General features: G+C 48.4%; 78 protein-coding genes and 1 rRNA gene. 7 read left to right on the forward strand and 72 right to left on the reverse strand.

The features are described from left to right. From F456_RS0114135 to galU, 9 genes are all read right to left on the reverse strand, one after another. Window positions 1–72 (reverse strand): 16S ribosomal RNA (locus F456_RS0114135); the annotation flags it as partial. A 544-nt stretch (window positions 73–616) separates the two neighbouring features. Beyond that, a complete protein-coding gene (gene ligA, locus F456_RS0114140; RefSeq protein WP_018977700.1) occupies window positions 617–2,629 on the reverse strand; it encodes an NAD-dependent DNA ligase LigA in 2,013 nt (670 codons plus the stop codon). Window positions 2,630–2,756: 127 nt separating this feature from the next. Further along, window positions 2,757–5,117, reverse strand: coding sequence for a DNA helicase PcrA (pcrA, locus tag F456_RS0114145; RefSeq protein WP_026293892.1), 2,361 nt, complete (start codon window positions 5,115–5,117; stop codon window positions 2,757–2,759). A gap of 687 nt (window positions 5,118–5,804) precedes the next feature. Continuing rightward, window positions 5,805–6,500 (reverse strand): heptaprenylglyceryl phosphate synthase, encoded by a 696-nt coding sequence (gene pcrB, locus F456_RS0114150; RefSeq protein WP_018977702.1) that lies wholly within the window; start codon window positions 6,498–6,500, stop codon window positions 5,805–5,807. Between the two features lie 597 nt (window positions 6,501–7,097). Next, window positions 7,098–8,378, reverse strand: coding sequence for a glycosyltransferase family 39 protein (locus F456_RS22620; protein ID WP_018977703.1), 1,281 nt, complete (start codon window positions 8,376–8,378; stop codon window positions 7,098–7,100). A gap of 4 nt (window positions 8,379–8,382) precedes the next feature. After that, on the reverse strand, window positions 8,383–8,880 hold the full coding sequence (locus tag F456_RS0114160; RefSeq protein WP_018977704.1) for a GtrA family protein: 498 nt from the start codon (window positions 8,878–8,880) through the stop codon (window positions 8,383–8,385). After that, window positions 8,852–9,262, reverse strand: coding sequence for a DUF2304 domain-containing protein (locus F456_RS0114165; protein WP_018977705.1), 411 nt, complete (start codon window positions 9,260–9,262; stop codon window positions 8,852–8,854). Before F456_RS0114165 ends, F456_RS0114160 begins: the two co-directional genes overlap by 29 nt. Beyond that, on the reverse strand, window positions 9,259–9,966 hold the full coding sequence (locus tag F456_RS0114170) for a glycosyltransferase family 2 protein (protein WP_018977706.1): 708 nt from the start codon (window positions 9,964–9,966) through the stop codon (window positions 9,259–9,261). The genes F456_RS0114165 and F456_RS0114170 overlap by 4 nt, the downstream gene beginning before the upstream one ends. Window positions 9,967–10,083: 117 nt before the next feature. Beyond that, complete coding sequence (galU, locus tag F456_RS0114175) at window positions 10,084–10,983, reverse strand: UTP--glucose-1-phosphate uridylyltransferase GalU (RefSeq protein WP_018977707.1); 900 nt, start codon at window positions 10,981–10,983, stop codon at window positions 10,084–10,086. Between the two features lie 298 nt (window positions 10,984–11,281). Between galU and mraY the strand changes: the two genes are divergently transcribed. Further along, window positions 11,282–12,235 (forward strand): phospho-N-acetylmuramoyl-pentapeptide-transferase, encoded by a 954-nt coding sequence (gene mraY, locus F456_RS0114180; RefSeq protein WP_018977708.1) that lies wholly within the window; start codon window positions 11,282–11,284, stop codon window positions 12,233–12,235. Window positions 12,236–12,299: 64 nt separating this feature from the next. Here mraY and F456_RS0114185 read toward each other — a convergent pair whose 3' ends face one another. From F456_RS0114185 to F456_RS24845, 13 genes are all read right to left on the reverse strand, one after another. Next, a complete protein-coding gene (locus tag F456_RS0114185) occupies window positions 12,300–13,712 on the reverse strand; it encodes an undecaprenyl-phosphate glucose phosphotransferase (protein WP_018977709.1) in 1,413 nt (470 codons plus the stop codon). Further along, complete coding sequence (locus F456_RS0114190) at window positions 13,685–14,638, reverse strand: glycosyltransferase family 2 protein (RefSeq protein ID WP_018977710.1); 954 nt, start codon at window positions 14,636–14,638, stop codon at window positions 13,685–13,687. Before F456_RS0114190 ends, F456_RS0114185 begins: the two co-directional genes overlap by 28 nt. A gap of 302 nt (window positions 14,639–14,940) precedes the next feature. Further along, window positions 14,941–15,867, reverse strand: coding sequence for a glycosyltransferase family 2 protein (locus tag F456_RS0114195; protein ID WP_018977711.1), 927 nt, complete (start codon window positions 15,865–15,867; stop codon window positions 14,941–14,943). 15 nt (window positions 15,868–15,882) lie between these two features. Then, entirely contained in the window at window positions 15,883–16,728 is an 846-nt protein-coding gene (gene rfbD, locus F456_RS0114200) for a dTDP-4-dehydrorhamnose reductase (RefSeq protein ID WP_018977712.1), read from the reverse strand. After that, window positions 16,725–17,747, reverse strand: coding sequence for a dTDP-glucose 4,6-dehydratase (gene rfbB, locus F456_RS0114205; protein WP_018977713.1), 1,023 nt, complete (start codon window positions 17,745–17,747; stop codon window positions 16,725–16,727). The genes rfbD and rfbB overlap by 4 nt, the downstream gene beginning before the upstream one ends. A 57-nt stretch (window positions 17,748–17,804) precedes the next feature. After that, window positions 17,805–18,353 carry a dTDP-4-dehydrorhamnose 3,5-epimerase gene (gene rfbC / locus F456_RS0114210; protein WP_018977714.1) on the reverse strand — a complete coding sequence of 183 codons (549 nt, stop codon included), beginning with the start codon at window positions 18,351–18,353 and terminating at the stop codon, window positions 17,805–17,807. A gap of 17 nt (window positions 18,354–18,370) precedes the next feature. Next, window positions 18,371–19,114 (reverse strand): sugar phosphate nucleotidyltransferase, encoded by a 744-nt coding sequence (locus F456_RS0114215; RefSeq protein ID WP_018977715.1) that lies wholly within the window; start codon window positions 19,112–19,114, stop codon window positions 18,371–18,373. Window positions 19,115–19,145: 31 nt separating this feature from the next. Then, window positions 19,146–20,960: a hypothetical protein gene (locus F456_RS0114220; protein WP_018977716.1), complete on the reverse strand. Its 1,815-nt coding sequence runs from the start codon at window positions 20,958–20,960 to the stop codon at window positions 19,146–19,148. Window positions 20,961–20,998: 38 nt separating this feature from the next. Continuing rightward, a complete protein-coding gene (locus F456_RS23680) occupies window positions 20,999–22,783 on the reverse strand; it encodes a glycosyltransferase family 2 protein (protein WP_018977717.1) in 1,785 nt (594 codons plus the stop codon). Between the two features lie 10 nt (window positions 22,784–22,793). Further along, the gene (locus tag F456_RS0114230) at window positions 22,794–24,323 is read right to left on the reverse strand and encodes a hypothetical protein (protein ID WP_018977718.1); all 1,530 of its coding nucleotides are present in this window, start codon (window positions 24,321–24,323) and stop codon (window positions 22,794–22,796) included. Then, a complete protein-coding gene (locus F456_RS0114235) occupies window positions 24,320–25,234 on the reverse strand; it encodes a class I SAM-dependent methyltransferase (protein WP_018977719.1) in 915 nt (304 codons plus the stop codon). Before F456_RS0114235 ends, F456_RS0114230 begins: the two co-directional genes overlap by 4 nt. A 36-nt stretch (window positions 25,235–25,270) precedes the next feature. After that, window positions 25,271–26,533, reverse strand: coding sequence for an ABC transporter ATP-binding protein (locus tag F456_RS0114240; protein ID WP_018977720.1), 1,263 nt, complete (start codon window positions 26,531–26,533; stop codon window positions 25,271–25,273). A gap of 11 nt (window positions 26,534–26,544) precedes the next feature. Further along, window positions 26,545–27,933, reverse strand: a complete 1,389-nt coding sequence (locus F456_RS24845) for an ABC transporter permease (protein WP_229675605.1) — start codon at window positions 27,931–27,933, stop codon at window positions 26,545–26,547. Between the two features lie 128 nt (window positions 27,934–28,061). On the opposite strand from F456_RS24845, the gene F456_RS0114250 reads away from it, so the two are divergent. Next, window positions 28,062–30,587 (forward strand): O-antigen ligase family protein, encoded by a 2,526-nt coding sequence (locus F456_RS0114250; RefSeq protein WP_018977722.1) that lies wholly within the window; start codon window positions 28,062–28,064, stop codon window positions 30,585–30,587. Window positions 30,588–30,769: 182 nt separating this feature from the next. On the opposite strand, the gene F456_RS0114255 is transcribed toward F456_RS0114250, so the two are convergent. The 5 genes from F456_RS0114255 to uvrB all read right to left on the reverse strand — a co-directional run bounded on the left by F456_RS0114255 (window position 30,770) and on the right by uvrB (window position 42,649). Then, window positions 30,770–33,283 carry a U32 family peptidase gene (locus F456_RS0114255; RefSeq protein ID WP_018977723.1) on the reverse strand — a complete coding sequence of 838 codons (2,514 nt, stop codon included), beginning with the start codon at window positions 33,281–33,283 and terminating at the stop codon, window positions 30,770–30,772. A 601-nt stretch (window positions 33,284–33,884) separates the two neighbouring features. Next, entirely contained in the window at window positions 33,885–35,756 is a 1,872-nt protein-coding gene (locus tag F456_RS22630; protein ID WP_157060099.1) for a copper amine oxidase N-terminal domain-containing protein, read from the reverse strand. Window positions 35,757–35,816: 60 nt separating this feature from the next. Continuing rightward, window positions 35,817–36,884 carry a S1C family serine protease gene (locus tag F456_RS0114270; protein WP_018977726.1) on the reverse strand — a complete coding sequence of 356 codons (1,068 nt, stop codon included), beginning with the start codon at window positions 36,882–36,884 and terminating at the stop codon, window positions 35,817–35,819. Between the two features lie 339 nt (window positions 36,885–37,223). Beyond that, a complete protein-coding gene (gene uvrA / locus F456_RS0114275; RefSeq protein WP_018977727.1) occupies window positions 37,224–40,100 on the reverse strand; it encodes an excinuclease ABC subunit UvrA in 2,877 nt (958 codons plus the stop codon). 554 nt (window positions 40,101–40,654) lie between these two features. Further along, window positions 40,655–42,649 carry an excinuclease ABC subunit UvrB gene (gene uvrB / locus F456_RS0114285; RefSeq protein ID WP_018977729.1) on the reverse strand — a complete coding sequence of 665 codons (1,995 nt, stop codon included), beginning with the start codon at window positions 42,647–42,649 and terminating at the stop codon, window positions 40,655–40,657. Window positions 42,650–43,045: 396 nt separating this feature from the next. Here uvrB and F456_RS0114290 point away from each other — a divergent pair, with 396 nt between their 5' ends. Next, complete coding sequence (locus tag F456_RS0114290; RefSeq protein WP_018977730.1) at window positions 43,046–43,822, forward strand: flagellar motor protein; 777 nt, start codon at window positions 43,046–43,048, stop codon at window positions 43,820–43,822. Further along, on the forward strand, window positions 43,822–44,646 hold the full coding sequence (locus F456_RS0114295) for an OmpA/MotB family protein (protein WP_018977731.1): 825 nt from the start codon (window positions 43,822–43,824) through the stop codon (window positions 44,644–44,646). Before F456_RS0114290 ends, F456_RS0114295 begins: the two co-directional genes overlap by 1 nt. A 166-nt stretch (window positions 44,647–44,812) precedes the next feature. Here F456_RS0114295 and F456_RS22635 read toward each other — a convergent pair whose 3' ends face one another. The 12 genes from F456_RS22635 to F456_RS0114355 form a co-directional block, all read right to left on the reverse strand. Beyond that, on the reverse strand, window positions 44,813–46,207 hold the full coding sequence (locus tag F456_RS22635; RefSeq protein ID WP_018977732.1) for a PDZ domain-containing protein: 1,395 nt from the start codon (window positions 46,205–46,207) through the stop codon (window positions 44,813–44,815). A 68-nt stretch (window positions 46,208–46,275) separates the two neighbouring features. Then, window positions 46,276–47,727 carry a S41 family peptidase gene (locus tag F456_RS0114305; protein ID WP_018977733.1) on the reverse strand — a complete coding sequence of 484 codons (1,452 nt, stop codon included), beginning with the start codon at window positions 47,725–47,727 and terminating at the stop codon, window positions 46,276–46,278. Between the two features lie 219 nt (window positions 47,728–47,946). Further along, complete coding sequence (locus F456_RS0114310; protein ID WP_018977734.1) at window positions 47,947–49,359, reverse strand: M23 family metallopeptidase; 1,413 nt, start codon at window positions 49,357–49,359, stop codon at window positions 47,947–47,949. Window positions 49,360–49,424: 65 nt separating this feature from the next. Continuing rightward, a complete protein-coding gene (ftsX, locus tag F456_RS0114315) occupies window positions 49,425–50,333 on the reverse strand; it encodes a permease-like cell division protein FtsX (protein WP_018977735.1) in 909 nt (302 codons plus the stop codon). Continuing rightward, entirely contained in the window at window positions 50,323–51,009 is a 687-nt protein-coding gene (gene ftsE / locus F456_RS0114320; protein ID WP_026293895.1) for a cell division ATP-binding protein FtsE, read from the reverse strand. The genes ftsX and ftsE overlap by 11 nt, the downstream gene beginning before the upstream one ends. Window positions 51,010–51,408: 399 nt before the next feature. Continuing rightward, window positions 51,409–52,053 carry a hypothetical protein gene (locus F456_RS0114325; RefSeq protein WP_018977737.1) on the reverse strand — a complete coding sequence of 215 codons (645 nt, stop codon included), beginning with the start codon at window positions 52,051–52,053 and terminating at the stop codon, window positions 51,409–51,411. Beyond that, a complete protein-coding gene (pilM, locus tag F456_RS0114330; protein ID WP_018977738.1) occupies window positions 52,034–53,707 on the reverse strand; it encodes a pilus assembly protein PilM in 1,674 nt (557 codons plus the stop codon). Before pilM ends, F456_RS0114325 begins: the two co-directional genes overlap by 20 nt. 15 nt (window positions 53,708–53,722) lie before the next feature. Then, window positions 53,723–54,478 (reverse strand): prepilin peptidase, encoded by a 756-nt coding sequence (locus F456_RS0114335; RefSeq protein WP_018977739.1) that lies wholly within the window; start codon window positions 54,476–54,478, stop codon window positions 53,723–53,725. A gap of 280 nt (window positions 54,479–54,758) precedes the next feature. Further along, window positions 54,759–55,214 (reverse strand): prepilin-type N-terminal cleavage/methylation domain-containing protein, encoded by a 456-nt coding sequence (locus F456_RS24850; protein ID WP_040925274.1) that lies wholly within the window; start codon window positions 55,212–55,214, stop codon window positions 54,759–54,761. A gap of 211 nt (window positions 55,215–55,425) precedes the next feature. Continuing rightward, window positions 55,426–56,631, reverse strand: coding sequence for a type II secretion system F family protein (locus F456_RS0114345; RefSeq protein WP_018977741.1), 1,206 nt, complete (start codon window positions 56,629–56,631; stop codon window positions 55,426–55,428). Then, window positions 56,631–57,680: a type IV pilus twitching motility protein PilT gene (locus F456_RS0114350; protein WP_018977742.1), complete on the reverse strand. Its 1,050-nt coding sequence runs from the start codon at window positions 57,678–57,680 to the stop codon at window positions 56,631–56,633. Before F456_RS0114350 ends, F456_RS0114345 begins: the two co-directional genes overlap by 1 nt. Before the next feature lie 60 nt (window positions 57,681–57,740). Continuing rightward, window positions 57,741–59,405 carry a GspE/PulE family protein gene (locus F456_RS0114355; protein ID WP_018977743.1) on the reverse strand — a complete coding sequence of 555 codons (1,665 nt, stop codon included), beginning with the start codon at window positions 59,403–59,405 and terminating at the stop codon, window positions 57,741–57,743. Between the two features lie 420 nt (window positions 59,406–59,825). Here F456_RS0114355 and F456_RS0114360 point away from each other — a divergent pair, with 420 nt between their 5' ends. Further along, entirely contained in the window at window positions 59,826–64,832 is a 5,007-nt protein-coding gene (locus tag F456_RS0114360) for a choice-of-anchor A family protein (RefSeq protein WP_018977744.1), read from the forward strand. 98 nt (window positions 64,833–64,930) lie between these two features. Here the strand turns inward: F456_RS0114360 and F456_RS0114365 are convergent, their stop codons facing one another. From F456_RS0114365 to F456_RS23685, 3 genes are read right to left on the reverse strand one after another with little or no spacing between them, the layout of a single operon-like run. Then, window positions 64,931–66,757, reverse strand: coding sequence for a hypothetical protein (locus F456_RS0114365; RefSeq protein ID WP_157060100.1), 1,827 nt, complete (start codon window positions 66,755–66,757; stop codon window positions 64,931–64,933). A 30-nt stretch (window positions 66,758–66,787) separates the two neighbouring features. Further along, complete coding sequence (locus F456_RS0114370; protein ID WP_018977746.1) at window positions 66,788–67,345, reverse strand: PilW family protein; 558 nt, start codon at window positions 67,343–67,345, stop codon at window positions 66,788–66,790. After that, window positions 67,326–67,901, reverse strand: a complete 576-nt coding sequence (locus F456_RS23685; protein ID WP_018977747.1) for a prepilin-type N-terminal cleavage/methylation domain-containing protein — start codon at window positions 67,899–67,901, stop codon at window positions 67,326–67,328. The genes F456_RS0114370 and F456_RS23685 overlap by 20 nt, the downstream gene beginning before the upstream one ends. Window positions 67,902–68,136: 235 nt before the next feature. On the opposite strand from F456_RS23685, the gene F456_RS0114380 reads away from it, so the two are divergent. Next, on the forward strand, window positions 68,137–68,925 hold the full coding sequence (locus F456_RS0114380; protein WP_018977748.1) for an alpha/beta hydrolase: 789 nt from the start codon (window positions 68,137–68,139) through the stop codon (window positions 68,923–68,925). Window positions 68,926–68,990: 65 nt separating this feature from the next. Here the strand turns inward: F456_RS0114380 and F456_RS23690 are convergent, their stop codons facing one another. Together F456_RS23690 and argH are read right to left on the reverse strand one after the other, a co-directional pair. Further along, window positions 68,991–70,133, reverse strand: a complete 1,143-nt coding sequence (locus F456_RS23690) for a GGDEF domain-containing protein (protein ID WP_018977749.1) — start codon at window positions 70,131–70,133, stop codon at window positions 68,991–68,993. A gap of 194 nt (window positions 70,134–70,327) precedes the next feature. Then, window positions 70,328–71,731 (reverse strand): argininosuccinate lyase, encoded by a 1,404-nt coding sequence (gene argH / locus F456_RS0114390; RefSeq protein ID WP_018977750.1) that lies wholly within the window; start codon window positions 71,729–71,731, stop codon window positions 70,328–70,330. A 106-nt stretch (window positions 71,732–71,837) separates the two neighbouring features. On the opposite strand from argH, the gene F456_RS0114395 reads away from it, so the two are divergent. Further along, the gene (locus tag F456_RS0114395; protein ID WP_026293896.1) at window positions 71,838–72,356 is read left to right on the forward strand and encodes a hypothetical protein; all 519 of its coding nucleotides are present in this window, start codon (window positions 71,838–71,840) and stop codon (window positions 72,354–72,356) included. Here the strand turns inward: F456_RS0114395 and F456_RS0114400 are convergent. From F456_RS0114400 to F456_RS24025, 28 genes are all read right to left on the reverse strand, one after another. Continuing rightward, window positions 72,328–73,560 (reverse strand): argininosuccinate synthase, encoded by a 1,233-nt coding sequence (locus F456_RS0114400; protein WP_018977751.1) that lies wholly within the window; start codon window positions 73,558–73,560, stop codon window positions 72,328–72,330. The two genes, F456_RS0114395 and F456_RS0114400, sit on opposite strands and share 29 nt — an antisense overlap. A gap of 235 nt (window positions 73,561–73,795) precedes the next feature. Beyond that, window positions 73,796–74,752 carry an ornithine carbamoyltransferase gene (gene argF / locus F456_RS0114405; protein WP_018977752.1) on the reverse strand — a complete coding sequence of 319 codons (957 nt, stop codon included), beginning with the start codon at window positions 74,750–74,752 and terminating at the stop codon, window positions 73,796–73,798. A gap of 103 nt (window positions 74,753–74,855) precedes the next feature. After that, window positions 74,856–76,043 carry an aspartate aminotransferase family protein gene (locus tag F456_RS0114410; RefSeq protein WP_018977753.1) on the reverse strand — a complete coding sequence of 396 codons (1,188 nt, stop codon included), beginning with the start codon at window positions 76,041–76,043 and terminating at the stop codon, window positions 74,856–74,858. Between the two features lie 162 nt (window positions 76,044–76,205). Continuing rightward, complete coding sequence (gene argB / locus F456_RS0114415; RefSeq protein ID WP_026293897.1) at window positions 76,206–77,033, reverse strand: acetylglutamate kinase; 828 nt, start codon at window positions 77,031–77,033, stop codon at window positions 76,206–76,208. Window positions 77,034–77,132: 99 nt separating this feature from the next. Continuing rightward, window positions 77,133–78,362, reverse strand: a complete 1,230-nt coding sequence (gene argJ, locus F456_RS0114420; RefSeq protein WP_018977755.1) for a bifunctional ornithine acetyltransferase/N-acetylglutamate synthase — start codon at window positions 78,360–78,362, stop codon at window positions 77,133–77,135. A 27-nt stretch (window positions 78,363–78,389) separates the two neighbouring features. After that, window positions 78,390–79,442: an N-acetyl-gamma-glutamyl-phosphate reductase gene (gene argC, locus F456_RS0114425; RefSeq protein ID WP_018977756.1), complete on the reverse strand. Its 1,053-nt coding sequence runs from the start codon at window positions 79,440–79,442 to the stop codon at window positions 78,390–78,392. Between the two features lie 269 nt (window positions 79,443–79,711). Continuing rightward, window positions 79,712–80,593, reverse strand: coding sequence for a YitT family protein (locus F456_RS0114430; protein ID WP_018977757.1), 882 nt, complete (start codon window positions 80,591–80,593; stop codon window positions 79,712–79,714). Between the two features lie 9 nt (window positions 80,594–80,602). After that, window positions 80,603–81,719, reverse strand: a protein-coding gene (gene prfB / locus F456_RS0114435) for a peptide chain release factor 2 (RefSeq protein WP_157060101.1) whose coding sequence is annotated in 2 segments (ribosomal slippage) — window positions 80,603–81,646 and window positions 81,648–81,719 — 1,116 coding nt in all. Because the reading frame shifts where the segments join, the coding sequence is not laid out codon by codon here. 200 nt (window positions 81,720–81,919) lie between these two features. After that, window positions 81,920–84,367, reverse strand: a complete 2,448-nt coding sequence (secA, locus tag F456_RS0114440) for a preprotein translocase subunit SecA (protein ID WP_018977759.1) — start codon at window positions 84,365–84,367, stop codon at window positions 81,920–81,922. A 194-nt stretch (window positions 84,368–84,561) separates the two neighbouring features. Further along, entirely contained in the window at window positions 84,562–85,137 is a 576-nt protein-coding gene (hpf, locus tag F456_RS0114445) for a ribosome hibernation-promoting factor, HPF/YfiA family (protein WP_018977760.1), read from the reverse strand. Between the two features lie 359 nt (window positions 85,138–85,496). After that, window positions 85,497–88,067 carry a collagen binding domain-containing protein gene (locus tag F456_RS23695; RefSeq protein WP_026293898.1) on the reverse strand — a complete coding sequence of 857 codons (2,571 nt, stop codon included), beginning with the start codon at window positions 88,065–88,067 and terminating at the stop codon, window positions 85,497–85,499. Window positions 88,068–88,460: 393 nt separating this feature from the next. Beyond that, window positions 88,461–88,658, reverse strand: a complete 198-nt coding sequence (locus F456_RS0114460) for a cold-shock protein (protein ID WP_018977762.1) — start codon at window positions 88,656–88,658, stop codon at window positions 88,461–88,463. A gap of 249 nt (window positions 88,659–88,907) precedes the next feature. Next, window positions 88,908–90,890: a glycosyltransferase family protein gene (locus F456_RS0114465; protein WP_018977763.1), complete on the reverse strand. Its 1,983-nt coding sequence runs from the start codon at window positions 90,888–90,890 to the stop codon at window positions 88,908–88,910. Between the two features lie 258 nt (window positions 90,891–91,148). Further along, window positions 91,149–92,315: a UDP-4-amino-4,6-dideoxy-N-acetyl-beta-L-altrosamine transaminase gene (gene pseC / locus F456_RS0114470; RefSeq protein ID WP_018977764.1), complete on the reverse strand. Its 1,167-nt coding sequence runs from the start codon at window positions 92,313–92,315 to the stop codon at window positions 91,149–91,151. A gap of 35 nt (window positions 92,316–92,350) precedes the next feature. Continuing rightward, a complete protein-coding gene (locus F456_RS0114475; protein ID WP_018977765.1) occupies window positions 92,351–93,187 on the reverse strand; it encodes a TylF/MycF/NovP-related O-methyltransferase in 837 nt (278 codons plus the stop codon). Between the two features lie 35 nt (window positions 93,188–93,222). Beyond that, entirely contained in the window at window positions 93,223–94,176 is a 954-nt protein-coding gene (locus tag F456_RS0114480) for a dTDP-glucose 4,6-dehydratase (RefSeq protein WP_018977766.1), read from the reverse strand. A gap of 1 nt (window position 94,177) precedes the next feature. Then, window positions 94,178–95,224 carry a pseudaminic acid synthase gene (gene pseI / locus F456_RS0114485; protein ID WP_018977767.1) on the reverse strand — a complete coding sequence of 349 codons (1,047 nt, stop codon included), beginning with the start codon at window positions 95,222–95,224 and terminating at the stop codon, window positions 94,178–94,180. Next, complete coding sequence (gene pseG / locus F456_RS0114490; RefSeq protein WP_018977768.1) at window positions 95,225–96,283, reverse strand: UDP-2,4-diacetamido-2,4,6-trideoxy-beta-L-altropyranose hydrolase; 1,059 nt, start codon at window positions 96,281–96,283, stop codon at window positions 95,225–95,227. It abuts the gene before it with no gap. 6 nt (window positions 96,284–96,289) lie between these two features. Beyond that, a complete protein-coding gene (locus tag F456_RS0114495; protein WP_018977769.1) occupies window positions 96,290–96,961 on the reverse strand; it encodes an HAD family hydrolase in 672 nt (223 codons plus the stop codon). Continuing rightward, entirely contained in the window at window positions 96,958–97,899 is a 942-nt protein-coding gene (locus tag F456_RS0114500; RefSeq protein ID WP_018977770.1) for an ATP-grasp domain-containing protein, read from the reverse strand. Before F456_RS0114500 ends, F456_RS0114495 begins: the two co-directional genes overlap by 4 nt. A 29-nt stretch (window positions 97,900–97,928) precedes the next feature. Beyond that, the gene (locus F456_RS0114505) at window positions 97,929–98,657 is read right to left on the reverse strand and encodes a cytidylyltransferase domain-containing protein (protein ID WP_018977771.1); all 729 of its coding nucleotides are present in this window, start codon (window positions 98,655–98,657) and stop codon (window positions 97,929–97,931) included. A gap of 118 nt (window positions 98,658–98,775) precedes the next feature. After that, window positions 98,776–99,774 carry a UDP-N-acetylglucosamine 4,6-dehydratase family protein gene (locus F456_RS0114510; protein ID WP_018977772.1) on the reverse strand — a complete coding sequence of 333 codons (999 nt, stop codon included), beginning with the start codon at window positions 99,772–99,774 and terminating at the stop codon, window positions 98,776–98,778. Window positions 99,775–99,787: 13 nt separating this feature from the next. After that, complete coding sequence (locus tag F456_RS0114515; RefSeq protein WP_018977773.1) at window positions 99,788–101,572, reverse strand: motility associated factor glycosyltransferase family protein; 1,785 nt, start codon at window positions 101,570–101,572, stop codon at window positions 99,788–99,790. Between the two features lie 131 nt (window positions 101,573–101,703). Beyond that, entirely contained in the window at window positions 101,704–102,048 is a 345-nt protein-coding gene (locus F456_RS0114520) for a hypothetical protein (RefSeq protein ID WP_018977774.1), read from the reverse strand. Continuing rightward, complete coding sequence (fliS, locus tag F456_RS0114525) at window positions 102,048–102,431, reverse strand: flagellar export chaperone FliS (RefSeq protein WP_018977775.1); 384 nt, start codon at window positions 102,429–102,431, stop codon at window positions 102,048–102,050. Before fliS ends, F456_RS0114520 begins: the two co-directional genes overlap by 1 nt. Window positions 102,432–102,450: 19 nt before the next feature. Next, complete coding sequence (fliD, locus tag F456_RS0114530) at window positions 102,451–103,941, reverse strand: flagellar filament capping protein FliD (RefSeq protein ID WP_018977776.1); 1,491 nt, start codon at window positions 103,939–103,941, stop codon at window positions 102,451–102,453. Between the two features lie 14 nt (window positions 103,942–103,955). Next, window positions 103,956–104,315 carry a flagellar protein FlaG gene (locus tag F456_RS0114535; RefSeq protein ID WP_018977777.1) on the reverse strand — a complete coding sequence of 120 codons (360 nt, stop codon included), beginning with the start codon at window positions 104,313–104,315 and terminating at the stop codon, window positions 103,956–103,958. Between the two features lie 147 nt (window positions 104,316–104,462). Next, window positions 104,463–104,585: flagellin (locus F456_RS24025; RefSeq protein ID WP_280513571.1), on the reverse strand; the 123-nt coding region annotated here is incomplete at its 5' end.

Below are 104,585 nucleotides of genomic sequence, written 5' to 3' on the forward strand. Positions count from 1 at the left end.
ACTCCGCTCGACTTGCATGTATTAGGCATGCCGCCAGCGTTCGTCCTGAGCCAGGATCAAACTCTCCATTAAGTCGCAAAGACTTTTGCGACCGCGACTTCAATGCCGGACCCTTTCAGGCCAAGGTATTGAACCAAGCGATCCCTTGATCTTTGCTTTTTAAAGAAAGCACCATGTGCTCGTTAAAACGTGGCGAGAATTTTCATTCTCTATATTCTCTTCGCTTCAAGTTGCGGTCCGAAGACTTTCGCTTGTCGCGGAAACTCCAAATCACTATGCCCGGCTGGGTAAGTGTTTTTCGTTTCTAACTCACTCATTGTTCAGTTTTCAAAGAACTTGCGGCCGGCAACTTGTTTGCCGAACGTTTTATATCTTACTCTTTTCTACTTCCGATGTCAACACCTTTTTTTCAAGCTTCACAACCTGATGTTTTCTGGTGTCGAGTGTGTCTCAGAAGCGACAAGAAATATCTTAACATCTACATATGAATAAAGCAAGCTCTTTTTGAATTTTAATTTAAAAGCAGGCAGACAAGTATATTGCCTACCTGCTTTTCGTATATTTCTGCTGCATTCTTCCCTTAGTGCCTAGTATATTCGTCTACCGCTTAGTTGATTCACTGGTTTAGCAAACGTACCAATTCATCCTCGCCTTCGATAACTTCAATCCCCAGTTCACGCGCTTTAGAGAGCTTACTTCCCGCTTTTTCACCGGCTATGACGATATCTGTTTTCTTCGAAACGCTGCCTGTCACTTTCGCACCTAATGCTTCCAGCTTTTCGGCTGCCTCGTCTCGTGTCATTTGATGAAGGGTTCCCGTCAGGACAACGGTCTTCCCGCTGAAATAAGAATCTTCTTTTACTTCAAGTGGTGCTGCAGGAAGAGTAGGGTTCACGCCCAGCTGACGCATCTTCTCTATACCTGCCCGCATAAGCGGATCATTGAAGAAGTTGAAGATACTTTCCGCTACAATTCCGCCTACGTCCGGCAGATCAACCAGTTCTTCCACGGTAGCGTTCATAATCTTATCAAGATCCCGGTAGTGATCCGCCAGCATCTTCGTTGTCGTCTTGCCTGTATTCGGAATGCCAAGGGCATATAAGAAAGAAGCCAGGTCGCGGGTTTTGCTCTGCTCCAATGCTTCTATCAGATTACTCGCCTTGCGTTCACCAAAGCGTTCCAGTTGGACGAGCGACTCTTTTTCCAACTCATACAGCTCGGCCGGCTCACGCACATTCAGCTCATCATACAGCTGTGTAGCTGTTTTGATACTGAACGTTTCAATATCCATGGCATCGCGGGAAGCGAAGTGAGAAATCCGCCCCACTGCCTGCGGCTTGCAGAACAATTTATTATCACAGAACAGGTGGGCACCGCGCTGAACGAGCGGGAAATCGCAGGCCGGACATTTTTCCGGATAAACAATCTCTTCCCCGTCGTTCTCCTCCGTCACCTTGCCTAAAATTTCCGGAATCACATCATTCGAACGGCGAATGAAAACGCGGCTTCCGAGGGCGTGTTTCAGATTTTTGCGTTCGATGTCGCCTATATTGTTGAGCGTACAATTCTTGACCGTAACCCCTGCCAGTTCTACCGGTTCAAGTCGGGCAAGCGGTGTAATCTTTCCGGTACGTCCGACTTCCCACGATACTGATTCCAGCACGGTCGTCGTCTCTTCCGCCTCAAATTTGTAAGCCACCGCCCATCTAGGGAACTTATCGGTGTATCCAAGAACAGAACGTGTCCGCACATCCACAATCTTAATAACTGCTCCATCGATCAGATAGTCAAGCTCGCTGCGGCGGCGGACAATCTCCTCCAGCTGTTCCATGACATCCTCGAATTTATTGAAGTAAAAGATATAAGGATTGATTTTAAAACGGTTTTCTTTGAGGAACTCCATCATTTCCTGGTGACTGACAAACGTTTTTTCATCGCTGTAGCCTACATTATAGAAGAAAGCGCTCAGTTTACGGCTTGCCGTCACTTTCGGATTGAGGTTGCGCAGAGCACCGGCAGCTGCATTACGGGCATTTTTCAAAGGTTCCAATGCTGTCTTGTTGTACGCTTCGAGCACCGACAAGTTCATGAGGCCTTCACCTTGAACCTCAATCGTTCCTTCCTTATAAGGAATAGTCAGGGGAACCGAGCGAATGGTCTTGACCTGCTCCAAGATCCCTTCTCCGATTACACCGTTACCGCGCGTTGCCGCCTGTACCAGTTTGCCGTCCGTATACGTCAGGTTTAGCGTCAATCCGTCGAACTTCAGTTCAAGTGCGTAATGCAGTTCCGGCAGCGGATCTTCCGGGTTTTTCGTATTATATTCATTCCACAGCTTAATCGCCCGATTATTCCAGTTGTTCAACTGTTCTTCATTCTGAGCTTTATCGAGACTCCATAGTGGTGCCAGATGGCGATGCGGCGTAAATCCTTTGAGCAGCTCTCCGCCTACCCGAAGTGTCGGAGAATCGGGCAGAACCATGCCGCTTTCCTGCTCCAATTTGACCAAACGATCATAGAGCGCATCATACTCCTTGTCACTGACAAGCGGGTTGTCCAGCGTATAGTATTGATAACTATACCGGTTAAGCTCCTCGACCAGCTCTTCCATTTCATGCATCGCGTCCATGAATTTCCCCCGTCCTTTTTTAGTCATTCCCGCACCAAATCAACTCTTCAAAAACCAAAATCGCCAAGCCCTGCGGGCAAAGCGATTTTCAGTTCTTGCATCAAATGAGTCTCGTCACTCACATTTTTTATTCTACTTTGGTGATCGGCGCAAATCCGGCGAGCAGCCTTTTAATACCGACAGGCGCTTTGAACGCGATGTTCAGTTCCGTATCGTTGCCGCTGCCTTTAATCGATACAATCGTGCCTTCGCCCCATTTGCCGTGTGCGACTTTGTCGCCGACCTGGAATGCGCCGGTATTGTTCGTACTGCGGGCAGCAGGCTGTCCGCCAGCCGGAGTAACGGTTACGCCGGAAGTCCGGGAAGCAACAGCCGGTCGGCCCATGCCGGTCGGCTGTGCACCTGCGCCTGTTCTTCCGCCGCGACCCATGCCTCCTGCGGAAGAAGAGCCTCCTCCAAAGTTGCGGCCTCCTCCGCGAGAATTGCCGTAACCTTTGTCCGGGTCGCTTCCGCGGCGGTAGCGATCCGGGTTAACGCCGGTATCTTCCTTGAGCTCGTCCGGTATTTCCTGCAGGAAACGCGATGGCGGATTGGCGGTGGTGCGTCCAAACAGTGTCCGCATCTGCGCGCAGGAAAGGTACAGCTGCTGCTCTGCGCGAGTAATACCTACATAAGCCAGGCGACGTTCTTCTTCAAGCTCGTCATTATCAAGGAAAGCTCTGCTGTGCGGGAACACCCCTTCCTCCATACCGATGATGAACACGACCGGGAACTCCAGACCTTTGGCGCTGTGCATCGTCATAAGGATCACCATGTCGTCGGACACTTCTTCCTTTTTGTCTCCCATGGAATCGATGTCCGCGATCAAAGCCAAGTCGGTGAGGAATGCAACCAGCGACTTCTCTTCATTGCGTGCTTCGAACTCCAGCGTAACGGACAGGAACTCGTCGATGTTTTCCACGCGGGCTTTGGATTCCAATGTGTTTTCCTTGTGCAGCTCAACCCGGTATTGGCTCATCTCCAAAATCTTCTCAGTTAGCTCCGTTACGGACAGGTAATCGACCATGCGATGCAGAGATACGATCATATCGTAGAATTCAACAAGCGCATTACGCGTACGTCCGGCAAAGCCGAGGTCGTCGACCACTTCCAGCACTTTGAACATGGAAATGCCCCGCTCCGTCGCCGCCGCAGCCAACTTGGCTACGCTCGTATCTCCGATTCCGCGCTTCGGTACGTTGATTACGCGCACCAAGCTGATATCGTCGTCCGGATTGGAGAGCAGTCTCAGATAAGCGAGCAGATCCTTGATTTCTTTGCGATCGTAGAACTTGATGCCGCCGACGATCTGGTACGGGATATCCGACTTGATCAGAATTTCCTCGATAACCCGGGACTGGGCATTGGTGCGATACAGAACGGCATGGTCTTTGTAGTTCATGCCCTTTTTGATGTTTTTATGAATTTCTCCCGTAACAAAATAACCTTCGTCGTGCTCGGTACTGCCGCGGAATACGCGAAGCTTGGCTCCGCCTTCTTGATCGGTCCACAGATTTTTCGGCTTACGTCCGGTATTGCGGCCAATGACGCTGTTCGCTGCATTCAAAATATTCGCGGTAGAGCGGTAGTTCTGTTCAAGCAGGATCGTTTCGGCTTCCGGGTAATCTTTTTCAAAATTTAGGATGTTCGTAATATCGGCGCCCCGCCAGCGGTAGATAGACTGGTCGCTATCGCCCACGACGCAGATCTGATGATGCTTATCCGCCAACATACGGCACAGCATATACTGCGCACGGTTCGTATCCTGATATTCGTCGACATGAATGTAGCGGAATTTTTTCTGATAAAAGTCCAGCACTTCCGGTACTTCATTAAACAGATCGATCGTCTTCATAATCAGATCGTCAAAATCAAGCGAATTGTTGCTGCGCAGTCTCTTCTGATACATGCCGTATACTTTGGCCGCGATCGATTCCATAAAGTCACCGCCGGCTTTCTGTTCATACATTTTCGGCGTGATCAATTCGTTCTTCGCCGCGCTGATCAGAGCCTGAATCGCCTTCGGTTCGAATTTCTTCGTATCGAGGTTCAAGTCCTTCATGCAGTTGCGGATAACGGAAAGTTGATCGCCCGAGTCGAGAATCGAAAAGCTGGACGAGAAGCCGATCCGGTCGATATCGCGGCGCAGAATACGTACGCACATGGAGTGGAACGTCGAGACCCAGATTTCTTTGCCTTCCGGGCCGACAAGCGCCGAGACCCGTTCCTGCATTTCTCGGGCGGCTTTATTGGTAAACGTGATTGCCAAAATGCCCCATGGCGCTGTTTTCTTGGCACGGATCAGGTGAGCGATACGGTGCGTCAGCACGCGGGTCTTGCCGCTGCCTGCGCCAGCCATGATGAGCAGCGGGCCCTCTGTTTTGAGCGCGGCTTTACGCTGCTGCGGATTCAGGCGAGCAATCGATTCGTCGAGGTTAAAAGACATGATGAAGGTGCTCCTTTCATTGTGCTTGGGAGACGCTTCGGGAGACGGGGGCCTTGCGATCGCCGTTCAAATTCGTTTTTCGGATTAGAGTTGAATAAGGTAAAAAACGAATTTAAAATGCGAATGCCTAACGTACGTTGTCTCCGCTCAAAAGTAACGGTTATCGTCGAATGATTCGTTTACGCTTTAAGAACGAATCCTGCGCACGAAATTTGTATGGGTAGAGACAACGTACTCACTTCTCCAGGCTCCCCGCCTCCCTCCGCTCCGTTTGCACATTGAGTTCGGTTTGGTAAAAGGCTTAAGGAATGCACGCAATTATGCATTCCGGGATTGGCTTGTGGCAGGGACTTCATGAACTGAAGTCCGGGTTGGGGTCGGAGGCGAACGCTTCAAGCGTTCTGTCCGACCGGGACTGGCTTAGGGTCGGATGCGAGCTCTTCGAGCGTTCTGTCCGACCGGGACAGGCTTAGGGCCGGATGCGAGCTCTTCGAGCGTTCTTTCCGACCGGGAAGTGACAGATCGTTTGCGCAGCAGATGCTGCAGGTATTGGGTGCAGATACTGCATATTGTGAGAATCCGCGCAGAGTCGGGTCGCTCTCCGTATACTGCACGGTATGAGCTAGACACATATAAATTCTACATTAAGATGAAGATGAGTCTGACAAATCCGACTGAACGACTGATCTGTCAGATGAAATCCCGTACGCCGCGGACTGTATCGAGCGCGGCTGTCAGATTGTCGTAAACAATATTGCCTACGACAATGACATCGGCTGCAGCTGCTGCGTTACGGGCCGTTTCGTAATCGCGGACGCCGCCTCCATAGAAGACAACGGCTTCGTCCGTAACCCGGCGAACTTCATGCACCAGGTCGAGGTCGCCATACATCCCGCTGTACTCGATATACACAATCGGCAGCCGCATCAGCTTGTCGGCCATACGGGCGCAGGCGGCAGCGGCTCGAGCGTCGATACCGGCATCGGCTCCGGTCAGACGGGCGACGGTGGAGTCGGGATTAAGTACGATATATCCTTCAGCAGCAACCATTTCCCAAGGAATCAGCTCGCCGAAGTTTTCCAGACCTTCCCGGTGATATCCGGTAATCCATTCCGTTCGATCCGTATTGAGGACCATCGGAATCAGATACAGATCGAATCCGGGCACGACGGCATCCAGCGTCGAAACTTCCTGTGCACATGGAAGCTCATAACGCCGAATTTGCGACATCAGCTCCACCGTATTATCGTAAGTTACGCCGCTCGACCCGCCGACCAGAATTGCGTCGCTGCCCGACATACATACTGCTTCCAGTTCTTCATCGGACAACTCCCGATCTGGGTCCAGCTTGAAGACATGTCTCCATGTCTCGAATATCTGACTCAATTTGACTCCTCCATCCGCCTTATCCACCTGCTGACCGTTTGTTCCTAAGCATATAACAAGATCAGAGCAGGCTGTTCCAACATAAGTCTATTCTACGTATAGGACCGTGTCAATTTTTTGTTCGCCTTAAATACGAACAGTTTAAATGATGCTTATTTAAACTGCTTCGGATGAAATACGAACAGTTCGAAATACTTTTTTCGAACTGCTTCGGATCAAATACGAACAGTTTAAAATACTTTTTTAAGCTGCTTCGGATCAGACACGAACAGGTTGAATGATGCTCATTTAAGCGGCTTCGGATCAAATGCGAACAGTTCAAATAGTATTTATTCAAGCGGCTTCAGATCGAATACGGACAGCTTCAATCGCTTTTATTCAGGTTGCTTCAAATTAAATATGAACAGCTTGATTGTCAGTTATTCTGAGTGCTCCGGATAAGGCATGAAGAGTCTTTTCTCAACAGAAAAAGGTTGTTCCCATAACCGGAACAACCTTTCCATTCTTTCGTTCCCATCTTGTTTGCTGATCTTTCCTTTAATCTTTGCTCCAGTCTTTTTTAAGACACTTGATTCGGATACTCTCTTCGCACAAAGCTCAATCTCTTGCTCCAGCTGCTCCGCCTGTCGTAAGCGCGCGTTTTTCACGCCAACGCTTGTACAGCTCCAGCAGCACGGGTGCCGCAAACAGCACAAACAGAAACATATTCGGATAGCCGTATCTCGGAATAGCGATAAACGGCACGTAGATTAGCGTAAAGTAAGCCAGTACGGCAATCGGTATGTAAGCGGCGCTGAGCTTTCTTTTCAACGCAAGCAGAATGCCATAGAGACCCAGCAGAACGTAAGCCGCATGCACCGGGAAGTAATGGGCCCATGTCATCCCAAGAATCGGGCGTTCCCAGTAAGCAATGCCGTACAGCCCACCGAATTTGCCAAATGTATAGAAAGCCAGATACTTCAGCGGTTCGTGCGTAAATCCGTAAGTCACCATCCGGCCTGCAGCCTGTGCAAGATCGGCGTCGGAACCCTGCATCACATCGCCGCCGTATTCAGGATACTTATCATAAAATCCGTCCGGCACCTGGCCAAATGCGGTAGAACCGAGAATCATCGGACTGCCGGCTGCCTGAGTAAACGGAATGAAGCGGCCGAACACTTCATAGTTGCGCACCCACCAGGGGGACATCAGCAGAACAAATACGCTCAAAATGACCGTCGTGTAACCCAGCATGCGTTTGAATGAATAACGGCGTGCCAGCCAGAACAGCCCGGGTACCAGGGGAAGCGGGGCCGCATGAGGTTTAAAGTAACATAGAGCGGTCCAAGCTGCGGCGAACAGCGCCCAATTGAACCATCCCGGACGATCCAACCCTTTTAGCAGCAGACAGACGGTCAGCATTAAGCAGATTCGGAACATAGACTCGGTCAGAATCGATCCGGAGATAAAATAGTCGGGCAGATAGATCGCCAACAGAAATGCCGCCACCATCGCGATCCGGCTGCTGTCGAACACCCGCCGTGCCAGCACAAACATTAGGTAGACGCCCAGTGCTTGAAAGGCTCCCTGCAAAATACGAAGCAGCATTGTACCGTCCTCGCCCGCAATCCATCTGACGCCCGCCAGCACAATCGGGAACAGCGGCATAATAAATGTAGACGGTTCGCTGCCGGTGTTATACGTCAATACTCCCGTCTCCAACAGCCTGTCCGCGGTCTGCACATATTTGACGTCATCGTCGTTCATTTTGGCATAGGATCCGAGCAGCAGTTGATCACCATAAGCGAGTGAAACGGCGCAGCTGATCAGAAAAACAAGCAGACACAGCACCGACAGGCGTATGCGCGTCTGCCGGGTTTCTTTTTTTAAAGAAAACATAGGACTAATCAACTTTTTGCGCAGGCTGCGCTTTAAAAGCCCAAATTTTATTTAAGATGAAATTATGAATAGGAATAATTATGATTGATGTAATTTGTCCGTATCCATACCACCATCCCAGCACCCGATCGAATAAGTATAGGATAAGAAGGTTAAGGATCAATCCTGCACAAGATACAATCGTGTACTTAATTAGTACCATTGAAGAGCGTTCACTTTCTTTAAACGTCCATCTTGAGTTAGCTGCATAAGAAAAGAGTAAGGATAGGATAAAACCAATTGTTGAACCAAGTAGGGGATCACCATCCCACTTCTCTACTACAAGAAAAAGTGTACCGGTCTGCAGCAGTGTGCCTACAACACCAATAATTCCGTACTTTAAAAAATCAAAAAAGTTATTACTGATAATTGGAGGCAGCAGATTAAGGATTTTTTTCAACCATAAATTTTGAATTTGTGTGGGTAATGCCGCACTACTCTTCTGCTCTTTTCCATTGCGCACTACTTTGATTCCCCCCTTTCTGCTGATTCAATTGTTTTTCTAACCCCTCTACATGATGACGCATCAAAGCAAGCTCTTGTGTAAGGGCACGCAGTTTACGAGAATGATTAGACAACGAAACAGTTAGACTGTATAAAATCAAAAAGATAGAAGAAACAGCCAGTAGAAATACTGCGTTAACCGGTAATTCAATCCCCATAACATCAGCAATAAAGAAAAATATTTGAGGGAATATTGCAGCAATAACACCAGCGGCACTTGAGAAAATCCAAATTAAAGAATACTTAAGTTCAAGTTTATATTTTCTGATTCTATTAATGAAAACAAAGAATACAAAAAGGCTAAACAGAATTAGTAACAGCTGCAGCTTTAGAGTTATCATATACTTTTAATCCTACTTCCCCGTAATGCATCAATTAAGATAGCTAACGACACTTTGATCATGTAATATACAGAACGGAAGCTATGTATAGATGAACGTCCTCCTACTCGCTCCAACATAACTACAGGAATCTCTGTAATTCGTCCTCCAACACGTAGGACGTGAACAATCGATTCAGGTTCAGGATAATCGGTCGGGTATTGTGTGGCAAATATACTCATGATTTTTTTGTTCACGGCACGAAAACCTGATGTTGGGTCTGTTACCGTTTTCCCACTAATCATCCGAATTAATCGGCTAAAATAAACAATTCCCATTCGGCGTGCAAAAGTAGATTGAAAACCTTCCTTCTTTATATATCGTGAGCCAATAGTCATGTCTGCCTCGTCATTCAATAGAGGAGTGATTAGTGCAGGAACAAACTCCGCTGGATGCTGTCCATCGCCATCAAATTGAATGGCAATATCGTACCCATGTTCGTATGCATATTTATAGCCTGTCTGTACAGCCCCTCCAATCCCTAGATTGCATGGCAGGTTAACAATGTTCGCACCAAGCTGCCGACAAATACTAGCTGTATTGTCTGTAGAGCCGTCGTTGATAATTACTGCATCAAGTTTATGGCGATGCAGATTGGCGATTAACGCTTCTATATTATCCGCCTCATTAAATGCTGGAATGATCAATAAAACTTTATGAGACACAACTCTTCCCCCTTTTACTTACACTCGGAACAAGCCCCCTATTTCTAAAATTCAGTTTAACATATAAAAGGAAAACCCGGTCTAAATGACCGGGTTTTCCTTTTATAAATTTTCCAACTATACTTTTTCTTCTTCCAATCCCGCCAACGCCTTCTTCATATAATCAACGAGCGGTCCGCGCATTTCGTCATTTTTCAGCGCATAGTGGATCGTCGTTTCAATAAAACCGATCTTTACGCCCACATCATGACGCTGTCCTTCAAAGTTATAAGCAAGTACGTTCTGTGACTCACCCAGTGTAGCAATGGCATCCGTCAGCTGAATTTCGCCACCGGCGCCTTCAGTCTGATTCTCCAAAATGTCGAAGATTTCCGGTGTCAGGATATAACGTCCCATAATCGCCAGATTGGAAGGTGCATCTTCGCGCTTCGGCTTCTCGACAAGTCCGTTAGCCCGGAATGTGCGATCTTCGCCTTCAATCGGCTCGCTGTCCACAATACCATAACGGAATACGTCTTCCCAAGGCACTTCCTGCACGCCAACGACCGAAGCCTGATGCTTATCGAATACGTCGAGCATTTGTTTCAGGCACGGCGTATCCGATTCGACGATGTCGTCGCCAAGCAGAACCGCAAACGGTTCGTTGCCGATAAACTTGCGGGCGCACCAGATCGCGTGACCGAGACCTTTTGGTTCTTTCTGACGAATATAATGAATGTCCGCCATGTCGGATGCACGGCGCACTTCTTCGAGCATTTCCCATTTCTCGTTTTCCTCAAGGTTATGCTCAAGCTCGAACGAAGTGTCGAAATGGTCCTCGATCGCGCGCTTCTCTTTACCCGTTACAATGATGATATCTTCGATACCGGATTTCACAGCTTCTTCGACAATATATTGAATAGTCGGCTTGTCGACAATCGGCAGCATTTCCTTAGGCATCGCCTTGGTGGCGGGCAGGAAGCGCGTACCGAGACCGGCGGCCGGAATAATCGCTTTACGAATTTTCTGTGTGTTCATTTGAAAGTTCCTCCTATAAATTGGGGTTCTGAAGTATGCGGTGCTAACATATGTAGGTTAATCGTAACCCAAAGCATTGTTCGCCTTCCCGCTTCAAACAAACGGGATGCACATTGAGCCTGCCTGGTCTCTTTCATTTTATCCTGCTGAACAGGAAAAAGCCAAAATCTCCGGGACTTCTCTTGTGGCGGGCGTGCAAATTGCTTAAAATAAGGAAGTTACATAACCTTCTACCCCTATTATTAACCGATATAGCCGTTTTAAAATCCGAATCGCCGATTGGAGAATACTGAAACCCATGAACTTTTACACCCTGATTGCCGCTGTCCTCTCGTTTGTCCTTGTTGCCCTGCTGTCGCCGGTATGGATTCGCACGCTGCGCCGGATCGGATGGCTGCAGCCGATCCGCAAGGAGCTGCCGCCCGATCATCAAGCCAAAAAAGGGACTCCGCTCATGGCTGGCATGGTCTTCATGATCGCCGTGCTTGTTGCGCTGATTGCCCAGCCGACACCACTGATGTGGCTGCTCGCCGCTTCGTTCGTTCTGTTCGGCATGATAGGCTTCAGCGATGATTTCAAGAAGGCCGCTTTCCAAGACCCGCAGGGAATCTCGGGCAAAGCCAAGCTGATCTTCCAGTTTGCTTTCACCATCACGCTGCTGCTGTTTGCTATGAACAGCTTCGGCGTTGAACCGACTATTGCGTTCCCGGGCGGCTTCGTCTGGACACTGCCGGCTTTCATTTACTTCATTCTGATGCTGCTGTTCATCGTCGGTTCCGCTAATGCGATCAACTTTACCGACGGACTTGACGGCCTGCTGATTATCGTAGCAATTCCGACCTATCTGTTCTTCTTCGCTATCTCCGACAATCCGGCGATCAAGCTGTTCTCGCTCGTTATGGTTGGCGCTCTGCTCGGTCTGTTCCTGTACAACAAGTATCCGGCCAAAGCGTTTATGGGCGATACCGGATCGCTTGCGATCGGCGGTTCTCTCTCCCTGATGGCCGTGATTGAGAAAGTCGAAATTCTGGTGCCGCTGCTGTTCATCATTTATTTTGCAGAACAGTTCTCGGTCATCATCCAGGTTGCGTATTACAAACGAACCAAGAAACGCATTTTCCGCATGACTCCGATTCATTATCACTACAGTCTAAAATACGGCTGGAACGAACGGAAGATTGTAAGGGTATTTGGGACCGCATCCTGGCTTGGAGCATTTGTGAGCTGGTTGATCTGGTATTTGTGGATGTAGTAAACCGGTGAAAACTCTGAACTCACAAAAAACTGCCGACTCTCGAAAGAGAGCGGCAGTTTTTTTAATATGCACTTTTATCGGTAAACATCTTGTAGATCGTAAGCAGCACCAGTCGTAGATCGAACAGCAGGGTCCAATTCTCAATGTAGAAAAGGTCGTATTCGATACGCTTCTCGATCGACGTATCTCCTCGCAGTCCCGCACACTGGGCGTATCCGGTAATGCCCGGAAGAACGTGATGCTTCAACATATAATTCGGCACTTTTTCCCGGAACAGTTCGACATAATGCGGTCTTTCCGGACGAGGTCCCACGACACTCATCTGCCCCAGCAGCACATTGAAAAACTGCGGCAGTTCGTCGAGGCTGGTTCGGCGGATGAACGTTCCAAACTTCGTGCGGCGAGGATCGTTTTCCGTCGTCCAACCTGTGTCTTCCTCATCAGAGTCCGGCGTCTGGGCCTGCATCGAACGAAATTTGTACATCTGAAAAGTACGTCGATTGAATCCTACACGCTCCTGCTTGAAAATGACAGGCCCCGGCGAAGTCATCTTCACTCCGATAGCTACCGCCAACATAATCGGAGAAGTGATAATAATGGCCAGTCCGGCAAACAGGATATCGAACAGCCTTTTGAAAAAGCGGTTGACGGCCAAATCCAGCGGAACTTCGCGTACGTTGATCAGCGGCATTCCCGCAAAGTTGTCGAATACAGGTCTTGTCGGCAAAAAGTCGTAATAATCCGGCACAATCATAATATGTACGCCGGCCTGCTCGCATACGGCCATCAGCTCCGGATATTTGTCGGATTCTCCGTAAGGAAGCGCCAGAATGACTTCATCAATAATCTTAAACCGATCGAGTATCGCCCTCAGATCAGCAAGCTTGCCGAGCACTTCCGGGTATTCGGTCTCGCCCTTTTTCCATTTCAGTTCGTCATCCAGGAAACCGACGATCTCGTAGCCCAATTCCGGATAATGCTGCATGTTCAGATGAAAACGCCGACCCAGCGCCCCTGCGCCTATGATCAGCATATACTGCTTGTTGTACCCTTTTCGCCGCATGATTCGAAGCGTCTGCTTGACCCCATAGCGGTATAGGACAATGAAGAAAATACTGAAGACCATATACAGGAACAGATACGAACGGGAAATGTTAATCTCCTTGGCAAAGTACATGGCGCCGAGCAAAAGGAAAAATCCAATTATATGCGTCTGCAGCACCCGAATAAAATCGTCCGCGAACCGTTTGCGCCGCTTGGGCGAGTACAATCCGCTGATCAGTCCGGTCAGCAGCGCAATCCCGCCGTAGACCAAACTCCAAACCAAATAATACTTGATCGGAATTGGATAGACAAACCCGAACAAGCCGCTTTCAAAGCGAAGCCACCAGGCCAGCAGAAATGAAGCTTGAATGACTGCCAGATCGGCGACCATATAGACTTGAGTTAGAAATTGCTGATTTTTGCGGAGCATGCTTCACCTCGAACCGGCAGAGCCGGACTTTCTCCTCCGCCAGTCGGAGGATCCTGCGTATCCTTGACCGGGCGCAGTCTGTTGCGAATCAGCGTAGCGGCAAACTTCACACCGATTCCCGTGTAAATAAAACCGTTCACCGGCCAAGCATATTTTTCCCGATAATGCTTGCGGTAGAAAATGACCATTGCCCGATGGAATTCATACAGCAGCTTGACTGGACGACGTTTGCTGCTCGCTCCCTTATAATGCAGGATAAACGTTGCCGGATAGTAACGAATTGCCCATCCAGCCTGTTTGATGCGGTAGCACCAATCCAAGTCTTCGCCGTACATGAAGAAGTTCTCGTCCAGCATACCGACTTCACGGATCACTTCTGCCCGGACAAGCATAAAGGCGCCGACCAAGCAGTCGACGGCATGTTCTTTATCCGGATCAAGGTAGCTGAGCTGATACTGATTGTATTTCGGCTTGTCCGGGAACATCTTGGAAATCCCGAACATATAGTAGAAGGAAGCCGATGGCGTCGGCAGTCCGCGCTTACAGGTCTTGTCCAGTGATCCGTCGGCCAACAGTACTTTGCAGCCTGCTGCTCCCGCATGTGGATTCCTATCCATGTAATCGACCATCGTCTGAATCGTGTCCGGCTGAATGACCGTATCCGAATTGAGCAGCAGCACATAACGTCCTCCTGCGATTCGCATTCCCTGATTGTTGGCTTTGGCAAAGCCTACATTCTCCTTGTTCACAATCATGCGAATCGATGGGAACGTACGGGACAGCACTTCGACCGAATTGTCGGACGAATTGTTGTCGATCAGAATGATTTCGTATTCATATCGAGTTTGCGAAGCAAACACCGAATGGATGCAGTCCATCGTCAGCTGGCACGTATTATAATTAAGAATCAATATACTTACGTCCATGGTATAGATACGCTCCTGACAATATTAGTAATGAATCATATAACAATAAACACAGAAAAAAATCTCTGGATTCCTCTTTACAGAGTACCACAGAGATCGATGGAATGGAACTTTGGATTCGATTTAGGAAAGACTTGGGATAAGCGTTAATCGGTTATGCTGGGAGCCGTTTCGGTGACAAGACGAATACTTCGGATGCTGAACGGTGTATCTTCACTCCGCATGCTTATCCGTATGACTGTACAAGCTTAATTTGATTCAATTTCATAAAAAACAGCCTTCTAAGCTGGAAGGCTGTTTTTTCAAATATATCCAATCAGCATCAATAGACGAAAAAGAAGGTTCTCGATCGAAGATTGACGATACAGCTTGGAATGCTTCAAATAGCCGAGCCGCTGAAGAAGAGTTGTTCTTGGCGAGATAAATAGCTCCAACTGCTGCCGCTTCTCTGCATCCTGCAGTTTGTCGGCATATAGACGGTGAAACTCCTGTGCCTGTCCAACCAGCTTATGCGAACCTCGATGTTTGCGGAAGCTGGCCCATTTCTTTTTGAGTTTCTCGATCGGCGACGTCTCTCCACCTACCACATTATTGCTGTGCTGACGATACAGGATGGAAGGCTGAGGATCATAGATCACTTCGCCGAATGCGGATACGCAGAGGTAGAACCACCAGTCGTGCATTAATACCTTGGTCGGATCGGGCATACGTTCGCGGATCAGGTTCAAGGCAGCGCGGTTGAAAGTGATGGTGGCGCCGACAGCGATATTTTGATAGAGAGCATTGTAAAAGGACGGCGACTTTGAAGGAGGAGAAGGCCATATTTTGATTGGCTGCAGCTTCTTATCTGTTAGTTGAGTCGAAGTGAATACCATTGCCGGCACCTCAGCTCTAACACCTTTCAATGCTTGTACTGCACGCTCCATCTTCTCCGGCATCCATACATCGTCCTGATCGCAGAAACAGAAGTAGTCGTTTGTCTCGCCGGCTTGAGAAATAAGTTCAAAAAAGCTTGGAATAACACCCAGATTCTTTCCTTTTCCCAACACAAGTCGGCTTAGCTTATCAGACTGCCAAGTTTTGATAACTTGTAACGTATGATCAGACGAACCGTCATCACGCAGTCGGATCGTCCAATCTGTATGCGTCTGTGAAGACAAGCTGTTCAGCTGTTCCCGTATGTAAGCTTCCCCATTATAAGAGGATAGCAGCACTTCGATTTTGCTCAATATTCATATTCACCCTTATGATGTGACCTGTGCCAAAAACCGTTCCAATGCGTCTTTCCAGTGGGGAAGATCTTCGAGGTCGTTGGACCGTATCGCCGTATGATCCATGACCGAGTAAGCAGGACGCTTGGCCGGACGTGGAAACTGCTCTGTCGTTACCGGCAGAACATTGACTTGTAGGTCGGCTTGTTCGAAAATAGCTTGAGCAAATTCGTACCAAGAACACTGTCCGGAATTCGAAGCATGGTAAATACCGTACTTTTCCGTCTGGATTAGATGCAGCAGGAAACGCGCCAAATCCACTGTATACGTTGGCGAACCAGTCTGGTCGTGAACAACACTTAGGCTGTCTTTCTCGGCTCCCAGTTTCAGCATCGTTTTGACGAAGTTGCCGCCATGCTGACCGTAAACCCAAGAGGTTCTAACAATAAAGTATTTTGAGCTCAGCGATTGCGTCAACACTTCACCTGCGAGCTTACTTTCACCGTAAACCGTCTGCGGAGCGGTATTGTCGTATTCGCGGTAAGGGCGCTCCGCTTGACCGTTGAAGACGTAGTCGGTACTGATATAGACCATCTTAGCTCCAACCTTTTCGGCGGCTACAGCAATATTGCGTGTTCCGGCCACATTGACGCGATAAGCGCCGTCTACGTCTTCTTCCGCTGCATCGACTGCTGTGTAGGCGGCACAGTGGATAACCGCTTCCGGACGATATTCGCCGATCACCAATTCGCACTGCCCCTGATTTGTGATATCCAGTTCTGCGCGGCCGCAGCCTTTGACATCATGACCCGCCTGCTGCAAAACCTCAATCATGTCGCAGCCAAGCTGTCCGTTTGCTCCGGTAACCAGTACTCTCATTGCGATCCTCCCAATCTCTCTCCGTACTGCTTGGCGTAATACTGTTCGTATTCGCCGGATTGAATACGTGTCCACCATTCCTTATTGTCCAAGTACCAAGAGATCGTCTCGCGGATTCCCGTTTCGAAATTATGCTTTGGCTTCCAGCCGAGTTCATTGGTGATCTTAGTTGGATCGATACCGTAGCGGCGGTCGTGGCCCAAGCGATCCTGTACGTAAGTAATCAACGATTCAGGCTTGTCAAGCTGCTCAAGGATCGTACGCACGATATGGATATTGGTCCGCTCGTTGTTGCCTCCAATGTTGTAGACTTCACCGTTCACGCCTTCGTGGATGACCAAATCGATTGCGCTGCAGTGATCTTCTACGTACAGCCAGTCGCGAATGTTCAAACCGTCTCCGTAGATCGGCAGTGGTTGGTCATTCAGCGCTTTGGAGATGATCAGTGGAATCAGCTTCTCCGGGAATTGGTACGGGCCGTAATTGTTGGAACAGCGCGTAATATTGACTGGCAGTCCGAACGTTTCATGATAAGCCCGTACCAGCAGGTCGCCGCCCGCTTTGGAAGCGGAATAAGGGCTGTTCGGTGTAAGCGGCGTTTCTTCCGTGAACAGTCCGGTCTCACCGAGTGTGCCATATACTTCGTCGGTGGAGACTTGTACGAATTTGGTGATATTGTGCTTTTTGGCTGCGTCGAGCAGAACTTGCGTGCCGAGTACATTCGTTTTAACAAAAACATCGGGTTCAAGGATGCTGCGGTCTACGTGGGACTCGGCAGCAAAGTTGACGACCACATCGACGCCCTGGCCGATCAGTTCATCCATTTTGGCCGCATCGCAGATGTCGGCTTTGACGAAGGTATGCTTAGAATTTTGTTCGATAGATTTAAGGTTTTCCAAGTTACCTGCATAAGTAAGAGCATCTACGTTGATAATTTCATAATCCGGGTGCTGCTGAAGCATATACAGGACGAAGTTGCTGCCGATAAAGCCGGCTCCACCGGTGACGAGTAGTTTCATAGGTTAGTTGCCTCCTGTTCTCGTGTAAAAAGCCCTCCTTGCGGAGAGCCCTGTATCTTATTCAAAATTCAGTTCCACGTCTTGAAGCAGCGGATGTTTCTGATCCTTCTCCGATAGAATCGGATTGGATATTGGCCAATCGATACCTAGCGCCGGATCATCCCAAAGGATGCCACGATCGTGTTCCGGCGAATAGTACTCATCGACTTTGTACATAACTTGAGTGTTCGGCACCAATGTACAGAATCCGTGGGCAAAGCCTTTTGGAACAAGCAATTGTCGATGATTGTACTCGCTCAAAATGAAGCCTTCCCATTGACCGAAAGTCGGCGAGCTGCGGCGTACGTCGACAATAACGTCGTAGATAGCGCCTGCAACGACGCGAAGCAGCTTGGTTTGAGCTTTAGGGTTCAGTTGGTAATGCAGGCCGCGAAGTACGCCGGGCTGCGCGGATAACGACTGATTGTCCTGAATGAAATTATAATGGATTCCGGCTTCCCGCAGCAAAGCCTCATTGTAACTTTCCATGAAGAATCCCCGATGGTCTCCATGAACAACGGGCTCAATTAATGCAGCTCCTTCAAGGCTTAAAGGAGTAACCTTCATAATTGAAATCCCTCCTTTTAAAGTTTGAGTTTACCGAACTCTTCGCCGAACATAATACTTTGAGCCAACTCATTAGCACGTGCGAGGGAAGCATGAGTTCCAGCATCCGTCCACCAGCCGGTCAATACGTCATAGGTCAGTTGTCCGTTAGCGATATAAGCATTATTGACATCGGTGATTTCTAGTTCGCCGCGCGCGGAAGGCTTAAGCGTTTTGACAATATCAAACACGCTATGGTCGAACATATAGATTCCTGTTACTGCATAGCTGCTTTTAGGATTCTGCGGCTTTTCCTCGATAGATACAATCTTGTCTCCGTCGATTTCAGGAACACCAAAACGCTTAGGATCATGAACCTCTTGAATCAGAATTTTAGCGCCAAGCATCTGAGTCCGGAAGTTTTCCACAAAAGGAGTAATGTCATCTTCAAAAACGTTGTCTCCCAAAATCACGACCATTTGATCTTCACCGACAAAATGCTCGGCAAGATTCAGTGCTTGCGCAATACCGCCAGCTTCATCCTGTACTTTGTATGTAAAACATACACCCATATCTGATCCGCTACCTAAAAGGTTTACCACATCACCCATGTGATCCTTACCCGTGACAATAAGAATGTCCTCAATGCCAGCGGCTTTCAGCTTGTAAACAGAATGAAATATCATAGGGTATTTGCCGACCGGTAGTAGATGCTTATTGGTCACTTTTGTAAGTGGATAAAGACGCGACCCTGTTCCTCCAGCTAGCACTATACCTTTCATTAAATTCTCTCCTTTCGTAGCTAGTATAAAATCATTCTTTTAATTTCAATAATTTTGCGCCTTCTTGCTCATAAACCACTTCAAAGTCTTTTAGATCTACGCCTTGATTCTCAAACCAAATATTTGAATCAGGTTCAAATACTATTATATAAGGTTTTTTTTCGACGTCCTCAGTCCACATTTTATAATCTAAACTCGGCTCTTCATAAAGTGATAATAGCGAGTACTGATCATACTTAGGCCATATTTCTGTATAGGAATAAAACCATAATTTTTGTAACAATCCCCCTATAACCGGAATATGATTTTGTTTATCAACAAATTCAGATTTGTTATGAACGATGTAATCCATAAACTGCCTTTGATTTTTATCAAAAGTAACCTGAGTATTCGGAATAATCTCTATATTGAATTTTTGTACAGCAGTTATATTGATAGAAGGATTCGCATTAAATAGTTCATTTCTACTCTGAATCCACTTATCGCCATAAAGTGTCATTATCAATAAAATCAAGCTTCCCGCAATATAAGCAAAATAGATCGGTTTATATTTTTGTTTTGCCAAATAGAGCCCTACCCCGAAAAGTATAATTAAAAAACTTTCTAATAAATAATAATTTTTAAAATAATAATAAGATGATGCTTTACCCACCATACCCATTACTAAAATAAATAATGCAAATAAACTATAAGAAATAAAAGCTGAATAAAGAATATTATTTTTCTTGTCTTTATACCATGCGAATAAGGCAACAAGAACAAATAAAATATATGGTTTAAAATCTGTATACAATTCTCTGAAAATATATCCTTCACTCGCTAAAGAATCCACGTTTCCATTATCATTTATAGGATTTAATACAATAAGATAAAAGAATCCGAAAAGGATTGCCATACAAGTAGGAATTACATTTTCAAAATTAAATGCCCCTTTTATTCTCTGTTTAATATTCGAATGTTCTCCTTTCAAAAAATCAGAAAGGAAGATACTTAAAATTGCTGCAGGAATATAGTAATAATACGCAAAAAATAATCCGACCATAACGAGAGAAATTAAAAGTGTTTTAATTCTAGATTTAATAAAATTGTTTTTTAAAACAACCAGTGATAAAACCATTACAACCCCTGCCATTTGACTGCTAAAACCAAAAATCACACCATTCAGATTGTAACCTAATGAAACTGCTAAAATAACAATTGTTGATATTACTAAACTGTTACTTTTTACTAGGTTGCGATAAATCACATAAACCAAAAGAATTGTTAGGAAATAGTAAAAAAAGTTGCTAAGTAAATATACAGCTACTTTTCCTTCTTCACTATTTGATAAGGCCATTATTAATCCAGTGTTGCTATAATTCAAAAATGGATAACTCGACATGTGGTTATAAGGCGTAAATGGATTAGAAAATAGTAACAACTTTCCGCCTTCAGAAAAATGTTTAGAAAACAGATAATGTACAGCAGGGTCAGTAGTTATAAACTTTATACTGAAATCAGAACCATATATTCGTAAGAATTGAACCACCGTTATTCCCAAACTGAGAAACACTATATATATAGTTTTTAAATCAACTTTTAAAGATGATAGAGAATGATAAGAAATCTTCTTGCGGAAAATTATTATAATTAAAGTAGCAAGTAAAAAGTTCAAAAGAGTAATTATTATAGGCGTAGTCTTTAAGCCAACAGCTCCCAAAATAAAGCTGCTAACTGATACATAGCAAAGAAAACTTATTATAATTATAATTGCATTCTCTAAAAAGCTTTTTGATAATAAAGAAATAGCAACAAAAGCTGCTCCACTTAATAGAAGAGCACTTAAAACAAAAAAAATAATTTCCAATCTATTGCCTCCTCATTTACTTTTGAATAGTTGCATGCTTAACGCAAAACTTTTTTAGCAATATAAAATATTTTATTTTTAAGTTTATGGATGAATAAGCGTCCTCCCATTTTTTTGAACTGATAGATAATTGTTGGAGGTTTATTCATCAAGTATTCTGCATCTTTGAAGATATCCGCTATACTAATTTCCAACTTTTTGTTCATATGCTTGGCTCTAACAATTTCTAAATAATGATCAAACAACTCCTGGCGACTTCCATGATGTACAGGATGTGCAGGGATACGATAAAGCGATGTTAATTTTTCTACATATTTAAATTTATACTTTAATGCATAACGCAACCACAAATCCCAGTCTTCTAGCACTTCTAAAGAAGGATCAATCCCTCCCAATTCTTCAAAGATTCCTCTTTCAAACATTACTGTTTGAATAGGAAAGTAGTTATGATGCATTAAAACTAAACGATTAAATGGCTGTTTGTGTTGAACATTATGGAAAAGTTCTTTATATATATACGGCTCTCTTGATAGTACTTCAGTTGGAACTTCAAAACTAATAGAGTAAGCTGCCTGGTGATCAGGATGAGTCAATAATTGATGCACTAAAACTTCAACATGATCAGAATACAAAAGATCGTCATCATCAAGAAAATTAAAATAAGCTCCTGTTGCAGTTTCTAAAGCAATATTTCCAACAATACATCTACCTACATTTTGATTAGTAGCCTGATAAACATAATTGAGATCTGCGAACTCAGATTCAATCATTGACCTCGAAACATCTGGTCCATCCTCTACTATAACAACTTCAATGTTTTTGTAAGTTTGATTCCTGACGCTGATAAGAGCTTCCCGAAGAACATCAGGTCTTCCACAAGTTCGAATCAATATAGATACTAGAGGCTGAGCTGCAGGAAACTGATTAACGTAAAAAGCACCATCGCGAATAATTTCATAATCCCAGAGTTTGAAATCTGCTTTAAATGACTTATTCTTGTTTCTCAAATACCAACGGCGATACTTTCCTCCATCAAAAAAGCTTGCTATTATTTTTTTGAAGATAATCTTCTTGTGTCCGGTCGATGGACCATTTACAAAAAAAAGACCGTTATACATAGCGTAACCCTTGAAAATATCTTTCCATGTTCCAAACTTGTATCGAAGCATTAAATTCATATAGGTACTATTATAAAACTGGTTAGGCTTCACTTCATTGGCACTCATGTAAGTATAATGAGTGACTACACTTTTTGGAGTATATTGTAATTTATATCCGTGAGCACGTAGTCTCCAACTAAGATCTACGTCTTCACCGTACATAAATATTTTTTCGTCAAACATTCCAACTTCAATAAAACGCTCACGCTCGACTAACATACATGCCCCGCTAGACCAGCTTGTTTCTAGAGTCACAGGATTATAAACCTTAGGATGCTCATAAGGAAACTGTCGACTCTCCCAAAGAGCCACTTCACTAGGAGCACTTTCGACTGCTTTAGACAAAAATAAAAAACAGTCTTCATCTACTTCTGTATCTACATTTAAAAAGTAAACATATTCCTGTTCTGTTTTCTGCACTCCATAATTATTAGCTTTTCCAAAACCCAGATTTTTATCCATGAAAAAAGTGTTGAAAGATTTAAATAAGCTGTTACTTTGGAAGCTTTTGAGGAGTTCACGAGTCTTGTCAGTTGAATTATTATCAACAAAGGTAAGAGTCACTCGATCTTTAGGATAATTTATTTTTTCCAAACTGGACAAGCATCCAGGTATCCACTGCTCTGAATTATAAGTTACTAAGATTACATCAATATCAATCAAGAACTACACCTCACATCTTTCTTTTAGAAAAAACAGACATTAATTTTCGTAAAGGCTCGGTAAATTTCCATGACTTAGAGTTTAAAACTTGATTAAGGGTAGCGCGACTTGTGTTTAAAACAGCTGTAAGTTGTTCAACTTCTTTCTGTTTTTCTTTTAGATCTTTCTCCTTCTCCTCTATCTTATTCGTTTTTTCTTTCAACTTTTTGTCTAGTGCAATTAACTTCTTAACTTTTTCTTCCGCTTCACTTGTAGCACTTCTCATTTGTTGTTCTACTTTTTCTATCTTGTCACTGTACATAACACACAGGTCCTCTATAAACTTACTGCTTACAAGTTCAACTTGCATTTCAATCTCAATAAAAAAAGTAGAATCTAGTGAATTGACTAAAGAATGCAAAGGCTTTAAAAATAATTGAGGGTCTTCCTCAATTGAAAAAAGGAATATTTCTTGATTGTTCTGTACAATATTCACTTGTTCATTATAATTGAATAAATTGTGAAAAGAGGATTCTTTAAAAAAGAGTTTTCGGTCCTCATTACATGAGTTGTAAATTTTAAGAGACTTTATTTTCGCAAAACCTGATCTATCAAAAGGATCCAATCTTAAAGGCATTTCTGAAAAAAGCATTTCTTTGCTCACTTGAAATGAATAGGTTTGTACTTGGCCTGACGCTATTCCAGTCCATACCATACAATGGTCTTCATCATACTGTCCATTATTTTCATAAAAGAGTTTTACGTTGAACATCTGACCCATGGCTGTTTGGTAGAGATGATTCACTGGATAACTTGGTTTCATATAGTTTCCATGGAATCCTACAAGGTAGTCTTTCCCATTGACATAGTTTTGAAAATACTTCTCTTCCATTTCAAGAAAGTCCACAAGATTTGCTTCTGTAATCTCGTACGGGGCTAACAGCTCTTTCAACGAAACTTTAGAATCAAGATCTGCTTGATACTTAATCCAAAAAGAATATACGCCTCTAAAAAAGATGAACTTGATAGGAATTTTAAAATCAAATACCCATTCACAATCAATAATGTTTTTAGTTCCTGATTCATCAATAATGATATTTTCGAAAATCAAATCTATATTGGCAGGTTGAAGGCATCTTTCAAACCCCATCTCCAACTTCTTCCCAAACACTTTCTGAAATTTTTCATCAGCTGAGAATGTGGTTTCTTCTCCCGTTTGCAGCCCAAGAAGCATGTTCCAATATTCTTTGATCGTTTGATGAAATCCATCTAAGTTGCCGGCTTTAAACTGTTCAAAAAGATGCTTGTCCCAACTTATGCCTTCGATATATGGGTAAACCAAGCTCCGGTTCTTTTTTTCACCAACCAAAACATTCACATTACTATGAATTTCATTTAATAACGTTGTATTTTGAAGCATAGTATCGATATGCATTTCCGCTTCTTGGGTTAGAGGTCTTTTTTCGACCTTTTTCACTTCGTCTTCTATGAAATGAATGGTGCCCAGCTGGAAGGCAGGAAGACGTTCACGATTGAATTTCGAGTACGTAATTTTTTTCATTTTGGATCTGCCCCTTTCTGACAAATCACCAAAAATGAATTCGAAAAGAATGGGAACATGTCGTTTTCAATAATATTATTAAGCACTTTTGTCTCATTAAAGACATTAATTTTATCCATATCATAATTTGGCGTTCTAGTTCCGGACCCTATTCCTGGGAGACAGGCATCAGAAAAGATTTGTTTCGGCATTTTGTAGTCAGGATAAGGATAATAAAAATCATAATTTTCAAACCCGCAGCCCTCTACCAATTGACTTAGTTCTTTTTTCGAGAATGTCTTAGCCTTTGCACCTGGTTTATAGTTTTCCAACCCTTCAAAAAACTCTCCAGTATGATCTTCTCTTGCTCCCGCCCAATACTTTAATCCGAATTTATTTTCGATTGCAATGATTAAACGGCCGTTCTTTTTCAACTTGCCATACAAGTTTTGTAAAAAGTCATGGAAAGGATTTGCAGTCGCCGTATAATGAGCAGCGTATTCTAAGACTCCTATCAACGTTATATAATCATATGTTTCTTCTTCTAGAGGGAAATCATTAAAGTTGCCTACCATGACTTTCAAGTTCTTCTTATCTTTATTGCGATTGGCTAGAATACTTGCTCTTTTATAAGAAAGTTCTATGGCATCAACTCTTAAGGAATGCTCGCAAAGCAATCCTGTTAACGCGCCACAGCCAGCTCCAACTTCTAATCCGATTTCATTCCCATCAAAATCGATCCACTCAAGCAAGTTCCTTCTGATTGGAGAAAGATGGTAAAGAATCGGCCAGCGATTATCTTTTCTAATTATATCGAGCAAATCTGCATCGCTCTCAACATAATTTAGAATCTCGTCTTCGATCTCTCCGTCACTATATTCATCTTTTCCTTTATAGTAATCCAAATTCAATTCGACGTTTCCGATTTTCAAGTTTTGCAGCTCCTTTTTGATACTTTGAAATGAAAATTAATTTCTCTTAATGCTAATCTTAGACTCCGCATCAAAAAAGCCCACTGTTGCTCTATCGGAAATAATATTTAAAATCAGTAAATCGTATAGCCTATGATAAACTTGAAACTCTCCATCTTCGTATCCGGTACAGCCTAGTGAAATTAAATATTCGCCGTTATGGAGAGGAAGCGCTTGGTCAAATGAAATTTCATAAATAGAACCTTGTTCTGCTATACCGGTTCCCACATTTTCAAACATGGTATTTGTTCCAGTAATGTCGTTACCTTTAGCATCTTTTATCGTATATGCAAAAATGGGATCGTTTATTTTCTCATAAAACTCAACTTTTATTTTCAAGCTAAAAGTTTCGTTTCTAACAACAGTACTTGTGATTTCTCCTTTGTCATTAAACAATGCATAGTCGATAATTCCGGCTTTTTGATTGCCATATTCTAAATATTTAAGATTTTGATTGCTCAATTTTTCTTTCCAAAAAGAATCTGGATTCGATTTATCTATCGTAACTGACTCATCCTCATTAGCTGAAAAATTATTACTTACAATCTTCTTGTAAAGATCCACCATATCTCTGGAAGGACCTTCCGCAATCAAAGCTCCTTCGTTTAGCACAATGGAACGATCACAATATTTGATGATGCTTCCCATGTCATGGCTGACAAAAAGAATGGTTTTTCCTTTCTCGGCAAACTCCTCGAACTTTCGATAACATTTACTTTGAAAAAAAATATCTCCGACCGACAGTGCTTCATCTACTATGAGAATATCCGGATCTACATTGATAGCTACCGAAAAAGCCAGGCGAGCAAACATACCGCTGCTGTAGGTCTTAACTGGTTGGTTAATAAACTGACCAATGTCTGCAAATTCTATAATAGCAGGTACTTTCACTTCCATTTCTTCACGAGAATAGCCCATCATTGTACCATTAAGATAAATGTTTTCCATCCCTGTATACTCCGGATTAAAGCCTGCTCCTAATTCCAATAAAGCAGCGATTCGTCCTGTAGTATTCACTGTCCCTGTAGTAGGAGTTAATACGCCAGTAATGATCTTAAGAAGTGTCGACTTGCCAGAACCATTTTTCCCTATTAATCCAAGGGTTTCTCCTTTTTCGACATTGAAAGAAACACCTTTGAGAGCAAAGTGATCGGTATGATAGCTTCTTCTCGCAACATGAAAAGTTTCTTTCAATCGATCTACTGGCTTATTATAAAGCTTATAGACTTTCTCAACATTTTGAATTGAAATAACAGTCATCTTGCGTCCTCCTATAAAACATCTGAAAAATGAGGTTTGAGTTTTTTATTAACAAGCAAACCGAGCAAAATTATAAATAATGTAAGTGCCCAGAAATAAAGCGTTAAGACTGGTTTTTCGAAAAACCAGTGATTATATAAAAAGGAATCGCGGAAGCCCTCAATAATGTACACTAAAGGATTGAGAGCGAAAAATCTCCCTATAAAACCCGGTGCATTACTGGTGTCCCATACGATTGGAGTCAACCAAAATCCGAATTGAAGTACGATCGCTAGTATTTGACCTAAATCTTTGAAAAAAACCATAATTGTAGAAGTTAAAAGGGTCAAACCAAACAGCATGCAATGAAGAGCAAATAGGTAATATAATGCCTGGAAATTAATCCAAGAAAATTGGTTTCCGTAAGAGAAATAAAAAATTAGATAAATTAACACAAAGAACATATTTATGAAAGACACAGAAGCCAATTTAATCAAAGGGAGCATTTCGATTTTAAAAACTACTTTTTTAACAAGATAACTATATTCTGTAAATGTATTTGTTACAATGTTTAAGGAATCTGAAAAGAAGAACCACGGGATAATCCCGGGTATAAACCAAATAATAAACGGGACATCTTGAACAGCAGAATTTCTGAAACCAATTTGAAATACAAACCAATAAACTAAGATAGTCAGCAGCGGAGAAATAAGTACCCAAAAAAGCCCAAAATTAGACCCGGAAAATCTGGATTTCAAATCATTCTTGGCAAGCCTAAAGAGGACATGCCGTGAAGAAATCACATCTTTGAAAAATTTTTTCAAATAAGAGAGATGAAGTTTGCCAACTATGAAGCCAATGACTAGCCAATAGAAGGTAGCAGCTAAAGACCAAATTGTAACGTTCATATAATAACTAGGATTACTTTTAAAAAAAGAGGACGCCGGGCCATAGGTAAGATTGACATCAAAAAAAGGATCCCCTTTATTTACTTTAATCACAAGTTGATCCGCTTGCTGCTGAACATTTGCTATATCATTTCTTTTTGTTTGCTTAGATAAAATTTCAGAAGAAATATCTTGTTTATATTTCCCTTTTTGTAATTCGATATTGCTAATTAGTACTGCAGCAGCTTCTTCTCCTAAATCCAACCTAAAGCTTTCTATTTTTTCGGGTAGTAAAAAAGCTAGATCATGGAATTCTTCGTCGGCAGGAATATGCTTCATATCCGAATTTTCTTCTATGTAAACTTCATCATTTTCATATTTATAATATATCTTTGCATCTAAAGCTTGATCAGTTTTTAATTGGATTTTCAGCGTGTTCTCTCCTGGATGCAATTTAAAATAAAACATAAAACAAACTATACTTAAAAGAATCAACAACGTAACTGCAGTTAGATATTTCACTTTCTTAGACAACATATCCATATCCTTTTTTGTATATTTTCTATTGCCGTTTGAATCTACTTCTTTATTAAATGAAAATAGTGATACATTTGTTTATATGCTAAAATACCCTAGTACATTCAAGCAAAGGAGCCAAGACCTTGACCAACCAAGTATACGGTAAACTGTATGACGAGTCGAGTAAAAAGGAACGAATATCCATTGAACAAATGAATAGAGGTTCTGCTCTAATCTGGACTCTTGTATCAGCCCTCATTATATTCTTAATCTGGGCGCCTTTCCAGCAGGGATTGTTTAACGGACAGCAGCTTGAATTCGAAAGGCCGATCTACTGGGCTGTGATCTGGTCGGCGGCGCTGCTGCTGCTGTGCGTCGCGGCATTTGTGAAGCATATGCGCATTACGGACCGCAGAGAGATTACGGCGGTATGGGTATGGCTGCTCCCTCTTACGTATATACTCTCGTTGTTCTCGGCAGTTTCGCATTATATGGCAATGGACATGATTTTAATTATGTGTGCCAATGCTGCATTTTTCTCGATCGGCGTATTCCTGCTCCAGCATCATGCAGCTAATCGGGTCATGCGTGCCGCTCTGCTCTGGACAACTTACATCGTCGTGATCTACGGATTTATCAACTGGTTCGGGCAGCGCCTGTTCGCAGGCAGCCTTGTCGGCTGGTTTACTCGTATTGTAAGCAACGGTGTCTACACGGATGCCGTGATGACCGACTCCAACGGCCTGCGGCTGGCCTCAGTGTTCCAATATGCGAATACCTATGCAGCCTTCCTGATGGCTATGCTGTTCGCAGTTCTGTTTACGGCAGTCCGCTCGCGTAAATGGTATGACACACTGATTCACGGCTTTATGCTCGTACCGATCATTCTGTCGATTGCTCTGACCCTGTCGCGCGGCGGTCTGATTATGCTGCCGGTTGTATTTATCATCCTGCTGCTGTTCCTGAAGCCGGCGCAGCAGCTTGTATGGATTATCAACCTGATGCTGTCGGTCATTATTTCGCTGATTGTGCTCGATCCGATTACTCAATTGGGTCTCAGTCTTAACCAAGTGTATAACGGAGCGGATGCTCTTAAAGGTTGGGCCCTGCTGATTGGAGCTTCTGCGGTTAACGCGGCTCTCATCTGGCTGGTCGGAAAATTCCTGCAGCCGCTCTTTGAACGCAAGTTCAAGAGATGGTCTTCCCGCCGCATGGCGAGTCTCTGGCTCCCACTGGGAGGCGTTCTCGCCGTCGCTGTATTGGGTTTCCTGATTGTAGGAACAGGCTTGCGCAATACACTGCCAGAAAATATGCGTACTCGCGTTGAGAATATCAACTTCCAGCAGCATAGTGTACTTGAACGGATTACTTTCTACAAAGATGCTATGAAGATGGTCGCGGATTACCCTGTACTGGGCGGCGGTGGCGGCGCTTGGGCAGTTCTTTATGAGAAGTACCAGAACAACCCGTATATCAGCAACCAGACACACAATTATTTCTTGCAGTACTTGGATGAGACCGGCATTGTAGGTTTATTGATTCTGCTGTCTTTCCTGATCTACGTGTTCTATCAGTACATTCGCAGCTACTACCGAATTGAAGATGAAGAGAAAAAACATGCTCACTTCTTCTATTTCCTGATTGCATTCTCGATTCTGATGCACAGTCTGCTCGACTTCAATATGAGCTACGTGTACATCAGCATTCTCGTCTTCTTCGCCTTGGGCGGTATGGCCGCTGCAATCGGAGCGAAGCCTTTGTTCGGTAAAAAGGCTGCCGAGGGGACCAAGACTTCGAATGCAGAAGGCAGCGGAACGGGTTACCCGGCGATTTACACGGCTGCAGCTGCTGTAATTGCAATTGTTTTGGTGATTACAGCAGGACGCTACCTCGCTTCCATCAAGGCCAGCCAGGAAGCTTCCCAGCTGCTCCAAGGAGCGGAACAGATTAATTACGAAGAAGTGCGTGAGCCTCTGGACCGTGCTCTGGATATCCGTCCGACTTATCCGGCTACGGTCTCTCAGCTGGCAGCTCTCCTCCAGGGCGTGTACAACAGTACCCAGGATGTACGTTATTTGAACGAGGCGGAATCGCGGCTTACCGATGTGCTGAAAAAAGAATCGCACAGTAAAGAACTTATTGCTCAGCTGGCTTCTGTCTACATGATGAAAAATGATCAGCAGAGCAGCTTCATGCAGTATGCCAACAATCTGGACAAATTTACTTGGGACATGAATTGGTATAACCAGGTCATTATGCAGGCAGCCAATCTGGGTTATCAGGCGTTCGGACAAGGAGACTTTGAGTCGCAGAAGATGTATGCGCAGCATGGCTCGGACGCATACGACAAAATGGTCGCCGGTGTAGAGCATTTGAAGACACTGCCGGAAGGCCAGCTGCAGGGGCGCGAATTCAGCATCACTCCTCAGACCGCGCTGAGCGCCGGTAAAGCGAAGTATTTTGCCGGTCAGCCGGAAGAAGCCGCATCCGTACTCAAAGGTCTGCTGACCGATGATTACAGTAATCCGGAAAACCTGGAAACGGCACGCTGGTATTTGATTGCCCTTACCAAGACCGGACAAGAAGATCAGGAAGTCTATGACAAACTGATCAAAGCTGATCCATCAGCTAAAGAGCAAATCGAGAGCTTGTCTGCAATTGAGTTCTAATTTCTGTTCAAGTGCTGGTCTTTGTTCGATTTCTTTCTTCCTGTCCTTCAACACAAAAAGACGATTCGCATTTTACATGCGAATCGTCTTTTTTAAGTTCTATAACGTGTCTTCTACTCCACACGGTGCTCCGAAATGAAGAAGTCCCTTTATCTAGAGACTTCCTCGGAACGAATACAATCTTACTTCACCAACTGCCCTCTCGTTACGCCCAGCTGATTTGTCGCTTTCAGCTTGCGCCATACTTCGGAACCGCTGATCTGGCCGTTCAGGGCGCGGGTATACAGGTCGAGTACTTCATGCACCTGTTCCGGCGTTTCTTCCAGGAACTCGATGCGGTAGCTCGGCACACCGGCGTCCAAGAACTCATTCAGATATTCCGCACCGGACTGCTCGATCGCGTTGTAGACCGTGTTGCGGCAGCCTTCGTCGACGCGAACCGGGTGGGACATGCCGATCCGGTCGCGCAGCGATGCGCGCTGTTCTTCGCACGGACGTCCGCAGTTCGTGAAGTCGGTGCCTTCGCTCATGAACGTGCAGTATACGCAGTGCTCCGTATGGAACATCGGCAGATGCTGATGGATAACGATCTCCATCTTGTCTGTCTGCGAACGGCCCAGCAGATCGACCATCTGCTGGATGTTCAAGTCGTACGACGGCGTCACGCGGTCAAGACCAGCTTCGAGGAACAGATCGACGGCTTTGTGGTTCGCCACGTTGAGCGAGAAGTCGCCAATCAGTTCCGGATGCTTCTTGTCCGGATTCTCCATCCGGTGGCGCAGGTAGTAATACAGCGCTCCTGTATTACGGACGAGCACCGCATCCGGCTCCAGGCGAAGAATATTCGCGTGGTAGCCGTTCTCGCCCGGCATGTGGATACGCGGCGTTGCCAGCGCGATCATCTTGCCGGCAGCCCGTACGGCTGCAACAGCCGCCGGGAACTGCTTGATGAATTCGAAGTCGGCGTAGATCATGTCGATGCCGGCTTCCAGTGCCGCTTCAACCTGCGGCAGGCTCCGGCACAGCGCTGTGATGCGCGCTTCCGAGCGCTCGACCGGCTGCGCAGGCTGCTTGGAATCGCCATATACAGCGATATCGCGGTGTACATACACCGGCGGCTTCGGACGCTCGCCGGCCAGTTCTTCAACCGCGCGGCGGCGCATCGCGTTCAGCTCGCGCATCGGAACGATAACATCCCCGTGCAGCTGGACGTCCAGCTCTTCAAGCTGGTAAACCGTACCGCCGAGGCGGCCGAACTGCTCTTCCAGAATCTCGTAACCGAGCGGACGTTTCTTGGCAACTTCCAGCTCCATTTCCGACTCGACACGTACGGTCGTGCCCTTATCCATGTCCGTCCAGATTGTCACCAGCGGCTGGCCGGGATTGCCTAGCACTTTAACTCCCAGTGGGAATACGCGGTACGGCTTGTCCGTTTCGTACGTCTGGCGCAGTCTCTTGTCCAGCGCCGGGTCGTTCGTTTTCCAGATACGATCGCCTACGTGCAGACGGCGCAGATCAACGTCATTGCGTCCCGGCACGATGTCGATGACCCAGCCCTGATCGGCTTCGCCTTCGAGCTTTACGCCTTTGCGGCGTACATCGTATACGCGTCCGCCTTCTTCCTTCTTCGTCGGATCTCCGGCGTCAAATACGATACCGTCGCCGCGCTTCAGCGGTGCTTCGATCCGGCAGACTACACCGTCGCGCAGAATCTGCTCGACACGGCCCAGGTATACGCCGCGGCTTTTCGGGAATGTGCCTTCTACGAGCTGCTTGTTGTTTGTGCCGTCCAGGAAGCCGTGCGTCAAGCCGCGGGAAAAGCTCTGCTGCAGCTCGCGTACTTCTTCTTCCGAAGGCTTGGCATCGTCGCCGTCGAAATAGCGGTTGATCGCCGCATTATACTTGCTGACAACGTTGGCTACGTATTCCGGCGTTTTCAAACGGCCTTCAATCTTGAACGATGTCACGCCGGCTTCAATCAGCTCCGGCATAATGTCGATTGCAGCCAGGTCTTTCGGCGACAGCAGGTAGGCGATATCACCCATCGGCTTGTGCTCACCGTCAACCATCAGATCATATGGCAGGCGGCAGGCTTGAGCACATTCGCCGCGGTTGGCGGAACGTCCGCCCCACATTTCCGACGTCAGACATTGGCCGGAATACGATACGCACAGCGCACCGTGCACGAAGACTTCCATCGGCAGCTTGGCTTGATCGCCGATTTTCTGGATCTGCTTCAGGTTGTTTTCACGACCCAGTACGACTCGTTCCATGTTGAAAGGCTTTGTGAACTCCACCGCTTCCGGCGATGTGATCGTCATCTGCGTCGATCCGTGGATCGGGAAGTCCGGCGAGATCTCACGGATCATCTTAACTAGACCCAGATCCTGCACGATCACCGCGTCAACTCCTGCTGTTACGCAGGCATCAATCAGATTCCGGGCATCTTCCAGCTCATTTTCAAATACGAGAATGTTGAAAGTCAGAAAGCCTTTTACCCCATAGCTATGAAGAAAGCCCATGATTTCCGGCAGTTCGTCCATCCGAAAATTGTTGGCTCTTGCGCGTGCATTGAACTTTTCTACACCGAAGAAGACCGCGTCCGCACCGTTTGCTACGGCAGCCCGCATGCAGTCCCAATCGCCGGCCGGTGCCAGCAGTTCGACGTCCCGTCTTGTAATTCCGTTAACGCTCATAAAAATAATATCCCTCCGCATCGCCGCTCCCCCATTATCATGCTTCTACGGGCCATAAAGCGGCTGCTGTATAATTTCCATAACTATAACCGCAAACATTGCGTTCATCGACAAGTTTGCGTACATGTTGTATCTTGCATATCCGACAAAAATCCCGCCGGGCCGAACCCCGCGGGAAGGATTGATCTCACAACAGCTGTATCACGACATTTATCTTGTTTATTTTAACAGACTGTAACCTTCATGCCTACAAGCATTTAACGCTTTTTTAAAATTTTAAAGGTTCCTATTCCAAACAAGACTTCTATCCAAAACAAGATCAATGCCAAAAACCGGCCGCGGAAAAATCCGGGCCGGTTGAAGATGATAAGGAGTTAGACAATTGGCAGCGAAAAGGTCAGCAGTAAAGCGATCTTTCCGAAGACGATAAATGGTGAGCAAGACGATTGACAACGAGACGACTGATAGCGATAAGGCCGGCAGCGAAGCGATCTTTTCGAAGATGGGCCGCCACACAACAAGACTCATCGAAAGCTCATTGTGAGTTATTTACAGAACTTTTTTATAGAAGCTTATTTACAGCCAGTTATTTAAGAACAAGCTATTTCACAAATCGAAACGATTGAAGCGCACGCTCGATTCCGTCCAGCTGCTCCACTGTCGCAGCTCCCTGGTCGATGCGGTAGTGAATCCAATAAGTCAGGTTTTTGTAACGTACATAAATGTCTTCTGCCCGATAAGGGCTGTCGTCCGTTCCCGTATAAGCAATCCGGATAGCCGGTGCTCCTCCGAACGTTACGCGCTCGGGCGCTTCGTAAGTGAGAGTAGGATCGTCCAGCTTCATCTCATCGTATCTGCGCACTGCTTGAGCGCCGGCTGCTTCCAGCCCGGCATCAACACCGGCGATTCGGAACCAACCTCCCGGAAACGCATACTGCATATCAAGCTGCATGCTTCCGAAAGCTTGTGTCGTCCAGTAAGCCGGGATGCTGAGACGGAAGTACGACGTGCTCTGTGTTGCATTGAGCAGCTTGTCTTTCAAGTATGAAACCTGCGGCAGCTTGCCAAAAGAAGTAGGGACTACGTCAAAGTCGATCTCCAGCGAGTCGACAATCCGCTTGAATGTACGTTCGCTGTAAGCACCCTCGGGTGCCGAGTAATCCAAGATATAGAAGTAACCCTTCTGTTCAATCACGAGCCAGCTGCGATGATGCTTGCCTCCGCCCAGATCGTACGTAAGCTTCTCGATCTGTGCGTCTTGCCCGGCTGCTTGAAGCGGCTCGCCGACAATTCCCTCCGCATATTCCGGCAGGAAAAATTCGCTGACCCGCTTCTGAAGCAGATCGTGCCAGTCAGACAGCTTTTCTCCCGCAGCTGCGGAAGTCACATACAGAGACAGGAACGAACCGTCTTCGCCTTGATAGGCCAGCTGCCCATCTCCTGTCGGCGTCCATTCTGCCGGAACTTTCATTTGTACACCGTAATCAGGTGCCGCAGCATCCGTATAGCCGTTCCGTACGCTAGATAGGTCTTCTGTCTTTATGCCCGGAGTGGCAAAGACGGGGCGGAACGAGTCCAGCAGTGCTGCCCGTCCCTCGAAGTCCCGATAATCTTCGGCAAGCGAATCGCCCAGATAGATGGAATAGACTCGGCCTTCCACGTAATAACGCCGAGCTTCCCAGAGAACCCCTTCGGCGTCCCGCGTAATGATTCTTACGTAGGGGATATCCGCTTCGGGAAACGTCTGTTCATCAAGGACCGCCTCTCCCGAATCGGCCGCTTCCCGTTCAAGCTGCTCCAGCATGTCCGATACCGGAACATCGATTCCTTCTTCCCAGACATGAATCTGAAGCATATAACTGCCTTCCAGATCGCCGATGATTGCCGAGAATTCGTTGTTGCCTAGCTGCGCCAGAGATCCGGCCGGATAATCGATCGACCAGTTTGCATAGCTGCTGCCGATCCGCGGGGCGACTTTATCTTTGTCCGTATCGGACTCCTGTCCCGGGATGCCTTTGTCCGACTTCAGCGTTATCACAATCTTACCGGAGGAATTGGTTACTCTTGCACCCAACATATCCGTAATTGGCCGCATCGGTACCATCAATATTCCGTTTCTCATAACCGGAGCCGCAGTCAACGTCCTCTTTTTGCCGTTGACCCAAGCAGTCTTGCTGCCAATTGCAAAGGTTACGGTACGAGAGCCGTACGTCAGCTTGACCGTATTCTCCCCTTCCAGACGGCTTACTGTACCGAACGCCCTCTGGAATACGCCAAGCGGCACCATCGTCATCCCAGCCTGCACGTATGGCTTCTCGATAACCTGTTTCTCGCCGTTTACGAGCGCAGAGGAGCTTCCCACTTTCATCTGCAGCGTTAATGTCGTCTTTTCCGCAGCCGATGCAGGTACTGCCATCCCAATTGTCAGCAGCAGAACGAACAGCAGCGCCATGCTCTTTTTAGCCAATCTCAATCGTCTTCCTCCTCTTTCGTCCTGCCCTCTGGTTGCTTAATTCCATTCCATGTTCAAGTCTCACTCGCTGGTCAGCACGATTCGGCGTTCTACGATATCTCCGCCGGACTGCATCAGCACACGCACCGCTTGACCGGGTCTATACGCCTTCATCAGCTCGTTCAGATCGACCAATGCGGTAATTCGGTGTCCGGCTACACTGTACAGGACGTCTCCTTCTTTGACTCCGGCTTTGCGGGCCCGATCCGACAGAACTTCCATCACGGTCAACGGATCGTCGGAAGGAAGACCCACCGTCGCCGAAAAGCTTTCTTCCAGTTCAAGGCCAAGTCCTGCACGTATCACTTCACCCTGGTCGAACAGCTGGTCAACGATATACTGAACTGTTCCTGCCGGAATCGTAAATCCGGTATTATCGATATCGACAGCCGCATATTTCATCGAATTGATCCCCAGAATCTCACCGCGCATATTAACAAGAGGTCCACCGCTGTTGCCGGGATTGATCGAAGCATCCGTCTGAATTAATCGGTAGCGCGCATCGGTGGCCCGGTTAAGACCGCTGATGATGCCTACCGTAGCCGAGTTGCGCAGCGACAGGGACACCGGCGTGCCGATCGCGATAACCTGCTCGCCGACAAGCGCCGTTTTATCGGAAGAAACGAATTGGGCTGCCTTAAGGCCTGTTACATTAATCCGAATCAGAGCGACATCGCTCAGCGGATCGCTGTAGACCTCACGGACTTTATACGACTTTCCCTCGGAAGTGACAACTTGGATATTTTGCATGCCGTCCACCACGTGTGCGTTCGTCACAATCCAGCCGTTTGAGCGAATGATGACACCCGATCCGTGCGTCAGATTATATCCTTCTTCGCCGCTTCCGCCCTCACTGTCCCAATCTTCCATATCCTCAAGCGATACTTCGCCGATAATGCCTACGACCGAAGGAGAAACCTGCTTGATAATCTGTGGTACCGTCTTGACGGAGGCCGCAGCGACAGAAGCCTGAGTAACATTTTTTGCCGCGGAGGCATCAGCTTGCGCTTCCGGGAATAGACCGAATCCGCCGATTCCGATTGCTCCTGACAGCAGCAGACATACCGCTTTCGTTCCCGTTTTTTTCATCCTGTCGCCAACCCTCTTTCTTCGCATGTCCGGAATCCGGCACAATTAATCTCACTTTAACATATCCCGCCGGGCAGCCGCTATACAAGAAGAATATATCTCTAATTTTTGGAATTAAAAGAGATAATTAACTAACTACATTCTCTTTCGTTTACTCCATTTTACTGAAAAGATGAAGAGCGTTAATGGGATGCCGGAACTATGCATATCAAATCTCTTTTGCCTCAATTCAAAAAGAAGCGGCCGCCTCACACGGCGACCGCTTCATGCAAATGCAGTATATGCAATCTGCATCATCCAGACTACAAACTGCCTATCCCACATATTATGCGGATTCAATCATTTGCTTACCGATTGACGGTCGGGCTCCAGCTCAAGACGTGTCCGTTCCGTATCGCGTTCCAGTACCGGAGCCAGATAGTGTCCGGTATACGAACCTTTAACTTTTGCCACTTCTTCCGGCGTTCCGGTCGCCACGACGCTTCCGCCGCCGCTTCCGCCTTCCGGCCCCATATCGACCAAATAATCTGCCGTCTTGATCACATCCAGATTATGCTCGATCACAAGCACCGTATCGCCCGACTCTACCAACCGGTGCAGTACTGTGAGCAGCCGATCGATATCGTCTACGTGCAGCCCGGTCGTTGGTTCGTCGAGGATATAGATCGTCTTGCCCGTACTGCGGCGGTGCAGCTCGGACGCAAGCTTCACCCGCTGCGCTTCGCCGCCGGACAGCGTCGTTGCCGGCTGACCCATTTTCACATAGCCGAGACCTACATCAAGCAGCGTCTGCAGCTTGCGGCTGATCTTCGGTACGTTTTGGAAAAACTCGACCGCGTCTTCGATCGTCATCTCCAGCACGTCGGCAATGTTTTTGTTTTTGTACTTCACTTCCAGCGTTTCCCGATTGTAGCGTTTGCCTTTGCAGACTTCGCAGGGCACATAGATGTCCGGCAGGAAGTGCATTTCGATCTTGATAATGCCGTCGCCTTTGCAGGCTTCACAACGTCCGCCCTTCGTATTGAAGCTGAAGCGTCCCTTGAGATATCCCCGCATCTTCGCTTCGTTCGTCGTCGCAAACAAATCCCGGATATTATCGAATACGCCGGTATACGTGGCCGGATTGGAACGCGGCGTACGGCCGATCGGCGACTGGTCGACTTCGACTACTTTATCAATATGCTCCAGACCGCGGATCTCTTTGTGTTTGCCTGGCTTGACGCGGGCCCGGTTGAGATCGCGCGCAAGCGTCTTGTGCAGCACTTCGTTGACAAGCGACGACTTGCCGGAGCCCGAGACGCCTGTAACCGCAGTAAACAGTCCGATCGGCACTTTGACGTTGACGTTGTTCAGGTTGTTCTCCTTGGCGCCCCGGATTTCGAGCCAGCGCTCACCAGGCTGACGCCGGTTCAGCGGCACCTGGATAAATCGGCGGCCGCTGAGGTACTGACCGGTCAGCGAATCCGGATTGTCCATCACTTCCTGCGGCGTTCCTTGAGCAATAATCTGTCCGCCGTGCACGCCGGCTCCCGGACCGATATCGATAATGTAATCGCAGGCCATCATCGTATCTTCGTCGTGCTCGACGACGATCAGCGTATTGCCGAGATCGCGCATATGCGCCAGCGTCTTGATCAGCTGATCGTTATCGCGCTGGTGCAGGCCGATACTCGGTTCGTCCAGAATGTAGAGCACGCCCATAAGACTTGAACCGATCTGCGTAGCCAAACGGATCCGCTGCGCTTCGCCGCCGGACAATGTGCCTGCCGCACGGCTGAGCGTCAGATAAGTAAGACCGACATTTTCAAGGAAGCCGAGACGGCTGCATACTTCTTTCAAAATCAGGTTCGCAATCGAGCGATCCTTCTCCGACAGTTCCAGCTGATTGAAGAACTCCGAAGCTTTGGAGATCGACAGGTCGGTTACATGAGCGATGTTCTCGCCGCCGACCGTCACTGCCAGAACTTCGCGCTTCAGACGTTTGCCTTTGCACGTACCGCACGGTTTGGTACCCATAAAGCCTTCGATGTATTCGCGCATACTTTCGGACGAAGTATCGCGATAGCGGCGCTCCAGATTCGGAATGATGCCTTCGAACGCAACCGTTACTTCTTTACTGCGGCCGAAGTCGCCCTCATAACGGAACTTCACTTTTTGTCCGTCGCTGCCGTACAGAATCTTGTTCTTCTGTTCTTGAGTCAGCTCGGCTACCGGCACATTGGTCGGAATCTTATAATGCTCGCAGACCGCAGTCAGAAACTGCGGATAGTAGTTCGACAATCCGCCGCTCCAAGCGGTAAACGCACCTTCTTCGATTGTCTTACGCTCATCGGGCACCAACAGATCCGGATCGACAACCATCTTGTGGCCGAGTCCATCGCAGTCCGGGCAGGCGCCGAACGGGCTGTTGAACGAGAACATCCGCGGCGACAGCTCTTCCATGCTGAATCCGCAGATCGGGCACGCGAAGTTCGAGCTGAACCGCAGTTCTTCCTGACCGATGATATCGACCAGCAGCTGACCGCCGGACAGTTTCAGCGCCGTCTCGATCGAATCGGCCAGGCGGGTCTGCACGTCTTCCTTGATTACAATTCGGTCGACGACGATCTCAACCGTATGCTTTTTGTTTTTCTCCAGTTCGATACTTTCCGACAGATCGCGTAGCTCCCCGTCGACTCTCACACGAACAAAGCCCTGCTTCGAAATTTCGGTGAACAGGCTCTTGTGCTCGCCTTTCTTACCTGAAATGACAGGCGCAAGAATCTGAAGACGGGTCTTCTCCGGAAACTGCATGATTCGGTCCACCATCTGTTCTACAGTCTGGGAAGTGATCTCTACCCCGTGATCCGGACAGTGCGGCTTGCCGATACGGGCGAACAGCAGGCGCAGGTAGTCGTAAATCTCGGTTACGGTACCGACAGTCGAACGCGGATTGCGGCTGGTCGTCTTCTGATCGATTGAAATAGCGGGAGACAGTCCTTCAATGGAGTCTACGTCCGGTTTTTCCATCTGACCGAGAAACTGTCTTGCATACGCGGACAACGATTCTACGTAGCGGCGCTGTCCCTCAGCGTATATGGTATCGAATGCAAGCGAAGACTTGCCCGAGCCGCTAAGCCCGGTGAGAACGACGAATCGATCCCGGGGGATTGTGACGTCAATATTTTTTAAGTTGTGTGCTCTGGCACCTTTAATGATAATATTTTCGCTTGCCACCGGCCTCAACCTCCACAGTTATGCTTTTTTGTGCGACTTTCCGCGGGTATGCGGCTTATTGAAAAAGATCGGGATTGGGCGCCGGATTCAAGGTAGGCATTAGCGGGGAGACGCTGCGTCTCCGGTTGTATCCTTACGATCGCGTGTTAAATTCGGATTTCTTCGATTATATTTTTCATGGGAGAAATCCGAATTCAAAGGCGAACGCTTCGCTTCTTCAGGATACAATCTGCGCCTTCGCTGCTGTCAGCGATATGCCTACCGTTGAATCAATAGCCTGTTGATCTTTTTCGGGAGCGCAACTCCTTGGAAAAATCGCGTGTTACGGGTGGAAAAAGATTGCGTCCGCAGGGCTGCGGACGCTGTATTTTGTTATATTCAGCTGTATATCGGATAGAGTGAATATTAGTGTCGGGATGAAAGGCTGATACAGAAAGACTGATATAGAAAAGCTAATACAGAAAGACGTAAAGCTAATAGAGAAAACTGTGATGAAGAAAACCGTGATGCAGAAAAGCATAATTTGGTTTAATCAGCCTGTTTAAAGTGCTGGCTTAATCCGCGGCTTTGAGCTCCAGCAGAGCATCCCGCAGTTCGGCGGCGCGTTCGAAGTTGAGCGCTTTGGCGGATTCTTTCATTTCTTTCTCGAGGCGCATGACCATCTTCTCGCGTTCCTTCCTCGTCATCTTGCCTTCCGCTCCCGACAGGAAATCTGTTCCGCTCTCGGCAGCCTTGGTCGCTTCGATCACGTCGCGAACTTTCTTTTTGATCGTCTGCGGTGTGACGCCGTGCTCCTCGTTGTAGGCAATCTGGATCGCACGGCGGCGCTCCGTCTCCTTCATCGCTTTGTCCATCGACTCGGTAATTTTGTCGGCATACAGGATAACGCGCCCTTCAGAGTTACGGGCGGCGCGGCCGATGGTCTGAATCAGCGAGCGTTCCGAACGCAGGAAGCCTTCCTTGTCGGCATCGAGAATGGTCACGAGCGACACTTCCGGCAGATCGAGCCCTTCTCTCAGCAGGTTGATGCCGACCAAGACATGGAATACGCCGAGCCGCAGGTCGCGCAGAATCGCAATCCGCTCCAGCGTCTTGATGTCGGAGTGCAGGTAGCGCACCTTGATGCCGATCTCCTTAAGATAATCGGTCAGGTCTTCCGACATCTTCTTGGTCAATGTCGTGACGAGAACCCGTTCATCGCGCTCGATCCGGAGCTGAATCTCGCTGATCAAATCATCGATCTGACCTTCAGTCTTACGCACTTCGATAATCGGATCAAGCAGACCTGTCGGCCGAATAATCTGTTCGACCATCGTTTCGCAGTGCTCGATCTCGTAAGGTCCTGGTGTCGCCGAAACGTAGATCAGCTGGTTCGCCTTTTCTTCGAACTCTTCAAACTTCAGCGGCCGGTTATCCAGCGCTGAAGGCAGACGGAATCCGTGATCGACGAGCACATTTTTACGTGCTTGGTCACCATTGTACATCGCGCGAATCTGCGGCAGCGTTACGTGCGATTCGTCAATCACGATCAGCATGTCGTCCGGGAAGTAATCGAGCAGCGTAAAAGGCGTTGCCCCGCGCTCGCGGAATGTCAGCGGTCCCGAGTAGTTTTCGATACCGGAGCAGAACCCCACTTCCTTCATCATCTCGATGTCGTAACGTGTGCGCTGCTCCAGCCGCTGTGCTTCCAGCAGTTTGCCCTGCTCATGGAATACGGCCAGACGTTCTTCCAGCTCCCGCTCAATGTTTTTGATTGCGATCTTCATCGTTTCTTCCCGCGTAACGAAGTGAGACGCCGGGAAGATCGCAATATGCTCGCGCTCGGCTACGATTTCTCCGGTCAGCACATCAATCTCCGTAATACGTTCGATCTCATCACCGAACAGCTCGATCCGTACCGCCTGTTCATCTCTCGAAGCTGGGAAGATTTCAACGACGTCGCCCCGCACTCTGAAAGTACCACGGACAAAATTGATATCATTACGCTGGTACTGAATGTCTACCAACCGAGACAAAATGTCCTGCCGGGACTTTTCCATGCCGACCCGCAGCGACAGCAGCAGATTGCCGTATTCCTGCGGAGAACCGAGGCCGTAAATGCAGGATACGCTGGCTACAATCACTACATCGCGCCGTTCGAACAATGAGCTGGTCGCCGAGTGGCGCAGCTTGTCGATTTCTTCATTAATGCTTGAATCCTTCTCGATATACGTATCGGAGGAAGGCACATACGCCTCCGGCTGATAGTAATCGTAGTAGCTGACAAAGTAATCGACGGAGTTGTTCGGCAAAAAGTCCTTGAATTCGCTGGCTAACTGGGCAGCAAGTGTCTTGTTATGGGCGATGACGAGCGTCGGCCGGCCAAGCTTCGCGATCGTTTGGGCGATCGTGAACGTCTTACCTGTACCGGTTGCACCGAGCAGCGTCTGGTGTTTCTTACCCGCTTGTACACCTTCGACCAACTCTTCGATCGCAGTCGGCTGGTCGCCCTGCGGCGAAAATTCCGAGACGATTTCAAACGCTTTATTACTGATTACAATATCGCTCATTGGCCCTATTTCACCCTTATCTATTGAAGTGATAGTATTTTGAACAGAGAATACGAAAAAAACCGGCGTATCGCTTTCGTTTGACACGCCGTCCGGATGCTTTATATTGTACATAACCACATTTTTTCGCGTGGAAAACGAACGGACAAAATGCCGTACAGGTCCAAAACGGCGAAAAACGCCCGTTCTTCAGGCGATTCCACCTGCTGTGCAGCAGGTTAAAAAAATCGGATTATGCCTTGAAACGAAGCGAAGGTCAATTTTGAAAAAAGAAAAAGCTTCATACAATAAGAATACTTGTTCCCGTTAAGTATACTCTTTTTCTCCAGTCGATGCAATTATTTATGAAAACGAAAAAGCTTATTTCAAGCTTTTGCCACAGAGAGGAACGAATGTATGGATATCACCACTGTTATTGGAATTATAGCTGGATTTGCTGCGCTTATCGGAGGATTTCTATGGGAAGGCGGTGAAGCCAGCGGTTTGCTGCAAGGTGCGGCCGCGCTTATCGTTTTTGGCGGAACGGCAGCGGCAGTCGTCGTCAGCTTTCCCTGGAAACGGCTGCGTACGCTGCCTGAAGCGCTCAAGCTGGCTTTCGGTTCCCGTGCGTCGAATACAGAGGAACTGATCGAAGATTTAGCCGGCATGGCTTCTACAGCGAGACGTTCAGGCATGCTCGCATTGGAAAACACAGCCGAGACTCACGAAGATCCTTTTATGAGAGAAGGACTCGGCTTGATTGTGGATGGAGGCGATCAACCCCTGATCCGCCAAATTCTCGAACTTGAAATTGACAAGAGACAGGATAAATTCGATAATTACGCCAAAATTTTCGAATCGGCGGGCGGCTATGCGCCGACCATGGGAATTATCGGGACAGTTATGGGGCTGATCCGAGTCCTGGGCAGCTTAGGGGAGCCGGCCAATCTCGGTTCGTCGATCGCCGTTGCTTTTATCGCCACCCTTTACGGGGTCGCCAGCGCCAACTTGATTTTCCTGCCGATTGCATCCAAAATTCGCGCTCGCGGAGAAGAGGAGGTCCGGGTAATGGAAATGATGCTGGAAGGTCTGCTCGCTGTTCAAAATGCGGAAAATCCGAATCTGGTACGCAAAAAGCTGGCAACTTACACGGAAGATAACGACATCAGCCGGACAGTCGGAGTGGATCTGTGATGAGCAGAAGACGCAGAAGCCGGAAGGATGCTCCATCGAACCAGCATGAACGCTGGCTGATTACCTATGCCGACCTGCTGACGCTGCTGCTGATCTTTTTTGTCATTATGTATGGAGTCAGCAGCATTGATACGGAAAAGTACGAAGATGTCTCCTCCTCGCTGGAGACGACATTCCATGCAGGCACCAACATTTTAGATGGCGGACCGAAGATCACAGGCGAAAACGGCCAGCAGCTGCCCGGCAGTCAAGGAAACGATCAAGGCGGTACTGCGGAAGGCGAGCAGCCGGGAGACAGCGGTACAAATGAGCCGACGGAGCGGGAGCTGCAGTTCCGCGAACAGGAACGTCAGCTGTCGAACTTCCTGCAGACTATCCAGTCTTATGTAGCTGATAACGGACTTCAGGATCAGATTTTTGTAGCAGACAAACCTCAGGGCATCTCTATTACGCTGAGCGACCGCTTCCTGTTCGATGTTGGTCGGGCCAATCTCAAAAGCGGAGCCAACGGCATCCTTGACCGTCTATCGACCTTGTTCGGTACGGTCGATGCTGCAATCAGCATTGAAGGACATACCGATAACCAACCGATTACCGGCGGACGCTATACAGACAACTGGGAGCTGTCCGGCGATCGTGCCCTATCGGTACTGCGCTATTTCGTCGATGTACGCAATCTCAATCCGGCCCAGTTTCAGTATGCGGGGTATGCCGACACCCGGCCGGTAGGCGACAATTCGACCGCCCAAGGTCGCCAGAAAAATCGACGGGTCGAAATTACGGTTCTGCGGCAGCTCCAGTCCGACACCACATCGACACCGTAGCGCCTCCGCCAGCCTAGTCATGTACACATTACACATGTCTATGCGGCCTGCGTTTACATGACAGAGGCCGAGGACGTATATATAAAAAGAAGCCTGACAGAAGGGGCAGCACTCTTCCTGTCAGGCTTCTTTTTGCGGCTTGTCATATTCCAAAAAGACGGAATTTTCACGAGGAAAATTCCGTCTTTTCGTTCTTGTTAGGAGAAGTAGACTCTGGTGTTACAGTCCGCTCCTTCTCCAATCGATCAGCTGCTGATTCAGGTTGCTCTGTATTCGAAAGCAGAGGGACATGAATGCTGCTGCTCCGCCTTGCTTCGGCATGTACCCGCCAAAGTCCCGGGAGCGACAGCGGATACGAAGGTCGCTCGGATACCGAAGCGTCGTCCGGCGCAAAGATGAATCCCAATTGATGATGATCGCCCGCATAGATCGGACGCTGCAGGAACTTGCTTTCTCCGCTGCGGTTCTGTACTTCCAGTTTGCAGAAAGCCGAGTTTACCCGCAGCGCTTCATGCATCTGCTGTGCATTGCCAACCAAAATCCCATTAACTTTGAGCAGCGTTTCGCCAGGAAGAACGCCCATATCTTCAGCCGGACTCCCCGGCTGAACAGCCAAAATCTTAAGACCGCGGCCAGAATGGGTGTACAGCGCAGGCTGACCATCTTCTTCCCGACGGCTGTCGCGAATCAGCGCTTCCCGCAGGACAATACCCGCAATAGCAACAACTGCCGTTATCGGTGGCCAGAATACGGCACCAAGTGCAAGCAGCAGTAGTACCGCTCCGAACATCAGGCCGCGCCGCGCTGCATGAGCGGCTTTCCGCTCCGGCAGCATGGTCCAGGTTGCCTCCGGCATACCGAACATAACCGGTAGCGCCAGCAGCGTATAACCGGCCGCCTCTGGCAGTCCCAACCATCCGTTCAGCGGCGGATGCCATGGCAGCGAAATTGCTCCGCCCTCAGCCGGCACAAGCAGAAGCGTAGGCGCCAGCCACAGCATACGCAGGACATAAGCCCCGACCGGACGGCCGCGCTTGCCCGGTATGTAAGTCGGCAGAGCAAAATGTCTGCCCTGCACAGCGATCAGCAGACTCTCCGCCAAATGCAGGAGAGCTGCCAACACCAATAGCGCTGCGATATTCAGTCCGTCGATTGCGCTCAGTACAGTTCCCCAACCTCCGTTATCAGGCAGCCCGGGAATCCAGCGCAGCACAAGCTGCACAACACCGAGTACTCCAACTGCGTAGATAAAGTTAGCGAAGCGGATTCGAATCACCAGCAGCAAAAGTGCGGTAATCCACACCGCTGCCGCTCCAGCAGTCGTGAGCGTAAATCCGACTCCGGCCATAATTAACGATACGGCAGCCCCGGCGCCAATTCCGCCCAGCAGCGCTCTTGCTGCCGGTCCGCCGTATCCATGCAGCCGGATATGAAAAAGTTTGCGTTCCAACAGACCCTGCCGCCGGTAGTACAAAAGAATAATCAACAGTCCCGCCCAATAAAAGGGCTGAATAACCAATTCCAGCAGTGCCGACAGGATGATTTCCAAGTATTCGTTCATCGGTTTCTCCTTTTCGTCCCGCTTCTAAAAAGAGAAGGCTTGCGCCTTCTCTTCGTTCAAACCGCTATTTAGGAGTTCGACGCCGGAGCGAGCGTTTCCTGCTTCAGCTCGTCAATTGCCTGATTAAGCTGTGTATCGTTTGCCGGATCGGTAATTTCTTCGAGTACGGCCGCTTCAAGAGCATTTGCCGTCTTCTCGTCAATCATACCGCTGACAATCAACTTTTGGCTCGTTTGGAACGCTTTTACCTGCTTTTTCGTTTCGGTGTCAAAATATCCGTCTTTGCGCTTTGTATCATAGCCGAGCCCGCTCAGCATTACCTGCGCGCTCTTGACGTTTTCATTGTTCATGTTGTACTTCAGTGTCTGCTCCTTGTTGATCGGAGCGACTGTAAAGTAATCCGGCTGAGTGACTTTTTCGTCCGGCTTAATGCCTTTTTCATGAATCCATTCGTCATCCGGCGTCAGCCACTTTGCGATGGTGAATTTAAGCAGCGTGCCGTCGCCAAGGCGGTCCGAGACGCTTGTCTGAACGGTGCCTTTGCCGAACGAATCTTCGCCCAGCAATCTTGCCCCGGCGGATTCTTTCAACGCGCCTGCCATAATTTCGGATGCGCTGGCGCTTCCGCCGTTGATCAATACGGTAACCGGATAAGTTTTCTTCGCAGCGCTGCCCTCTGAACGAATCACCTCACGTGCACCGTTGCGATATTCTTCCTGAACAATAATGCTGCCTTTCGGCACAAATTGTTCGGCCATGTCGACTACAACGTTGAGCAGGCCGCCCGGATTGTTACGCAGGTCGATGACGAGACCCTTCATGCCCTGCTGTTCAAGCTTCTTCAGTTCTTCCTTGAAGCGATCCCCTGTATTGGACGAGAACTGAGTTACTTCAATCACGCCGACACTGCCGTCTTCCATACGTGCATTGACACTCTCAAGCTTTATACTGTCACGCTTGATCTCGAATTTGATTGGGTCCGGCGTGCCCGGACGCTGAACCATAATCGTCACCGTGCTGCCTTTCGGTCCCCGGATCTTTGATACGGCCGTCTTCAAATCAAGCCCGGCCAACGATTCGCCGTCGACCGATAGCAGAACGTCCTTGGCCTGAATGCCGGCTTTCTCGGCCGGTGACCCTTTGATCGGAGAAATAACCGTAACCCGTTCATTCTTCAGCTCGACCTCGGCACCTATTCCTGTAAAGGAGCCTTCGATCGACTCGTTGAATTCGCTGGCCTGTTCGGCCGGCATATAAGAGGAATAGGGGTCGTCCAACGCACCGACGATACCGTTTACCGCCCCTTCAACCAACTTGTTGTGATCCACATCTTTGTAATAATTATCTTCAATCAGCTTGACTGCTGCGTTAAGTTTGCTCATTTCGGCTTGACTGAGCCCTTGGCTTGCGCTCGCTCCGCTGCTCGCGAAGATTGGATAATTCGTCAAGGCCAGCACCGCTCCTCCTCCGATGATCATTGCCACAATGACCAGCAGAACCGCCGTCCGTCTTTTTATCATGGTACAAGCCTCCTTGGAAGTATCCTAATCAATCCCTGCCGATTCGGACCAACAGTTCGAACCGCAAAACAGCCAACGCGTTCAAGGCACTGGAACTGCCGTGTTTTCTATTGTGTACGAAGCTTCATTAAAGCGCAAGACCCGCCCGAAGTATCCCGGGCGGGAATAATAGCGCGCCGAGAATGCTTCGTTTCCGTCTATTCTCGTCTATATGGGGGCTTACCAGCCCAAGTAAGGATTCGGATCGACGGGTTCGCCGTTGATCCGCACTTCGAAGTGAAGGTGAGGCCCCGTCGAATTGCCCGTCGAGCCCATTTCCGCAATCTTTTGTCCGCGCTGAACGGTCTGCCCTGGCGAAACCAGAAGGCCGCCATCGCGAATATGTCCGTACAGTGTCCAGACTCCGTTTCCATGGTCGATTATCACAGTATTGCCATAACCATTCCACCACTGGGCTACTGTAACCACGCCGCCTTCCGCAGCATGAATAGCCGTGCCCTGCGGACCTGCCATATCAACACCGGTATGCTTCTTGACCTTACCGGTAATCGGATGGACGCGCGTCCCGTAATTGGACGACATCCGGTAATGATCGACCGGTATCAGCATCGATCCCCCGTTCGAAGCGGGAACAGAGGAAGAGGAAGAAGACGAATCGGATGGAGCAGAAGACGATTGATTGCCTGCGCTGCTGTTGCTGTTGTAAGAATAATCACTCGAGGACTCAAGTGCTTTGGCTTCTGCCGCTGCACGGGCTGCTTCCTGTTCGGCCAGACGCTGTTCTTCGGCTTTCTTCGCGGCTGCAGCCTGGCGAGCTTTCTCCTGGGCTTTGCGCAGCGCAGCTTCAGCTTCAGCTCTGCGCTGAGCTTCTACAAGCTCACGCTTCTCGCGCTCCAGATCCGAGCGCTTCGTTGCAAATTCAATCAGCATTGCATCCTGCTCTTGGCTGATCTCGCCCGCCTCCTCGATATTGGCATCGTACTGAGCGATCAACTTACGCTTTTCCTTTTCCTTCGCATCGAGTTCTTTTTTGTGAGTCTCTACTTCGGCCAAAAGCGTTTTCTGCTTGGCATGCTGCGTTTCCAGCTCAGCCTGCTTCGAAATTACGAGTTCTTGGTCGCGCTTTTGCTCTTCCAAAATGCTGTGATCTTGTCCGATGATCCGCTTAATCGAATCGGCCCGGTTCAGAAAATCGCCAAAATCGGCCGAAGCCATAAGCACATCGAGATAAGAGACGGCACCGTCGGTGTACATCATACGTACTCGCGTATCCAGCAGTCCTTCACGCTCAACGATCCGCTGCTTGGCAGCTTCAAGCTCCTGCTCTGTCTGTTCCAGCTGAATCTCGGTTTCGGACAATTCCATCGACACCTGAGTCAGCTTGCTTCCGACTGCTTCAATATTTGCCAGTACCTGTTCCAGATACTGCGACGTTTTGTTTTTATAGTGCTCGGCCTCTTTCTTTTCGGCCTCTGCCGCTTTCTTCTGTGCCTGGGCATCCTTCTGCTTCTGCTGCAGCTCTTGAAGTTGACGATCGATCTTATCCGTCGCACCCGAAGCGTAGAGGCTGGCAGGTTGAACAATCACTGAGGCCAACAAAACGCCGGCCAATATCAAAGCTTTCTTTTTCAAAGCGGGTTCCCCATCCTTCTATTCCGAATTATTGTTGGCTATCGCAGCTTAATGGCTTCTTTACGTCAGACCCTCAAAAATTTACGGATCGAAATGGTGCTGCCCCAGGCTCCGATCAAGAAGCCGAGTCCGAGAATCAATATGCTGAACCACAGCCAGATGTCTTCGAGCGGCATCAGCGTGAACAGCGCCGAACTCCAGTCGGACGCAACCAGCTCAATTCTGAAGTAGCTGTACAGCAAAATTCCCAATGTCAGCGCCGCTCCTGTTACTCCAACAAGTACGCCTTCAATAAAGAACGGCCAGCGGATAAAACGGTTGGTCGCGCCGACGAGCTTCATAATCGCAATCTCGCGCCGGCGAGCAATAATCGTAACTTTGATTGTATTGGCGATCAGGAACATGGCCATGACGCCAAGCGCCAGAACAAGCAGCAGCCCAACGACTCGAATCGTCTGCGTCCACTGGAACAGTCTCTCTGCCGTTCCTTTGCCATAATCGACTTGGTAGATCGGCTGCGACGTATGCGTATCGTTAAGCGCCGATATTTTGTCCGCTACAAACGGCACTGTCGTCGCTTCAATGACTTGAACTTTGAACATATCCGGGAGAGGGTTCGTGCCCGTCTCCTCATATCCCTTGACCATGGCCTCGCCCAGTGTCTCGCGCATCGTATCCAGACCTTCAGCTTTCGAGATAAAGGTCACATCCTGCACTTCCGGCATGTCGAGAATTTCCTGTTCGATCAGATCGCGCTCTGCCTGCTGGGTCTCGAGATTCAAATACACGCTGATCTCAACCTGCTTGTCTACCGCATCTGCGGCGCGATCAAGATTCAGTACCAACAGCAGCGCTACACCGAGCAGCGACAGTGACACGACGATCGACAGCATCGAGGCGACCGACATCCAGCCGTTGCGGAATACGTCTTTGGTTCCTTCGCGAAAATGCCGCAGAAGGGTATTAAAATTCATAACCGTATTCTCCCCTTAACTGGTCGCGCACGACCTGTCCGTTTTCGATCGCGAGCACCCGCTTGCGCATCGTGTTGACAATTTCTTTGTTATGGGTCGCCATCACGATTGTCGTACCGCGGAAATTGATTTCGTCGAGCAGCTGCATAATTCCCCACGAAGTCTCCGGATCGAGGTTGCCGGTAGGCTCGTCCGCGACGATGACCGATGGATTGTTGACGATCGCCCGAGCGATCGCAACACGCTGCTGCTCGCCGCCCGACAGATGCGCAGGCTCACGATTGGCTTTGTTCTTCAACCCGACCAGGTCGAGCACTTCCATAACTCTCTTCTTCATAATCTTTCTCGGCGCCTCGATCACTTCCATCGCGAACGCGACGTTCTCGTAGGCGGTCAGCTTCGGCAGAAGCCGATAATCTTGGAATATAACGCCGATATTGCGGCGCAGCAGCGGAATATTGCGCTGCTTAAGCTTCCCAAGGTTAAAACCGTTGACAGAAATTTGTCCCTTGGTCGGCATTTCTTCTCTATAAATCAGCTTCATAAACGTCGACTTGCCGGCACCCGAAGGGCCCACGACGTAGACAAATTCACTGCGGTCGATCTGGACTGAAACCCCTTTAAGCGCATGGGTTCCGTTCGGATATGTCTTCCACACATCCTGCATGTCGATCACGGTATCACTTCCCGAAATTTGATTTGCAGCCAAGGCGTATTCGCGTCCCCCGCGCGCCTATCGTTCCTTCGTACCGCCTGCATATCGCGGCCTGTATATCGCAGGGCACAGCCATCGTTCGTCAATCGGCCGTGCAGCCTAAGCTTCCTTCTATATATTCATTGTAACAAATTTGCACCTGCATGAGTAGAGACCCGGACTTCTCATAATGCGCAGGACCGAAGGGGGAGGTTTTTCTTATTTATCTTTTCTTGCAAAAAAGCCTCGGACACGCCAACAAGCGGCTCCGAAGCTTACGGGGTGCTCCCCCGGCATCCATGCTATAATCCCGGCCGAAATGCCGGTACAAGTATTTGTTCCCAGTATAACCGATTCCTCCCGCACACGTCTACTTTACCGTCATTGTCCCGAATCGTCGGTTCCTGTATCCGCCGCATCCATTCCCGGCGTAATCTTTGCCGACGTAATCGCACCTGGCAGATAGCTCGCGCTGAAAGTCACAGTAGCGGAGAGAAGAGAGCCTTTGTATACATAGGGTTTGTTAAGCGTAAACTGCTCAATAGCAGTCAAGCGCGGCAAATCCTGAATTTCTTTCATCCATGATTTGATCCCTTCATAGCTGCCCTGAATTTTTGCCGTCACATAAACCGACTTGATTTGCTCCGGTGTGCCAACATTTGTTTCTGGAGAAACTGTCCCGTCAGCTGATTTTTCGTTCGCAAAAGATGCGTCTACCAGCCTAACATTAGTGGAAAGTCCGACATTGTACAAATCGGTTACGACCTGCTCCTGATCCGGCCCTTCCGGCAGTCTTTGCGCGATCTGCTCGCTGCTCAGCCCGCCAACTTCCTGATCAGACAGTTCATCGATCTTCCGCTGAAAAAGGTCGTTTGTCTGCTGTAAAAATGCGATCTCACTATCATTCGACACTTTTTCTTCGGCCTGCGGGCGGATGATCAGCACATAAGGTATCAGCAAGAGCAGGAACAGCACCGCGATGCCAAGCACCAGCGCCTGACGGTTGTTATGGATTCGTTCCATCATTGACGCTCTCCTCCTGTGTCATAAGATCCGATGATGAAGCATCCGGTGCAACCGCACCGCCGATTGCCCGCACGGAATCCGCATCCATATTCGCGGCTTCTGCCTGTGCGCCTCTTGCGGAAATGCTGTAAACAGCCGCATACAATCCACTTCTCGCGGAAAGACTTCCGTTGCCTGTATCTGTCTCCTGCGCAAGACTAGAGATGGAAGCGTCCGTTACGAAAGAAAGAGTTTTGACTGCACCCAGATAGACTGAAGCATCATCGATTTTGCGTACATTTACCGTTACGTCGATCGTACTGTTCTGCGAATAGGAAATGTCCCGAATAACGCCTCCTGGCGGAAGTGCGGCATTCAACTGCACAAGAACCGACACTGCATCCATACGCGCCTCTTCCAGTTGGCGAATCAGCATTTCCGGCGAACGTCCGGCGCCCTGCAGGCTCGCCAATTGGAGCTCCTTAACCTGGTTGTCCGTCTGGAGCTGACTCATTTGAGCGGCTTGGTTTGCGAGATGGCTCTTTTGACTAAAATAAAATGTCGTCAATCCTCCAGCAGCCGCTAACCAGATCAACAGCAAAGCCGCCAGCGCGTACGGAAGTATCTTCGCATCTTTATTTTCCCTCGGAAACAGATCAATCTGGCTGTTTTTGTCGTCTTTCAACGCAGCACCTACAGCAACGCGGTACTGATTCAACGATGCGTCTTCCTGCTTGCCCGGCACCGCTTCCAGCTTCAATTCTTCAATAGAAATATCCGCCAGCGCTTGGCGCAGTTCCGCCACAAGCTGACCCCGGCTGATTTCCGCTCCGGTAACGACAAGTTCGTTGATCCGTGCTTCGCCATCATGCAGACTGTATTGATAAAAGTTAAGCATACGTGAAATTTCGGCAGTTACTTCCACCATCTGCTCCATCGACAGCTGCTCATCCCGTATCACCGACTTTTGCGCCAGATACGATTCGGATTCGAACAGCGGAGCTTCTTCTTCCATATCAAGCAAATTGATCGTTCGCATAAACACCGGTTTGCCGTCACGGAACATATAAACGTCGAGCTGGGCATGTTCCAGATGCACAAGCATCGTATCGGCAAAAGGTTTACCCTGTGCGATCTCCGCCATCCGGCCGAGTGCCGTCGCCGACACTTCCACGCTCTCTGTCTTGATACCGGACTCATCCAAAATTCCGATATATTCGGCAATCAGTTTTCGCGGCGCCGCGAATACGAGCACCCGAGTGACTTCCTCTTCAAGCCCGTTATCCTGAACCTGTGTCTCGATCCCGATCGGAATGAAGTCATATACCGGCTCTTCAAACGGAAGGTGCATACCGGTCTCGACTTCAAGAGCTACCAACTGCTGCACCTGCTTCGGCTGGACAGCAGAAATGCTCATTTTGCGAATAATGACCTGGGAAGGCGGCACAGACAGGGCAACTTGACTCCCTTTCAACCCTTCCTGCTCAACCCACTGACGAATCTGCATACGCAGCTTCTCTTCGTCGGCAATCTGGTTTTCGATAATGGTACCGGGGTCAAGCGGCAGAAAACTCTGCTTTTCAATCTCCCACGTTTTGTTGTTTTTGAGCTGAATAAAGCGGACGCCGGTCTGTTCGATGGTCAATCCCGCTTTTTTGCTTCCGATTCCAAACATGCCTGGTCGCTCCTCCTAACCGATCAGCGAGAAATACCCGCCGATAATCTGCGTTCCGTACAAGTAAGCAATTAGTGTGCCCAGTGCAAGCCACGGACCGAAAGGAACGGGCTGACGACGCTGCACAATTTTGAAAAAGATAAGCAATATGCCGACGACTGTCCCGAATGCGCAGGCTAACATAAAAGCAAGCACTGCAGGACCGATGCCAAGCACAAGTCCGCATAATGCAAATAATTTGACGTCTCCCATACCCATGCCGCCTCGGGTGAGCAGTACAATCAGCAGAATCAATCCGCCGCCGAATATCCCTCCGAGCGCATAATGCCACCATGGCGCTTCCATAAACATAAATCGAAGCCCAATGAGGATCGGCGCGAAAAACAAAAGCACTTTATTAGGAATGAGCATATATTTCAAATCCGCAACCGTGACGATGACGCACAAGCTGGCAAGTACAATGCCGATCGCAGCCGCCCCCGTCAAACCGAAGCGGAGAAACATCCATAGAAAGAGAACCCCGGTCGCCGCCTCAAACAGCGGGTAGATCGGTGAGAATTTGATGCCGCAGTGTCTGCATTTGCCTAGTGAAAAAATATAGCTGAATACCGGAACCATGTCTTTGGCACCCAAACGTATACCGCAGTTTCCGCAGCGGGACGGCGGGTGTACGACGGATTCGCCGACAGGGACTCTGAGTCCGACAACGTTGAAGAAAGAACCGAATAACAAGCCGATGATGGTGATGTAGGTTGCGATGAAGATCGTCATAAGTAGTAAGGGATTGGAATAAGGCGCTGCCGTCTAAAAGGTTGTTCCAATCGCTGTTCCCCTCCAATTTCCTGATGAGATTAGGCAAAGGGAGAAATTGGAGGGTAAAGGCGACCGCTCCGCTTTTCCACAATCCTTTTAGCCTTCCGCTGGAATTCCAATCTGATGGGTGAAGAGAAAAGATTAAGGGCTTAGAATCTAAAAGATTGAAGAATAAGGGATAAAGAGAAACCGGAAAAACGGTTGGTTTTTCCGGTTTTAATTTAACTTTTTATAAAAATTAAGGAGTTGAGTTTTTAGTAGCTTTGAGCACTTCTTCTGCACTTATTGTTGTTCCGTTTAATGTAACACCAGTGAGAGAACCACTAGTATTAAATGAAGCGTACGTAGTAGCACCATTCAATGCAACTTTAGAGCTTGGAAGAACAAGGTTAGAATCAATATAGTTTCTACCTTGAAGCATAGCTAACGTAACTCTTCCTACCGGATCACTAGCACCCGCTCCTTTTACTGTTCCGAAATTACCATTGTTTTCTCCTACAACATACAATCTGGCAGCGTTATAAATCTGACTTGCTGTCGCCATATCTGCATTGTCACGCGAGTTATTGATGATATTACCAATCAAAGGAATCGCAATAACCGCAATGATCGCGATAATAACCAGTACCGCCAAGAGCTCGATCAGGGTGAAGCCTTTTTCTTCTTTGCCCATTTTTGCCCATACGCGTTTCATAAATGTGGATTTACCGGCTTCTTTTACTTCTACTTCATTGACCATTTCTGCTGTTTGATTCATCTTGTTCGTCACTCCCGTGGTTTGATTTACCGGATTTCACCGGGCCCTGCCTTTTCGACTCCGCTCAGCGGAAATCGGTTCGCGGCGCTTCACATATCTCTGCCGAATGCTCGACAAAGCCCTTCATAAAGAGCCGCGCGCTTGCCGATCAGAAACTGCCGTACAGCGTAAACATCGGAAGCATGATCGCCGCCATAATCGTTCCTACTACAGCCGCCAAGAACACAATGAGAATCGGTTCCAGCAGCGACTTCAAACGATCTACCGTGTTATCCACGTCCATTTCGTAGAAATCCGCCACCTTGGCAAGCATGTCGCCCAATGCACCGGTTTCTTCACCAATTGCAATCATCTGAGTCACTAACGGAGGGAAAACCCAGGATTTCTCTAAAGGAGCCGCCAATGAGCGTCCCTGCCGCAGTGAATCGCCTGCACTGCGAATAACTTGACCGATAACTTTGTTCCCTGCTACGTCTTCAACAATCGTCAGCGATTGAAGTACAGGCACGGCACTTGCATATAATGAAGAAAAAGTACGACTGAACTGAGCAATTGAGCTTTTCTGATTCAACTTGCCGAAGACCGGAATTCTAAGTTTCATGTAATCAATCCAGTAAGCTCCCTGCTCGGTTCTTTTGGCAATGAAGAACGCAATAACGAGAACCAAAATTCCCAATCCCCACAAATACCAGTAGTTCTGAATGCTGCTGCTGAGCGCCAGTACCGCTATTGTGATCGCAGGCAGTTCCGCCTCAAACGAATCGAACATGGTGATAAACTGCGGCACAATTGCCCACAACAGATATACTGTCGACACAATTGCCAAGATTGCTACCGTAGCCGGATAAGTCAGTGCCGACTTCACTTTTTCGCGAGTCGAGTGCTGCTTTTCGAAAAAGACGGCCAGACGCTCCAGCGTGCCTTCGAGATCTCCCGTCTCTTCTCCCGCCCGCACCATACTTACGAACAGGGACGGAAAGATTCGCTTGTGCTCCTGCACGGCTTGAGAGAACGGAATCCCCTTCAACAGGCTGGAAGCGACCTGGATCAGAGCACCTTTGAGCGCTTTGCTCTCGGTCTGTCCCGCCAGAATCGTCGTCGCGTCTACAATCGTGATACCGGCGCGAATCAGTGTGGCGAACTGGCGGCAGTAGATAATGAAGTGAATCGATTTGACCGGATTGCCGATGTAGATTTCTTTGGATAATACGGTGTTATTTTTCTCGACAAGCGAGAAGACTTTCAGTCCGCGTTTGCGAAGTTCGTCCATCGCAGAGGCTTTGTCGCTCGCATTCATCTTGCCTTTGAGCCGCTTACCGCTGCCGGTTCGCACCTGATATTCAAACTGCGGCATCAGGCGGTCACCTCCGTCATGTATTCCTTGGCTGCCACCGGATCAATGATTCCGCGCTGTAAGTGCTCGCGGATATTCATTTCCAGCGTATGCATGCCGAGCGCCCTGCCCGTCTGCATCACACTGCGGATCTGATGAATCTTCTCCGAACGGATCAGATTGGCGACAGCCGGCGTGTTAACCAGCACTTCGGTCGCGCACGTCCGCCCCTGTCCGCCTCGATTGGGCAGCAGCCGCTGAGAAATGACCGCGGTCAGCACAGAAGCTAACTGAGTGCGTACCTGCGGCTGTTGATGTCCCGGAAAAGCGTCGATGATTCGATCGATCGTCTTCGGCGCGTCCGTCGTATGCAGCGTCGCAAGCACCAGGTGACCGGTCTCGGCTGCCGTAATGGCTGCCGAAATCGTCTCCAAATCGCGCATTTCTCCGACCAGTATGACGTCCGGGTCCTGCCGGAGCGCAGCTCGCAGTCCGTCTGCAAAACTTGCGGTGTCCAATCCGACTTCCCGCTGATGCACCAATGACTTGCGGTGCTCATGCATAAACTCGATCGGATCTTCCAGCGTGACGATATGCTTGCTGGTCTTGGTATTGATATCGTGAATCATTGCAGCAAGCGTTGAAGATTTGCCGCTGCCGGTCGGACCTGTTACGAGAATCAGCCCCTGCGGCCGGTGAGCCAGCGCTGCCAGTGCTGCTGGCAGGCCGAGCTGTTCCATCGTCGGAATTCGTTCCGGAATGGCACGAGCCGAGATTGCTGCATAACCTTTTTGCCGGTACACATTGATTCGGAAGCGGTCTGCACCCGGAAGGGCGCAGGCAAAATCGATCTCGCCCATGCTCCGGAAACGACTCATTCGTTCCTCGCCGAGCAGCGCCGCAGCCATCTCTTCTGCTTCCGCTGCCAGAACCGGTTCTCCGGCTGCTGGCATCAGCGCGCCGTGAATGCGTATACTCGGCGGCGCACCGACTGCGATATGCAGATCCGATGCTCCCCTTGCATGCATTTCGCGCAGCAGCTCTTCGATTGTCCGCTTCTGTTCGCTCATCTTCTGCAGCTCCTCCGCCGTTCATTTAGAACTTGTATCTTCAACGTTGACTCCGGCACTCTAATGAGCGACCGTTTCTTTCATTACTTCCTGCAGTGTTGTGATGCCCATTCCTACTTTGCGGAAGCCGTCTTCCAGCAGCGATTTCATCCCTTCGTTCTTCGCAACCTCGCGCATATCTTCAATACTGCCCGAATTGTTGACCAGACGGCGAAGATTATCGCTCATCGGCAATACTTCGTGGATCGCGACGCGTCCGCGGTAGCCGGTGCTGCTGCAGTTGCCACAGCCTCTTCCTTTATAGAGTTTATCGGCGAAAATCCCTTGGTTGTGCATAAGAATCTTTTCCTGCTCCGAAGGCGTGTATTGCGTTTTGCATTCGGGGCATATTTTTCTTACCAGACGCTGGGCAACGACTCCGATCAATGAGGAAGCGATCAGATAAGGTTCGATGCCCATGTCGCGCAGACGGGTTACGCTGCTGACTGCATCGTTCGTGTGGAGGGTCGACAGCACAAGGTGACCTGTCAGTGAGGCGCGAACAGCGATTTCGGCTGTCTCCGTATCCCGAATTTCCCCAACCATGACGATATTCGGATCCTGCCGGAGAATGGAGCGAAGACCCGCTGCGAAAGTCAGTCCGACTCCGGGATTCACATGCACCTGGTTGATTCCTTCGATCTGATACTCCACCGGGTCTTCAACCGTAATAATGTTCGCTTCTTCCGTATTGAGGTGACTGAGCGCCGAATAGAGTGTCGTCGTCTTGCCGCTTCCGGTAGGACCGGTCAACAGCATAATGCCGTAAGGCCGCTCGATCATTTCCTTGAATACTGCCGCATTGCGTTCGTCAAAGCCCAACTTGTCCATCGACTGTACGCCGGTCGTAAGATCGAGCAGACGAAGTACAATCTTCTCACCATGAACGGTCGGCAGCGAAGAGACGCGGATATCGATCATGCGGTAGTCGACCTGCATCTTGATCCGGCCGTCCTGCGGCAGGCGGCGTTCGGCAATATTCAGCTTGGCCATGATTTTTAGGCGTGCCGTAATGAAACCCTGCATCTGCTTGGGAATAAGACGTTCCGTTCTCAGCGCTCCGTCAATCCGATACCGGATCGCCAGATTGTTTTCACCGGGATCGACATGAATATCCGATGCACGCAGCTGCGCGGCCTGCTGAATCATCTGGTTGACGAGCTTGACGATCGGCGAATCTTCGTCGGTGATCTCCGTCTCCTCAATCTCCTCAGCGCTCGGCAGCTCGCCCATCATCTGATTCATGGAATCACGCAATCCGTAATGCCGGGCAATCGCCCGCTGCAGCTCGTCCCGCGTACAGATCGCCGGTTCGATTCGGAAGCCCGTGCTCATACGCAGATCTTCGATCGCGAAGTAATCGAGCGGATCGGCCATCGCGACCATCAGTTTGCCGCCTTCTTTCATAAAAGGAAGCACCTGATACCGTTTGGCCATACTTTCCGGAATAATCTGAGTGATCGCTGGATCAATCTGATATTTGAACAGACTGACGTGGGGAATTCCAAGCTGGAACTCCAGCACTTCGATCAACTGCTGTTCCGTAATGGTGCCTTGAGCGATCAGGTGGTCGCCCAGCTTGCGCTTGGCTTCCCGCTGTTCGACGAGCGCCTGCTGCAGCTGCTCTTCCGAAATAAGGCCGTTTTCGACGAGAAGGTCGCCGAGTCTTTTCTTTACGATTGCCATTCTCGCTTCATCTCCGCCGTATTTATTGAAATTCGAGATTCAAATTTTGTTCTGTTCAACCGAAAAAGAATAGGGATTAACCTGCGTATGAGCCGGATGAATCATTGAAATCGGGACCATCGGCCCGAAGTGTCTTTCTATATATCGTAGAATCCATAGGGCTTTTTTAGGGCATTCAAGAAAAAAATCGAAAAATTGCGAATATTCAAAAAATTCTCTCTTTTATTTCATGAATGTAAGTAATTAGTATTGAGAAGATAAGCCTTATGACCTAAAATGATTATATAATACACATCATTATTTTTACAATTCATTTAGGAATAAAGTTTCTAAGTTTCATATTTTTAGGTATATAGAATCACAAGCAAGCCAGATTGGAGTAATAATCATTCATAATTGGCGAGCCGGGAGGGAATTGAAGTGAGAAAGAAGCATGTCGGCATTTGGATTATCATTCTGACTTTTGTGTTGGTCAGCGTGCCGTTCGGAGTGTGGAAAGTTATGGCCGATACGGAACCTCCATACCAGATCAAGATTTTGGAGATTGTCGATAACGGAACTTATGCTTTGCAAAGCTCCTTGAAGGATACGCCCAACGTAGTAGTCGACACCATGCGGATGAAGACGTTCGTTGCTATGCGGGACGAATTAAACGGAAAATACGACACGATTTACTTCGGAAAAGGAACGTACAGCACGGCGCAGCCGCAGACGTTCACTTCCACTTCACTCGATGCCCAGCGTCAAGCTCACCATACAACCAGCATCATGAACGATATGACCAAGCTCAAAGCGCAAGAGATCGAAAACGACTATATCCAAAAAGGTCTTCCGGTCATTTTCCATACTTCAATTCATGACCAAAATCCTCAAGGCAATCTTTATGCGCTGTACAGCAAATACAAAATGGCAGCGACAAGTCCAAGCAATGTTATTTTTACGAACGATACATCGCTTGGCACAGTAATCAACGATATCAAAAAAGGCACGGCACTCTACAAGCAGCGTCCGCAGATAGAGATTGTTGCCAAACCCGAAAATTCCCTAACCGGCTCGGCAAAGATCTACACAACTGGCGATACGCTCACATTTACCTTCAACGCCAACAATATTAAGGACTTCAATTCTCCCGTCAATGCCAAGCTGTACATCGGCGTAGATAAGGTGCTTAAACTTACGGACGAAAACATCGTCGCCAGCTCGACGCTTACCGCTCGTTCCGGAAATCTGACCTATAAGCTGCCGCAGACGTTCTCAGGTCCGGTCTACTGGAGACTGGAGCTGAATGCCAACGGACTGAGCGATTATACCGAAGGAGCCGTGCACGTACGCGATAAGCAGACAGTCATCCGAGTTCTGCAGGTTCTGCCGAAAGACAGCGCAAGCAGCCTGATCAAATCTTCGAATATGACGCAGTCCTATCTGCAGAGCCCTGATTACGATATTCAGATTACTCCAATTCCATTCAGCGAGTTCAATACAGCAAGCAATCCCAACTCCTACGCGAACTTGAACGGCAAGTACGACATGGTCATTTTCGGCTTCATGGACAATTACAATAAGCAAACGTCCAGCAGTCTAACCGATGCGGCAGCCGCCGGTATTAACACTTTTATCAAGACCGGACAAGCAGTTATGTTCACCCACGATACGATGATTGGAAACATGTACAATCCATGGATTAAAAATTTCCAGCAGACGACCGGACAAACAGGGCTGTACACCAACATGGGCCTCAGCGCTCCCAACCGATCCACTCGAACCCAGATCGTGAACAGCGGCATGCTGACCCAGTTCCCATTCGACTTGTCGCTCAAACCAGGCAATACGAACGGATACGTCGGCCAGATCGCACAAACGCACAATCAGTATTACATGCTGGATCTCGAAGATCCGTCGATTGTTCCTTGGTACAACATAGTGAGCGAAGACGCCGACACGCATAAGCGAGACAGCGACGACAGCTATGATCATTACTATACGTATTCCAAAGGAAATGTTACGTATTCCGGTACGGGACATACCAACACCGGCTTCCCGGAATGGGAGCAGAAATTGTTCGTCAATACAATGTTCCGCGCATTTATAGGCTCGAACCACGCCCCGACAATTACCGTCTATGCGCCGGAAGAGAACAGCACCAAGCCTTCTTACTTAAAAAATCTGATCCTCAGCTACCAGGTAGACGATCTCGATCTGAAAGATCTGAATGTCTATTCGACCGTAAAAATTAAAAGCAACGGCGTCGAACTAGACACCTATTCAATCAGCGAAAAAATGATTCAAAAAGGACAAATCGTCACCGAGACGATTCCGAACCCGCTCCCGACCGGCGGAACACTGCAAATCGAAATTACGGCCCGGGACAAACAGGGCGCGAGCGTCACGAAAACAATCGACATGACGATCGAACAAGTAAGCGCCAATCTGGAAACGGATCGCACGATCGTGTCCGGCGCTCCGAATAAAGTCGCCGTTCGCGGTGAGCCGGTAGTCATCGATTATTCGGTTACCCCTCTTCCAATTGATTATTCGCTCGTGCGTCAGGAAGAGCAAGGTTCTTCAACACTGGAAGTCTCGAATCTGATTTACACGGAAAAACTTCCGGCAGGTCTCGAAATTTCGGGTTCGCTCCCTGCCGGAATGAACAGGTCGGGCACGCTGGCAGAAGGCTACACGCTGACGACCAGCTTCGGCGACGTCACTTACAATCTGACGACGGACGCTGACGGTTCAAAGTCGTATCAACCGACGTCTACCCAGCCGCTCAGCTTTACGCTGAATCTGGTGCCGACACAAAAGGGTCCTTACGACCTCAATGCGGCGAAGCTTGATTTCGAAGACCTGCACGTGGGGCAAAGCAGCATATCCGAGCACGATTCGGCACTTCAGACGTTCAAAGACTACAGCTTGTTCATCTTCGGGAATGCCGATGCAAGCGGCAGCAGCTTCGGAGCAGATGGCCGGTTGGCCTTCGGCGGCAACGTTACGCTCAGCAGTTTCAATGCCGGCAAGCAGCTGCAAACAGGGTCGCTTCCTACAGTTTTGGCCAATGGCAGCGTCTCGATCTCCGGCGGATCGATTACGAACGGATCGATCGTCGCGGGCACGACAATGACGCTAAATGGCCTTAGTCTCAATGGCATTACGGCCGTGTCGGGCGACAGCATGTCCATCGCTAATGGCAGCATTCAAAATGGAGCACAAGCGTTATCCGGCGAGCACCTGAGTCTCAGCAACTTCAACGTTAACGAAAAAAGCACAGTAGCGGCCGTGAAGAACCTAACCCTATCAAGCGAGGGTAATATCGATCTCAGCAGCAGCGCTTCATACGGCGGCACTTACAACGGTCCAATCCATATTGTTCCGCAGAAAAAATCGGCATCGACGCTGAAAGCTCAAGTTAATGCCGCCAAGCAAACGATCGATTTTGCAGCGGCAAAAAAACAGCTGCTGGCACTCTCTGATGCTTATGCCGCAAAGGCAGCGACCGGCACAACCGAGTATAAGGAAGGCAGAATTACGCTCACGGGAACGGAAAAAGGTTTAAATATTTTCAATGTTTCCGGAAGCTACGTTAACACGATGAACCATCTCGTTATTAACGTCCCTTCCGGTTCGACCGCCGTGGTCAATATTAGCGGCTCAAACACCAAGCTTTCAAACGGCATGACTGTTAACGGAACCGACAGCGCGCACGTGATCTTGAACTTCAACCAGCAGACGGGCATCGAAGTAACCAATATCAAAGTCAAAGGATCGATTCTTGCTCCGCGCGCAGCGGCAAGCTTTAGAGACGGCAATATTGAGGGCACGCTGATTGCCGACTCGGTCAGAGCGCCGGGAAGCTTCCATGCCGGAATGAGTACCTTTGTCGGCAGCAGCCCCGCGGTTGTTACAACCGGCGAACAGCACACGATCTTGTACCCAGACGAATTCTTCAATGCTGTTGTTAAAGTGAACAGTATTGCTTTGGAGGATCGATCAATCTGGGTTGGCGATTCCACGACCCTCGTTCCGACGATCCTGCCGACGGACGTTGAAGAATCCGGCAAAATATTGACTTGGTCAAGCAGCAGTCCCGCCGTACAAATCGTATATCCGTCCGGAACAGTCGGAGGAAAAGCGCCGACCATCAGCGTAGTCGGCGCTCAAGCCGGCGAAGCCGTGATCACGGCTTCCGCAACCGACGGCAGCGGCATAGTCGGCCGAGCGACGATCAAGGTCGAAGCGCCGGCGCTCTCAATTATCGGAACCCCGTCAGTCAACGTGGGACAGACCATCACTGACATCCAAGCCGTCGTTAACGCATCCAATTTAAAAATCGATAGCGTGGATTGGGAATGGAGCAGTACAGGAGCGGGCAAAGTAAATATCAGTCCTCAAACCGATCCGACCCAATTGTTTGTGGAGGGCGTCCAGAGCGGCAGAGTCAAGCTGCAGGCCACCGCCCATATTACAAACACCAAAACTAGAATGACCAAGCAGTTGACAGCCACTTACGACATCGATGTTACCGATAATCTGAGCAGCGTCGTGATCAACGGACCTGACGCTGTTAAGAAAGGCGGAACGATTAACCTCAGTACGGAGATCCAGCCGGCGGCAGCCAATATCGGCAGCATAGTCTGGAACGTTACCGAGGGTCAGAGCAATGCGAACTTGACGCCGGCCAGTACGGCTCCTCCAAGAACGGCAGTATTGAAAGGAACGACCGCGGGACCTGTTACGATCAGCGTTACGGTGCGCACGGCAGGCGATAACCCGGTTGAAAAAACCGTAACCAAAACGATCTGGGTACTCGATTTCGCTATGAAAGGACCGGATACAGTATATGCGGGCGATTCCATTGATTTGAGCGCTTCTCTGCTGCCGGCGAACTACCCGGGAAGCAAAGGGACGGTCGAATGGTCAATCTCCAACGTTCCGAATTCAGGACCTGGAAACGCCAGCTATGCTTCGATCGGTACGCCGGTTGACAGCGGCAATACGAGCAGCGTCAGCTTGAGCGGTTCAAGCTCCGGTCAAGTTATCGTTACCGCCGTCATCCCGACTCCTGCTGGCAATTTAACGGTCTCCCAGCCGGTTACGATCAGACCGGTCGTGACGGCACTTCTGCTCCCTCCGACAGTTAAGGTAGAGAAAGGTGTGCCGTTCGATCTGATTGCCAATGCACCATTGATGGTGAATCCGATCTCTATTCCGGTAGAAGATATTAAAAACCAGCTTGTGTGGACCAGCGCGGACGATACAAGCATCAGCGTCGATACAAGCGGCGTTGTAGTCGGTCTTCAGGAAGGAAGGGAGATCGTCGTGACGGTTTCTTATCAGAGAACGGCGACAGCTCCTGCAATTACCGCTTCAACCAGAGTCATAGTGACCAAGGCTGCCGATCCCAACGCTCCGAGTGAAGGCGATCGATACTGATTGATCCAAGAGCTGTTCAAGAACCGCTTGATCGCAAAGACCGTAAAAAAGGCCGATCCCATATGGGATCGGCCTTTTTGCAGCTTCGCAGTATCGACTTATTTGGACTCAATTTGCGACTCTTGAACCAACTCGATCTTCTCCGCTTTGATGCTGATCTTATCGACTCTCGGAAGCGCCATTCCTTGGTGTTCGAAAACCTCGTCATTGTAATTGACCTGAAACCGGCTTTTCTTCCCGGTAACTTGATCGTCAAACAGGATTCGGCTTCGGTCCGGAGCTTCCGTAGAACTGCCGACGACCGCATTGACTGTCAGATCCCCTTTTGCAAAGAAACCGCCCTGCAGATCGAAGTTCGAACCGACCCCGTACAGCTCCGCCGTCGCGTCGGTATAGAAAAATCCGCGCAGCGTTTGAGCCGCCTGACTGAAGGCATCCACCCGATTAAGCAGAATCGGACCTTTGGAAATCAGTACGATTTCTTTCTCACCCGATGCTCCGGTAATCTTGGCATCCTGAATTGTCGTGTTTCCCAGTACGAACATAGTCGAGTCCACATTGATTGAACCGGCTAGATTAACCGACCCCGTCACGAGGATGCTGCCGTATAGACTTAAGTCGGCGTCATCAATCGTATTGTTCACCGTTAAATTTCCGTTGACGATCAACCAGGAAGAAGGCTTCCGCTCGCTCTGAACCAACCCGCTCAACCAATCGCCATCCACGTTCAGGTCCCCGTTAAATACAACCGTCTGCCTCATCGTTGTCAGCGCGGTGGCCAGATCGTCCAGATCGCGTTCATACTGTTCCAGTTCAGTGATGTACGCTGTGTAAGCTTCCTCGTATGCGTCCATGTCTTCCTCATACTGCTGCCGGCTTTCTTCGTCCTCCGAATCGGGCTGCTGCGGTTTGACCGGCTCCTCGGGCTTTTGCGGCATCTCAAGCGCTCTCGAGTATGCGTTCAAGTAATTCGCGATATCAGACGAAGTCGCCGGTACTGCACTGTCGCTCAAGCCGAGCGCCTCGCCCAGTTTGTCTCTAAACGACTGGTCGACATCAACACGGACGAACTGTTCGTTATTCCGAATCCGCACTTGGCTAAGATCAATGCCCAATGCTTTAAGTACATTCACTTTTGTCAGCTCTCCGCTTAACACTTCGCCCGCCGCTCCGCGATTGACGGATCTGAACGGATAATTGTCTTCGGACAAAACGAATTGATCCAGAGATTGGACAAACGCCAGCGGCAGCGTTCGATCGGCACGTTCGCTCATCTGCGGAAACAGGCTCTTTTGCTGCAGACCGGGAGTACCGTTGTAGGCGTAATTCGCCATGTTGCTGACTTTAAGCGTATGGCCTGCATAGATATTACCTTTAATTTGCGGCGAACCGTTCAGAATCAGATCTTCTTCGGAACCGAACGCGTAGTTTAGGAAGTCCGGGTAAAGACTGATTCGCACGTTTTGTCTCAATGTGCGTTTTACCCCGTTCACCTCGCTCTGCGCAACCAGCGTTACCGTATAAGAAGAATTGCCCTTAAGCGGGTCGCTGGCGAAATCCGGACGAGCTTCAGCCGAAAGCAGCTGACTGGAAGCAAGCTCTAATTCCGTTTGCACACCCTCATCTGAATCGGAATTCGCAGCTTGACGGGCCGGAATGCCGTTCAACACACTTTGAAGCGCTGCTCCCAAGATGTCGGCTTTAATCGTCTTTCCATCCAGATTGGCTGCAATATAGGCAACCGATTCGTCCAGCGTTTTCTGCGTCAACTGCAGACTTTGAATGTCGTTTTCTCTCGTTAGGGTCCGCCTGGCTCCGCCTACCGCCGCACTCAGTACGATAACGCCGAGCAGCGTCAAGATCAGCATCATGAACATGACCATAACAAGCGCCGAGCCTTTTTCTCCCCGCAAGCGTTTCATCAAAGGATGTTCTCCTTCCCCCGTACATTTATATTAAAATCCGAAACGGCTCTCAAGTTCGATCTGGGACCGTTCTGCACCTTCACCGAGCGCCAGCACAAGTTTGATATTGATCAGTCCGGTCTTGTAATAATCGAATCCTCCGACCGTATCCCCTTCGATCCGAATTGAAGAAAGTCCCGGGACAATCTGCGCATTCACCTTTGTTGATTGGTACGGATCTGCAGCGTTCGAAACCCCCGGTTTCTGAATTTGCAGCTGCCCTTCGGCAACTCGGATCGTTTTCTCTGTCGAAGCAATTTCGGTTCCGTCCGTGTCTACGTTCACCATCCGAAAGCCGCTGCCATCCGCCAATGCATACACATGATCCGGCGCAGAAACATACAGCTCCGTAATGATGGAAGACATCAGAATATCTCCTTCTTCCCGCAGCCGGTTCTCAGCGTCCACTTGGTTATAGCTCCGAAATCCAAAAAATAGGGTCGTTGAAATAATTCCCAAGATCATCGTGATCAGCGTCAGTACGGCCAGCAGCTCGATTAGCGTTACGCCTTCTTCGCGCTTTAGCCTGTTAACGAATCGATTGTGCATTCACATACCCCTCCACCGTTACCGCATCCGCTCCCGGACCGGCCGCTCCTTCAGCTGCTGCAGTTACTGTAGCGCTGATCGGCAGCAGCAGCGCACCACCGGCAGCAGCCGTACGGCTCAAATCCTTTTGATACTCGATGACGACCCGGTACCCGATTCCGTTAACCTCTGGACGGAGCACGGCCATGACAGGCTGCAGATTTCCGTTTTCGAACATGTCGCGGAATGCACAGGTCCCCCCCGATGACGTCGTGCAGCTTGCGAACGTTTCCGGAGTGATTCCGACTCGCTGTTCGCGCGTGCCGCTGGCATTCCGAACAACTGTTGCGCTGTCTGAATTGAAATAAGCCTCTAATCGGTCGAAATCCTGCTTCTGCATATAGACCAGCGCATTGCGAGCCAGATTAGACATGATTGTCTTGTTCTGGTTTGCTTTGGCGAACGTCAGCGCATTGCTAAAGTAAGCCGTGAAGGCCAGCGCCGTAATCGACAGAATCAGCAGTGCAGCCAATATTTCGATTAAGGTAAATCCCTGTTCTTTCTTCAGACTCTTCAACAAAAAGCCTCCTTCTCCCGGCCCGCCTTACTTCTTCTTCGTAAAAAGAAGCCATAGGCATCATTTGTCTATATATCGGCTTTTTCCTTCTTTTATTATATGTGCGACAGATGAACTACGGCAATATATTTTTAGGTCTTTCGACCCTAGTTCTTCTACGCAGACAGGAAAATCTAATATCGAGACGGAATGGTAATAATCAAGTAAACGTTTTCTAAACAAGGAGGCATCTGCTATGGCTTTACTTACCTGTAATTTTTATTCCGAGTCGCTCGGTCTCAGTACGTCGATGAACGTTATTCTGCCGCAGCAGACCCGTTCGCAAATCGGAATGGAGAACGTTAAACGCCCCGGGCCGCATAAGACGCTGTATCTGCTTCACGGCTTGTCCGACGACGATACGATCTGGGTGCGCCGTACGTCGATCGAACGCTATGCCGCCGCTTACGGAATCGCTGTTGTCATGCCTCAGGTACATCGAAGCTTCTATACGGATATGGCATACGGCGAAAAATACTGGGAATTTATTAGCGAAGAACTGCCGGAGCTGGCACGCTCTTTCTTCCCGCTGTCGGCCAGACGCGAAGACAACTTTGCGGCCGGTCTGTCGATGGGCGGTTATGGGGCGTTCAAGCTGGCACTTCGCCGGCCCGATCGGTTTGCCGCGGGCGCTAGCCTCTCGGGAGCACTTGATATTGCGTCGATGACGGAAAATCCCGACAATCCACGCTCTGGGCTGCTGCATACGATCTTCGGCGACAACAAAGTTCGCGGAAGCGAAGACGATCTGCTGTTCCTGCTGGACCGGGTATCAAAGTCCGATGGACCGAAGCCCAAGCTGTATCAGTGCTGCGGTACCGAAGACTTCCTGTACAAGGACAACCAGACATTCAAAAAATCGGCCGAAAGCAGTACACTGGACTTCACATACGAGGAAGGACCCGGCGAACACGAATGGGGTTACTGGGATACGATGATTCAAAATGTGCTGAAATGGCTGCCGCTTAACGAAACTAAAATGTAACAAGCACAACGCAAAAAGCCCCGTTCCACTTGCGTGGAAGCGAGGCTTTTCTGCACTCGTTCGGCTCAGGAAGGAGGCATGACTTTGCGATCGCCAGGTGAAGAAGCCTGATCCGGGCGATCAAACTGTGCCAAAGCTCTGCAAACGCGATTGCGGCCTGTCTGTTTTGCTTGGTATAAGGCGTCGTCCACCCTACGAAACAACGTCTGGGCCGATCCTTCTTTTGACGAACCGTAACCGATCGACACGCTCACCTTCAGACGGATACCGTCCTCCAACAGGAAAGAATGTTTCTCCACGCCCAGTCTCAGCCTTTCTGCAATTCGTGCAGCGGCAGCCGCATTGATTCCGTTAATAACGATCGCGAATTCTTCTCCGCCTTTGCGCGCGCAGTATCCATCGCTTGGCGAGAAGGAAGACAGGATGGTGCCGAACTGCCGCAGCACGCTGTCTCCGGCCTGGTGTCCGTAGGTATCGTTAATCCGCTTAAAATGGTCGATGTCGAGCAAAATCAGGGCAAACTCTTCACCGTTTTTCGAGGCACGCTTTACCCGATGGTCATAAGCGAGATGGAAAGATCTTGAGTTATACAAGCCGGTCAAGAAATCGTGATGCGCAGCATCTTCCATAAAGGCGAACAGATCATTGGAATGCTTAAGATAGCGCAGCAGGAAAAACGTAAATACGCCTGCGGCCACGGTAATAACAAAATATACCGGAACAATATTCGCTACGCGTGTGCCGATCGTAATGAAAAAACTGAACAGGAAGACGACATAATTCATGGCAAAAGCTACCGCCCATCTGATCGGCTCCAACCGTCCTTTTTGCAGCACCAAAATAATCAGCAGGAACGTTACGATCGGATTCGCGGCACCGATGTAGGAGGGTAACCCTAAATCACCGAAGAAAAACAGTCGAAATGCTGCAATCAGCAGGCTTGCGCATAGTCCTCCCGGAATGCCTGCCACATAAACCGCAATAATAACGGCTGTTTGACGCAGATCTACTACGGAATTGCCTTCTACTAGAAATGAAAATTCCATTAGGATAATGCCTACGATCCCAAGGGCGATACCATTAACCCAAGGCAGCCAAGACTCCAAATTCGAAGCCAGCGAAGATTTCCGAAAACGGTTGAAAAAAATATTGCCGAAAAACAACAATGTCGACAAAATCGTGAGGTTGACAAATAGCTCTTTGAACATGGTTGTTGTTATGCCTCGCAGTCTGCGGTAGCGTAAATGAGGCTGTCCGATTGGCGTACAGCCGCTTTTTCTACATTTTACCTTATTCCTGACTTTCCGCAACTGTCTGGCCATCTCCAAATGAAAATTTCGAGAACGAAAAAACGCCTCCCAGGGGAGGCGTCTTTCACTTTGAAGCTCTAGGGAGCAGGGAACTATAGTCTGCTGTTCAACCATTCGGTCGTCAGCTCAAGCGTCGCTTCCGCACGTACAATCGCCGCTTCCACCTGAGGAGCAGCGGTTCCGCCGTACACGTTGCGGGCGTTCACCACGTTCTCTGGCTGGAGCACATTGTAAATATTCTCGTCGAACAGCTCGGAGAAGCTTTTGAACTCCTCCAGGCTGAGGTCGAGCAGATACTTGCCGTTCTCGATGCAGTACAGCACCGTCTTGCCGATGACTTCATGCGCCTGACGGAAAGGCAGTCCCTTGCCGACGAGGAAGTCCGCGATGTCGGTCGCGTTCGAGAAGTCTTTGTTCACCGCTTCGCGCATGCGTCCGGTACGGACTTTCATGGTTGCGATCATCGGAGCGAACAAGCGCAGCGCGCCGTCCAGCGTCGCTACCGTATCAAACATGCCTTCCTTGTCTTCCTGCATGTCTTTGTTGTAGGCAAGCGGCAGCGACTTCAATACGGTCAGCAGACCCATCAGGTTGCCGTAGACGCGTCCGGTCTTGCCGCGAACAAGTTCCGCGACGTCCGGATTTTTCTTCTGCGGCATGATGCTGCTGCCTGTGCAGAACGCGTCGTCCAGTTCGACGAAGCCAAATTCCGTACTGCTCCACAGCACCAGCTCTTCGCAAAGGCGGGACATATGCATCATTAGAATGGAAGCACCGGACAGGAACTCCAGGATGAAGTCCCGATCGCTGACGGCATCCAGACTGTTCTCGTAAACACCGTCGAATCCGAGCTGCTCCGCCACGAAATGACGGTCGATCGGGAAAGTTGTGCCGGCCAGCGCGCCAGCGCCGAGCGGCAGAATGTTGATGCGCTTATAGCTGTCCATCAGACGCTCCGCATCGCGCTGGAACATGGAGACGTACGCGAGCAGATGATGCGCGAACAGGATCGGCTGCGCCCGCTGCAGATGCGTATAGCCCGGCAGGATAGTCGCTGTATGCTGCTTGGCCTGCTCGAGCAGCGCCTGCTGTACAGCCTGTACAAGGCCGGTCAGCTCGATGACGCGTCCACGCAGGTACAGGTGCATATCAGTCGCCACCTGATCATTCCGACTGCGTCCGGTATGCAGCTTCCCGCCGACCGGACCGACTTCTTCGATCAGATGCTTCTCGATATTCATATGGATGTCTTCGTCAGAGACGGAGAACTCGACTTCTCCGGCTTCGATCTTGTGCAGGACTTTCAATAGTCCCTGCGAGATTGTATCGGCGTCTTCCTGCGGGATGATGCCGCATTTGCCCAGCATAGCAACATGCGCCAGACTGCCTTGAATGTCTTCTTCAGCCAGTGCTTTATCGAAATTGATGGAGGCGGTATATTCCTCGACCAGACGATCGGTCGGTTTGGTGAAGCGGCCTCCCCAAAGTTTACTCATAGTTCCTCCTCCCCTCCCAAACCCTCCCCGAGGGAGGGCCCCAAAGGGCGACTGCCCTCTGGACACCCGTAAGGGGCAGAGATTGCAGTCGCGGTTGGCGGGAGGTATGCGTGTTGGATTGGTGGTGCTGGTGCGCGGTGCCGCCGCTCTTGGCCTGCCTTCGGCGGCCGCGGCTGACGTCCGTGCGGATGCGCTCGATGCGGGCAGCTGCTCGCTGCCTTGTGCGGCGCATGTGTGGGACCTGGGTCGAAGGCGGAGCGCTGTGCGGCTCCTGTTCGACCGGAAACCCGGGGTCGAAGGCGGAGCGCTATGCAGCTCCTATTCGACCGGAAGACCCGGGGTCGAAGGCGGAGCGCTATGCAGCTCCTATTCGACCGGAGACCCGGGGTCGAAGGCGGAGCGCTGTGCAGCTCCTATTCGACCGGAAGACCCGGGGCCGAAGGCGGAGCGCTGTGCAGCTCCTGTTCGGCCGGGAAACCCGGGGGCGAAGGTGGAGCGCTGTGCAGCTCCTGTTCGGCCGGGAAACCCGGGGTCGAAGGCGGAGCGCTGTGCAGCTCCTGTTCGACCGGAAACCCGGGGCCGAAGGCGAGCCGCTATTACTTGCTCTGCTCGACGCCTGCGCTGACTTTCAGACGCAGAGCGTTCAGGCTGATAAAGCCGGTCGCATCGTTCTGGTCGTAGGCTTGGCTCGGATCGGCTTCCATCGTTGCGATGTCCGGGTTATACAGGCTGACCGGGCTTTTGACACCGGCGCCGATGACATTGCCTTTGTACAGCTTCACGCGGACCGTGCCGCTTACGTTTTTCTGGCTTTCCGTGACCAGAGCTTGCAGGGCAAGACGTTCAGGCGCGAACCAGAAGCCGTTGTAGACAAGCGTGCTGTAGCGGGTAAGCAGGGAATCGCGCAGGTTCATGACTTCGCGGTCCATCGTCAGAGATTCCATTTTGCGGTGAGCGGTGAACAGGATCGTGCCGCCTGGAGTCTCGTATACGCCGCGGCTCTTCATGCCGACAAAGCGGTTCTCGACCATATCGACGCGGCCGATGCCGTGCTTGCCGCCCAGTTCGTTCAGTTTGTCCATAACTTGAAGCGGGCTGAGCTTTTCGCCATTGAGGGCGACTGCGTTGCCCTGTTCGAATTCAATCTCCAGCATTTCCGGCTCATCAGGAGCATCCTGCGGATCAACGCTGAGAAGGAACATATCTTTGTTTTCCGGAGCGCTCGGGTCGAACCAAGGATCTTCCAATACGCCGCTCTCGTAGCTGATATGCAGCAGGTTGCGGTCGGTGGAGTAAGGCTTAGCTGCGGAGGCGGTAACCGGAATACCGTGCTTCTCGGCATACTCGATCATTTCGGCGCGGCCCGGGAATGTATCGCGGAACTCATCGAGTCTCCAAGGCGCAACGACTTTGATATCCGGTGCCAGGGCAGCGACGCCGAGTTCAAAACGAACCTGGTCGTTGCCTTTGCCTGTTGCGCCGTGGGCGATCATAGTGGCACCTTCGGCACGGGCGATCTCAACCATGCGCTTGGCGATCAGCGGACGAGCGATGCTGGTGCCGAGCAGGTATTGACCTTCATACAAGGCGCCGGATTGGAACATCGGGAAAATGAAGTCCGAAGCGAATTCAGCCTGCAGATCGTCAATATAGACTTTGGAAGCGCCGGTCGCGAGTGCTTTCTCTTCAAGACCGTCCAGTTCCTCTTTTTGTCCAATATCCGCAGTAAAAGCAATAATCTCCGCATCGTAAGTTTCTTTGAGCCACTTCAGGATGATCGACGTATCCAATCCTCCGGAATATGCGAGTACGATTTTTTCTTTAGCCATAGTTGTCATTCCTCCGCTCTCAAAATCCAGGTCTGTGCCGGCATCACCTATAAAAAAACGAAGCGATGCACAGCGTAAGCTCTGGGCGATTGTCTTTCCAAGTTCGGTGCGAGTGGGGCCTTTTCCTGCCTGCCTCGCCATTCTTTGTTCCATTTATGAAAATACTGCGTGACCCGCTTCTCTACGTTCATGCGCAGGGCGCTTTTTTATTATTCCGAATGACTTATGCCATCTCTTACGCCATCAATGTCGCCATGACCGCTTTCTGCGCGTGCAGACGGTTCTCGGCTTCATCGAAAATGACGCTGTTTTTGCCGTCGATCACGCCTGCGCTTACTTCTTCGCCGCGATGGGCAGGCAGGCAGTGCAGGAACAGATAATCGGCTTTGGCATGCTGCACCAGTTCTTCATTGACCTGATAATCCTTGAACGCCAGCTCACGCACTTTCTGCTCCTCTTCGAACCCCATGCTTGCCCAGACATCTGTATAGACTGCATCGGCATTCTCGACCGCTTCGCGTGCGTCGCGCACAATCGAGATCTTAGATCCGCTCTGTGCGGCAATCTCCTGCGCTTGGCGCACGATGTCTGCATCCGACTCGTAGCCTTCGGGACTTGCGATGCTGACGTCCATACCCATCTTCGCTCCGCCGAGCAGCAGCGAATGAGCCATGTTGTTGCCGTCGCCGACATATGCCAGCTTTTTGCCTCGGAGTGCGCCTTTATGTTCCTGAATGGTCTGCAGATCGGCCAGCACCTGACACGGGTGGCCAAGATCGCTCAGCGCGTTGATAACCGGAACATCCGCATATTTAGCCAATTCCGTCACATTTTCATGACCAAATGTCCGAATCATGATGCCATCCAGGTAGCGGGACAGTACGCCGGCCGTATCGGCAACCGTCTCTCCGCGACCCAGCTGGATATCGTTTTTGCTGAGGAACAGAGCGTGTCCACCAAGCTGGAACATCCCGACTTCAAACGATACGCGCGTACGCGTGGACGACTTTTCGAAAATCATGCCCAGCGTTTTGCCTTCAAGCGGACGGAATACTTCTCCGGTCTTCTGCTTGCGTTTGAGTTCGATCGCCAGATCAAGCAGATACTGAATCTCTTCCGCCGTGTAATCGGTCAGTTCGACGAGATCTCTTCCTTTGAGCGCAAGCCCATGAGCCTGTTGAGTTAAGTCCATATAAGTATTCCTCCCGTTATCTTGAATATGCTGCAAAAAGAGAGAGCGTTCCGGAACCGGGAAGCCCGTTCCCAAAACGCTCCGCAGCGATGTAATCCTGCGTTTACGCACTTGGCGTCGGTACCTTTTCTTCAATGAGTGCAGCGACGATATCGACAGCCTGCTCCACTTCTTCTTCGCTCACGTACAGATTCGGCAGCAGGCGGATAACGTTGGGCCCTGCAGGCACGAACAGCAGCCCCCGCTTCTGTCCTTCCAGCACCAGCTCGCCAATCGGCTCTGCGCATTCGATCCCGATCAGAAGTCCGAGTCCGCGTACGCTTTTCACAAAAGGATTGCCCTTCAAGCGCTCACGCAGTTTGTTCATCAACAGTTCGCCGATTTCCGCCGCTCTCTCCGGCAGATTGTCCTCCTGCATGGTCTCGATCGTCGCAATGATTGCGGCCGAAGCGAGAGGCGTGCCGCCAAACGTCGTGGCATGACTGCCGGCCGTGAAAGCTTCTTTCAAATACGCTCGTCCGATCATCGCTCCTGCCGGGAAGCCCGAAGCGATACCTTTGGCGACAGTGAAAATGTCCGGCTTGATTCCGTAACGGTGATGGGCGAACCAGGCACCCGTACGGCCCATTCCGGTTTGTACTTCGTCGACGATCAGCAGAATGCCTTTATCCCGGCACAGCTGCTCGATCCCCTTCGCATAAGTTTCGTCCAGCGGGTAGACGCCGCCTTCCGCCTGAACCATCTCAATCATAACGGCTGCCGTATGTTCCGTAATTGCGTTCTCGATCGCTTTGATGTCATGCGGCGGTACGGTAACGAATCCGGCCGGCAGAGGAAGGAAGCCTTCCTTGACCTTGTCCTGGCCGGTCGCAGTCAGCGTAGCCAATGTACGGCCGTGGAACGACTGTCCGAGCGTAATGATTTCGTAGCGCTCTTCGCCCTTCACTTTCTGGAAATAACGGCGGGCCAGCTTGATCGCGGCTTCGTTCGATTCCGCTCCGCTGTTGCAGAAAAAGACGGCATCGGCTTGCGCGACTTCGGCCAGCTTCCGGGCAGCTTCTTCCTGTTTCGGCACAACAAACAGATTGGACGTATGCCACAGGGTATCGATCTGTTCCTTCAATTTGTCGGCAACCTTCTTCGGCGCATGGCCGAGGTTGGTGACGGCCAAGCCGCTCATGAAGTCGAGGTATTTGTTTCCTTGATCGTCCCATAACCAGCTTCCTTCACCTTTGGTCAGGGCAAGCGGGTATCTGGCGTACGTTTGGAATAATGCGCTATCTTGGGTCATGGTTGGCACGCTCCTTCCTGGGTTTGACGCGGTAGCTCCAGAAAAAGTCCGTTAGCGTATGCTTCCGATGTGACTTTCTTCGAAAGTCTTCAGCTCCTTCACTGGACTTCTTCTTCCGCTTGGTACGCTTCACTGTCATGATCGTTTAAAACCCTTTTTACTTCATCGTCGGATAACCGTTCCGATCTGTTCGCCGGACAGAAGCCGGCTCAAGACGCGTTCTTCGCTTCCGTTCACGATGACGACTTCCTGAACGTCGCCATGAATGCATTTCATCGCGGCTTTGACTTTCGGAATCATGCCGCCGTAGATTTCGCCGCTGTCGATCATGGCTTCAATCTCGGCAAAGGTTACGGAAGGCAGCGCCTTTTTGATGCCGTCTACCATCTTCAGGATACCCGGCACATCCGTAACGACAATCATCCGATGGGCGCCGATAAACGAAGCTACCGCTCCTGCGGCCGTATCCGCATTAATATTGTAACGCTGTCCGCCTGCGTCGACGCCGAGCGGGGCAATAACCGGTATGTAACCCATGCCAAGTATGCCAGTGACGATATCCGCTTCCACATGGACAACGTCGCCCACCAGGCCAACTTCTGCCGTGTTGGTGACCGGCTCCGCCTGAATCAGCGAACCGTCCGAACCGGACAGTCCGATCGCTCTGCCGCCGGCGGATTGGATACGCCGCACGATCAGCTTGTTGATCGTTCCGGCCAGTACCATTTCGACGACATCCAGTACTTCTTCCGTCGTCCTTCTCAATCCGTTCACGAACTCGGTAGGGATGCCGAGTTTCTCGAGGTTCTCCGAGATCGCCGGGCCTCCTCCATGCACGATCACCGGCCGTACGCCAGCAGCCTGCAGTTCTGCCAGATCGGTGAAGAAAGCCTCCGGCAGCGCAGCCAGCGTACTGCCTCCGCACTTCATTACGAAGGAAGCGGCAGGCGCACCCGATTCCGATGTTCCAGCCTGCGGAACGCTGGACATGCCGGATTCTGATGCTCCCGGCTGCGGAACAGCCGATGCGCCGCCTTCGCTTTTATATAAGTAAGGGTTTCGAATCATGCCTATTCCTCCTCCGCTAGTTTACGTCCGATACGCCGCATTGATCCGGACGTAATCGTAGGTCAGATCGCAGCCCCAGGCTGTTGCCTGCTCCGTACCCATATTCAGCTCGACGGAAATGCGTACCGCATCGCCCTTCAGATACTCCAAAGCCGCGTCCTCATCGAAAGAAACCGGCTGGGAAGCCGTCAATACGACGATATCTCCAAGTCTGATATCGACCGCATGAGGATTAACAGGTACGCCCGCACGTCCGACTGCCGCAATGATGCGTCCCCAGTTGGCATCTGCGCCGAATACCGCTGTCTTGACCAGACTTGAGCCAATGACCGTCTTGGCGATCGCACGAGCCGATTCAGCGCTCTCTGCGCCGCTGACTACCACTTCAACCAACTTGGTCGCACCTTCGCCGTCTCTTGCAATGGCTTTTGCCAGATGCCGGCATACCTCGCCGAAAGCTTCAGCGAAAACCGACCAATTTGGATGGTTCTCGTCAAGCTCTTGTTCCTGACCCGAAAGCCCGCTCGCCATTGCGACCAGCATGTCGTTGGTACTGGTATCACCGTCAACCGTAATCATATTGAATGTATCATCTGTCGTCCGCTTAAGCAGTCGATGCAGCGCTTCGCTGCCGATCTTGGCATCCGTTGTTACAAACGCGAGCATCGTCGCCATATTCGGATGGATCATGCCCGAGCCTTTGGCTGCGCCTGCAATCGTAACCGTACGGCCGCCAATCTGCAGAGAAAGACACAGCTCTTTTTTCACAAGATCTGTCGTCAGAATAGCCTGACTAAACTGTTCTCCGCCGTCCTCGCTGTCTGTCAAGGCATCACCAAGCCGAGCAATGCCATCCCGTACGCAGTCCATTTTCAAGTTCTCGCCAATGACCCCGGTTGATGCGACCGCCACATCGTCGGCATCTACGCCAAAGCTCTTCGCGGCAAGCGAACGCATCTCGTAAGCATCTGCCTCTCCCTGCTTGCCCGTGCAGGCATTGGCATTTCCGCTGTTGACGATGACTGCGCGCAGTATGCCATTGTTCAGACTTTCCCGCGTCGTCTGAAGCGGTGCCGCCTGGAAAATATTCGTCGTATACACGGCTGCCGCCGATGCGGGAACCTCGCACACAATAGCGCCGATATCGTTTCTGTCCACTTTTTTCAATCCACAGTGCAGACCGGCTGCCCGGAATCCCCGCGGAGTAATGATCGAACCGCCTTTGACGACGGTGTAAGAAGGAGCTGCCATGGGACGCTTCCGCCTTTCGTTATATAATCAAGGATACATCGGAACGAAATGAAGCCCTGTCGACTCCTCCCATCCCATCATCAGGTTGAGATTCTGAATCGCCTGCCCTGCCGCGCCTTTGACCATGTTGTCGATGACCGACACGATCGTAACGCGTCCGGTCCGCTCGTCCACGGAGAAGCCAATATCGCAGTAGTTGGAGCCTGAGACTTCTTTGGTCGCCGGCATAATGCCGTTCTCCCGAATTCGCACGAACGGACGCCCTGCATAGAAGTTTCGGTACAGATCGATAAATTCCTGCGTGCCGTGAGCACCGTTTATTTTTGCATAAAGTGTACTTAAAATACCCCGAGTCATCGGAATCAGGTGAGAGGTGAACGTAACGATTACCTCTTGTCCCGCTTCTGCGCCCAGCACTTGTTCAATTTCCGGAATATGCTGATGCGCGTTTACTTTATAAGCTTTTACGCTTTCGTTGATTTCACTGTAATGCGTGCCGAGTCCGATGCCCCGTCCTGCGCCGGATACACCGGTCTTCGCGTCGATGATGATACTCGAAGGATCGATCCAGCCTGCCCGAACCGCCGGGATCAGCCCCAGCAGCGTCGCTGTCGGAAAACAACCCGGGTTGGAGATGACCGAATGTCCTGCCGCCTTCTCGCCATACACTTCGCTCAGTCCGTATACAGCCTGTTCCAGCATATCGTCTGAGGCCGGAGAGCGCTTGTACCACTTTTCGTATACAGCTCCGTCTTTCAAACGAAGGTCACCGGACAAGTCGATCACTTTCAGTCCCTGCTCCAGCAGTCGGGGAGTCAGTTCAGCACTTACGCCAGCCGGTGTGGCCAGGAAAACGACGTCTGCTTTCTCCTTGACTGCCGCCGGTTCAATCGCCTCCAGCTCTAATTCCACAATATTCGTTAAATGAGGAAAGCTTCCGCTCAGCGGCGTACCGCTGCTTGACGACGAAAGCACACATGTCACTTCCGTATGGGGATGTGCCTGCAGTAGACGAATCAATTCAGCCCCGCCATAACCTGTCGCCCCTACAATCGCCGCTCTGGTAATATCGTGCACCATTTTTCCTGACCCCCGTTCAAGTTGTTTTCCGAATAATCCCGTGCATAAAATTAAAATAATATGTATTATTATACGTTTGTCGTCATATAAATACAACCTTTCTCCAAAAAGTTTACGTTCTGTGGCAAAGCTTAAAAGACGTCTCACTTCGCAGTCAGGAAGATTTTCGTTCATTTTGCATTTTTCTGCAACAAAAAAAGGTAAAAAGAGCGGCTTCCGTAGTCATTTGACCCGGAAACCGCTCTTCCTATACAGCTATACAACTGATCTTACATTTGAATTTTAAATCCTTTGCCCAGCACTTCCTGCGCGTTGCTGATCACTACAAAAGCATCGGGATCGACAGAGCGCACCAGTGTCTTAAGCCGGCTCGTCTCGCTCTGACCGATGACAACCATCAGTACCGGCCGAGACTCGCCTGTATAGCCGCCGCGGGCACTGAGCTCAGTCAATCCGCGGTCGAGATCTTTCAGAATAACTTCTGTCATCTCTTCACGCTTGTCCGAAATAATATAAGCGACCTTTGTATACCCCAGCCCCATCTCTACCGCGTCAATCACCTTGCCGGTAACATACAGTCCGATAAGCGCATAGAGCGCATTTTCGAGCGATAGTGTAAATCCTGCCAGCACGATAACCGTACCATCGACCAACATGACACACAGCGATAGTCCAAGTCCGGTAAACTTTTGCAGCAGATGCGCCACAATGGATAGCCCACCGGTCGATCCTCTCCCCCGGAAGACGATACCGAGGCCAAGACCTACGCCAATACCGCCGTACAGCGAGCCGAGCAGCGGGTTCGCAGTCGGAATCGGCCAGTCGCGCGTCAGGTAAATCAGGAGCGGCAGACATATCGTCCCGAGCAGCGTTCGAGCACCGTAATGGCGACCCAGGAAGAAGACGCCAGCGATAAACAGCGGAATATTGAAAATCCACTGGGTAAACGCCGGTTCGATTCCGAACCATTCCTTAATAATGATCGACAGTCCTGATACGCCGCCTGAAGCGACCTGATTGGGAAGCAAAAAGAGATTGAAGGCCAGCGCGGTAATAAAGGCTCCTACTACAATCAAGACGACGTCGAGCACGTTGCGTCCGACGCCGTCAAGGGGAATCAGCGGTTTTCTGCCGCCTCTGCTTGTTCGCATCTCTTACGCTTACTCCGCCGCTTCAGACTTCAGCTGACTGCGCAGGTAAGCGTCGATGAATCCGTCCAGCTCGCCGTCCATAACAGCACCGATATTGCCCGTCTCGTGTGTCGTCCGGTGGTCTTTGACCATGCTGTACGGATGGAAGACGTACGAGCGGATCTGACTGCCCCAGCCGATCTCGGACTGCTCGCCGCGAATCTCGGCCAGCTCCTGTTTCTGCTCCTCGATTCTGCGCTCATAGAGCTTGGAGCGCAGCATCGTCATGGCCCGCTCGCGGTTCTTGATCTGCGACCGTTCATTCTGGCAGGTAACGACCACACCGCTCGGAAGGTGGGTAATCCGCACGGCCGAGTCGGTCGTATTGATGTGCTGACCGCCGGCGCCGCTCGCCCGGTACGTATCGATCTTCAGATCTTCCGTACGGATCTCGATATCGATCGTATCGTCGATTTCAGGCACGACGTCGCAGGAAACGAACGACGTATGGCGTCTGCCCGACGAGTCGAACGGAGAGATACGGACCAAGCGGTGTACGCCTTTTTCCGCCTTCAGATAACCGTAAGCGTTATAACCTTTGATCAGCAGCGTAACGCTCTTAATGCCGGCTTCGTCGCCTGGCAGATAGTCCAGCGTCTCGACCTTGAAGCCGCGCTTTTCTGCCCAACGGGTGTACATCCGAAGCAGCATTTGGCCCCAGTCCTGCGACTCGGTGCCGCCAGCTCCGGGATGCAGCTCGAGAATCGCGTTCAGCTTGTCGTAAGGCTCGCTGAGCAGCAGCTGAAGTTCGAACTCGTTCATTTTTGCGACGAGCTCTCCTACGCTGCCCGCCACTTCATCGGCCATCTCCTGGTCATTCTCATCGTCCGCCAGCTCGGCCATCAGCGCGGCATCATCGTACTCCTGCTGCAGCTTCGCATATTGATCAACAGAACCTTTGACCGCATTCATTTCCGCAATCAGGGCCTGTGCTTTATCGTTATCATCCCAAAAACCGGGCGCGGACATTTTCTCTTCGAAGTTAGAAATCATTTCTTGCTTGAGATCTAAGTCAAAGAGACCCCCTAAGGTTAACTAATTTCTGCGCCAATTCGCGCAGATCATGCCTTACATTCGGATCAATCATCTGTGGTCACCTCGTAGATAGTTTTGTATATATGAAAGGAATATCTGTCCGTAAACAGCCCTTCGGCCCGGCCCCGGGAACTATTTCCGGTAACCGGGCCGTATTCACGCGGGCAGGTAGAGCCAGGAAGACAAAGCGGTATTCAACCTGCCGCTTTGTCTATCCCTGCCTGTCCACCGACAAACGTGATGCCATTTTGCTTAACGCTGGGCGCGGCGCTCCTTGCGGGATGCCTTCTTCTCCGGCGTCGGGCTGTTTGTGCTGATCTTCTTCTCGTCGATAACCGCTTCGCGCTGCTGATTCGATTCCACGCGTGCTTTCATGATATAGGTCGCAACCTCTTCCTGAATGCTGGCGATCATCTGATTGAACATCTCATAACCTTCAAACTGGTATTCGCGCAGCGGGTCCGTACCGCCATAAGCGCGAAGGTGGATACCTTGACGAAGCTGATCCATCGCGTCGATATGGTCCATCCATTTGCGATCGACCGCACGAAGCGCAATAACTTTCTCGAATTCGCGAACCATGGCTTCGCCGAGTTCCGCTTCACGTTCGTTATAACGCTGTTCAACTTTGTCATACAGGTACTCCGTAATTTCCGTAGCTTCCTTGCCCCACAGCTCGTCGCGAGTGATCTCGCCTTCTTCCAGCAGCTTGGCGTTGATGTACTCCGCTACCTGCTCCAGTTCCCAGTTCTCCGGAATGTCGTCGCCTGTATGCGCTTCGACGATTCGCTCGATCGTCGCCCGGATCATATCGAGCACGATCTGCTTGACGTTCTCGGATTCCAGCAGTTCCATACGCTGCTTGTAGATAACGCCGCGCTGCTGGTTCATCACGTCGTCATACTGCAGGACAATCTTACGTGTATCGAAGTTATTGCCTTCAACCCGCTTCTGCGCGGACTCTACCGCACGGGTAATCATCCGGCTCTCGATCGGCTGATCTTCTTCGAAACCGAGTCTTTCCATCATGTTCAGCACGTTGTCCGCACCGAAACGCTTCATCAATTCATCGCCCAGAGACAGATAGAACTGCGTCGAACCCGGGTCACCTTGACGACCTGCACGGCCGCGCAGCTGATTGTCGATCCGGCGCGATTCGTGGCGTTCTGTACCGATGATGTGAAGACCGCCGACATCATGCACGCCTTCGCCCAGCACGATATCCGTTCCGCGTCCCGCCATGTTGGTCGCAATTGTAACCGCGCCCGGCTGACCGGCGTTCGAGATAATTTCGGCTTCTTCGGCATGATACTTGGCGTTCAGCACTTGGTGACGAATGCCTTTTTTCTTCAGCATTTCGGACAGCACTTCGGAATTCTCGATCGAGACCGTACCAACCAGGATCGGCTGGTTCTTGGCATGGCGCTCTTCAATTTCCTGAACAACTGCTCTGAACTTGCTCGGCACGCTCTTATACACAATGTCCGGCGCATCGATCCGCTGGTTCGGACGGTTAGTCGGCACCTGCAGAACTTCCAGACCATAAATCTTCTTGAATTCTTCTTCTTCCGTCTTGGCCGTACCGGTCATACCGGCCAGCTTGCGGTACATCCGGAAGTAGTTCTGGAAAGTAATCGTTGCCAGCGTCATGCTTTCGTTCTGAACCGTAATGCCTTCCTTCGCTTCGATCGCTTGATGCAGACCGTCGCTATAGCGGCGTCCGGCCATCAGGCGACCCGTGAATTCGTCGACGATTACGACTTCGTCTTCTACAACTACGTAGTCTACGTCGCGGCGCATAATAACGTTCGCTTTGAGCGCCTGCACAACGTGGTGGTTCAGCATAACATGCTTCTGGTCATACAGGTTTTCAATACCGAAATCGCGCTCAGCCTTTGCCGCACCTTTGTCGGTAAGCGAAACGGATTTGACCTTGATGTCAACGGTGTAGTCTTCTTCCGCCTGCAGCCGCTTCACAAAACGGTCGGCCAAGAAGTACAATTCCGTCGACTTTTGCGCCTGACCGGAAATGATCAGCGGTGTACGCGCTTCGTCAATGAGAATGGAGTCCACTTCGTCGATGATACAGAAATAGAGCGGACGCTGTACCATTTGCTCTTTGTACAGAACCATGTTGTCACGCAGATAGTCGAATCCGAACTCGTTGTTCGTTCCGTACGTAATGTCGCAGGCATAAGCTTCCTGCTTCTGCGAGTGCTCCATGCCGCTCAAGTTGAGACCTACGGTAAGACCGAGGAAGTTATAGACTTTAGACATTTCCTCGCTGTCGCGCTGAGCCAAGTAATCATTGACCGTAACAACGTGTACGCCTCTGCCCAGAAGGGCATTCAGATAAACCGGAAGGGTGCCGACCAGCGTCTTGCCTTCTCCTGTTTTCATTTCTGCGATTCGGCCGTTATGCAGGGCGATGCCGCCGATCATCTGCACATCGTAATGACGCTTGCCCAAGGTGCGCTTGGAAGCTTCGCGTGTTGTAGCAAATGCTTCCGGCAGCAGACTGTCAATTGATTCGCCTTTGTCCAGACGTTCGCGGAACTCGACTGTCTTGTTCTTCAACTGCTCGTCCGTGAGTTTTTCGAAATCCGGTTCCATTTTATTGATGATGTCCACGGTACGCATGAACTTTTTGACGTCCCGTTCGTTCATATCCCCGAAGATTTTTTTGACAAGTCCTAACATGTTGTGCCCCTTTCGTGCAAAACGGATGGTTTGCCTAAATTGTACCAGCTTGTGCCGACACGGGCAACCGCATAAGACGGCGTCCGCCTGTATCCGTAAATTCCCCTACATATTATATACGCACAAAGAGCCTCATCCGATGCGGACGAGACTCTTTTTCTTTGAATTTTGTGGTGGTTTTGTTGAAGTCAATCTTATTCTTGTTCGATCAAGCCGTATTTGCCATCATTACGACGATATACGACGTTAACCGTTTCGGATTCGATATTTGAGAAGACGAAGAAATTGTGGCCGATCATATTCATCTGGAGAATAGCCTCTTCTACATCCATCGGCTTCAGCAGGAAGCGTTTGTTGCGCACCACTTGCAGTTCGTCCTCTTCCTCATCCGTAGATGGGGAAACGGAAGCATTAGCACCTTCGTCAACGAACAAACCTTTGAGGCTCTCGTCCTGACGGATACGTCGATTCAATTTCGTCTTATGCTTGCGAATCTGACGCTCCAGCTTCGACAGTACGGAATCGATCGAAGTGTACATGTCATCACTACGATCTTCGGCACGGAGGATTACGTTGCCTGGAAGCGGAATGGTCACCTCTACCTTGTTCGTATTGCCCTTCTGAGCGGTACGCAGCACATTCAGTGTCACCAAGCCTTCGCTCTCAGGCGGAGTATCGAAGTATCTGTCCAATCTACCGAGCTTCTTGTCGATGTATTCCTTAAGAGCATCGGTAACTTCAATGTGCTGTCCACGAATTGTAAAATTCATTGGGCATTCCTCCTTTTTCTTTCTTCACAATTATATCACAGTGTTAATGCCGAGTAAAAACGATGTAAGCGTCTGCGAAAAAACTCTCCTGCTTTTGTCCCCTGCGAGCTCCTGCATGCTACATCGCGATACTTACTTCTTAACCAGAACGGCAAGAGAACAAACGCGACCGGTCGTTTTTACACGAACCGAGTACTGTACATCCGCCATTCGACCTGCAGACTATACCGCTCGTATTTGATCTAACTTTTGTTTTCAATGCAGGGGATTTAGAAAAGCAAAAAGCCTTTCCATACCTGCGAACAGGGTGGAAAGGCTTTAGCTTATTGGACTTGCATTATACAGCTTTAGGATACGATTTACTTCACAATGCTGCGGCTCGAACGTCTCAGGAACAATCCGAGCAGGATCAGTCCCATACCTCCCAGGACGAAAGGAAGTTTGCTTTCTTCGCCTGTTTGTGGAAGCATCTGCTCACCTAGAACGACTGTTCCCGGTATAACCGGAATTCCTTGCGGAATCGTTTCATCCGGAATCATCATTTCCGGCTGCACAGGAATTGGCTGTGTCTGAACCGGGATGATTGGAGGTCCTTGCGGAATGGTCTCATCCGGAATCATCGTTACCGGTTCTGCTGGTATGACTGGAGGTCCCTGTGGAATCGTCTCGTCCGGAATCGTTGTATCCGGTTCCGTTGGTACGACTGGAGGTCCCTGCGGAATCGTCTCGTCCGGAATTATTGTATCCGGAGTCGGCGTTACCGGTGTCGGAATTATCGGCGTTGGCGTTACTGGCGTTGGTGTATCCGGCGTAAATACCGGAGGGCCTACCGGAGTTGGATTTTCCGGAATTGTAGTGATCGGCGGGTTCACCGGTGGATTCACTGGTGGGTTTACCGGCGGCTCTACTGGTGGGTTTACCGGCGGGTTTACCGGCGGTTCTACTGGTGGGTTCACCGGTGGTGTTACCGGCGGCGTACCAGAACCCGAACCGGAACCTGTTGTTACACGTACAATGATCTTGCTTTCGCTCTCAACTGTACCGCCTCTAATGCCTTCACCTTCGAAGCGAACATTATTTGCGATTTCGGTAAGATCATCCGTTTCAGCAGCGTTGAACGTCGACGAGTATTCCAGCACGTAAGTGGAATTGATCTCGTTGTTGAAAGACAGAATGAAACCTGCTTTACCGTCGTCTGCAATGCTCAATGTGTAATCTGTGCCTGCTGTCAGCGGTTCACCCGTTTTGCTCACTACACCGTTCCGATCTACACTTGCGTTGTAAAGACGGAACGATTCGGCATCCAGTGTCTGTTTGCCGTCTGCTGTGTCGATGATGCGCGCATTGGTGATCTTGGACTGGTTTTTGTTGATTGTGATGGACCAGTTCAGACGATCTCCGTTCTGCGCACCCTCTTTACCAATGAATGGTTCGTAGAAGGCAATCTGCGATTGCTTGTTGATTTCTTGTGCAGGACCTTCTCCGCCTTCTCCATCGATTACAGCCGTCATGTTGGCGCGATTGACGAACCCTTGGTTAACTGTAGTGTCAGTCAGTGTACTGCTGTCATAATTAGTGGTGTACGTAATTTTCAGGCTTTCCGTTACAGGGCCATTGAATCTTACGATAAAGCCGTTACGCATATCGTCACCCGGGATTTCCACGCTGTACTTATCTGCCGGGTAAGCGCTGTATTGAATATGCCCGTTAGAATCTGTGCCATCCTCAACGCCAACGAAGAGCGACGCTCTAACGAGCTCAAGTCCTCCGTTCGGGAACGTGTCGGTTATAACGACATTGTTCAGCGGCAGTTTATCCTTGTTAATAAAGATCCCCCATGCAGCCTGCTTATCCGCGTAGTTCGTGGAAGTATGCAGCTTGTACAAAAGATTCGGGTTCTCTCTATCCGGAGTAGTGCCTACTGGATTTTTAACATAAATGATGACAGGAAGTACGGTCTCCGATACTGGGAAAGAAACTTCAACCTGCTCTTGTCCCTTCACCGTGGTCTCTGTCAATACTGTACGGATTGTCAGGCTGCCTTTTACGTTCACATTCTTAGCGATGTAATCATTGAACGTAAGCTTGACTTTACCTTCAGTGGTAACTTGGAGTTCACCGATTGTCTCGCCCGCACGGTCGCTCACGATCAGCGGCTGAGTAACTGCGTTGTAGATCGGGAACTCTGAAGGAATGTTGAATTCAAAAGTTGAACCGTTTCCATATCCTTTGCCGTCCGGCAGTGCAAATTGGTAATTCAGTTGAAGTGCGTCATCCACGCTAGCCGGGTTATCGGCATCAACTACGTTGCCATCGCGATCTGTGATCGAAACGTTCGTGATGATGTTTTCTTCCACTACCGCTGTTACCTCTGCTTCTGCGTCTGCTTCTTTTGCAGCAAGTTCAGCGTCTTCTTCAGCTGCTGCTTCTTCGGCTGTTTCTTCTTCAGCTGCTTCTTCAGCAGGAGTCTCAACATCCGTTTCCGGAGTCTTCACTTCTTCTTCAGGAGTTTTCACTTCCTCTGCAGGAGTCTCTTCTCCTGCTGCCGGTTCTTCTGCATCTGTAACCGGAGTTTCGGCATCTGCTGCCGGAGCTTCTTCTTCAGCGGCAGGAGTCTCGGCATCTGCTGCCGGAGCCTCTTCTTCAGCGACCGGAGTCTCGGCATCTGCTGCCGGAGCCTCTTCTATCGCTTCTGTGTTACCTGCAGCACTTTCTTCAACAACTGCCTGGTCTCCGGTCTGTCCGGCTTCAGGCTGCACTTCCTCTTCAACGACGTTAACCTCTGTGGATGATGCCGCTTCCTGTTCTACAGCTTGTCCGGTTGGCGCCGCTTCCTCCGCCTGTGCTCGGCCGATTCCTGCGCCAAGCATAGTATGTAATACGAGCACCAGGGCAATTAAAACGGCCCACACTTTCCTGTTCTTTACCATGTTTTGCACTATCCCCCCTTGGTGTATTAGGTTGTTTTGTGGGTAAGCCAGCTTATAAAGACTAGGCTTTAGGTCCTTGTCTTTACTCTTTATTGTTAAACGCAAAACAAGCACAATAAACCATGAGTTCGCTATTTTTATATGCTTTTTGTATATAAAAGCAAAAGAACAACATAGGGTCATTTGATATCCGAAAATAAGCTTGCTTTGCCCGCTTATTTTTGTAACCTTTTGTAACTTTTTTGTTACTTTTTACGCAGGCTTTTTGACCCAGGTAAAAAAACAAAAAAAGACCCCGTATAAACGGAGCCTTCCAGCCGAGTCGCATGTATGTCCAACCCGCATAAATCATCAAAGCGCAATCATCTATGTAGGCAGGTGTACGGCTTAGACTTACAGAGGAGTAACGTTGGATGCTTGCGGTCCGCGAGCGCCCTCGACGATGTCGAACTCAACGGATTGTCCTTCTTCCAGCGTCTTGAATCCTTCGATTTGGATCGCTGAGAAGTGAACGAAAACGTCGCCGCCATCTTCTGTTTCGATGAAACCGTAACCTTTTTCTGCGTTAAACCATTTCACTTTACCTTGCATGCACGAACATTCCCTTCATTGTCAAATAAAAAATGCTGGTCTACTACTCGAATATAACACCCTGTCTCTTTCGTTGTCAATTGGAATATGAAATGATTACATTCAATTATATTCCAATATTTAAAAGAAAGAATAACTAGTGAAACACTTAGAATAATAGAGTTGTAAGCTATATACCCTATGCAAGTCACATCGAAACGGCTGCCAAAAATATTTTTACTGTATACCATTCACTGAAAATGATGAAGGTTATCCCAATTTCCGGGCTACCAGTTGAAGCTGTCCTAAATATTCCGACCCTGATGAAATCTTCAAGATTTCAAAGCCATGTATTTTCAGAAGCACTCTCAAAGAAATATGGTCATACAAAATCACATGCAGAGGTGGATCTAGATGTCTCCATCCGCTTCCCGCATGATAACTAACAGTCGAGCTCACATTAGGAGTATTCAATGCCAAAAGGCCACCAGCTTTCAACACACGCTTTACGTTTCCTATAAAGAAGTGTGGATCAGATATATGTTCAATAACATCCCAAGCTGTTACAACGTCAAAAGTCGAATCTTCAAATGTCTCTTCATTGAGTACCCCGCTAATAACGTCAAGCTGATAATCCCTTCTTCCTTGCTCCGCTGCTACGTCTGACACTTCTATACCTTGAACTTCCCAATATCGGGAACGAGCTTCTAACAAAAAGTTCCCCGTTGAACATCCAACATCCAACAATCGACCTCTCGGAAACACGGTTTGGTTTGTAAATGATTCCACAAAATCCATTCGAACTTCGTAATTACGCAAAGAAGCTGCACTGACTTCACTTATATCAGCACTCCAACCCATTTTCTTTCGATGTGCTTCCGAGTAATACAATTCATTATAGAACCAATCAAGATACTCTGCTGTTGGTTGAGGATTCATGAATACTGCAGCACAAGCTGAACAACGATGCAAATTAACAACAAAGTCATCATGTCCATTAACGGTATGAAGCTGAGTGAATTCTTTACTTTCACATATTGGACAGAAGTCGGTTAACTGCTCATATTTATTGGAATGGAATGCTGGAGCTGTACTCTTCATACCCTTGATAGGCAGCTTCTCGGAAATGGTTTGAACAATTTGCTCAGCACGGTGGGCATAAGTATGTTTTTCGAGCACTTCTTGATAGAGCTGTTCCGTAAGCTCTTCTTTCTCCTTGGGATGCGTTAAATAATAATCAGCCTTAACAACGAGGTCTTCCAAATTCATATAAGAAATTTCTTCCCAAAAATCCGGAAAAGCAGCCCTCATATCTTTTTTATAATCACTTAATACAAATGCCTTGGAGGCAAAAACATCAAAAACACGGTTATTTATTGAAGTTTCTAATTGTAATGAAGAAATATTGAGATTCAAAGAGTAGTTTTGATAAACCCTGGATAACTGGCTATAAGGAATGCTTGGCTTACTGATAATATTGGAATTAAAACTTTCTTTAGCTCCATACACATGTATGTCAATGCCCTCTAGACTATTAATTATGTGTTTTCTATATTCTGCACTTCCTTTTCTATGCAGTGGGTAGTAAATTTGCTTCCAAAATGCTTCGGAATTTTTTTGATATAATAAAGAAATAGGTTGAAATTCTTTTATTTTGAATGCTTCATAGCACAATTCCATCATGGGAACTTCTAGGTTTTTAATTTTTTGAGACATAATAAAGTTTATAAAAAGATCCTCTAAGTTCTCCTCTTGTGTGCTCTCCCCTCTAGCAATACTCCCAATAAAGGAGATCATCCCCTCCGTCGATGAAGTTTTTGGCTCAGGAAAAAAGCGCTTAGGATTTGTAGCAAGCATAATTTTATAACAATATTTAAAACCCTTTTCTAAAAATAAATTCAAGTACAGCTCGTCCCAAATAAAGTGATGGTAGTAATCCGAATAATTTTTGAATTCCATTTCCTTTTTATCGTCCAAGCCAAAAAAGGGATTATCATAATGAAGGCAAACCACAGGTATCGCTAGCTCTCGAAGTAAAAAACGATCCTCTCTTGTTCGGAGCACTCCTACGTAACCATAAGCCACTACAAATTCTGGGTTAAAGTTTACGATTTTTTGGAGTGTCACTTCGTCAAAAGAGGATTCTATTTCTACTGTTATACATTCATGTCCTTGTTCTTTAAAAGCTTCTGCATAATCTTGCATGATGTACGGGGCGATCACGCCCGAACCTTTAATAACTGCAATCTTCATTGACAGCCCTCTCTTTCAAAAAATGAATTAATTCAAATCTCTCTTGGACTTAAGCCCTGATTTCAAAAAAAGAATTTCGTTCCTGGTTGTTTTCTTTAATATATGCATAAATAGCGAGTGATTAGGCTTCGAATTGCCGATAAAAACCCCTTCAAAAGATTAGAGCCCCACCCCTGTCCGCGATATCGCTTATCTGAGGTAGGGCCTATAACCCATCTTATTTCAAACTTTATAGTACCGACTAGGATCATGTCCTATTCATGCCAAATGATTGGCAAGTCTTTTTATACACTCTACTACATAATCTATATCCTTTTCCGACATTTTAGGATACAGCGGAAGAGTAATCGCATTTTTATAATAAGACTCTGCAATAGGACATAAACCTTCTTTGTATCCAAGATCTTGATAATAAGGCTGTAAATAAACCGGAAGATAATGAACGTTAACCCCTATGTTCATATTGCGTAATTTTTCAAATACTTCTCTACGGGTTCCACCCTTAAAGTCAGGTGTAAACTGTACAATATATAAATGCCAACTTGAATGTGTATCAGGATGCTGCGTTGGCAAAATAATTCCAGGAATCCCCTTCAGCTTTTGTTCATACAAAAAGGCTAATTCTCTTCTTTTTTCAACAAATGCGTCAAGCTTATTCATTTGCGAAACACCTAGAGCTGCCTGTATGTCCGTCATTCGGTAATTATAACCGAGCGATTGCATCTCGTAATACCAAGGGCCCTCGTCTTTCGTTAATTCTTGGGGATCTCTGGTCATTCCGTGACTACGGAATTGAAGGAGTTTTTTATAAAACTGTTCATTGTCTGTAACAATCATGCCGCCCTCGGCTGTTGTGATATGTTTAACAGGGTGAAAGCTGAACATTGTCATATCCGCCCATGAGCCAACTTTACGTCCTCGATAATCCGCTCCCAGCGAATGTGCTGCATCCTCAATGACTACCAAATTATGTTTTCTCGCAATTGCGGTAATCTGCTCCATCTCGGCTGGCTGGCCACTGAAATCGACAGGAATGATTGCTTTTGTAGACGATGTTATCTTTGCTTCAATTTGATTAGGATCGATATTGTAGGTATCCGGTTGGATATCTGCAAAAACAGGAGTTCCGCCTTGATATAAGACGCAGTTACTACTGGCTAGAAAAGTAAGCGCCGTGGTAACGACCTCGTCGCCCGGTCCTATGCCTGCCGCAAAACATGCTCCATGCAGAGCTGCCGTGCCGTTGCTAAAAGCGACTCCGTACTTTACTCCAGAATACGACGCTACTTTTTGCTCAAAAGCCTGTATAGTAGGGCCCTGGGTAATAAAGTCTCCTTTCAACACCTGCACGACAGCTTGAATATCCGCTTCATCCAGCCACTGCTGCCCATATGGGAGCATGGTCGACCTGACTGACATATCCATAAGCATCCCTCTAATCTAGTAGGATTAATATTCAATTACTTCACGATAATTACGCTCCCGCAAAGATCGTTAACCGGAACATATCCTATATTATTACTCCTGCAGTAGTTTTTTACTGCTTCTTTGACGCCAAAAAATCGACTATTATTATAGTCATGAATAAATATATATCCACCTTTTTGTAATCGGGGATAGAAGTACTTAAGCCCTTCAAAAATAGGCTGATACAAGTCAACATCTATACTTACAAACACAAATTGTTCTTCCAAGTTCTGCGCTGTTTCCGGAAAAAATCCTTGACGTATAATACATTGTTCCGAGTAAGGCATCCTTTTGAGTACTAACTCAGGAGTTGTATCCTGAAATTCGCCTACTTGTGCGTCTGAAAATTCATTTTGTGTGTCATAAGAAATATCCGTTTCATGAAAACCCTCAAAAGTATCGAATAAATAAAATGGACGGTCTGGAAATGTACTGTTAATATATTGCGCAAATTCACCCTGATAGACCCCTAGTTCAGCTACAGCTCCAGTAATATTAGAATCATTAATTTCATCGGCAACTTGCCGCAGCATAGCAACTCGAGTGTCAAACATTAAATTATGATAGAGATCTATAATCTTATCAGGTGACACACCATATTCATTTATTAATTGAGGAATCACTTGATCTCCATGAATGTTACTAACAACTACATAATCGTAATCCCATTCTTTAATTTCACTAGGAGAAATAATAGGTTTCCCCAGGAAAGTGTTCCCTTGCTTTTTAGGATTGTTATCCGTAAAAGCCACAACTTCAAACCCCTGCGTTAAGGAATACTTTGCTCGAAGCCCGCCATCGCCAGCACCACATAAAATAATTTTTTTCATTTTCTTACTCCTTTCGTGATCTAGTTTAAGAGAGGTCAAGAAAGCCCACCTTTTTCAATCCATTCACGAGTACGTTTTACTCCTTCTTCCAAGGAGATTTCCGGTTCCCATTTGAGCAACTGTTTGGCTTTCGAAAAGTTACAAAGCAATTTTTGAATCTCACTTTGTGGATGAATATGCTCAACATGTTTGATTTGACTGCTATCTTTTGCAATAAGCATAGCCAAATCATTTACAGAAATATCTTGACCTAAACCTGCATTAATAATTTCTCCGTTTACTTCGTTAGAAAAACCACTGGCGACTACGAAACGCGCGCAATCTTCTACATAAAGTAGATCGCGTGTTTGTGTACCTTCGCCGTAAATGTTTAATGGTTTGCCATCTAAATCATTTTTTATAAAAATAGCTACGACGCCGCCTTCTCCTCCGGTTTTTTGAAAAGGACCATACGTATTAAAGGGCCGAATTACAACAGTAGGCAGACCATACGCATGATAATAAGACAGCACCATATTTTCCGCTCCGATCTTTGCACCCGCATAAGGCGAAGCAGGCTTAGTCGGATGTCGCTCATCGATTCCAGCCTCATCGCTGCATTGATCGTAAACCATACACGTACTCATGAAGACAACCTTCGTACCATACACCTTGCATTGTTCAAGGATGTAGAAAGTTCCAATAGTATCATTATTGAACGTTGTTCGAGGGTCGTCGATTGAATCCTGAACATTAATGGAAGCACCAAGATGATAACAAATATCAAAACGATGTTCTTTAAATAAGTCTGCCAAAAGTTTCTCGTCAAGAATCGTTCCTTGGATAAAGGCCTGCAGATTGGTGAGTCCCTGAAACTCAGCTATATTGCTTTCACGTCCATTTGATAAATCATCTAAAATCCATACTTGGTGCCCTTCATTCAGCAACCTTTTAGCAACCCAGCGACCAATGAAACCTGCTCCGCCAGTAAGTAGAATTTTTTTCATCATTTCAAATAACCTCCCAAGTTAGGGGAGTGCCCTTGGCCACGTCCTGCGAGACTTGACGTCCAAGCAGCTCATCCAGATATTTAGTAGGCAGTCCCATCCCTGGACGTATTGCCCTGATATTCTCACGAGTCAATACTTCACCCTTTTTTAAATCCTTTGAAATATATAATGAACGACGATGCTTAAGCGATTCACGCTCACGCTCCGTAGCTCCGTACATAACACGGCCCAATGATAGCCAAGCGCGCTCTGTTTCTAATACGAGTGCCTTAAGTTCCTCCGGTTCAAGCGAGAACGCCGAATCAACGCCTCCGTCTGCACGACGAAGTGTGAAATGCTTCTCGATTACTGTAGCTCCCAGTGCTACTGCGGCAACCGAAACACCTACTCCCATAGTATGGTCAGACATTCCTACACTGCAGTTGAACAATTCTTCCATATGCGGCAATGTGGAAATATTCGTGTTCTCTGGCGTAGCCGGGTAAGTACTTGTGCATTTAAGCAGCACCAACTTCTCGCAACCCGCTTCGCGTGCCGCACGAACTGATTCATCAAGTTCAGCTAATGAGGCCATTCCTGTTGATATAATCAACGGTTTTCCTGTAGCCGCAACTTTGCGAATCAGCTGGATATCTGTGTTTTCGAATGACGCAATTTTATACGCTGGCACATTAAGACTTTCCAGAAAATCCACGGCTGTCTCATCGAACGGCGTACTGAATGCCAACATGCCTAACTCTGTCGCACGTTCAAAAATCGGCTTATGCCACTCCCATGGAGTATAGGCTTCCTTATAAAGATTATAAAGCGAATTCCCTTTCCAAAGACTGGTGGGATCTTCAATAAAAAAATCGCCCTCGTGGATATCAAGCGTCATAGTATCCGCCGTATAAGTCTGCAGCTTAAGAGCATCTGCCCCGGCTGCTGCAGCTGCTTCAACGATTTGCAAAGCTCGCTCCAATGACTGGTTGTGATTACCAGACATTTCAGCAATAATAAATGGTTTGTGATTGCGTCCAATCCAACGATCTCCAATTTGAAATTCCAATTATAATTCCTCCCTTATTATGGTAACAACAGGATGTTCTTTCTGTTCACGAAGCTCATGCATGAATTGCAGACACTTGTGACTCATCTGAACATTTTTTTCTGGATGTTGTAACCGATCGCATAGAAATTCTAAAAGACTCTCTTTCGAAACTTCTTCACTCCGACCAAGATTCCAAATCAGACCTTGACTCTCTGCTTCGGCAACCGCTTCTACCTGGTTTTCAGCAACTATGATGACTCCAGCTGGAACTCCCATGAAGCATCGTTCCCACATCGAAATCCCTCCAGCACCTATTGCGAGATCTGTGTCGCCCAGCAATTCCTCCAACGCTATTTGCTCGTAGTAGAACGCATTTTCCACTTTTTCGCACATTAGACGAATCTCTTCCCGTCGTGAATTGGAAGGACCTGCTACAATATTAAAACATGTACCCTTTAACGCGTCAGTGCCAAACTTTAATGCCTCTAATAACTTAACGGTTTCACCAGTAGGATCGCTTCCACCAAAGTTTACGATGACTTTTTTAATGGTGCTTCTAACTTGAGATTCATTCTGTTTATAAAATTCAGGACGAAGCAATACATAAGAAGGTCCAAGCAATGTTCGAGTTTCACTTGCAATAAGACCTTTATAGCGCAGTTCCAAATGAGGATATAGATTTTGGTCAAGTAATATATCGCAATCGTGCGGCCGATTAGCCAAGTCGTCGATGACTAAAATTTTTCCAACGTAAGGGCGAAGCTTTCTCTCCCAATTCGCGTCAATTCCATAGTGATCAATTACGAGCCACTCAGGACGTTGGCCTTTCAGAGTGCTTATCACTAAATCAGCATCCTGTTCAATGTGAAAAACGCTCTCTGCAGCAAGCCCCGATAAACTCAACGAAAAACCTTCTTCTTGCAGAATCCCCACGAATTTTTTAGACAAATCTTTATTGCAAATAAAATGAATACGTACTTTAAGAGCACTCAACATACGTGCCAATGTGAGACACCGCATAAAGTGACCTATGCCTACTTGGGGAGAAGCACTAACGCGAAAAACTATATTTTTCATTGCGAATTAACTCTCCCAACTTTTAATAACCTCAAATATTTCAGTTAAACGATCTATAGAAACTTCAGCTTGATGAGTATCTGCGAATGGTAAATGATAAAATGCACCTTGACGAATTTGAATCGTTCGTATGCCTAGTGGTTTGATACCTACAAAGTCTTTGTTAGCATTATCCCCCACATAAACCATTTCTGAACAAGGAACCTTTTCAGCTTCTGCTATTTTCAAAAAGCAGTACGGTGAAGGCTTTGAATGTATACGCCCATAGCGATAAGTAATGTAAACTTTTTTAACCTGCTCGTTCAAACCCAGCGCATAAATTTTGTTTCGCTGTACCAACTTGTTTCCATCGGTCACAATATAAACAGGATGACCCTTTAAACGCTCTAAGACTTGTATGGCGTCATCCGATAGTTTTAAGTTCGGTCGGTGCAACCTGTAAACAGATAAACACTTCTGCACATTTTTTTTAGAAAAATGTCCGTAGTATTCCAGCACTCTGTTGAATACACTTCCACGTCCTTCATGCTCAAGCACATTAAGCATAAAAGAATAAGCTTCTTCAGTATCGATCCTATGTCTTTCCGACAAGTGAGTCGCCACAGCATGAAATCCACTTTTCACAAACTGTATTTCGTCATAGAGCGTATCGTCCAGGTCAAATATAAATACCTTCATAGAATCAAATCCTCCGGATAACGAATCATTTTCTTCTCCTTGGTCGAACGTTGAAAAGGAAATGGAGATAGGGAACCTCCCATAGATTCAATAATAAACCAGAAGAAGCTATCGAGCCCCATCGCTATACTTAAAGTAGAAGCCCCTCCAAAACGACAATTACATTCAATTAGATGAGCATGACCATCTTTGTCTACAAATGCTTGAAAAATGACATGACCTCTCAATTTCAAAAACTGCGCCGCTTCTATACACAATTGTTCCAGTAGAGGATATGTTTCTGTCGATGTAATCTGAGATTCGCCTTGAACAATCTTGTTCCGTCTTCGGACTAATGCTCCCTTTATAGACCCATCGGCAACCACATAGACATCAACACTATATTCATCCCCTCGAATCATCGGCTGAAAAATAGGAGCAGACATGTTAGCTGCATGTTGAATTGCCTGCTCTCGATCTAAACCTAATCCAATATTGGCAGAACCCGCTCCATAACGTTCCTTCACTACCCAGTCTTTCCATCCATGTTCTGCATGAAGTGAGGTAGGGATCACTGAGATTCCCTTGTTCGAAAGCTTTTCATAAAATAGAAATTTATCAAAGCAATTATTTATAGAACTCAACTCTGACACCATGATGGAAATACCGTTTTCCATAAAATATTCCCGAACCTTTGCAAAGTAAGGTAACTCCCCATCACGGCTGGGAAAAATCACTGAGATACCTTCATGCTTACAATAGTCAACTAAGTCGCTTGGCGGCATTTCTGATAGAAGCGGTGACTTCCAAAAGCGGTCCACAAAGTATTTCCCAATACAATCCTCCGATAAATCCGAACCATACAAAAGAGATGGGCAACCTGTTTTCTCTATAGCTGCCCTTACTGCCTTTAGCATGGGAACCTTTTTTGAAATACTTGTAACTAGTACATGTGTCATCTCTTTTTTTATACTCCTCGCTCTGTCTCTTACTCGCCGAGCTGCTTTTGTTTGACCTCTGCATTTATAAGTGCCCATTCGGGATGTTCGACTAACATATCACGCATGTCCTCCCAGTAGAAAATCTCGCCTCTATACAGAACTTCATATACTTTACGAATAACTTCCCAGTCTTCCTCTGTATCGAGTGTCAACCTATAACGGGAATCATCCTGATTATTAGAATAAATGCGGAAATTGAACAGCTCTGGATGTTGATAAATGTAAGGCGTCACATGCTCCCGCTCGTATTCAATACTTGCTTCATTATAGGCCTTTTCCAATGCCGAAAAACTGAACACTTCCGTGTCCAACCCTCTGGGAAATGTTCCGCTCAAACCACTGCTGGAGTAATCACATTCATTAGCTAAAAAGTCCTTAATTACTTTATCTGATATTTTCGGATCGAGTAACGGACAATCCGATGTGATTCGCACAATATAATCTGCCTGAGCTTTTCTCGCTGCGCCGTAATACCGACTTAATACATTCTGCTGACTTCCCCGGTAACAGGCAACACCATATTTCTCGGCCTCAATACAAATAGCGTCATCTTCTTCAAAATCCGAGGTCGCTACGATCACCTCGTCGATAGACTGAATAGCCAAGCAACGCGTAATAACATGACCAAGCACTGTTTTATCCATTAACATTTTCATAACTTTCTTTGGTAAACGAGTTGAGCCCATTCTGGCTTGGATAATGACAACAATTTTCACTCGTTAGCCACCTTCCCATTTCCTTCTGTAATCTATTTACTTCATTCGGTAATTTCAACAGACGTATTTTTTTGATTCAACTAAACCGTACGACTATCGTACGACTATATAGTTATATTTATATTAATTGTTCATTTTTGATCCATGCTTTGATCAAGCTCTTTTCGATCGGATGCATCTCGAGCGGATTGATAGATTGAGCAGATTTGAACTGTTCCGTTTTCTTGAATACTGCCGGAATAATAAACATATCTTCTCTTTCCCGCGCAAGCAGATGTTCATCGTGAGTCATCAACTCTTCATACATCTTCTCTCCCGGTCTAAGTCCGATGGAATGGACCTTCACTTCTTTTTGAATCTCATATTTGTCAGTGACCAGTCCAATCAATACTTCAGCCAGATCGCCGATCCGAATAACCGGCATCTTCAGCACAAACACTTCGCCACCGAGAGCAATGGAATTAGCTTCTAGGATCAGTTCAATAGCCTGTGAAGGCGTCATCATATAGCGCAGCATATCAGGATCAGTTACGGTGATACGTCCATCTTCGAGAATCTGCTTCTTGAACAACGGAATTACGGAACCTCTTGAGCCCATCACATTGCCGAATCTTACGGAAGAGAAGATTGTTTCTTTTGATCCCTTTTGGTATTCAGCCGCAGAGATCAGTCGTTCGGCAGTGAGCTTCGTTGCTCCATACGTATTCGTCGGTGAAATAGCTTTGTCCGTACTCGTGAACAACACTTTCTTTACGCCGTTCGCAATGGCTGCCTGAATCACGTTCTGAGTGCCGATTACATTCGTCTGAACAGCCTCGAACGGATTATACTCACAGGAAGGCACATGCTTCATTGCCGCCAGGTGAAATACGTAATCAATGTCTTCCATAGCTCGTTCAAGCCGCTGTTGGTCTCTAACATCGCCGATCAAAAAGCGTAATCGATTAGCTTCACTTTGGAACTCTAAGTTCATTTCATACTGCTTATGCTCATCTCTACTAAAAATGCGAATGACCTGAGGGTGTTCTTTTAATAAACGCCGCGTCAGATTCTGCCCAATCGTTCCTGTTCCGCCAATAATCAGAATCTTTTTATCTCGATAGAGCTCGTTATTCATGCTTGTCCACCCTTTATACTTTGATCTCTGCCATTTTCTCTAAAGATTCTGAAAGGAGTTTTTGAATGAATGGAACTTCTCCTTGAATGTCCTTTCCAAGCCCACCTAAATATCTATAAACCAAGTCCGATTTTTTTCGTATATCCTTCTCAATTGCAATCTCGGGAAGAATGCGATCAAAATCACCTAGCTGATCCGAAAGTAATGTCTCGAAGACGGAAGAAAACCATTCTCGCTCTGCAATTTTCCCCCAAATCATTTCAATAGACTCCATTGTTTTCCATGCTTTTGAAGCATTTGAACGGCTCTGAATCTGTAGTTTATCTATCTGTTTTTGCATAACGCCCAGCTCTTCATTTATAGATGCAAAATCTAAAAGTAAATGTTCGACTCTTGACTTAACAAATGTAACTTTTTCCTTGAGTTGTGGAAACTCCACTCTCGCAAGCAACTTACAAATCGAATCATTTTCTATGCTTTGATGCTTGATTTGTTTATAAACGTCTTCTGCGGGTTTCCATATAGTACCCTCTATAACCGCACCACCGCGAGTAGCATTTACGAATTCAATATTGGGAAGCATTGAAATCAAGCTCTCCAGACCATCTTTCATATATAAAAAGGATTCTGTAGTCTGATTTAGACCGCCATCAACATTATGGACAGTGTGCTGGGCCTGCTTTACAACTTGTTCACTATATTTCTCATCCGAGTGTTCTACACCATTTGCATAAAACTTACCTTCCTGAAATGATAGGTCCTGACCCATCATTACAATGCGGGATGCTCCTAGCCAAGCAGCAGCTTGAATAGCCGTTCCCGTTACGGTTGGAGTTGGCAGAATTGTTGGGTCTTGTTCGCTCATCCCCATACAGTACTTGCCTATGTTATCGTTTTGAATAATTGCATGAATGGTTTCGCTCTTCTTTTGGTCAGAAACGCCATGATATGCAGTCGACCCATACAAAAGTGGAGGCGCCAAAGTTTTTGGATTTTCAAATACTTTAGCATTAATCGACCCTCCATCCATGATTGTAGCAAGATGAGGAACAATGTTATGTTTAATAAGAGCCTGGATACTGGAACCGGCAGAAATAATCAAAGCATGATTTTGGAACTTCCTTACCCATTCTATATCTTTTTCCAAAGAGGGGCCTGATGCGATAATAACTGCGGTCGATCCGCTATAGACTCCCGCCAACTCCGTGATCGAAGGAGAAGTCAGCATCCCCGACAACTGTTTCAAACTGTTTTCTATCCAAGTCTTCTGAAAGTGCTTCTCTGTTCTTCGATTTGACAGAAAAGTTCTATGGTATTCTTCAAAATCATGCTTGATTTCCTGCAGCAGATCGAGGCGTTCCTCCAAATGGTGACGTAGAGCGACAAATGCCAACTCCTGATCCATGTAGGTGCAAATTTTATAAAACAGCATTTTCAACTGACTCTCGCCTACCGCCACCCAGAGCAGTTGAGGCCAAGCCAATAGCTCTCTCATATCATAGGTGTGCATTGAGTTTCGGAACACGACTTCGTCAGGCTCATACACTATGAAAAATCGGTCTGGATACGTCTCTAACAAATCAGCCAGGGCAACTCCCTGGCTAAATCCGTATACAAATACGACTTTTATGTCCCCAACGGATCCTTTAACCGCTTCAAGCCAAGCTTCATCTTTTTTTAACGGCTCCTCAGGCAAAGAAGAAGCATTCAAAGAGTCTTCTTCAATTTCTACAATTCTATTCACAATATTAGGAAATCTCTGTTGAATAACCGCAAGATTTTCTTTGAAATGAGTCAAAGCTTAACCACCATTCTTCCGTTGGTATTTTCTATAACTACTATATCGGATTTTTTTCAGTATGAGTGAACATTGAAAAAAAAATCCCCCTTTAAAAAACCAGGTTCCGGTTTTTTAAAGGGGGATTTTTATTATTTGCGGTGGTCGATGAACATACTATTCATGGCATACCCGTGTTGGTATGCTGACTGTTGAGTACGAATTGTGCCCTGCTTCTGCATCCATTCAGCGGCTTCATTCTTAAGAGAATTCATTCTTGCAAGAATCAATGCATCGAACTTCAAGATATAGGCAATCTGTTCGCGATCAACCTCGTTAATACTGTGACGATAAGGTTCAATTGCTGTTACTAACGCCTGCCGCTGAGCGGCCAGCGCTTCAAGCGCCTCACTATCCATCGTTTCCAGCCGTGAAATCGCATCTTCCGTAATGAATTGAAGCTTGTCCAGCAGCTGTTTCCCCTCCAATTCCGCCATTAAGCGTTACCAGCCATACCGGATATTTTACTTGCTTCTACCCATGCTTCGCGCAAATCACTCAGATGTTCCAGTACTTCTTCTGCTGGGGCAGCATCCTTTTTTACGTTTGCTTCGATCAGACGACGGAGCATGTATTCATAGAGACGGACCAGCTCGTCTGCAATTGCATAATCAAAGTTCAACGAGGAGACGAGTTCATGCACGATAGCCTGCGCCTTACAGAGATTGTTGTTGGCCGCTTCGTAATTTTTTTCAGAAATCCCATCGATCCCTGCTTTCACAAATCGAATGGCCCCATCATACAGCATAATCAGAAGTTTCGGCTTGGACGCGGTTTGTGCTTGAGTCTGCTGATATTTCTGATAAGGTGAGTAGATCAAGATTAATATCCTCCTTTATTTACATCGACGAGAGACTTGACATTGTGCTGTTATACCTATTGATGGCTGTTTCCATAGCAGTAAACTGTTTATAATAATTGGTTTCAATTCGAGTCAATCGACTGTTCCAATCCGTAATTTGGCGCTCCATTGTATTCAACTGCTGACCCATGAGACTTGTATTAAGAAACGAAGAGGTCAGGTCGCTGCTGACCTTGGAGGTACCAGCTTTTTCATACATACTTGAAAGAGACGTATTCGAAATCTTCCTCATTTTCGCGAGAATTCCATCGGTTTCCGTGTAGGTGTTACTCAAAGTAGAATTCGAATAATTTGTTCCCAAAAACTGAGTGAGAATATCTGGATTTGCATCGAGCGCTGTTGTCAGCTTATCTTTATCGAGGATAAGCTTGCCTTTGGTATCGTAGGTACCTGTGGTAATCCCTAAATCCATCATGGTCAGCGGCGTAGTACTTCCTTCAAGTTTAACGCCCTGCAGCATGGCGGAGCGCATATCGCTAACTGTACGTTGGAGAATGCTGTCATTTTTAAGCAGGCCACTTTTGGCTTTGCTTTCCCACAGCTCAATCTCGTCGTCGGTCATCTCTTTTTTTTGCTCACTGCTCAACGGTGTATATTTTTTGTAACGTTCAGAGTTCAAAGCGGAGTTCACTGTCGAGAGGACGTCATTATAGGCGTCCACAAAGTCCTGCACAGCCTTTACGGCTTTTTCAGTATCCTTGGATACTTCTACCCTGGTGCTTGCTCCACCGGTAGGCGTGACAGCCGTTAAATTCAAAGTGAGTCCGTTTATATTCATTTGATTTTTTGTGTCGGTCATTGTCAATCCGTTCACTTCGATGGACGCATTTTTCCCTAAATCAGCAGGGGCGGTCCGACTGGTAAGGCCAAACGCATCGGCCAAGCCTCCCGTTAAAGTCATCTCTTTTGCACCGGTCTCTTTGTTTGTCAATGAGAGTCTGCCGTTTACACTATCGTACAAGGCCGTAACCCCAGCACTTGCATCATTATTGATAAGAGTTACAAGGTCACTAACTTTCGTATTGGCTGGGTCTGTTACCGTGATCGTTTTTCCGTTTATGGTAATTGTATTATCCGTAAGTCCCAAGCTGCCGATAGAAGGATCGCCTGATGTAGCTGCCTTCGAAGCGAAAGAAGAAGCAGCTTGCGTAGCAGTTGCAAGTTGGTTCACCTTAATGTCGAATGTTCCACTTGCTGTAGAAGAAGCTGTTGCAGTCAAAACGGAAGTATTCCCTGTCATCGTAGTTTTTTGAGCATTAAGTGTAGCACTCTTGGCCAATTCACTCAGCTTATCCTGCATGAAAGTTACAATCTTTGTGCTGATCTTCCGATAATCTTCACGCTGCCACTCAAGAATCTGCTTTTGCTGATTCAACTTGTCGAGTGGACCTTTTCTAGCAGTGACGAGCGACTTGACCAGTGAATCGATGTCCATGCCGGACGCCATGCCTGAAATTCTTGTAACCATGGGAAGCCTCCTTGTTATACCTTTTTATCGACAATGATCCCTGTAAATTCCATCATTTTTGCTACAACATCCAAAATTTTTTCGGAAGGAATTTCACGGATGATATCGCCTGTTTCTTTATTCATTACTTTAATCATGATCGCATTGGTCTTCTCATGAACCGATATTTCTAGTGACTTCTGCGGCCCTTGAATTGCATTGATTGCTTTTTTCAGTTCCTGTATCGTTTGTTCGTGACTTTGGTGAAGCTTGGGAATCGTTGTAGCTGATGCCGGAACATCCTCTGCCGGCTTGGATGTATGTTCTCGACTTGTGTAGGTCGGTTGGGGCGTCGAAGGTACTGACCCCATACCGCCGGATATGTTCGAATCCATGCTTCCCCCTCTTTCCTGTAAATGCGGCTGTCGTTAGTCTGCTCCGATGTTGTTACTTTATATATCGGAATTATCGCGTGAATTTTTATGGAATCCAAATATAAAATAAAAAAACCCCGCATATGCGGGGTTTTCTTGCTGCTAAAATTAACGGAGCAGGGACAGTACGCCTTGTGGAGACTGGTTAGCCTGCGACAGCATCGACTGCGAAGCCTGCAGCAGGATGTTGTTCTTCGACAGGGCAACCATTTCCTTAGCCATATCAGTATC

Source organism: Saccharibacillus kuerlensis DSM 22868 (genome assembly GCF_000378145.1).
Taxonomy (GTDB): Bacteria; Bacillota; Bacilli; order Paenibacillales; family Paenibacillaceae; genus Saccharibacillus; species Saccharibacillus kuerlensis.

Excerpts from the sequence above, each read along its gene's own strand:
- ligA (WP_018977700.1), bottom strand. The coding sequence starts at position 2,629 with ATGGACGCGATGCATGAAATGGAAGAGCTGGTCGAGGAGCTTAACCGG.
- F456_RS22620 (WP_018977703.1), bottom strand. The coding sequence starts at position 8,378 with ATGTTTTCTTTAAAAAAAGAAACCCGGCAGACGCGCATACGCCTGTCG.
- F456_RS0114165 (WP_018977705.1), bottom strand. The coding sequence starts at position 9,262 with ATGATAACTCTAAAGCTGCAGCTGTTACTAATTCTGTTTAGCCTTTTT.
- galU (WP_018977707.1), bottom strand. The coding sequence starts at position 10,983 with ATGAACACACAGAAAATTCGTAAAGCGATTATTCCGGCCGCCGGTCTC.
- mraY (WP_018977708.1), top strand. The coding sequence starts at position 11,282 with ATGAACTTTTACACCCTGATTGCCGCTGTCCTCTCGTTTGTCCTTGTT.
- F456_RS0114185 (WP_018977709.1), bottom strand. The coding sequence starts at position 13,712 with ATGCTCCGCAAAAATCAGCAATTTCTAACTCAAGTCTATATGGTCGCC.
- F456_RS0114190 (WP_018977710.1), bottom strand. The coding sequence starts at position 14,638 with ATGGACGTAAGTATATTGATTCTTAATTATAATACGTGCCAGCTGACG.
- rfbD (WP_018977712.1), bottom strand. The coding sequence starts at position 16,728 with ATGAGAGTACTGGTTACCGGAGCAAACGGACAGCTTGGCTGCGACATG.
- rfbB (WP_018977713.1), bottom strand. The coding sequence starts at position 17,747 with ATGAAACTACTCGTCACCGGTGGAGCCGGCTTTATCGGCAGCAACTTC.
- rfbC (WP_018977714.1), bottom strand. The coding sequence starts at position 18,353 with ATGAAGGTTACTCCTTTAAGCCTTGAAGGAGCTGCATTAATTGAGCCC.
- F456_RS0114215 (WP_018977715.1), bottom strand. The coding sequence starts at position 19,114 with ATGAAAGGTATAGTGCTAGCTGGAGGAACAGGGTCGCGTCTTTATCCA.
- F456_RS0114230 (WP_018977718.1), bottom strand. The coding sequence starts at position 24,323 with ATGAAAAAAATTACGTACTCGAAATTCAATCGTGAACGTCTTCCTGCC.
- F456_RS0114240 (WP_018977720.1), bottom strand. The coding sequence starts at position 26,533 with ATGACTGTTATTTCAATTCAAAATGTTGAGAAAGTCTATAAGCTTTAT.
- F456_RS0114255 (WP_018977723.1), bottom strand. The coding sequence starts at position 33,283 with ATGAGCGTTAACGGAATTACAAGACGGGACGTCGAACTGCTGGCACCG.
- F456_RS0114270 (WP_018977726.1), bottom strand. The coding sequence starts at position 36,884 with ATGAAAAAAACGGGAACGAAAGCGGTATGTCTGCTGCTGTCAGGAGCA.
- uvrB (WP_018977729.1), bottom strand. The coding sequence starts at position 42,649 with ATGAGCGATATTGTAATCAGTAATAAAGCGTTTGAAATCGTCTCGGAA.
- F456_RS0114290 (WP_018977730.1), top strand. The coding sequence starts at position 43,046 with ATGGATATCACCACTGTTATTGGAATTATAGCTGGATTTGCTGCGCTT.
- F456_RS0114295 (WP_018977731.1), top strand. The coding sequence starts at position 43,822 with ATGAGCAGAAGACGCAGAAGCCGGAAGGATGCTCCATCGAACCAGCAT.
- F456_RS22635 (WP_018977732.1), bottom strand. The coding sequence starts at position 46,207 with ATGAACGAATACTTGGAAATCATCCTGTCGGCACTGCTGGAATTGGTT.
- F456_RS0114305 (WP_018977733.1), bottom strand. The coding sequence starts at position 47,727 with ATGATAAAAAGACGGACGGCGGTTCTGCTGGTCATTGTGGCAATGATC.
- ftsX (WP_018977735.1), bottom strand. The coding sequence starts at position 50,333 with ATGAATTTTAATACCCTTCTGCGGCATTTTCGCGAAGGAACCAAAGAC.
- F456_RS0114325 (WP_018977737.1), bottom strand. The coding sequence starts at position 52,053 with ATGATGGAACGAATCCATAACAACCGTCAGGCGCTGGTGCTTGGCATC.
- pilM (WP_018977738.1), bottom strand. The coding sequence starts at position 53,707 with ATGTTTGGAATCGGAAGCAAAAAAGCGGGATTGACCATCGAACAGACC.
- F456_RS0114335 (WP_018977739.1), bottom strand. The coding sequence starts at position 54,478 with ATGACGATCTTCATCGCAACCTACATCACCATCATCGGCTTGTTATTC.
- F456_RS24850 (WP_040925274.1), bottom strand. The coding sequence starts at position 55,214 with ATGAAACGCGTATGGGCAAAAATGGGCAAAGAAGAAAAAGGCTTCACC.
- F456_RS0114345 (WP_018977741.1), bottom strand. The coding sequence starts at position 56,631 with ATGCCGCAGTTTGAATATCAGGTGCGAACCGGCAGCGGTAAGCGGCTC.
- F456_RS0114350 (WP_018977742.1), bottom strand. The coding sequence starts at position 57,680 with ATGAGCGAACAGAAGCGGACAATCGAAGAGCTGCTGCGCGAAATGCAT.
- F456_RS0114355 (WP_018977743.1), bottom strand. The coding sequence starts at position 59,405 with ATGGCAATCGTAAAGAAAAGACTCGGCGACCTTCTCGTCGAAAACGGC.
- F456_RS0114370 (WP_018977746.1), bottom strand. The coding sequence starts at position 67,345 with ATGCACAATCGATTCGTTAACAGGCTAAAGCGCGAAGAAGGCGTAACG.
- F456_RS0114380 (WP_018977748.1), top strand. The coding sequence starts at position 68,137 with ATGGCTTTACTTACCTGTAATTTTTATTCCGAGTCGCTCGGTCTCAGT.
- F456_RS23690 (WP_018977749.1), bottom strand. The coding sequence starts at position 70,133 with ATGTTCAAAGAGCTATTTGTCAACCTCACGATTTTGTCGACATTGTTG.
- argH (WP_018977750.1), bottom strand. The coding sequence starts at position 71,731 with ATGAGTAAACTTTGGGGAGGCCGCTTCACCAAACCGACCGATCGTCTG.
- F456_RS0114395 (WP_026293896.1), top strand. The coding sequence starts at position 71,838 with ATGCGTGTTGGATTGGTGGTGCTGGTGCGCGGTGCCGCCGCTCTTGGC.
- F456_RS0114400 (WP_018977751.1), bottom strand. The coding sequence starts at position 73,560 with ATGGCTAAAGAAAAAATCGTACTCGCATATTCCGGAGGATTGGATACG.
- argF (WP_018977752.1), bottom strand. The coding sequence starts at position 74,752 with ATGGACTTAACTCAACAGGCTCATGGGCTTGCGCTCAAAGGAAGAGAT.
- F456_RS0114410 (WP_018977753.1), bottom strand. The coding sequence starts at position 76,043 with ATGACCCAAGATAGCGCATTATTCCAAACGTACGCCAGATACCCGCTT.
- argB (WP_026293897.1), bottom strand. The coding sequence starts at position 77,033 with ATGTCCAGCGTTCCGCAGGCTGGAACATCGGAATCGGGTGCGCCTGCC.
- argJ (WP_018977755.1), bottom strand. The coding sequence starts at position 78,362 with ATGGCAGCTCCTTCTTACACCGTCGTCAAAGGCGGTTCGATCATTACT.
- argC (WP_018977756.1), bottom strand. The coding sequence starts at position 79,442 with ATGGTGCACGATATTACCAGAGCGGCGATTGTAGGGGCGACAGGTTAT.
- F456_RS0114430 (WP_018977757.1), bottom strand. The coding sequence starts at position 80,593 with ATGCGAACAAGCAGAGGCGGCAGAAAACCGCTGATTCCCCTTGACGGC.
- secA (WP_018977759.1), bottom strand. The coding sequence starts at position 84,367 with ATGTTAGGACTTGTCAAAAAAATCTTCGGGGATATGAACGAACGGGAC.
- hpf (WP_018977760.1), bottom strand. The coding sequence starts at position 85,137 with ATGAATTTTACAATTCGTGGACAGCACATTGAAGTTACCGATGCTCTT.
- F456_RS23695 (WP_026293898.1), bottom strand. The coding sequence starts at position 88,067 with ATGGTAAAGAACAGGAAAGTGTGGGCCGTTTTAATTGCCCTGGTGCTC.
- F456_RS0114460 (WP_018977762.1), bottom strand. The coding sequence starts at position 88,658 with ATGCAAGGTAAAGTGAAATGGTTTAACGCAGAAAAAGGTTACGGTTTC.
- F456_RS0114465 (WP_018977763.1), bottom strand. The coding sequence starts at position 90,890 with ATGAAGATTGCAGTTATTAAAGGTTCGGGCGTGATCGCCCCGTACATC.
- pseC (WP_018977764.1), bottom strand. The coding sequence starts at position 92,315 with ATGGATATGTCAGTCAGGTCGACCATGCTCCCATATGGGCAGCAGTGG.
- F456_RS0114475 (WP_018977765.1), bottom strand. The coding sequence starts at position 93,187 with ATGAAAAAAATTATTTTATGTGGTGCTGGCGATGGCGGGCTTCGAGCA.
- F456_RS0114480 (WP_018977766.1), bottom strand. The coding sequence starts at position 94,176 with ATGATGAAAAAAATTCTACTTACTGGCGGAGCAGGTTTCATTGGTCGC.
- pseG (WP_018977768.1), bottom strand. The coding sequence starts at position 96,283 with ATGAAAAATATAGTTTTTCGCGTTAGTGCTTCTCCCCAAGTAGGCATA.
- F456_RS0114495 (WP_018977769.1), bottom strand. The coding sequence starts at position 96,961 with ATGAAGGTATTTATATTTGACCTGGACGATACGCTCTATGACGAAATA.
- F456_RS0114500 (WP_018977770.1), bottom strand. The coding sequence starts at position 97,899 with ATGACACATGTACTAGTTACAAGTATTTCAAAAAAGGTTCCCATGCTA.
- F456_RS0114510 (WP_018977772.1), bottom strand. The coding sequence starts at position 99,774 with ATGAATAACGAGCTCTATCGAGATAAAAAGATTCTGATTATTGGCGGA.
- F456_RS0114520 (WP_018977774.1), bottom strand. The coding sequence starts at position 102,048 with ATGGCGGAATTGGAGGGGAAACAGCTGCTGGACAAGCTTCAATTCATT.
- fliD (WP_018977776.1), bottom strand. The coding sequence starts at position 103,941 with ATGGTTACAAGAATTTCAGGCATGGCGTCCGGCATGGACATCGATTCA.
- F456_RS0114535 (WP_018977777.1), bottom strand. The coding sequence starts at position 104,315 with ATGGATTCGAACATATCCGGCGGTATGGGGTCAGTACCTTCGACGCCC.